The sequence below is a fragment of the Verrucomicrobiia bacterium genome, from assembly GCA_019634625.1.
GTDB lineage: Bacteria > Verrucomicrobiota > Verrucomicrobiia > Limisphaerales > CAIMTB01 > CAIMTB01.
In genome coordinates this window covers 57672-150524 of sequence record JAHCBA010000014.1, presented here as the reverse complement: position 1 = coordinate 150524, position 92853 = coordinate 57672, and the positions used below count along the sequence as shown (strand labels likewise).

Below are 92853 nucleotides of genomic sequence, written 5' to 3'. Positions count from 1 at the left end.
AACGTTGATTAGAATCCGCTTCCGGGAGAGGCCAGGGTTGGCGGCAGAGGACTAGGGGGGGGAGGGCGGTTGAGAAACAGCCCTGAACTGAGTGCATATGCACGCGAATTGCGTTGATTGGAGCGGGGTGTGTGGGTGTGCGGGGAAGTGGGGGGGGGAGTTCGGAAGGAGCGGAGGAGGTTGGAAATGAGCCTAATTTTCGTGCATGTGCACGGGAGTTGGGACGAATAGGAGGGCGGATCAGGGTTGGCGGCGGGACCAGAAGGGGGCGGTGGGCCAGCGGGGTTCGGAGCGGTAGGCGTCGTGCCGGTGGCGGAGGTAGGCGTCGCGGATGCGGTGGATCCGGTCGGCGTAGGCAGTGAGGGCGGAGGGGTCGCCGCGGGCATGGGCGGCAAGGGCCTGACCGCCACGCAGTCCGGTGTAGAGGGCGGTGAGCATGCCCTGGGAGGAGAGGGGGTCGAAGGAGAGGGCGGCGTCGCCAACGGCGATCCAGTCGTTGCCGTGAAACGCCGAAAGCCGGGCGGTGGCCGCAGAGGTGAGGCGGGGGACGGCAAGGGAGGGTTCCCGGAGGGGCGGTACGAGGCGCCGGAGGTGTTGTGTGGCTTCCAGCTTTTCGAAAAAGGCCTGCGTGACCGGCGGGGAGTCCGGCGGGGAGTCCGGCGGGGCGATGAGATCGGCGTCGGTGAGGAAGGCGACGACGCGATGTCCGTCGGGAGGGAGGGCGGTGTACCACCAGCCGTCGGGGACGGATTCGACCCAGGTGCGTGCATCGAGGGAGGCGGCTTCGGGACGCGGGGCATCGGGGGGCGGAGGGACCCGCAGATAGGCGCAGACGAGGCGGTCGTCGGTGTGGCGCCGGGCGCCGAGGGCGCGGGCAGGGGTGGCGCGGCGACCGGTGGCATCCACGAGCAGCCGGGCTGGGAGCCGTGGCAGAGGGAGGGTGGAGGGGGTCCGGTCTGTGTGGAGTTCCCAGGTCAGGTCGGGCCGGCGGGAGACATGGCGGACGAGGGTGGCGGGGAGCAGGGTGACGCCGGCGGCGAGAGCGGTTTCGAGGAGATCGGCTTCGAAGCGCCGGCGATCGAGCTGCCAGCCGGGTCCGTTGCGGTCATGGAGGGCGTCGATGGCGACGGGATCGGCGCTGGCCCAGACCGACACGGTGCCTGGGGCGGGGCGATGAGGGGCGCGGGCGAAGGCGGTCCAGGCGCCGAGGTCGCGGAGGAGGGGGCGGGCGGCGGCGGGGAGGGTTTCACCGATCGGGGGATGGGGGGGAGGGGGTGCGGCGACGAGGGTGGTGGGGATCTGCTGATGGGCGAGGGAGATGGCGGCGGCGCAGCCGGCGATGCCGGCGCCGACCACGATGGCGTGGGGTGGGGGCCCTGCGACGGACGTCACGGCCTGGAAGCGGGAGGAGATTCGGACGGGGGATGGCGGAGGCGGCGGACCTTGTCGATGACCTCGCCGAAGGCGCCGGTATGGGGTTCGGGACGGGAAGGGGCGGTCCGGCGTGTTCGGGCGGTCCCGGCGCGGGTTGCCGGGGAGGTTGTGGAAGATCGGGTGGAGGAGCCGGTGGAATCGGACGATGGGGCCTTGGACTCGACGTAGAGGAGGTCGGGGAAGCCGGCGTCGCCGGGGCCGGGGCGGCGTTCGACGACGCCGAGGTCGCCGAAGACGGCGACCATGCGATTGACCTGGTCGAGGTAGGAGGCGTTGAGATTGAGGTCGCGAAGCCAGGCGTGGCGGGTGGCGAAGGCGTCGTCGCGGTCGGCGCGGGAGCGGGCCTTGTCCATGACAATGCGGTAATCCTCCTCGGTGAGGACCTGGTTGGGGACGCGGGCGGCCCAGAAGGTGGGGACGTAGGGGTCGTATTTGGCGTCGTAGCCGGAGCGGCAACTGGCGGTGTCGGTCTGCCAGGGGACGGCCATCCAGCGGGTTAGGTCGCCGGGGCCCTGGGCCTGGAGGGGGCCATCGGCGGCGAGGGCGATGTCGGCGGTGAGGATCGGGCCGTAATCGGGTTCGGGGAGGTCGTCGGGACGATGGCGGATGCGGAAGGGAGCCATGAAGAGGGAGAAATGGCGGATGGGCCAGGTGATTTCGCAGCCGGGGTGAAAGGCGTCGGCGAGGCAGAAGTCGAGGCTGGCCCGGTCGAGGGCGGCGGGCTGGTCCTGGAGCGGGACGTCATCGAGGCGTCCCGGGAGCTGGCGACGGCCTTGGAGATCGTCGTGGAATCGTCCTTCGGCCCACGCCTGGAGGACCTTCATCTGGGTGTCGGTGAGGGAGGTGTTTTGCCGGGGGGAGCTGGTGTAGGGGACATTCATGGCATCGCCATAGACCCAGGGCCACGGCTGGGGCGACCCATTGAGGGAATCGGCTCGGCGGAAGGAGGGGGTGTCGGGGCGACGGAAGGCATTGAAGAGCTGGCGGCGCCACTCGCGATGTTCGTCGTGCAGGCGGTTGCCGACGCGGCGGGGCGGGGTGGCGAGGCGGCGGAGGAGATCGGGTTGAAGGAAATGGAAGGGGGCGCCCCAGCCGAACTGGGCGGCGAAGCCGCGGTTGACCCATTGGAGGTCGCAGAGGCGTTGGAGGATGGGAAGGACCTCGTTGGCGAAGGAGACTTCGCGATCGGGGGGTGGGGCCTTGATGGCGAGGTTGTCGATGGCGACCTGGAGGAGGAGGTCATGGAGGGTGCGGACGCTCTTGAGTTCGGGCGCGTAATTGGGCGGGGCGGTGACGACCCAGGCCGGATCGCAGGGGATGGGGCGGCCGTGGAGGAGCACGGTGGCGGTGACGGGGCCGTCGGACGTGTCGTCGTGCCAGCCGTCGCTGTTGGCGAAGCCGGTGGCGATGGCGCCATCGAAGGAGTCGGAGACACCGTGACCGCCGAGGAAGAGGAGGCGTCCCGCGTCGTCGGTACGGAGTTCGCCGAGGTACACGGGTTTGCCGACGAAGCGGCCGGAATCGAAGCGGTAGTAGCTGCCGGCGGCGCGGGTGCCGTGAATAAAGCGGGGCCCGGGATCGATGACGAACTGCTGCCGGTCGGGGCCTTCGAAGGCGGCGTTCCGGCGCTGGGCGGGATCGGCCTGGGCGGCTTCGGGGATGTCGAGGGCGAGCTGGAACTGGTACCAGGCGGACTTTTTATTGGCGACGTGGACGCACCAGTCGATCGCGGCGTTGGCGGCGGTGAGTTCGGCGACGACCTCGCCGGCGGCGTTGTAACCGTAGATCCGGAAGCGGGCGGCCTGGCGTTTGAGGGCGCCGGAGCTGTCCCGCCAGGTGCCGGGGGGTTCCGGGGCGGGTTCGGGGACTTCGGGGCCGATGAACCAGCCATCGGGGCTGTTGCCGAGGCGGGCGATGCCGATGGAGGGATGAATGGCGGCGCGCACGATGGTTTCGTGGGCCGGGGGCGGGGGAGGCGAGAAGGGGCGGGGCTGGCGGGGTTCGCGGTCGGGGACATCATTGCGGGAACGGCGCCAGGTGGCGGAGGCGGCGTAGATCGATCTGCGAACGGCGGCGATGGAGCCGGCGGGGCGGTGTTCCGGGAGGGCGTGCCAGATGTTGTAGGCGAGGTTTTCGCCGTAGTCGGCCTGCCCTGGGGCATCGAGGTCCTGGCGGGCAAGGATGAGGGTGGCGACCGGGATGGGCCGGCTTTCGTGTTCGCTCCAGCGGACGGTGGCGGCGTCGAGCGGCATGCGGTCCGGATCGGTTTGGAACTGGAGCAGGAAGCGGAAGGCGACTTCGCCGCGGAGCAGCCGGTCCTTGAGGTCGAGGTAGAGGTTGTTTTGGGGCGGCGGCGGGGAGGAGGACGGCGGGGAGGCGAATCCGGGAACCGGATCGAGGATCGGCTCGAGTTTGTACTTCACGTGGCGATCGGGTCCGAAGGCGAAGGGAAGGACGCTCCAGTAGTCGATGGTGGCCACGGACGGCACCTCACGGGCCATGTCCTCGAGGATGCGGTCGGTGCGGGGGTGATCCTTGAGATACGGGGTGTAGTCGCCGCCGACCACGCCGGCATGGGTGAACTCACACATGTCGCGCGCCGTATCGACGAAGAAGACGTCGTGGTTTTGGAGGAGGAAGTCGTGGGTGTTGGCGCCGGGTTCCAGGAGTTTTCGGCCGGGGACGCCGAAGAGTTTGAGGGCGATGCCGCAGGTTGTCCTGAGGTCGGGATTGGTGGGGACGGTATCGCTGGAGAAGCGGGCCCAGACGGGATAGGTGCGGCCGGCGAAGACGCCGATGCGGAGGTCGGCGGGAAGCTTGGGTTCCACGATGAAGCGCCCGTGGGCAACGCCGTGGGGTTTGAGGAAGACGGGCCGCTGGACGGGGCATTGTCCGGCGGCGAGACGCCGGCCCATGACCGTGTTGACGAAGAGGGTCTGGAGGGCGCGTTCCGGATCGAGGGCACAGTCCTCGAGGGTCGGGGGAGGGGGTGGAGGTGGGACAGGGTTGGCCGGGTGGCTGGGGCGTGGGGTGGACATGGGAGGCAGGGTGGGGTGGGTGGAGGTGGGGTGCCGGGGAAGGTTGGAGGGGAATCAGGACGGGAGCGTGGGCTGGTACTCGAAGGAGGGGCCGACGGCGGTGCCGCCGAGGTTGGTGCCGGACATCAGGTCAAGGGCCTGCTGGCGCATGGAGAACATGAGGCCGATGGCGGCGCGGAGGGATTGCGGCTGGCCGTTGAAGGTGGCGTGGAGTGATTTGAGGAGGTTGGTGTAGGTGTAGTTGAAGGTGTCGCAGGCGTGGCGGGCGGCGCTGCCGGGGGGGTAGGAGGCGGCTTTCGGGTTGGCGGGGACCGGGCGGACGCCGTCGGGATCGAAGGGGACGGGGTCTCCGTCGTAGAGGAACCGTTGATCCGGAGGGGTGCCCGGTCCGGCCTGGGGATTGGGACGGAGCCGGCGTCCGTGGAAGATTTCGGCGAAGCGGTAGTAGTGGGCGTAGTCGCCTTCCGGGTCGAGGGGTGAGGTGGCGGTACCCTCGCCCTGCTCGACGATCAGTTCGATGGCGGCGATGGCGGAGGCGGCGTTGGTGACGGCCATGAGACCTGGCAGTCCTTCGGTCACCTGGTTTCGCGGGGGCGGTGCGAAGAGGGCGTCGCCTCCGGCACGGATCCGTTGCTGGATGGCGCGATAGAAGGCGCCGATCGTGCGGGGCGCGGCGGCGGCGAGGGCGGTGGTGGGGAATTCGAGCGGTTCCTCGGGTTCCTCGATCTGCATGAAGACGTTTTTCACGAGGGCGAGGGAGAAGGGTTCGAGGGGGACGACCAGTCCGTCTCCGATGGAGCCGGGGAGGGGGCCCGGGTAGGTGGGGATGAAGTCGGGGTCATCGAGGGAGGGTGTACCACCGAGGGCGTTGAGGATGTTGCAGGCGAGGGAGAGGTGGAGCATTTCCTCGACCGCCACGGAAGCGATGATGCCGGCGATGGCCGGGTTGCGGTCGGCATCGAGGGAGTAGAGGGCATAGAGGTACGGGGGGAGGGTGGCGTGTTCGAGCCGGATGGCGGCCTGGAGGGCGGTGTGGAGGCCGTCGGGGCGGGTGACGACCTGGAAGACGGCGGGGTCGATGTGGATCATGGGGGAGGGGAGTGGGTGCCGGGATGGAGGCCGCGTCGGCGGCGGAGGGCGGCGAGTTTTCCACCGGTGCCGGCGTGGGTGGCGTGAGCGGTGTGGATGGCGTGAGGGACTTCCGAGAGGGCGATGGGCGGGGCGGGGGGTGGAGAGGCTGCGGCAGGGGGGGTGCCGAGGAGGGGATGGCCGTCGGGACCGAGCTGGGAGAGCCAGCGGAGGATGGCGTCGCGTTTGGCGGGGGAGAGGTCGCGGGTGACCGGCATGGCGTTGGGATCGTCGGCGGGGAGACCGAAGGCGAGGAGGAGGTGGGGCCGGTAGCGACAGACCTGGCGGTAGTTTCCGAGGTCGAGGAAGCGATCCATCACCGGGTAGAGATTGGCGTATTGGCGGAAGACGGCGTCGAGGCCACCGAACCAGGTGGGTTGGGGTTCGGGTGGGAAGTCGTCCCAGACCAGAACGCTGATGAAGTCGGCGGGGTTGAAGGGGTACGCCACGGCTGGGGGGAGGGTGGATTCGAGGGCGTAGCGGACGCCGAAGACCTGGCCATCGATGTAGCCGCGGGGATTGCCGGGGTTGGCGGCGCGGAGTTCGAGGAAGGCACGTCCCCGGGCATCGGTCTCGATGCGGGCCGGGAATTCGAGGGCGGCGGACGGGGTGGCGACGTCCGGTTCGCCTGGGCCGGCCTGGAGCCAGGTGGCATCGAAGTAGGCGACGATGCGGGCGTGGGGGAGGGGATGTCCGTAGCGGGAGGCGACGAGCAGGACGGGGTGGCGATCGCCGGGGCTGAGGCGGGCGACGAAGGCATCGGCGCGCACGTATTCGCCAAGGGGCGGTTCCGAGACGGCGGCCAGGGGGGCGGCGTTTGCGGGTTGGAGCAGAAGCGAGATCGGCGTGGAGGCGAGGGTTTGGAGTTCGGAGGCCGTCAGGCGGCGACCGGCGGGGAGGTCCACGACGCCCGCGGTGGTTTCGTACCAGTTCGCATCGCGATAGGGGATGGAGTCGAGGACATGCCATGCCGGGGACGGATCGGAACCTGGGATGGGCCAGGCGAGGGAGAGTTCGCCGAGATCGAACAGGGTGTTGCCGGCGGCGGTGGAGGGCAGGGCATTGCCGAGGTCGAGGCGGATCCTGCCCGCCGCCGCATCGACTACGGCGACCGCCTGATAGATCCCGTGGGCGGGGACGGGAAAGCCGGACGTGGGCGGGATGACCGGCATGAGCGGTCGTCCGGGAACGAAGTGGGCGGGTTCCGAGCGGGACGCCGGGCCGAGGGTGCCGACGATGCGACCGCGACAGAATTCGTCGCCGTTCCAGTCCATGGAATAGCGGTCCACGTTGAACTTGATGGAGAGGAGACCGTCGGGCGAAGCGGCGCGGAGCGCATCGAGGAAGGGTGAAGGCGAGGCGTCCGCCCATTCGAGGTCTTCGATGACCGACTGCCACATGGCGCCTGCGTTGGCGTCGCTTTGGGCATCGCCCTGGAGGCGGCCCCAGATATCGGTGAAGGGAGCGGGCCGGAAGCGGCCGCGAAGGAGGGTTTGGCCCGCCGCGTTGGCGAGGCGGATCTCGAGGCCGAAGATCATCGAGACCAGTTGCTGTTGGGGATCGAGATCGGCCAGTTTGGCGGTCACCTTGCGGTCGGAATCCGTGACCAGGGCGGTGCGTACGGGATCGTCGGAGGGCACGGGTGAGCCGTCCGCGAGAAAGGCAGAAGTGACGGGGCAGGCGAGGAGGCGCCAGGCGCCGTCACCGCGGGGATTCCACCAACCGTTGGGGTGTCCGGACGTCTGCCGTTGCTGGAACTCGGGCAGGAATTTCGCGTTGTCGAAATGAGTGATGTCGTTGTTGACGGTGGACACGCTGGCTTGGAAACGGCCGGCGAAGTGCAGACGGACGGCGGCAAGGTAGCTCATGGGTGGGGCAACCGGAGGGGGGGATGGCCGGGATGAGGTGGAGGCGGGCAAACGGGCAAATGGGCAAATGGGCGCTGGGTCGCAGACGCGTGCGGAACTCTCCTTGAGGATGGCGAGTTGGTAGCCGGTAGCCGGCTCCCAACGCAATCCCGAAAGAGGCGAAATGCGATTCCCGTGGGAATCAGCGCGTCTCGATCGGTACGGAGGAGATTGAGCCGAAGCGACCGGGGGAAGGAAGCGGACACGGGCACATGGCGGCAAGAGGGAAAGAAATAGAGAGTCAGGCAGTACTTCTTTGACTCGATCAGACAAACGGTCAGGCAGAACTTTGTTGACCGATCTAATGAGGTAAATCGTCAGGCACAACTTCGTTGACTGATCCGCCAATAAGTCAGGATAAATATTGTTGACTGGACTCTCCTATAAAACAAATAACAAGGCAGGCATTGTACTGTTGACGCGAGAATTGGCGAGGGCGTCGCGTTCCTCGCTACGGCTTGGGTGGAGAGAAGGACTTGGGTTCAGGCGGGGGGTCTGGGCGGAGGGCGCAGGCGCCAGAGGCCGGCGAGAAGGCTGCCGAGGACGGAATGGACGGTGGCGGAGATGGCGCAAGGCACTGCAGCGAGGGCGATGCCGGTGACCGGGTTGCGGAAATTATCGGCGAGCACGACGCCGAGTCCGGAGTTCTGCATGCCCACCTCGATGGAGAGGGTGCGCCGGACGAGGGTGTCGTACCGGGCGAGGCGTCCGACCACGTAACCGAGGGCGAAGCCGCCGGCGTGGAGGAGGGAGACGGCGAGCAGGAGGCGGCCGCCGCTGTTTCGGAGGGATCCGGCGTTCAATCCGATGATGGCAGCGCAGATCATGGCAATGGTGAGGACGGAGACGATGGGGGCGGCGGGAAGGACGGCGCGGGTGAGACGGGGGAACCGGTGATGGAGGGCGATGCCGGCGAGGACGGGGAGGAGGACGACCTGGACGGTGTCGAGGAAGAGCTTGAGGGCCGGGACGGGGACGAGGGTGCCGGCGAGGGACCGGGTGAGGAGGGGGGTCATGAGGATGGCGCCGAAGGTCGAGGCCATGGTCATGAGGACGGAGAGGGCGACATTGGCCCGGGCGAGGTAGGTGACGACGTTGGAGGCGGTGCCGCCGGGGCAGCAGGCAACGAGAATGAGGCCGACGGCAAAGTCGCGCTCGAGTTGCAGGGTGTGGGCGAGGGTCCAGCCGAGGAGGGGCATGACGGTGAACTGAGCGGCAAGCCCCACCGCCACAGTGCGGGGCATGCGCAGGGCGCGACGGAAGTCGGACACACGGAGGGTGAGGCCCATGCCGAGCATGATGACGGCCAGTCCGGGGACGATGAAGGGCCGGAACCAGACGAACCAGGGCGGGTGCCAGAGTGCGAGGAGTCCTCCCAGCAGAACCCAGAGGGGGAAGGCGTTGGCTGCGATGGCGAGGCAACGGGGCATGGGTGTCCGTCGGGTTCAGTCCGTCCTCAGTCCGTCCTGTCCGGTCGCGGGGGGGGGCGGTCCGGCGTGGGCCCGGTGCTTGAGGGACACAGGTCGGCGAGTTCGCAGCGGGGGCAGTCGGGGCGGCGGGCGGCGCAGCGGCGGCGTCCGTGCCAGATGAGCCAGTGGCTGAAGAGGATCCAGTGCTGGCGGGGCACGAGGGCGGAGAGGTCGTGCTCGATGGCTTCGGGTTGGGAGGCGTTGGAGAGGGAGAGGCGGCGGGCGAGACGGGCGACGTGGGTATCGACGACGATTCCGGAGGCTTGGTGGAAGGCGTTGCCAAGGACGACGTTGGCGGTTTTGCGTCCGACGCCGTCGAGACGGACGAGGGCGTCCATGGAATCGGGGACGCGGCCGTCGTGATGGTTCACGAGGGCCTGGCAGGCGGCCTGGATATGGCGGGCCTTGTTGCGGAAGAGGCCGAGGCGGCGGAGGGCGTTTTCGAGATCGGGGAGGGGCGCGGCGGCGTAGTCGGCGGCGGAGCGGTAGCGACGGAAGAGCTCGGCGGTGACGAGGTTGACCTGTTTATCGGAGCACTGGGCGGAGAGGATGGTGGCGACGAGGAGTTCGAGGGGATTGGAGTAGTCGAGTTCGCAATGGGCGTCGGGGTAGGTGGAGCGGAGGCGTTCGATGAGGGCGAGGGTGCGCGAGCGCCTTGCGGCGAGGGATTCGCGGGGCATGGGGACAGGCGGGGGTCAGAAGCCGGGAGGGGACGGCAGGAGGGCGGGTGGGGGATGAAGGGGAGCGGGGGCGGATGCGACGCGGGCGAAGACCCCGGCGGGGAGGGTCAGCGGGCGAGGTCCGCCACCGGATCCGCGTGGATGGGGGACGGGACGGTGGCGGGATGGGACTGGGGTGGGATGGGGGAGCCGTCGGGGGACTCGGGGTATTCGAAGACGCGGCCTTCGAAGTTGCGGATGACGATGCGGTCGCGGTTGTGGCTGAGGATGTAGTCGGGATTGATGGGGACTTTGCCGCCACCGCCGGGGGCATCGATGACGAACTGGGGGATTGCGTAGCCGGAGGTGTGACCGCGGAGGCCCTGCATGATCTCGATGCCGCGACGGACGCTGGCACGGAGGTGGGAGGAACCTTCGATGAGGTCGCACTGGTAGAGGTAGTAGGGGCGGACGCGGCACATGAGGAGTTTGTGCAGGTGCGCCTTCATGACGGGGAGGGAGTCGTTGACGTGGCGGAGGAGGACGGACTGGTTGCCGAGGGGGATGCCGGCATCGGCGAGGCGGGCGAGGGCTTCGCGGACTTCGAGGGTGAGTTCGGCGGGGTGATTGGAATGGATGCTGATGAAGAGGGGATGGAAGCGGCGGAGCATGGCGGTGAGCTCCGGGGTGATGCGCTGGGGGAGGAAGACGGGGATACGGGTGCCGAGGCGGAGGAATTCGAGGTGGGGGATGGCGCGGAGGCGGGCGAGGAGGGATTCGAGTTTGTCGTCGGAGAGGAGGAGGGGATCGCCGCCGCTGAGGAGGACATCGCGGATTTCGGGGTGTTGGGCGATGTAGTCGATCTGGCGGTCGAAATCGGGATGGAAATCGTAGCCGGCGGCGTTGCTCACCAGGCGGGAGCGGGTGCAGTAGCGGCAGTAGGCGGCGCAGCGGTCGGTGACGAGGAAGAGGACGCGGTCGGGGTAGCGATGGACGAGACCGGGAACGGGGGAGTGGGCGTCTTCCCCGCAGGGGTCGGCGAGTTCCCAGGAGGCGCGGGTGGTTTCTTCGAGGCGGGGGACGACCTGGCGGCGGATGGGGCAGTCGGGATGGTCGGGGTCGATGAGGTTGAAGAAGTAGGGCGTGATGGCCATGGCCAGCCTGGTGCGGGCGAGGATGGCGCCGGCCCGTTCGGAAGGGGTGAGTCCGGGGAGGAGGGACTCGAGGCGGTCGAGGTCGGTGATGCGGTTCTTGAGCTGCCATCGCCAGTCGTTCCAGTCGCGGTCCGGGATGTGGGTCCAGGGTCCGCGACCGTGGGATTGGAAGGCGGTGAGGCGGTTGGCCGCGAGGGGGATCCTGGAGGCGGAACCGGGCGTGGAGCAGGAGGCTGGAGGGGGCTCTTCCGCGGAAACCCGAGGCGAAGCGACAGACATGAGGGGCCACTATTCGTGCGGGGCGGCCGGGGTGTCAAGGAGGCGGGGCGTGCTGAGGCGACGGGGATTCGGGGAGTTGGGCGAGGCGGGCGCGTTCGCCATCGAGTTCGCGCAGGCGGCTGACGGCATCGCGGACAAGGATGCGGGTGCTGAGGATCGGCTGGCCGCGGGAGGCGGGAGCGAAGCCGGCCTGGCGACGGGCGGCGAGGTATTCCTCGACGGCGTCGGAGTAGCGAAAGATGAGGGGGGCGATATCGGGCGGGGCGTGAAGACGGACGGCGTGGATCTGCTGAAGGAAGCGGCGGAGGACCTGGGATTGCCGGGGGAAGTCCCAGTCGCGCACGATGGTTTCGAGGGGGACACGGCTGACCTGGTTGCCGGCGCCGGGGAGGAGGCCGACGGGATGGAGGGCTTCGTCGAGTTTACGGAGGGTGAATTCGCGGGACCAGGCCTGGGCGGCATTGCGGCCGGTGAAGAGGGCGAGGGAGAGGGACCACCATTTTTCGACGTCGAGGAGGCTGTGGAACTCGGGGCGATAGACCTCGAGGAAGCCGGACTGCCAGTTCCAGTGGTCTGGAAGGCGGGCGATCCAGTCGGTGAGGCGGTGGGGACCCTGGGGCAGGTGGGAGAGTTCGCGGACGAGGAGATGAGCGCAGGCGGCGTAGAGATCCCACTGGCGTTCGTCCATGCGGTCGAGGTCTGGCTGTGAGAGTTGGTGAAACGAGAGGGGGGGGTGGCGGGCGAGTTGATCGCGGACGTGGTCGAGCCGACCGCTCATGAGGAAGCTGGCATCGGTGCGGGAGTGGGGTTGGAGGACGAGGTTTTTCGGGGCACTGCGGAGGACGGACTGGGTGAGGCCTTCGACGAGCCAGAGCGGGGCTTCGGCGACCCGGGACGGGCTGGAGCGGTTGGCCAGTTCCAGGACGAGGGCCTGGACGAGGATTCGGACGAGGCGGTCTTCGGTGGTGCGGGACGGGAGCGCGATGAGGAACTGCCAGCCGGGTTTGAAGGGGGTGACCTGGACGGTGAGGGGGGCGTTGGTGGAGCGGAGCGGGTCGATTCCGACGAGGATCTTTCCGGCCTGGCCGCCGCTGGCGCGCCACAGATCGGGCAGTTGAAGGAGGCGGAGGAACTCGGACTTCACGCGCTCACAGGAGACGGCGAGGGTCGGGGCCTGGAGTTCGCGGAATGAGTCTGAAGGGGTGGACGGGGAGAGGGCTGTGGGTTGGGGGGTGCGGGGGCCGGACACGACGAACTGACCGGAACGGCTGATGGCGGTGTGGGTGTCGGGGAAGTCCGCGGCGGCAGCGATCCAGGGGACAAGGAAAGCGCCGAGGTGAGCCAGGAGGCGCCGGAAAGGCGGCCGGGTCCGGGGAACCCGGCCGGGCTCGGGGCAGGTGGGGTCCGTGGGCACGTCAGGCGGAGGCGGCGGGGGTCTTGGGGGCGGGTTTGGGGGCGGGGGTGGAAGCCGGGGAAGCGTCGGCCTTTTTGGTTTCGGCGGCGGGCTTGGCGGATTCGGACTCCTTTTTGGCAGCGGACTTGTAGCCTTCGCTGCGGTAGTCGGTGATGTAGAAGCCGGATCCCTTGAAGATGAGGCCGGCTCCGGCGCCCACCTGGCGGCGGATCCTGCCGCGTCCCCAACGGGCCTGGGCGCATTTGTCCTTGGGGCAGACTTCGAGGGCGTTGTCCTTCATGGACTGGAAGATCTCGAGCACTTCGCCGCACTTGGCGCATTCGTACTGGTACGTCGGCATGGCGGGGAAAGTAAGGGGGGAGCGTTGGAGGGACGTCAAGGGGAGGGGCGGGATCAGCCTCCGATGCAGCTCATGGGGCGCTGGGGCTGTTCGAAGCCGGGTTCGCCGATGTGATGTCGATCCTCCTTGGCCAGGGCGACGCGACGGATCCAGGCGGCGACGGCATCGTCGTCGTCGCCCCCCCGGAGGAGGCGTTTGAGGTCATGTTCCACGATGCTGAAGAGGCAGGTACGGATCTGGCCGTCGGCGGTGAGGCGGATGCGGTTGCAGTGGCCGCAGAAGGGTTCGGTGACGGGGGCGATGATGCCAATTTCGGCGGGGGCATCGGCGAAGCGCCAGCGGCGGGCGGTTTCGGCGCGGTGGCCGGGCTGGACGGGAAGGAGCGGGAAGCGGTGCTGGAGGCGGGCGAGGATTTCGCGACCGGGGACGACGAGTTCGCGGAGCCAGGCGCGGCCGGAGTCGAGGGGCATGAACTCGATGAAGCGGAGGGCGAGGGATTCGCGGCGGGCGAACTCGGCGAGGTCTTCGATCTCGTGGTCATTGAGACCGCGGATGACGACGGCATTGACCTTGATGGGGGCGAAGCCGAGGTCGCGGGCGAGGCGGATGGCGTCGAGGACCTGGTCGCGGCCGTCGCGTCCGGTGAGTTTGATGAAGTTGGCGCGGTCGAGGGAATCAAGGCTGAAGCTGACACGGCGGAGGCCGGCCTTGCGGAGGGGGGCGGCATGGCGGGCGAAGTGGAAACCGTTGGTGGTGAGGGCGAGGTCGTCGATGCCGGGGATGCGGGCGAGGCGATCGACGAGGACGGGCAGGTCGGCCCGGAGGAGGGGTTCGCCGCCGGTGAGGCGGAGCTTTCGGATTCCGTGACGGACGAAGATGCGAACGGCGCGCTCGATTTCAGCGAAGTCGAGGAGCTGATCGCGGGGTTTCCATTCGCGCAGGATGGGTTGCAGGGGGCGGGCTGCGGCGGGGAAGCGGGTGCGGTAGAAATTGGCGGCCTCCTCGGTTTCGGGGAGGCAGTAGAGGCAGCGGAAATTGCAGCGGTCGGTGACGCTGACCCGGAGGTCCTGGAGGGAACGTCCGTGGGAATCGATCCAGGAGAAGGGGGCATTCACTGGGGCTCGGCCGGGGAATGGGTGGGGGCGATGACGGTGACGTCCCCGGAGCGGGCGGACTCGACGTCGGGGGTGGGGGAGTGGGCGTGGGGCTCCGGCGGGGGTGCGGGGTTGGTGGCGAGGGACCCGACGCCTGTGCCTGGGGTGTCGAGGCTGCGGCGGATCCATTCGAGGCGGCGGGCGATGGTCAGTTCCTGCCTCAGGTCGCGGACCTGATCGCGGAGGAGGGCGACGTCATGGAGTTCCTTTTCGAGGCCGGCCTTTTCGGACCGGAGGGATTCGAGATCATCGAGGAGGGAGTGGCGGCTGGCGGCGGCGGCGGCGAGTTGACGTTCGGCGTCGGCGATTCGCTCCTCGAGTTCCAGGATGGCGGCCTGGAGTTCGGTGGAGGTTTGGGTGAGTTCGGCGATACGTGATTCCAGGGTTTGGATGAGGGAGTCACGCCGGGCGATTTCGGTCTGGGCGGTACGGGATTCGGCGCGGGAGCGGGCGATGTCGGAGTGAAGATCGGCGAGTTCCCGGCGGAGGGCGTCCAGTTGCTGGAGGCGTTGGGCGAGGTTGGTTCGAAGGCTGTGATTGAGGAGGCGCTGTTCGTCGAGGGAGCGGCGGGTGGTATGCCAGCGATTGGAGAAGTCGAAGATGACGACTTCGTTGCTCTGCTGCTGGGCGCCCCGCTGGTGACGGGCCGAGTGGAGAGCGTACAGGGCCCAGACCAGGGTCCCGACGACGAGCAGAAGGATCGTCGTGAACGCCTTCATGAAGGGGTACTCTGGGTGTGGGCAGGGGGTTTGGCAATCTCACGGGGGAAGGCAGTGCATCCCGGAGTTGTCGGTAGAGGTGCGGACTTCGCCCAACGGCGCTTCGGAGGGCCGAGTTCCACGAGGCCGCAACGGTGTGGCGCGTTGGGTTGAGGACTCGCGGAGCACGTCCCTCCGGTTCGCTGGCTCGTTACCGACAACTTGGGGATGCACCGGGGGAAGGGTGGGCCTGTGCGTCGGCTTGCAAAGCGCGGGTGGGATTCTAACGTGGGGCACACATGGATCTTCCGAAGTCCGTCGGGGTGATGATTCTGCCGAGCGTCAATTTGTTCCCGCAGGCGGTGCTTCCCTTGTTCATCTTCGAGCCGCGTTACCGCCGGATGCTGCGGGACGCCTTGGAATCGCATCGGATGTTCTGCGTGGCCATGCAACGCCCGGATGCGAAGGGCGAGTCTCCGGCGCGGGTGGCGGGGATCGGGCTGATCCGGGCATCGGTCGAGAATTCGGACGGGACCTCGAACCTGATCCTGCAGGGGGTGGCCCGGGTGACGCTTGGGCGGGTGGTCCGGTACCGTCCGTACCGGGTGCAGGCGATCCAGGCGATGGTGGTGGCGCAGGCGGATTCGGCGCGGGTGGATGCGTTGAGCGTGAAGGTGCGGGAGTTGGTGGGGGAACGCTTCCGGCAGGGGCTGCCGGCGCCGCTGAAGTTTCTGGGGGAGGCGGCTGGGGCGCCGGGGGATGCGCCGTCGGTGGATCAGGTGCTGGAGTCGCTGACGGAGATATCGGACGCGAGTGTGCTGGCGGATCTGGTATCCTGCACCCTGCTGACCGATCCGCGTCAGCGGCAGGTGATGTTGGAGACGGTGGATGTGGAGACGCGGCTGAGGTATCTCATCTGCTTTCTTTTGCGTGAGATCGAGGGATCGCGCCCGACGGGGGACGGGAGCGATCCGGCGGCCTAGCCGGGGCCGGGGCCGGGGTGACGGGCAGGAGGTTGCGGATACGCTGGAGATTGGCTTCGACGCCCAGGAGGTAGGGATTGGGTCCGGAGGGCCAGGGATCGTTGAGGAAGCGATAGACCCCCTCGTACTCGGTTTCGAGCCTGGGCAGGGCATAGGAGGTCCAGAAGGCCGGGGTATTGCGGATGAGATCTGCGGCGGTGGGAAAGGACACGGCCGGATGGGGTGCGGGATCGTCGGGGGAGACCTCGGCGAACTCGGCATGAAGGGCGGGGAGTTTGTCCACGTAATCGGGTGCGGCCATCTGGCCGAGGAGATCGGCGGAGGCGAGGGCGCAACCGATTCTTCGGTCGAGGGCATTCTTGAACGGGAGGCCGGCCACGCGGGCATCGAACGCGGTGCAAAGGATCATGAGTTGCGCGGCGGCGATGTCGGGTTCGGGGAGGCATTCGGCGCGCAGGACCCGGGCGGCCAGGTCGGCGCTGCGCCGGACATGGACGGGGGTGAATTTGGCGCCGGTTCCGACGCGATCGCCGCGGGGCTTCAGGTATCCGGTGTCGTGGAGGAGGACGGCGACGAAGCCGAGGAGGAGGGCCCGGTCGGGGAGGGGCGGTTGACCCGGGGCGTGGTGCCAACCGAGGAGGAGTTGGGCGAGGCAGACGGTGCCCTGGAGGGTGTGTTCGAAGTCGTGGTAGCGGGTGTCGAGGGGTTCGAAGTCCGGGTGGTGACCGGCGAAGGCACGTTGCACCCAGGCGAAGACGCGGCCCAGAACTGGCGGCGGGTGGTTTCCGCCGATGATCCTCCAGGCGCTTTCGCAGACGTCCAGCACGGCGCCGGGGTTCCGGGTGTCCACGTGTGAAAACACTGATGAAGGGTAGCAGGGGCGCGGGGCGGGGCGGCAATGTTTTTGGTTACAGCGGCGGCATTGCTCTACGCGGGGTTCCCGTTTATGGAAGGGGGCATGGCAGATGCATGGCCGATGGACGGGGCAGGGAAGGCGAACCGTGGGGTGGGGCGGAGGGAAGGCTGACCGGCCATGTCGCGTTCCGCACACGGGGCCCATACCGATCCGTCGTTCCGATCGCAACCGCGCGGGGCCTGGGAGGTGATCGTCCGGGTGGCCCGCTATCTTCGGCCGTACCGGAGACTGGCGGTGGCGACGATCTCGTTTGCCATCCTGTCGCTGGCGTGCGGGATGCTTTATCCCAAGCTGACCCGGGTGCTGATCGACGACGTGATCAGCCGGCGCGAGTCAGGGCTGCTGGCGCCGGCGGCATCGGCGCTGCTGGCGGCATTTTTCCTGCGGGAGGTGTTCAACGTGCTGCGGATCCGGGTGAACAACCGGCTTGAGCAGAACGTGATCTTCGACATGCGGCGGGATGTGTATGCGCGGATGCAGCGGTTGCCGGTGGCGTGGTTTGATCCGCGGGCGTCGGGGGATTTGATGACGCGGGTGATCGAGGACGTGAACAACGTCGAGCGGCTGCTGATTGACGGGACGGAGCAGGGGACGGTGGCGTTGCTGAGCATTGCGGGGGCGCTGGTGTTCATGTTTGCGGCGAGCCCGATGCTGGGCGCGGTGGCGCTGATACCGCTGCCATTTCTGGTGGGGGGCGCCCTGTGGTACACGATCACGGCGCACCGGCGTTACCGGCGACAGCGCGAGGCGGCGTCGGCCATGAATGCGCTGTTGATGGACAACCTGCAGGGCATCCGGCAGATCAAGGCCTTCGGGCGGCAGGTCCACGAGGACCGGCGGTTTGCGGAGCGGGCGGACGACTTGAGGGAGGGGACGCTGGTGGTGATGCGGGCATGGGCATGGTATTCGCCGGCGATGCAGTTTGTGGGGGCGCTGGGGATCGGGCTGATTTTGTGGGTGGGCGGGGCGCAGGTGATGGCGGGGCGGATGGAGGTGGGGGAATTGGTGGCCTTCATGCTGTATGCGGGGATGTTCTTCTACGAACCGATCGGGCGGTTGCACGCGCTGAACCAGATGTTGCAGGCGGCGCGGGCGGCGGCGGCGCGGGTTTTCGACATCCTGGATGCCGAGGTCGAACGGGCGGACCGGACCGGGCAACTGCGGGAGCCGGTGCGGGGTGACGTCCGGTATGAGGGGGTGTCGTTTCACTATGCGGGGGGACGCTCGATTCTGCGGGGCATCGAATTGCGGGCACGGTCGGGGGAGATGGTGGCGCTGGTGGGGCCGACGGGGGCGGGGAAGTCCACGCTGGTGAATCTGCTGCCGGGATTTTACGAGGCGACGGGCGGGCGGATCGAGATTGACGGGCAGGACATTCGGGAGGTGGCGCTGGAGTCGCTTCGTGGGAACATCAGCGTGGTGGCGCAGGAGCCGTTTCTGTTCAACGGGACCTTGAGGGAGAACATCCTGTACGGGCGGTTGGAGGCGGAGGAATCGGAGATGATCGCGGCGGCGCGGGCCGCCAACTGCCACGACTTCATTGTGCGTCTGCCGGAGGGGTACGACAGCCGGGTGGGGGAGCGGGGGGTGAAGTTGAGCGTTGGGGAGAAGCAGCGCATCAGCATTGCGCGGGCGCTGTTGAAGAACGCCCCGATTCTGATCCTGGACGAGGCGACGGCCAGCGTGGACACGCAGACGGAGAGGCTGATCCAGGAGGCGCTGCAGCGGTTGATGGCGGGGCGGACGAGCTTCGTGATCGCGCATCGATTGAGCACCATCCGGCGGGCCGATCAGATCCTCGTGCTGCGCGGGGGCGAGATTGTGGAGCGGGGCACGCACGAGTCGTTGCTGGCGGAGGGTGGCTTGTACGCGCGATTGGCCCAGATCCAGGACACGGCCACGATCGAGGAGGGATTCGAGCGGATGGGGGTGTGAGAGAGTGGCAGGCTGAGACCTGAGACCTGAGACCTGAGACCTGAGACCTGAGACCTGAGACCTGAGAGCTGAGAGCTGAGAGCTGAGAGCCAGTTCGCACGCGGAACTGGAGGTCCGGGCAAGATCGAATCGATCGCACCCGCCACGAGGCAACGCTCGAAAGGGTGCACCTGCGGGATCAAGGACGAGTACGAGAAGCGCCCTTCGGGCTGAGTACGAGTCGTGGGAGGGGAGGGTTTTGGCTGGCGGGGGAGGGGGAGGGGGGCAGAGTGGAGGGGGCATGGATGAGTGGATTGCGAGCGTGGCGGGAGCGATCGAGGGCGGGGGATGGATTCCAACGGGGGCCGGGGTGGTGGTGGGGGTTTCGGGGGGGTGCGATTCGATGGTGCTGTTGCGGACGCTGGCGGTGCTGGCTCCGGGGCGCGGGTGGCGGTTGGTGGTGGCGCATGTCCATCACGGTTTGAGGGGGGCGGAGGCGGATGACGATGCGGAACGGGTCCGGGCGGGGGCGGCGGATCTGGGGTTGCCGTTCCGGTTGGGGCGGGTGTCGGTGGAGGAGCAGGCGTCGCGCGGGGAGTCGATGGAGATGGCGGCCCGGCGGTTGCGTCATGGGTATCTGGCGGAGGTGGCGCGGGGGGAGGGGTGCGAACGGATCGCGTTGGGACATCACGCGGACGATCAGGTCGAGCTGTTCCTGCTGCGGTTGTTGCGAGGCGCAGGGGGCCGGGGGTTGGGGGGGATGCGGGCGGTGGACCGGTCTCCGTCGGATCGGGGCCTCTGGGTGGTGCGACCGTTTCTCGGGTTCACGCGGGAGGCGATCCGGGCGGCGGCGGGGGAGCTTGGGGTGGGTTGGGGGGAGGACGGATCGAACAGGGGGACGGACATCTGGCGGAACCGGATCCGGCACGAGTTGATTCCTTTATTGCGGGAGCGGTTCCAGCCGGCGCTGGGACGGGTGCTGGGACGCGGGCAGGAGGTATTGCGGGCCCAGGCGGAGTGGGTGGAGCGGGGGGCGCGGGAATGGCTGGGGGATCCGGCAACGTGCCGTTTCGAGGATCTGGCGGTGGCGGTGCAGCGGGATGCGGTGCGGCTGCAGTTGGAGGGGTTGGGGGTGGCGCCGGGGTTCGAGTTGATCGAGGCGTTGCGGACTGTGTCGGACACGCCGATCCAGGTGGATGCGGGGCGGCGGGTGAGACGGGAGGCGGGAGGGCGGGTGGTGGCGGGGGATGCGGGCGTTCTGGAGGAGGGGTTTCGGATGGAGTCGTGCGGGATCGAGTTGGGGTCGGAAGCGGGGGCGATCCGGTTCGGGGGGGTGGAGGTGGCGTGGCAGGTGGATCGGGTGGCGGGGACGGAGGGGGTGCCGGGTCGGGTGGGGGGGGGGGAGTATTTGGATGCGGATGCGGTGGGGGACGGGGCGCGCTTGCGGTACTGGCGTCCGGGGGACCGGTTTCAACCGATCGGGCTGGGGGCGGCGGCGAAGTTGCAGGATCTGTTCACCAACGCGCGGGTGGCACCGGGAGAACGGCGAGACCGGGTGCTGTTGGAGGCGGCGGGCGGGGGGATTGTCTGGGTGGAGGGGTTGCGGCTGGGCGAAGCCGGCAAGGTGACGTTGCGGACGCGGCGACGACTCCGATGGGCGTGGCGGCGGGTGGGGGGGAGGGGGGTAAGTGGTAAGTGGTAAGTGGTAAGGGGTCAGGGGTCAGGGGTCAGGGGTCAGGGGTCAGGGCGTGGGGGGGGGCGGGTTCGAGGGCGAGGTCCTTGAGGCGGAGTTCGGCGGCGGCGGGAGGAAGTTCGAAGGCGACCAGGCCCTGGCGTGGTCCGGCCGGGGATTCGAGGTCGGCGTGGGGCTGGCCGTTGAGAGCGATGTGGAGGCGGTTGCCGTGGGAGCGGATTTCGAGGGTATTCCAGGGCCGGAGGGCTGGCCGGGCGTGGGCGGGGTGGAGTTGGGCTGGAGCGGGGCTGCCGGTGAGGGTGAGCCGGCCGAAGTTCCGGGAACCGAGCTGGAGGCGGTAGCCGGTGGCGCCGCCGTCGGGTGTGGATTCGGCGCGGAAGAGGATGGCGGCGTCGGCGGCGTCGGGTTGGAGTTGGAACTGGAGGCGGAGGACGAAGTCGGAGGCGATCATTTCGCTGCGAAGGAAATCGGGGGCCGGGTGGGAGGCGTGAGCACGGCCGACGAGCTGGCCTTCTTCGACGCGCCAGTGGGAGTCGTCGCCGTCCCAGAGTTCGAGGTCGCGTCCGTTGAAGAAGAGCGGGGCGGTTTCGGGGGTGGCGAGGAGGGGGACCTGACCGGGCCGGCCGAGGTAGTAGATGAGGTCGCGGAACTCCTGGTCGGCGAGGGAATCGATGAGGCCTTCGGGCATCATGGAGAGCTGGCTGAGGAAGGTGTCCACGATGTCGGCGCGGGGAAGGGTGAGGGTTTCGGTGGCGGTGGCGACGGTGAGGGTGCGGTCGTCCTGGCGCTGGACGAGTCCGGTGACCACGCGGCCGTCGCGGAGTTCGAAGGTGGAGGCGAGGTATTCGTTGGGGATGACGGCGTTGGGATCGATGATGTTCTGGAGGACGTATTCGAGGTCGTTGCGGGCGGAGCCGGTGAGGTCGGGTCCGACCTTGCCGCCGGAATCGAAGAGGACATGGCATTGCTGGCAGAGGCGGGCATAGACGACGCGGCCGCGGAGGGCGTCGCCGGGGGTGGAGCCGCCGGCGCGGTAGATGCGCCGGTAGCGTTCGATTTCGGCCTGCTTGTCGGCGGCGACGTCGCGGACGGGTCCGTACACGCGGGTGAGGGCGGTGTCGATGGAATCGTCCTTGAGGCTGCGGAGCTGGCGGAGGATTTCGGCGGTGATGTCGCGCGGGGAGACGGTGCCTTCGGCGACGGCGTCGAGGAGGATCCGGGCGGAGGTGGCGCGGGCGGCGAGGGTGTTGAGGGCGTCGCGACGTTCGCCGGGGGAGAGGGACGGATAGACGGCGAGGAGGGCGGGGGCGGCCTGGGGATCCTCGAAGGTGGCGAGGGCACGGACGGCGGCGGCACGGACGGCGGGATCGGTGAGGAGGGCGCGAAGGACGGGGGGAAGTTCGGGGTCACGGACGCCGAGGAGGGCACGGAGGGCTTCCTGGCGTTGGGCGGGATCGACGGAGCGATCCTGGAGGGTGACGCGCAGGGCCAGACGGGCGGAGGCGGAGCCGAAGGTGAGGCCGAGGGAACGGGAGAGGGAACGGATTTCGGGGACGTCACTGCGGGCGAGGCGGGCTTCGATGGCTTCCCAGCCATCGGGCATGGGAAGTTCGGGTCGGCCCTGGGTGGCGTCGCGGAGGCCGCGGAGGATATCGAGCTGGAGCTGGGGTTGGGGGGTGCCGCCGAGGATGCGGACGAGGGCGGCGAGGGTATCGGCCGCGCGGGCGGGGACGACGGCGAGCAGGCAGAGGGCAAGGGCAAGGACCAGCGGCTTCATGCGAGGGGCGCATCGTTGGGACGGGACGGGGGCGGGCTCAAGGCGATTGTTGAGGACTCGCGGAGGTCGTCCCTGCGATCGACTGGGGATGCCCTGAATTGGGAGGCGGGAATGGCAGGGCGCTTGCATCGGGGCGTGAAAACCCGGACAACGACTGGGCATTCGAGGGTTGTTGTTGCCGATGAATCTGCCGAATCGTCTGACCTTGTCGCGGCTGGTGTTGACGGTGCTGTTCTTGGGGGCGCTTCTGGCGCGATTTCCGCTGCATGAGACGGTGGCGCTGGGGTTGTTTGTGGCGGCGAGCGTGACGGACTATCTGGATGGAGAGATTGCGCGGAGGCAGGGGCTGATCACGAATTTCGGGATTCTGATGGATCCCCTGGCGGACAAGATTCTCGTGTGTTCGGCATTCATTGCGTTTGTGGAACTGGACTGGATGCCGGCGTGGATGGTGATTGTGATTGTGGCGCGGGAACTGGCGATCACGGGGCTGCGGCTGCTGGCGGCCTCGCAGAACCTGGTGCTGGCGGCGGAGGGGTTCGGGAAGCACAAGACCGTGTCGCAGATCGTGTGCATCAGCGCGATTCTGACCTCGATGGCGTATCCGACATGGGGGGCGTGGGCGCGGGCCTTTTTCGAGTTTGCGATCGTGACGCCTTGGGTGGGGTGGTTCACGGAGGCTGCGAAGTGGATGGCGGTGGGGCTGACGGTGTTGTCGGGGAGCGTGTATCTGTGGCGAAACCGGTCGGTGTATTTGAGCGACGTGTGAACGGGCGCCCGGACAGGTGGTGGGTTTGGGTGGCCGAGGGATTCGGGGTGGGGCGATTGCGGGTGGCGCCGGGGACGTGGGGTTCGCTGCTGGGGGTGGGGTGGTTTCTGCTGCTGCTGGTGCCGGGGCGGGCGTGGGTGTTTGCGGCGGGGTGTGCGGGGGCGATCGGGGCGGCGGTGTGGGTGTGCGGGCGTGCGGAACGGGTGCTGGGCCGGCACGATCCGGGGTCGGTGGTGCTGGATGAGATTGTGGCTGTGCCGCTGTGTTTTGTGCCCTTGCTGGCGGGTTGGGGGGCGTTTCCCGGAGTGGCGGCGTGGTGGGGTTGGGCGCCGTGGTGGTGGCTGGCGCTGGGGTTCGGGCTGTTCCGGGTGTTCGACATTGCCAAGCCGTGGCCGGTGGGGTGGTTGCAACGGTGGCCCGGAGGGTGGGGCATTGTGGCGGACGATGTGGCGGCGGCGTGCTGGGTGGCGGTGTTGATGGGGTTGGGGATCGGGTTCGGTTGGATCGAGGCGGGGAGGGCGCCATGAGCACGGAGGCACCGGAGGGTGGGAGTCGTCGGGTCCCGGTGGTGCTGATCACCGGGGCGGGGGCGGGGCTTGGGCTGGCGCTGACACGGCGGTTGATGGCGGGGGGGCGGCATCACCTGGTGGCGACGGCGCGGGAGGAATCGCTGGGGCGGTTTGAGGAGGCCGGCGTGCGGGAGGGGGCGCGGCTGTGGATCCGGGCGATGGATGTCACGGACGGGGGGCAGAGACGCCGGGTGGTCGAGGAGGTGGACCGGGAGTTGGGGGGTGTGGACGTGCTGGTGAACAACGCGGGCATCGCCTTCCGGTCGGTGCTCGAGCATGTGAACGAGGGGGAGTGGCTGGAGCAGATGCGGGTGAATTTCCGGGGGCCGGCCGAGCTGGCGAGGCTGGTGTTGCCGGCGATGCGGGCGAGGCGGGCGGGGCGGATTGTTTCGGTGTCGTCGGTGGGGGGGATGATGGCGATGCCGACGATGGCCTTGTACAGCGCGTCGAAGTTTGCGCTGGAGGGGGCGTTCGAGGCGTTGTGGTACGAGGTGCGGCCGTGGGGGATCCGGGTGACGCTGGTGCAGCCGGGGTTTGTGCGGTCCGATTCGTTTACGCGGACGCGGTTCACGCGGCAGGCGAGGCATGGGCGGGATGAGGAGGGGGATCCGTACCATGCGCATTACCGGGAGATGCACGGGTTCATCGAGCGCTGGATGCGTCGGGCGTGGTCGTCGCCGGAGGAGGTGGCGCGGGTGATCGAGCGGGTGATGGAACGGCGGGACCCGCCGTTGCGGGTGAGTGCGACGCCGGATGCGTGGGTGTTTGCCAAGCTGCGGCGGTGGCTTCCGCGTCGCTGGTATCACCGGCTGTTGTATGCGGCGTTGCCGGGGATTGGGCGGTGGGGTCCGGCGGGGAGGGCCGGGGAGGTCAGCGGCTGAACAGGCGAGGGAGCCAGGTGGTGAGGGCGGGGAGGTAGGTGATGACGAGGACGCCGGCGCCGAGGATGAGGAGCATGGGGAAGGTGGCGCGGATGACTTCGGGGAGGGGTTTGCCGAAGCGGTAGGAGGCGAGGAAGAGGTTCATGCCGACGGGCGGGGTGAGGTAACCGAGCTGGAGATTGGCCATGAAGAGGATTCCGAGGTGGAGGGGGTCGAGGCCGAAGGCCAGTCCGATGGGAACGATCAGGGGCACGACGACGACGATGGCGGCGTAGATGTCCATGAGGCAGCCCACGAGGATGAGGAAGAGATTGAGGGCGAGGAGGAAGACCCAGGGGGAACGGATGGCGGCCTGGACCCAGTCGGCGGCGTGATCGGGGACCTGGGCGGTGATGAGGAAGTTGGTGAAGCCCATGGCGACGCCGAGGATGAGGAGGACGCCGCCGACGAGGAGGCCGCATTCGGTCATGACGCGCGGCACATCGCGGCGCCAGTGGAGGTCGCGATGGAGGAGGGTCTGGGTGAGGAGGGCGTAGAGGGCGGTGAGGGCGGCGGCTTCGGCGGGGAGGCAGAAGAAGAGGCCGGCGAAGGCCACGAACGGCAGGAGGAGTTCCCATTTGGCAGCCCAGGAGGCGGCGAGGGCTTCGTGGAGGTTGAAGCGGCGTTCGGCGGTGGTGAGGCGGGGTCCGGCATAGACGCCCCAGGCGGAGGCGAGTCCGACCATGAAGAGACCTGGCAGCAAGCCGGCGAGGAAGAGCTGGGTGATGGGGACGTTGGCGACGATGGCGTAGAGGATGAGGGGGAGGCAGGGGGGCAGGAGGATGCCGAGGGAACCGGCGCCGGTGAGGAGACCGAGGGCATCCCGTTCGCGGTAGCGGGCGGCGACGAGGATGGGGTAGAGGAGGCCGCCGAGGGCGAGGATGGTGACGCCGGAGCCGCCGGTGAAGGTGGTGAAGAAGGCGCAGACCAGGGCGGTGACGATGGCCGGGCCGCCGCGGATGGAGCCGAACCAGGCGAGGAAGACGCGGACCAGGCGTCGTGAGGCGCCGCTTTCCGCGAGGAAGTACCCCGTGAGGGTGAAGAGGGGCACCATGGGGAGGAGGGGGTTCACCACCTGTTCGTAGTGATCGAGGGGAATGGAGGCGAGCGGGTCGCCGCGTCCCCAGAACAGGATGACCGCCGCGCCGCCGAGGACGGCAAAGATGGGGGCGCCGAGGATGGCGGCGAGCAGGAGGAGGAGGAGGGCTGGGACGACGAGGGCGGCGGGGTCGGCGGGAGGTTTCCAGGCGGCGACGAGGAGGAGGGTGGCGAGCGTGAAGGCTGCGGTGCGCCAGGGCCAGGAGGGGCCGGCGCGCCAGGCCAGGCGCAGGGCGATGGCGGCGAAGCCAAGGGGGAGGGCGCCGAGCAGGATCCAGACGGGGATCCCGTAGGCGAGGGTGCGACCGGAGAGCTTTTCGGCGGCGGTGAGCTGCCAGCTTGCGAGGCAGAGGGCGGCGGCGATGGCGGCGGCGACGAGACCGGCGACGAGGGACGCGGTGTGGCGCATCCAGTTTTGCGGGAGGAACTGGGGGAGGGTGGAGAGGGCGAGGAGACGACCTTCCCGGGCGGCAATGGCGCCGCCGACCACACCGACGAGGAGGTTGAAATGGCCGAGCCAGGCTTCGGGGCTTTGGATGCCGAAGGGGATCAGGCCGCGGCGCCGGAGCAATTCGAGGACCGGGAGCAGGAGCATGCCGCCGAGGAGGACCACGAGGACGCCGTTCTCGAGGCGGGCTGTCGGGCGGATTTTGGCGGCGGCGACCGGGGGAGGCGGGTCGCCGGTAGCCGGGGCCGGGGGAGGTTGGAATCCGGGGGCGCTCATGCGCCGGAGGCGGTGCGGAAGGTCCCGAGGAGGCGTTGAACCTCATCGAAGAGGGGGGCGGGCACGAGGCGGCCGCGCAGGCGCGGGTAGGCTTCGGCGATGACCTGGCGCCATTCGGCTGCCACATCGGGGGTGACGGGATGGACGGTGAGGCCCTGCCGGTCGCGCATGGCGGTGATGGCGGCGTCATCTTCGGCGCGGCTCTGGGCACGCACTTCGGCTCCCGTTTCCTCGGCGATGGATTCGAGGCGGGTGCGGAGGTCGGCGGGGATGCGTTCCCAGGCGCGGCGGGAGACGAGGAGGGCGCCGGTGACGGGAGTGAAGCGGAGGTCGAGCATGTGACGGGCGACGGAGGCGACCTGGGTGAAATTGGCGAGGAAGGGGGGGAGCGGGACGCCGTCGATGAGGCCGGTGGTGAGTGCGGTGAAGATCTTGTCGGGTTCGAGCGGGACGGGGTCGTAGTAGGCCCGCATGATGTCGATGGCGTCGTTGTCGCCGGCGGCGGCGAAGATCTTCATCGGTTTGAGATCGGCGGGGCGGAGGATGGGGCGACGGGTGAACCAGCGGACCCAGCCGGCGTCGGCCCAGAACAGGACCTGGTAGCCCTTGTCGGTGAAGGCCTGTTCGAGGCGGGGACGCATGGCATCGCGGACGTGATCGACCTCCTCCCAGGATTGGAAGGCCATGGGGATGAGCTGGAGGGCGGTGGGGGCCTTGTCGATGAGGCCCATGCCGGCGGCGGTGAGCATGGCGCCCTGGAGCTGCTGGATGCCCATGCGGCGGACGATGGCCGGTTCGCCGCCCTGGGTGCCGGGGTAGAGGGTGACGTCCACCCGGCCGCCGGAGGCATCGCGCCATTGGCGGGCCATGGTCTGGAAGGACTGGTGGAAGGACGAACCGCGGGGGGCCACGGTGGCCATGGCGAGGCGGAACTCGGGACGGGCGGCGGCGCGGGCGACGAATGGGACGGCCCAGGGGGTGGCGGCGAGGCCGACGGCCGAATGGCGGAGGAACTGGCGACGATTCATCGGGACGAGATACACCGGTTTTGGGGCGCGAACCAACAGCCTTACTCCAGCGGGGGCAAGAACAACTCGTCGATCCGTTGGAGGAGCCAGGCGGCACGGCGCTGGACGACGAGGTTCTCGACGCGGCTGGATGGATCGGCATCGACGTCGAGGGCAAGCGCCTGGCGGAGGAGGGATTCGAACCGTGCGCGGTCTTCGGTGGGGATGCAGACGGCCTCGGCATAGGAGACCAGCGGGCCGGCCAGGCGGCCTTCGCCAAGCTCGAGGGCCCGATCGAAGTGGCGGGTGGCACGGAGGACCGGGTCGCCTTCGCCGGTGGCCCGGCTCATTTCGAAGGGAACGAGGAGGGCATGAATCGCGCCGCGATTCCATGACGGGTCGAGGGCGAGGGCACGATCGATCAGGGCTTCGACCCGGGACAGGTCGCCGACGAGGGCCGGGTCGTCCTTGGACTGGGCGATGGCGGCGGCCCAGGAGGCGGCGGCCCAGTAGAGGAGGGGGACATCCTCCTTGCGGGCAACCGTCACGGCATGGGCGGGACTGGCATCGAGGCGGCGGGTGAAGCCGGGATGCCGGGCCTCGATCCCGCGGAGGGCGTAGTCGCGGCCCCGGAGGTAGAGGTTGCGGGCGCGGAGGCGGAGTTCACGGGCGCGGTCGAGGTCGTGATCCTCGATGCGATCGGCGGACTGTTCGATGAAGGCGTAGCCGTACTGGGTGAAGCCGCTGGCGAGGGCGGTGAGCAGGCCAACGTGCCGGGGGCTCTCGGCGAGGAGGCTTTCCATCAGTTTGAGGCTGAAGGGGAGGGCGTCGCGGACGAGTTCGGGGTCGTTGTCGGAGGCGAACGTGCCGGTCCCGCCGGCCAGGGCGTCGGCGACGCGGTTGACGGCCAGTTGACGGATGGAACAGCCCGTCCCGAAGAACAGGGCGACGAGGAGTGCGACGAGGGACGTTCGGGGCGTCATGGTGCGGTCGGACGGGCCGATTCGGGGCATGAATCGGGGCGGGCGCAATCCCGAAGTCCTGGGCTGGGGGGCGAGTGGCGACTGGCGAGTCGGGGAATGTGGGGAACGGAGGGCGCCGCTTTAGAAGGTTGGCCCGGGGGAGGGGGTTGGGCAGACTGGAGGGCATCATGAACCACCGCTATGGACCGCGAATGGGCGATGAGTTGGGAGAGGGAGGGGATGGACGCCTCTGGCGAGGACGGGGTGAGGGGTTGGGATTGGAAACGTCGGAGTTGCGGAGTTCGTCCGTGCGGGAACGGGGGTCCGGGGATGGGCCGGGGGAGGGACAACCGGGGTTGAGGCGGGGTGCGGAGGGATTCACGCTGATCGAGTTGCTGGTGGTGATCGCGATCATCGCGATTCTGGCGAGCATGCTGTTGCCGGCGTTGTCGAAGGCGAAGACCAAGGCGCAGGGGATCGCCTGCCTGAACAACGGGAAGCAGATGGGTTTGGCGTGGATCCTGTACGCGGGGGACAACGAGGAGCGGTTGGTGGACAACCACGGGATCACGCAGACCATGGCCCAGCGGCGGAGCTGGGTGAACAACGTGATGACCTGGGGATTGGAACCGGACAACACCAACCTCGCCTTCATCACCGAGGCCAAGCTGGCGCCTTATACGGCGCGGTCCGTGGGGGTGTACAAGTGCCCGGCGGACACGGCGTTGAGCGCGGCGCAGCGGGCGCGCGGCTGGTCGAAGAGGGTGCGGAGCATGGCGATGAATGCCGCGTGCGGACACGGGGGCGATCTCACGCCGAACGGACAGAGCCCGTTTCCTGGATTCAAGCAGTTCCTGAAGCTCACCGACATCACGGCGCCAGCGAACATCTTCGTTTTTCTCGACGAGCATCCGGACAGCATCAATGACGGGTGGTTCGTCAACAATCCGACGGGGACGCAATGGAGCGACCTTCCGGCCTCGTATCACAATGGGGCAGGCGGGCTCACCTTCGCAGACGGCCATTCGGAGATCCACCGGTGGTTGGAGGTCGCGACGCGCAAGGCGCCGAGGCAGGGTGGGGCGATGCTTCCATTTGCAGTGCCGGCCGCCCAGCGTCGCGACTACCAGTGGCTGGCGGACCACGCCTTCGAGCGGCTGTGAGGACGGTCGTGGGTTGGAGACGGGCGGGTGCGGGCCGGTGCCGCAGCCAAGCCTGACGAGCACGCCATGGTGACGTCTCTCCTCGCGTTCTCCGCATCGCCCACTCAGAGCCTGCACCGAGGGGATTCTGCGACCCCTGGCGGGGTCGTGGGCGGGGTGGGACTTCTGACCGGGGGTCGAACCCGCGGAGCCGGGTTCGACCCCCGGCTAATCTCTGGAAACCCTGCGGGTTTCTGGGGCCCGATGGAAGGTGAAGCTCGCAGGATCCGTGGGATCACGGGGAGTTCTGCGGTGATCCGCCTCGGTGCGCCTCACCCAACCCCCTTCGAGAGGGTGCACATCAGGGTCTTGCGGCAGGCCTCGTACCCGTACTCTTAATCTTAATCTTAATCTTAATCGTACTCGTACTCGCCCAGCCCAGTTCGCACGTGGAATGGCAGGTCTGAGCACGAGTGAACCCATTGGGGCAGCCATGAGGCGAGGTTCGAAGGGGGTGTGTCTGCGGGATCGAGGACGAGGACGAGTACCGCCCTTCGGGCTGAGTACGAGTACGGGGGAGGGAGAAAGGGGGTGGGGCGTTGGATTGAGGACTCGCGGAGCTCGTCCCTCCGATTCGCTGGGATCTGCGACCCCTGGCGGGGTCGTGGGCGGGGTGGGACTTCAGACCGGGGGACGAACCCGCGGAGCCGGGTTCGACCCCCGGCTAATCTCTGGAAACCCTGCGGGTTTCTGGAGCCCGATACGAGTACGGAGGGGGGAGAATGGGTGTGGCGCGTTGGGTTGAGGACTCGCGGAGCTCGTCCCTCCGAATCGCTGACTCGTCAGCGACAGATTGGGCGCGGTTCCGCGGGGTCAGATGGTGCGGGTGAACAGGCTGCCGATGGGTTTGCCGACGCCGTCGCGGGTGACGTAGAACGGGCGTTTCTCGACCTCGTAGGCGAGGTCGGCGGGGATGCCGACGGCGCGGAAGAGGGTGGCGTGGAGATCCTCGATCACCACGCGGTCGCGGACGGTGGAACAGGGGCGTTCGTCGGAGGTTTCGCCGTGGAGATGGCCGCGTTTGAGACCGCCGCCGAACAGCAGGACGCAGCCGGCATCGGTGAAATGGCGGTGCATGCCGTAGTGGGTCATGGACTCGATGCGGTCGGGCACGGGGACCTGGTCCTGGACAGGCTGTCCGGGGCGACCCTCCATCATCATGTCGCGGCTGAATTCGCTGGCGAGGATGATGAGGGTGCGGTCGAGGAGGCCGCGTTCTTCGAGGTCGAGGACCAGTTGGGCCACGGCGCCGTCGATGGCCTTCTTCATGTTCACCAGTTTCTCGTGGCCGTGCTCGTGGGTGTCCCAGTTGAGGAAGGGGATGTACTCGGTGCTGACCTCGATGAAGCGGGCACCGACCTCGACGAGGCGCCGGGCGAGGAGGCAGCCGAGTCCGAAGCGCTGGATGTTTTGTTCCTCGTAGCTGCCGTCGCGGACGAAATCGCCGCCCAGGCGGCGTGAGAAATCCCAGCCACCGGGGACGTAGCGGGCGACGGTTTCGGGGCTTTCCTCGGTGAGGTCGAAGGCCCTGGCGGCGGGGGAACTGAGGAGGCGATGGGCGTTGTCGAAGGAGCGGAGGAGCGATTCGCGCTGGTACCCGGAGCCGAGCTGGCCGACCGGCGAAGCCTCGAGCAGGCGGCGGTAGAAGCGGTCCCGATTGGCGAAGCGGTCCGGGCTCATGCCTCCGGGCGGGGTGACGACGTCCTTGGCGGCATCGGGGAAGGGGACATTGAAGGGGCCGTATTCGGAGCCGAGGAATCCGGCGGTGGTGAAGGCCTTGAGTTCCTCGCCTTCCCCGACTTCGAAGCGTTGGCCGATGTTGATGAAGGCGGGGACGGCGGGGTTTTTCGGGCCCAGGGTGCGGGCGATGACGGCGCCGAGGTGGGGGCAGGCGACCGTCTGGGGCGGTGTGTAGCCGGTGTGCCAGTGGAACTGGTGGCGGGAATGGAGGATGAAGCCGAGATCGCCCGCGGTGTAGGTGCGGATCAGGGTGCCGCGATCCATCACTCCGGCGATCCGTTCGAGACCGGCGGTGAAGCGGATGCCATCCACGTGGGTGGGGATGGAGGGGAAGGTGGACAGGACGCGGGCGGGATCGAGGCCCTTCTCGAACGGGGTGTAGCGCTTGGGATCGAAGGTGTCCGTGTGGGCCATGCCGCCGCCCATCCAGAGGACCACCACCGAATCGGCGGTGGCGGGAAGGAGGGCGGGGCTGGCGGCGTCCGAAGCCCAGGCCCGGGGGGCGCCGGCGGACAAGGCACCGAGGGTGGCGGTCGAGAGGGTCCGGACGAAGTCCCGTCGGGTGAAATCGCGGTGGCTCATGGCGGTGGGAAGATCGTGTTGCGGTCCAGTATAGGGGCGGGGCGACCGGCGACCACTCTGGAATGCGGGATTGAGGTGGCGGGGAGGGTGGACTTACCCTTTGGGCACTGCTCCCCATGAAGACATTTTCGGCATTCGGGCGAGGGCTTGCTTTGGGATGGTTCCCGGTGGCCGCGCTGAGCTGGCTGGCCTGCCTGCCGGTGGCCCCTGCGGAAGCGATCCGGTTCGACCGCGACATCCGCCCGATCCTGGTGGAGAACTGCCTGGCCTGTCACGGGCCGGACCCGGCGACGCGCAAGGCGGGGTTGCGGTTGGACACGCGGGAGGGGGTGTTTGAGGGGGGGCGGCGACGGGACGCCTCGGTGGTGCCGGGCGATCCGGAGGCGAGTCCGTTATGGCAGCGGATCGAGACGGAGGATGCGGCGGACATCATGCCGCCGCCCGATTCGCTCAAGGCGCTCAAGCCGGAGGAGAAGGCGCGGATCCGGGCGTGGATTTTGCAGGGGGCGCCCTGGGAGGAGCACTGGGCGTTCACCGCGCCGGTACGCCCTTCGGTGCCGGAGGTGCCGGAGGGGACCGATGTCCGGAACCCGATCGACGCGTTTGTGGCGGCCCGGTTGGCCGGGGAAGGACTGGCGATGCATCCCGGGGCCGATCTTCGGACACTGGGGCGGCGGGTGGCGCTGGATCTGACGGGATTGCCGCCGGCTCCGGGGGAGCTGGAGGCGCTGGAGGCGGATTCGGCCCCGGATGCGTATGAGCGGTACGTCGAGCGGTTGCTGGAGTCGCCGCATTGGGGCGAGCACCGGGGACGGTACTGGCTGGATGCGGCGCGGTACGCGGACACCCACGGGCTGCACTTCGACAATTACCGGGAGATGTGGCCCTACCGGGACTGGGTGATCGGGGCGTTCAACCGGAACCTGCCGTTCGACCGGTTCACGGTGGAGCAGTTGGCGGGCGATTTGCTGGAGGATCCGACCGAGGAGCAGCGGGTGGCGACGGGTTTTCAGCGGTGCAACCTCACGACGAACGAGGGCGGCACCATCGAGGAGGAGAACCTGGCGTTGTACGCGAGCGACCGGGTGGGAACGACGGGGTGGGTGTTCCTGGGGCTGACCGCGAATTGCGCCGCGTGTCATGACCACAAGTTCGACCCGATGACGACGCGCGATTTCTACGCGCTGGCGGCGTTCTACCGGAACACGCGTCAGTCCGGGTTTGACCGGAACTGGCGGGAGGGTGACGGGGCGATCGTGGTGCCGCAGGGGGAGGACGATCGGCGGCGGTGGCGGGAATTGCCGGAGGAGATCCGGCGGGCGGAAGCGGCTTACGAGGCGTTGTTTGGCGATGCGGACGAGGCCCTGGCCGCCTGGGCGGCCGACGCTCGTGACGGTGGCGGGGAGGAGGGGTCGAAGGGGGACGGGGTCCGGTTGGAGGACGAAGCGGTGGCGTTGCGTTTCGATCGGGCCCATGCGGGGGACGCGGAACTGCGGGTTGGCGAGGAGGTGCGGCGGGTGGCGCTGGCGGAGGGGATGGGGTGGCGCGAGGATGGGCCGGCCGGGCCGGGGGCGATTCTGGGTGCGGAGCGGGCGGTGGATCTGGGCGATCTGGGGGACTGGGAGGCGGGCGATCCGTGGACCGTCTCGGCGTGGGTGTGGATTCCCGAGGAGGGGCGGGTTGAAGGTTCGGTGGTGGCGCGGATGAAGGATGCGGCGGGGCATCACCGGGGATGGGATGTATTCGTCAACCGGCGGACCTTCGGGATGCACGTGGTGCATCGCTGGCCGCAGGTGGCGATGAAGGTGCGGAGCGCGGAGGAGGTGATGCGGCCCGGGGCGTGGCAGTTCGTGACGGTGTCCCATGACGGGTCCGGCCGGGCGTCCGGGGTGAGGTTGTATCTGGACGGCGAGCGTGTGAACGGGCGGGCGGAGCAGGACCGGCTCGAGGGTTCGGTGCGGGTGGATCTGCCGTTGCGGGTCGGGAGCCGGGAGAAGGAGCACGTCCTCGACGGGGCCGCGGTGCAGGATTTGCGGCTGCACCGGCGGGCGCTGGAACCGTACGAAGTGCGGGCCCTTGCGGCGGCGCCGACCCTGGAGATGCGGCGTCGCGCCTGGGGGGCGACGATGGCCGGGATCGAGGCGTTGCGCGCGGAACTGGCGGGGGGCGCGGGTTCGGACGGCGGCGTGGAAGGGGCGGCGGGCGATGAGGTGGTGAAGCGGGAGGCGGAGGTGCGTCGCGAACGCGAGGCTCAGCTTCGACGCTGGGAGGCTGAAGCCGGGGCGGTACGGGATTCCTTCCGGGTGGCGGTGCATGGTCCGACGGCGGAGGCGGGGCGGCGGGTGGCCCTGCTCAAGGGCGAGCGCGACCGCATCCGGGGGCGCAGTCCGGTGACCCACATCCAGCAGGAGCGGGAGGATTCGGTCCCGACGGCGCGGATTCTGCGAAGGGGCGAGTACGACAAGCCGGGGGACGAGGTTACGGCGGACACGCCGGGGTTCCTGCCGCCGATGCCGGAAGGGGCGCCGCGCAACCGGCTGGGTCTGGCGCAGTGGCTGGTGTCGCCCGGGAACCCGTTGCTGGCGCGGGTCACGGTGAACCGGTTCTGGCAGGAGGTGTTCGGCACCGGGATTGTACGCACGACGGAGGATTTCGGGACGGTGGGTGAGGCGCCAGTGAACCAGGAGCTGCTGGACTGGCTGGCGGTCGAATTCCGGGAGAGCGGCTGGGACGTGAAGCGCCTGTTCACGCTGATGGTCACCTCGGCCGCGTATCGCCAGTCGGCGGTGGTCACGGCGGAGAAGCTCGAACGCGACCGCGACAACCGGTTGCTCAGCCGGGGTCCGAGGTTTCGTCTCGATGCCGAGGCGATCCGCGACTATGCGCTGGCGACCAGCGGACTGCTGGTGCCGCGGTTGGGGGGGCCAAGTGTGCGACCGTACCAGCCCGTGGGCGTCTGGGAGGCGGTGGCGATGCCGGAGAGCAACACACGCCATTACGAGCAGGATTCGGGCGAGGCGCTGTATCGCCGATCCCTGTACACCTTCTGGAAGCGGGCGGCGCCTCCGGCGACGATGGAGGTCTTCAATGCGCCGAGCCGTGAAGTGTGCTCGGTGCGGCGGGAACGGACCAACACCCCTTTGCAGGCACTGGCGACGCTGAACGATCCGACGTTTGTCGAGGCGGCGCGCGTGCTGGCCGAGGCGGCCTGGTGGGATGCGCGGGGGATTGAGGAGGCGGCCATTGACGCGCTGGCGTCGAGGGTGCTGTTGCGGGGGCTGACGGACGCGGAGCGGTCGATCGTGCGGGAGACGCTTGACCGGATGCGGGAGCATTATGAAGCGGTTCCGGAGGATGCGCTGCGGCTGCTCGGGGTGGGGGAGTCGCCGAGGAATCCGGTGCTTGCGCCGGCTCCGGTGGCGGCGCTGGCCATGGTGGCCAACCAGTTGCTCAATCTCGACGAGGTCCTGAACAAGTGATGGCGAATCGTGAATGGGGAATGGGGGATCGCGAATCGCGAAGCGCGAAGCGGGGGTGGGGCCGGTGCATCCCGGAGTTGTGGGTGAGGTGCGAACTCCGCCAGGCGGTGCTTCGGAGGGCCGGGTTCCACGAGGCCGCAACGGTGTGGAGCGTTGGGTTGAGGACTCGCCGAGCTCGTCCCTCCGGTTCGCTGCCTCCTCATCCACAACTCCGGGATGCACGGGGGTGGAGCGGGTTTTCGTTGCCGGGATGCGGGTCGTTCACCGGGGCGGGGGCCGGAACCCGCGGGCGTGGATCAGGGAACTTTTCGGGTCAGTGGAATTCAAAGCCCAACCTATAGGAACCGATGAGCTTGATTGACGAGACGATCCGTCTGGAGACGCGGCGCCAGTTCTTTGGGCGCGGGCGAAACGCGCTGGGCTTTGCGGCGCTGGCCTCGTTGCTTGGACCGCGGATGCGGTTGTGGGGCGAGGATGTTTCCGGCGCGGCCGGGGGCGGCGCGATCCGGCCGCACCATGCGCCGAAGGTGAAGCGGGTGCTGTACCTGCACATGGTGGGCGGCCCGTCGCAGATGGACCTGTTCGACCACAAGCCGGTGATGGCGAACTGGTACGACAAGGAGCTGCCGGATTCGGTGCGGATGGGGCAGCGGTTGACGACGATGACCTCGGGGCAGTCGCGGTTCCCGATCGCGCCGTCGAAGTGGGGCTTTCAGCCGGCGGGGCAGTGCGGGTTGTGGATGAACACCGAGCTGCTGCCGTGGACGGCGCGGTGCGTGGACGACATGGCCTTCATCCGATCGATGCACACCGAGGCCATCAACCATGAGCCGGCGATCCTGCATATGCAGACCGGGAGCATGGTTCCGGGGCGGGCCTGCATGGGTTCGTGGATCAGCTACGGGCTCGGATCCATGAACGAGAATCTGCCGACGTTTGTCGTGCTGGTGGCCGAGCCGACGAACAAGGAGCAGATCCAGGCCATCAGCGGACGGCTGTGGTCGAGCGGATTTCTGTCGGGCGAACACGCGGGTGTGTCCTTCCGGAGCCAGGGCGACCCGATCCTGTTCATCAACGATCCGCCGGGCGTGCCGGCGGCGCTGCGGCGTCACCAGCTCGACGGCCTGCGCCGGTTGAACGAGTTGAAGCACGCGGCGATCGGCGATCCCGAGACCCACACGCGCATCCAGCAGTTCGAGATGGCGTTCCGGATGCAGACCAGCGTGCCCGAACTCACGAGGATCTCGGACGAACCGGACAGCACCTGGAGCCTGTACGGCGACGAGGCGCGGAAGCCGGGGACCTATGCGTCCACGTGTCTCATGGCACGGCGTCTTCTCGAACGAGGGGTGCGGTTCGTGCAGGTCTATCTCAACAACTGGGATCACCACGGCAATGTCGCCGGGCGACTGCCGATGCAATGCCGGGACATCGATCAGGCGACCTACGGACTGATCCACGACCTGAAGGCGCGGGGTCTGTTCGAGGACACGCTGATTCTGTGGGGCGGCGAGTTCGGGCGGACGATTTACAGCCAGGGCGGATTATCGCGGGAGAATTACGGGCGGGATCATCACCCGCGCTGTTTCACCATGTGGCTGGCCGGCGGGGGGATCCGGGGCGGGACGATCCACGGCGAGACCGACGATTTCAGTTACAACATCGTGCGGGATCCGGTTCACGTGCGGGATTTGCATGCCACGGTGCTGCACCTGCTGGGGATCGACCATCGCCGGTTCACCTACCGGTTCCAGGGCCTCGATCAGAAGCTGACGGGAGTGGACGCCGAGGCCCACGTTGTGCAGCCCATTCTGGCGTGAGGCGGCGGGAGGCCGGGAGACCCGCGTGCTCCATCGCCGGGGTTGGTGTGGGTCGGACTTGGTTTGGTGTGCACGCGCTGGAGTGTCGGGGTGACTTGGGAGGCTCACGCTGAAGCGTGTACACCCAACCGGTTTGGCGGGGCGGGGACGCGGGGGTGGAGGGTGGGTCGGAGTTGGTTTGGTGTGCACGCGCGCTGGAGTGTCGGGGTGGTTTGGAAGGCTCACGCTGAAGCGTGTACACCCAACCGGTTTGGCGGGGCGGGGACGCGGGGGTGGGGTTCGCGATTGACGGTGCGGGAGGGGGCTACCTACTTTGGCCGGACTTGATGTCGCGCCATCTCACGAGTTTAAGCGTGGTTTTGCTGTTGATGGGGGGGGTGTGGAGCGGGTGCAAGCCAGGGGCCGAGGCGGGCGGTGGGGGGGCGCCGACGATCCAGGTGGTGGCGGTGACGGCGGTGCGGCAGTCGGTGGAGGAGACGCTGGCGGTGGTGGGGTCGCTGGTGGCGAACGAGCAGGTGGAGGTGCGGTCGGAGTCGGACGGGTTTGTGGAGTCGATCCTGTTCCGGGAGGGGGAGGATGTGAAGGAGGGGGCGTTGCTGGTGACGCTGGATGAGACGCGGTTGCAGGCGGCGCTGGAGGAGTCGGAGGCGGCGCTGCAATTGAGTCAGCAGACGTACGACCGGTCGAGGGAACTGCTGGGGGCCCGGTTGATCTCGAACCAGGAATTTGACCAGGCGGCGTCGCGTCTGGCGGCGGATGAGGCGGCAGTGGCGGGGCGGCGGCGGGCGGTGGAGGAGGCGCGGATCCGGGCGCCGTTTGCGGGGGTGGTGGGGGCGCGGCAGGTGAGTCCGGGTCAACTGGTGACGCGGGCGACCACGCTGACGTGGCTGGTGGATCTGGACACGGTGAAGGTGGAGTTCAACGTGCCGGAACGGTATGTGGGGCGGGTGCGGGTGGGGCAGTCCGTCGAGATCCGGGTGGCGGCGTGGAGGGACCGGCAGTTCCGGGGGGAGGTGTTTTTCGTGGCGCCGTTTGTGGAGCCGGTCACCCGGACGATGCTGGTCAAGGCGGAGGTGCCGAATGAGGAGCGGCTGCTGAAGCCGGGGATGTTTGCGAATTTGAACCTGACGCTGGAGGTACGGGAGCAGGCGGTGGTGATTCCGGAGGCGGCGTTGAGCCAGATTCTGGATGGGGACCGGGCGACGGTGATGGTGGTGGGGGCGGAGGACACGGTATCGGTGCGTCCGGTGCGGGTGGGACTCCGGCTGCCGGCGCGGGTGGAGATTCTGGAGGGACTGGAGGCGGGGGAGCGGGTGGTGGTGGAGGGATTGCAGAAGGTGGCGCCGGGGATGCGGGTGATGCTGGCGCCGGAGGCCTCGGCGGCGCCGTATCTGCCGGCGAAGACGTGAGAGCGAGGAGGAGCCATGCAACTGCCCGAGATCTGCATCCGCCGGCCGGTGTTCACGTCGATGATGAGCCTGGCCCTGGTGTTGTTTGGGGCGATCGGGCTGACGCGGCTGCCGGTGCGGGAGCTGCCGGACATCGATCCCCCGGTGGTGAGTGTGACGACGATTTATCCGGGGGCGTCGGCGGGGGTGATGGAGACGGAGGTGACGGAGCGGATCGAGGATGCGATCAACACCATTGAGGGGATCAAGACGCTGACGAGCCAGAGCCGGGAGCAGGTGAGCAACATCACCATCGAGTTTCATCTGACCCGGCCGATCGAGGTGGCGACGCAGGATGTGCGGGATCGGGTGGCGAGCGTGCGGGGGCGGCTGCCGCAGGACATCCAGGAACCGATCGTGGCGAAGCAGGATGCGGATGCGCGGCCGATGTTGTGGATTGGGATGCGAAGCGACCGGTTCACGCCGCTGGAGCTGACGACCCTGGCGGAGCAGCAGATCAAGAACCGGCTGCAGACAGTGTCCGGGGTGTCGTCGGTGATGATCGGGGGCGAGCAGCGGTTTGCCATGCGTCTGGGACTGGATGCGGAGAAGATGGCGGCGCACCGGGTGACGGTGCTGGACGTGCAGCAGGCGTTGCGGGAGCAGAACGTCGAGCTGCCGAGCGGGCGGGTGGAGAATCTCGACCGGGAGATGACCATCCAGACGCTGGGGGAATTGAAGACGGTGGAAGAGTTCAACCGGCTGGTGGTGGCGCGGGAGGGGGACCGGATTGTGCGGTTGCAGGACATTGGACTGGCGCGGGAGGGGGTGGAGAACGAGCGGACGCGGGCGCGGCAGATGGGGATGCCGTGCATTTTCCTGGGGGTCATCAAGAACTCGAAGGCGAACACGGTGGAGGTGGCGAGCGGGATCCGGGCGGAGATGGCGGCGATCGAGCCGACCCTGCCGGCGGGGATCGAGATGAACATCGGGTACGACGAGTCGGTGTATGTGGAGCGGGCGATCCGGCAGGTTTGGGAGACGCTGGGGATCGCCTTCGCGCTGGTGGTGGTGGTGATCTACGTGTTCCTGCACAATTTCCGGGCGACGCTGATCCCGGTGATTGCGATCCCGGTGTCGCTGATTGCGAACTTCGTGGTGCTGTACTGGCTGGGGTTCTCGGTGAACATCCTGACCATGCTGGCGCTGGTGCTGGCGATCGGGGTGGTGGTGGACGATGCGATCGTGGTGCTGGAGAACATCCACCGGCACATCGAGGAGGGGCAGACGCCGATGCAGGCGGCGTTTGCGGGGATGCGGGAGATCACGTTCGCGGTGGTGGCGACGACGGTGACGCTGGTGGCGGTGTTCACGCCGCTGGCGTTTCAGACCAGCGCGACGGGGCGGTTGTTTGTCGAGTTCGCCATTGCCATCGCCGGGTCGGTGATCATTTCGTCGTTCGTGGCGTTGACCCTGACGCCGATGATGTCGTCGCGGATTTTGCGGCGGGTGGAGAAGCGGCCGGGGAGCCTGGTGCGGGGGTTCGAGGCGGGGATGCACGGGTTGACGAGCCTGTACACGCGGCTGCTGGGGCGGATGCTGGGGTGGTCGCCGGGGGGCCGGCTGGCGGTCACGGGGGCGGTGGGGGCCGGGGTGGTGCTGACCACGGTGTGGCTGTACCAGCATCTCGAGGGGGATTTTCTGCCGGAGGAGGACAAGGGCCGGCTGTTTTGTTTTGTGGTGGCGCCGGAAGGATCGACGCCGGAGTACACGGACCGGATGCTGCGGGAGATGGAGGAGATTCTGTTGGAGACGCCGGAGGTGGATGTCTTTGGGTCCCTGGTGGCGCCGGGATTCGGGGGACCGGGGCAGGGGAACAACGGGATTCTGTTCGTGAAGCTGGCGGACGAGCGGGACAAGTCGGTGCAGGAGCTGGTGAACGGGCCCGGGGGGCTCAGGAGCCGGTTTTTCCGGGAGATCGAGGGGGCGATTGCGATTCCGAACATTCCGAAGGCGATCGACCGGAGCTTCAGTGCGCCGTTTCAACTGGTGATCCAGGGGAACGACCTGGCGGCGCTGAACGTGGAGGCGGGGCGGATTGCGAATCTGCTGCGGGCCTCGGGGTTCCTGCAGAATGTCCAGTCCTCGTACCAGATGAACAAGCCGGAGCTGAGCGTCTCGATCGACCGGGACCGGACATCGGCGCTGGGGTTGTCGGTGCAGGACGTGTCGAGGACGATGCAGATCCTGTTCGGGGGCCTGGATTTGTCACGGCTCAAGCGGGACGGGAAGGAGTACGATGTGATTGCGCAACTGGCGCGGTCGTCGCGGCTGACACCGCAGGATCTGGACCGGCTGTACATCCGGAACCGGGACGGGGCGCTGGTGCAGTTGAGTTCGGTGGTGGAGCGGGTGGTGGGGGTGGCGCCGAACCGGATCGAGCGGTTCAACCGGCTGCGGAGCGCGACGATTTCGGCGACGCCGGTGGGGGTGACGATGGGGACGGCGGTGGACCGGGTGGAGGCCCTGCTGGAGCAGGAGCTGGGTGATGGGTTCCTGTATTCGTGGTACGGGGAATCCCGGGATTTGCGGGACGCGGGGCGGGAGATTTTGTGGGTGATCGTGCTGGCGCTGATCATTGTGTTCATGGTGCTGGCGTCGCAGTTCGAGAGTTTGATTCATCCGTTCACGGTGATGCTGACGGTGCCGCTGGCGGCGATCGGGGCGCTGGGGGCGTTGTGGGCATTGTCGTCGCTGGTAAGGCTGGGGGTTCTGCCGGCGATTCCGGCGATGAACATCAACCTGTTCAGCCAGATTGGGATGGTCCTGCTGATCGGGCTGGTGACGAAGAACGGGATTCTGCTGGTGGAGTTTGCGAATCAGATGCGGGCCAAGGGCATGGAGCCGGCGGCGGCGATGGTGCGGGCGGGGGCGATCCGGCTGCGGCCGATCCTGATGACGGCGATTTCGACGGTGGCGGGAATCCTGCCGATCGCGGTGGGATTTGGGGCCGGTTCGGAGAGCCGGAGGCCGATGGGGATTGCGGTGGTGGGGGGGATGATGACGAGCACGGTGCTGACGCTGGTGGTGATCCCGATGGTGTACACGCTGTTCAGCGACCTGGTGGCCTGGGTGGGGCGGGGGAGGGCGGTGGAGACGCCGGTGGCGGAACCAATGGCGGTGAAGTGAGGCGCAATGAGTACTGGCGCAGAACGGATGCGGGGACGGATGATTGCCTTCGAGGGGATCGACGGGTCGGGCAAGTCCACGCAGATCCGGCTGTTGCAGCGCTGGCTCGAGATGCAGGGGGTGAAGGTGTTTCTGTGCGAGTGGGAGGAGTCGGAGCTGGTGCGGAACACGACTTCGAAGGTGAAGAACCGGGAACTGCTGACGCCGACGACGTTTTCCCTGCTGCACGCGACGGATTTCGCGGACCGGTACGACCGGCAGGTGCTGCCGCTGTTGCGGGCGGGGTACCTGGTGTTGTGGGACCGGTATTTCTACGCGGCCTTCGCGCGGGACGTGGTGCGGGGATGTCCGCCGGGGTGGGTGCGGGGGATTTATGAATTCGCCATGCCGGCGCATCTGACATTCTTCTTCAAGGCGCCGCTGGAGCTGTGTTTGAGCCGGATCCGGACGGAGCGGCTGGAGCCGAAGTATTTCGAGGCGGGGATGGATCTGCGGCTTTCGACCGATCCGCGGGAGAGTTTCCGGCTGTTCCAGGAGCGGCTGCTGGAGCAGTACCTGTGGATGAGCACGGAGCTGGAATTCCGGCTGGTGGATGCCGGCCAGCCGATCGAGGCGCAGCAGCAGCGGGTGCGACGGCTGGTGGAGAAACTGATCGAGCCGTCGCGGTTCACCTACCGCCGGTCCTGAACCATGAACCGGCCACCCCGACCCTCGCGTTCCCGCAACCGCTCGCGTCCGCCGGCGCCGCGGGATCTGCCGCCGGAGGTGCTGGTGCTGAAGCCGTCGGCGAAGCGGTTTTACGGGCATGGGATTCCCGGGGTGCGGGCGGAGGATCTGGGCGGGCGGCTGATCGTCATCGAGGGGGCGGATGGGTCGGGGCGTTCGACGCAGATTGCGCGGCTGGTGGACTGGCTGGAGGGGACGGGGCATGCGACGAGCCAGGTGGGTTTGAAGCGATCGACGCTGGTGAGCGAGGAACTGGACGAGGCGAAGCACCGGAACACGCTGAGCCGGACGACCCTCAGCCTGTTTTATGCGACCGACTTTGCGGACCAGCTCGACAATGTGATTCTGCCGGGATTGCGGGCGGGATGCATCGTGCTGGCGGACCGGTACATCTACACGCTGATGGCGCGCGACCTGGTGCGGGGCATCGACCGGGAGTGGCTGCGGAAGTTGTACGGGATGGCGCTGGTGCCGGATGCGGTGTTCTACCTGCAGGTGTCGCCGGAGAACCTGATCGAGCGGAATTTCGCGAAGGACTTCACGCTGGACTACTGGGAGAGCGGGATGGATCTGGGTTTTTCGAGCGACATGTTCGACAGCTTCATCGAGTACCAGAAGCGGCTGGTGGTGGCGTTTCGGGATCTGCAGGTGGAGTACGGGTTCACGATGGTGGACGGGGATCGGCCGGTGGATGCGGTGCAGGCGGAATTGCGGGCGGGCATCGAGGCGGTGCTGTCCGGGGATCGGGAGGGGTGACGACTGGGGGGGGCGTTGGATTGAGGACGCGCGGAGCTCGTCCCTCCGGAGGACGGGAACGGGGCAAGGGTTTTGCAACCGGGCGGGGTGCGGGCGGGTGGGATGAGGGTTCGGCGGAGAACGGAAGCGAGGAACGACATGAACTTTCTGCTGGTGATGATCGGATGGTGCGTGTTGCTGGTGTTGTGCTGGCCGCTGGCGCTGCTGCTGGTGCTGCTGGTGCCCGTGGTGTGGCTGGTGGCGCTGCCGTTCCGGGTGGCGGCGATGGCGGTGGAGGGGTTGCTGGCGCTGATCCGGGCGGTGTTCTTCCTGCCGGCCCGGCTGCTGGGGCACCGGGGTTGAGGGGGGGCATGTTGGCCGGGCGGAGAAGGTGGCGTAGGGTGGGCGCCATTCGATGCGAGCGAGGCGTGACAGGAAGGAAACGGGCGAGGGGGACCGCCGGGGGCGGGGTTTCACCCTGATCGAACTGCTGGTGGTGGTGGCGGTGATTGCCATTCTGGCAAGTCTGCTGCTGCCGGCGCTGGGGCGGGCCAAGGAGAAGGGGCGGGCGACGGTGTGTTTGAACCAGCTTCGGCAACTGGGGATGGCGACGCTGATGTACGCGGAGGACCACCGGGGCGAGGTGATTCTGGATGCGCCGTTGCAGCGGGGGGTGACCTGGGGGAGCCTGCTGGCGACCAACACGGGGCTGCGGCCGTTCGAGCTGTTCGTGTGCCCGAGTTATCCGCCGCACCGGTTCACGAACTGGCTGACGACGTACGGGGTGCGGCTGGATCCGCCGGAGGGTACGACGCGGGGGCCCTTCCGGGAGGTATTCCGGCTGGAGGCGATTGGGCGTCCGACGGAGTATCTGCATCTGGCGGACACGACGAGCCGCGGACGGGAGGGGTTGGGGGCGCAGCAGTTCTACTTCTTCCGGGCGGCGAGCGAGTACGAGGTGCACGGGCGCCATGGAAGGCTGGCGAACGGGTTCCTGCTGGACGGGCATGTGGAGGGATTCAACGCGGCGCGACTGGAGCGGTTGGGGATCATCGGGTTGTTCGAGCGCGACGTCATTCCGGGGTATTTCCCATGAGGCGGCGGAAGGGATGGGGCTTGGGTGGGGCGGGGTGTCTGGCGGGATGGCCGGAGTCGGGGTGGGCGCCGCCGGGTTCGGAGCCGATGCTTTCCGGGATGCACGATGATGGATCCCGCCGGGATCAGGGGGCTGGTGCAGCGGTGGGTCCGTTGCGGAGGATGCGGTGCAGGAGTTCGCGTTCCTCGGGGAGGAGCGGGTCGGGATCGAGGTTGCGGAGGCGTTGCCTGGCTTCCTCGGTGCGACCGATGGCCTGGAGGACGGCGGCGTAAACGAGTCGGGACTGAGGGGAGAGGATCAGGTCGTCGGGGATGGGAAAGCGTTCGAAGAGGAGGGCGGCGGCGCGCGGATCGTCGCGGCGCAGTTCGAGGAGGGCGAGGGTGGCACGGTACGGCAGGCGATCGGGGAAACGGTCCACGAGGGATCGGGCCTTTTCGCGGCTGACCTCGATGTCGCGGCGGAGGAGGGCATTGAGGTAGCAGAAGGCGTTTTCGGGCCAGGGATCGTCGGGGAAGTGGGCGGCCCATTCGCGCATGAGGACGCGGAGGCGGCGGGTGTCGCCGGTGCGTTCGTGGACGGCGGCGAGGCGGCGGTACCCGAGGAGGCGGGTGAGGCGGTCACGGGTGAGGAGGTCGAAGGCTTCGATGGCGGGTTCGGGGGCGCCGAAGCGGAGGGCCCAGTCGCCGAGGGCGACGAGGCTGGAGGGGTGGTCGCGGGCTTCGGCGAGGGCGCGGCGCCAGGATTCGCGGGACAGGTCCGGCTGTTGGAGTCCGGTGGCGGCGAGGGCGCGCAGGGCGTTGCGTTGCCACGGGTCGATGGGGACCGGCCGGTCGAGGGCCTCCTGCAGGGCGGACCACTGACGGGTGCGCGCGAGGGCTTCGAGGTGGATGGGGGCGAGGGTGGGATGGGCGGCGAGATGGGAGGGGGAGAGGGCGTCGAGGAGGTCGCGGGAGGCGCCCGCACGGTTCAGCCAGGCACCGAGGATGACCTGATCGGGCGGAGCGGCGCCCTGGAGTTGGTCAAGGAGCGCGGCGACGAGTTCGGGGCGGGAACCGGGTTCGAGGCGGAGGCGGACATCGGCGTTGAGCACGGCTTCCGCAGGCGGGGCCTGGGAGGGGGCGGGCAGGTGTTCGATCAGGCTGTGGGCGGCGGGGGAGGGACGGACGGTTTCGTCGGCGAGGATGCGGAGGGCCTGGAGGCGGACGGGAGAGTCGGGGGCGAGGAGCGGACGGAGGAGATCGGCGCCGGCATGCTGTTGCGGGCCGGACGCGGATTGCAGGCGGAGCCGGGCGAGGCGGAGGGCGTGGTCGGGATCGTCGGGGGCATCGGCGTGGGCGCGTTCGGCGAAGGCGATGGCGCGATCGATCTGACCCTGGCGGAGGTAAAGGTCGGCGGCCTGGGCGTGGGTGGCCGGGGAAGGGTGGGGAAGGGCGAGGAGGCGGGCGAGTTCGGGTTCGGCGACGTCGAAGCGATTCAACCTCAGGGCCAGATCGATGCAGGCGTGGCGGTCGGCATCCGTGTGTCCCGGGGAGAGGAACAGGGCGCGCCAGATGGGGAAGGCATCGGGGAGATCGAAGCGGGAGTAGATGGTGGCCAGGGTGCGGAGGGTGGCGGGCGAAGCGGGGTCGAGGCGGAGGGCGACGCCGAGGCGTTCGATGGCCTCGGAGAGTCTTTGCTGGCGGATGAGTTCCTCGGCCTGGGCGAGGATATTGGAGGCCTGCCAGCGGTGGAGGAGGCGGAGGGTGGGGCGGATGGAAACGAGGACGGCGGCCAGGAGGGTGAGGAGGACGAGTCCCGCGGCGAGACGGCGCCAGGGATGGCGGGATCGCGGGGAAGGTGAGGATTGCCGTGGAAGGGGGCTGCCCTGAGACGACACCGGGCCTGGGTCCGACATGACACGGCGAGCCTAGGGGCTGGGCGGCGTCGCGGCTAGCGGGCGGTTTTGACCTCGACGACGTCGTGAGGGGCGGATTCCCGCTGGCCGGCGGGGGTGACGCGGATGTAGCGGGCGGTATGGCGGAGCTGGGCGAGGTCGGCGGCGCCGAGGTAGCCCATGCCGGACTGGATGCCGCCGATGAGCTGGGTGAGGACGGCGTCGAGGGGGCCGGTGAGTTCCTTGAGGGCTTCGACGCCTTCGGCGGCGACCTTGAGGGCGGCGTCGCGGGAATGGCCGTAGCGGGCGGCGGCGCCGGCCTTCATGGCGGCGTGACTGCCCATGCCCCGGTACTGTTTGAAGAGTTTGCCGCCGATTTCGAGGGTTTCGCCGGGGGCCTCGGGGCAGCCGGCGAGGACGCTGCCGCAGATGGCGGCGTGGGCGAGGGTGAGGGCCTTGACCAGGTCGCCGGACTTGGCGATGCCGCCGTCGGCGATGAGGGCGACGCGGCGCTGGGTGGCGGCGCGGGAACAGACGTAAAGGGCGGTGAGCTGGGGGATGCCGACGCCGGCGACGAGGCGGGTGGTGCAGATGGAGCCGGGGCCTTGTCCGACCTTGATGGCATTGGCGCCGGCGCTGGCGAGGAACTCGACGCCGGCGGCGCTGGTGACGTTGCCGGCGAGGATGGGAAGGGCGGGGAAGGCGTCGCGGATCATGCGGACGGCTTCGCCGACGCCCTTGCTGAAGCCGTGGGCGGTGGAAACGGCGACGACGTCGAGGCCGCGTTCGAGGAGTTGACCGACATGGGTGATGAGGCGGTCGCGGTCGAGTTCGCCGAAGACATTGCGGGTGGCGGAGACGGCGGCGCCGCAGAGGAGACGGAAGTCGGCGTCGCGGGCGGGTTTGAACTGGGCACGGCGTTCCTGGATGATCCGTTCGATATCGCTGAGGGTGACGAGGCCGCGGAGGTGGTCGTCCTCGTCCACGATGAGGATCTTGTGGATGCCGGGGTTGTCGGTGAAGAAGCGGTCGGCGCGGGCGATGGGGTCGTTGCCGAGCTGGCGGACGGTGAGGGTATGGACGTGGGAACGGGGGGTGAGGGCTTCGGAGACGCGTTTGGAGGCGTAGCGGTGTTTGACGACGTGGCCTGGGAGGAGGCCGACGAGTCGTTGTTGATCGTCCACGACGGGGAAGGTGCTGAAGGAGAAGTGGCGTTCCTCGATCATGTGGACGACGTCGCCGATGTGCTGGTCCGGTCGGACCTGAATGGGGTCCTGGATGAGGCCATGGACATGGTTTTTGACCCGGCTGACCTCACGGAGCTGGTCCTTGTCGGACATGTTGTAGTGGATGAGGCCGAGACCGCCATTGAGGGCCATGGCGATGGCCATGCGGGATTCGGTGACGGTGTCCATATCCGCGGAGATGATGGGGATATGGAGGGTGAGGCCGTCGGCGAGGGAGGTGGCGAGCTGGGTGTCGCGGGGAAGGATTTCGGAGAACTGGGTGGCGAGGGTGACGTCGTCGTAGGTGAGCCCGACGTGCCGGTGGGCGGAGAAGAAGGGTTCGGCCGGGAGGTAGAATTCCGAGTCCGTCGGATGGGCCGTTGCTGCCATGCGAGAGCGTGCGGGAGAGGGGGCCGGGGTGGCAAGCGAAGTCGGTGTCAGAGCGGGGTGGCGATTTCGATGACGCCTTCGCGGATGGCGACTTCGGCGTCGTCGCCTCCGGGGGTGAAGAGGCGGAGGGGGCGGAGGGGAACGCCGTGGACCTGAACGCGCAGGCGGCGGGGTTCGGCGGTGACATCGAGGGTGACGTTGTGGAGGCGGATGCCACGGACGGTGAGGGACGGCCAGGCGGCGGGGAGGCGTGGGGCGATGAGGCAGCCGTCGAGGCGGGGCCGGAAGCCGAGGAAGCCGTAGAGCATGACCTGGGGCACGAGGGCGCTTTCGAAGAACTCGTGGTCGAGGCCGAGTCCGCCGGCGGTGCCGCCGCCCTGGAGGGTGCCGCGCTGGCGGTCGGCGTAATAGGCGCGGTAGCCGCCGGCGCGCTGGACTTCGGTGAACCAGTCGAGGATGTGGCGGAGACGGTTCCAGGCGTCGTCGGGACCATTGAGCTGGAGCCGGGCCATGAGGTCATGGAAGGAGAAGCCGAGGACGGAGCCGCCATCCTGGACCTGGCCTCCCCAGGGGATGCTGGCGGGGTCGGACCAGGCCCAGAGGTAGGTTTCGATATTGCGCCGGGTGGTGGCGCGGGGACCGAAGCGCCAGTGATAGATGTCGGGTCCGGTGGAGGTGTCGCCGGGGACGAGGCGGCGACCATCGATCCAGTCGCGGATGGAGCGGGCGTGGGCGGGTTCGGCGAAGCCGTAGTAGATGGCCTCGTTATTGACGAAGGTGAAGCCGTAGTCGTGGCCATTGCCGAGCGTATCGCGCCAGCCGAAGAAGCGGCCGGTGGCGGGATTCCAGAACCGTTGATTTCCCGCGGTACGGATTTCGTTGGCGAGTTCCAGGAGTTCGGCGGCGGTGAAGCTCAGGGGACCGGCGGGGAGGTTCCATTCGGGGTGGCGTTCGATCTGGCGTTCGAGGGCGGCCATGCGGCGGATGGCATCGAAGTAATAGATCGTGGCGAGGGCATCTTCGCCGCCGAAGGGGAGGAGGTCCCAGTAGTTGTTACCGACGCCGACGCCCGGGAGGAGGGTGCGTTTGCCGCCGGGTTCGAGGCGGTGACCGCTGCGGCCGTCGTGTCCGATCCAGGGGGTGACCACGAGATGACGGTCGGCCAGTTGAAATTCGTGGATGGCCCAGGCGAGGGCAAGGCGCATGCGCTGGAGGTTGCGGCGCAGGAAGTCGAGGTCGCCGGTCCAGCGGAGGTAATCGTCGCAGGCCTGGAGGTAGGCGGCGTTGTTGATGTTGTGCCGGCTGTCGATGGCGGTGAAGAGGCGGAGCAGGGTGAGTTCGGCGCCGGGTTGGAGGTGGGTGAACCGGAGCTGGAAGCGGACCAGGTGACCGCCCCAGCCGGGGGAACGGTGGAGCGGGAGATTGACGTCGGTGACGGCGTCGTCCGCCTCGGGCAGAGGGAGGGCGAGGGAGCGGTCAGGGGAGAAATCCGGGTCCCCTTCGCGGAGCCAATGGAGGGTGGCGAAGAGGTCCGGGCCGAATCCGCGCATCGACCATTTGAGGCGGACGAAGGGGGCGACGAGGGCCTCGATGCGAAAGGGGGGCGAGGTGAGGGTGGCGACGGGATGGGCGTCGTCGGGGGCGGCGCGGAGAGTCCAGCCGGAGGCGGGATCGAGGCGTTCGTGGACCAGTCCGTGGAGGGTCCAGTCGTCCACGGAGCCGGCGGTATGAACGGCATGTTCCGGGCCGTAGGGAACGCCGCGTGTGGTGAAGTGCCAGCCCTGGCCGCCGGCCTGGGTCCAGAGGGGGAACGGCCAGCCTTCGCTGTGGGCGAGCCCTTCATGCTGCTGGGTGGAGACGTAGCCTTCGGGATCGATGCGGCGGCGGAGGAGGCGTTCGCGATAGGCGGCGCGGAGGGAGGCGGTACCTGGGTCGCGGTCGGTCTGCCAGCCGAGAACGGACATGGGGAGCCACGGGTCCCAGAGGGTGGTGTCGGGTCCGAGGACGCGGTGGAGGTGGAGGAGGGATTCGAGGGGCTCCAGGGTTTCCTGGTGACCGGGGACTTCGAAGGTTTGGGCAGGGGCGGGCCAGGGGAGGAGGACGGCGAGGATCAGGGCGAGGCGATGCACTGGCGGGGTGTTAACGGGGGCGGGGGTGCGGTGCAAGTCCCGGGGGGGCGAAGTCGCATTGGGCGGTGCATCCCGGAGTTGTGGGTGAGGAGGTGGCGAATCGGAGGGACGAGCTCTGCGAGTCCTCAACCCATTGCACCACTCCACTGCGGCCTCGTGGAACCCGGCCCTCCGAGACGACGCTTCGCGATGTTCGCAGCTCTCCCCACAACTTCGGGATGCACGGCATGCCCCGGGCGGCAGCAGGGGAATCTGGACAAGGCGGGTCGGGGGACGGAGCATGCCGCGGTGATGAATGCCGGCGTCATTGAGGCGCTTTTCAACACGCGGGAGCTGGCGGATCTCGGGCCGCGGGGGCGGGACGGGGTGTGGTCGCGGGAGGAGGCGGAGCGGCGGGCTGCAGAGGCGGCGGGAGCCCTGGGGTTGGCGGGAGGGGCATCGGACTGCCTGCGGGCGCTGGTTTTGGTGTGGCATGATCATCCGGACGGGGCGCATGGGTTGGTGCAGGATCTGGCCGGGGGCGATGCGGCGTGGGTTCACGGGATCATCCACCGGCGGGAGCCGGACTATTCGAACGCGCGCTACTGGTTTCACCGGGTGGGATCGCATGGTTTGCTCGAACGGTTGGCGGAGGGGGCGGCGCCGATGCTGGCGGGGCACGCCTCGCTGCCGTACCGGCTGATCCGCGACGGGGAATGGGATCCGATGGCGTTTATTGATGCGGTGGCGTTGGTGGCGCGGCCGGGCGGGGGTGAGAAGGAGGCGATCGGGCTGCTGCGAGCGTTGCAGGGACTGGAGATACGGATGCTGGCGGCGCACGTGACGGGCGCGGATTGCAACAGGCCGTGAGCGACACCCTGGTTCTGCTGAACGCGATCCTCCCGGTGCTGGGGTTGATCGGGGTGGGGGGCGGCATCCGGCGGATGAAGTGGCTGACGCCCGAGGCCGACGCGAGTCTGGTGCGGATGGTGGTGAACCTGCTGACTCCCTGCCTGATTGCGGACACCATCCTGGGGAACCCGGTGTTTGGGCGGGTGGGCAACGTGGTGCTGCCGCCGTTGCTGGGATTCGGGACCACGGTGCTCGGAATCGGGCTGGGGTGGTGGGCGGGGCGGAGGCTGGAAGAGAAGGAGCGGCGGACCTTCGCGTTGACGGCGGGGATCTGCAATTACGGGTACATCCCGCTGCCGCTGGCGCAGGTGCTCTTCTCGGCGGGGACGGTGGGGGTGCTTTTCGTCCAGAACATCGGGGTGGAACTGGCCATGTGGCTGGTGGGGTTGTCGGTGTTGAGCGGCCGTTCCTGGCGGGGCGGGTGGCGGCATCTGCTCAATCCGCCGGTCTTCGCCATTATCGGGACGCTGGCGCTGAACGCGGTGTTGTCCCGGGAGGCGGTGCCGGCGCCCATTCTGCAGGCGGTGCACCTGCTTGGGCGCTGCGCCATTCCCCTCGGGCTGATGCTGATCGGGGCGACGCTGGCGGATCTGCTGCCCGGCATGGGGGAATCGGTGCGGTGGCGGGTGGTGTTGCTGGCGTGCGGGGTGCGGTTGATCGGGGTGCCGGTGATGATGCTGGGACTGGCCTGGTGGATTCCGGCGTCGCGGGAGGTGCGGGAGGTGTTGCTGCTTCATGCCGCGATGCCGGCGGCGGTGTTTCCCATCATCATGGCGCGGCATTACGGGGGCGATGCGGGGACGGCCTTGCGGGTGGTGGTGGGCACCTCGCTGGCGAGTGCGGTGACGATTCCGTTCTGGTTGAAGGCGGGCATGGTGCTGTTGGGGTTGTAGGGCGGGAACATTTCACTTGGTCGGAATCCGGGCCCCGTTAGAGTGCGGGTGCGGGGCTGGAAGCGGCCCCGTCCGACCTATTCCCAATTCGTTCCATGCAATCTCCGACGACCGTTGAGCTATCGCGCGACTGCGAGGCGATCCAGATTCCCGTGGGCAACACCGTGACGTTGATGGCGGGCACGGTGGTGGACATTGCCCAGACCTTGGGCGGCACGTACACGGTGCATGCGATGGGCGGGTTGTTCCGTATTGCGGCGAAGGATCTGGATGCGCTGGGGATGAAGCCGGAGGAGGGATCGGCGCCGCGGACCGGGAGTGGGGCGCCATCGGGACCGGTGAATGAACAGGCGGTGTGGGATGTGCTGAAGACCTGTTACGATCCGGAGATTCCGGTGAACATCGTCGATCTCGGCCTGGTGTACGACATGGTCATCGAGACGCTGCCGTCGGGGAACAGCAAGGTGGGTGTGAAGATGACGCTGACGGCGCCCGGGTGCGGGATGGGCGGGGTGATTGCGAGGGATGCGCAGGAGAAGCTGCTTCTGCTGGACGGGATCGAGTCGGCGGATGTGGACATCGTCTGGGATCCGCCGTGGCATCAGTCGATGATATCCGGGGAGGGCCGGCGGATCCTGGGTCTGGAATAGGGCGCGCGGGGTGCATGTTCTGGCGTGACGTTGGGGAGGGAAGTGCGCTAGTGAGCGTCCCTTCCATCGGCGCCGGCCGGGGCCGGACCGGGGGACACGGGCCATGAAGCACCTGTTGAGTCTGGAGCAACTGACGCGGGAGGAGATCGAGTCGATCCTCGGGCGGGCGGGCCGGCTGAAGGCGGGCCGGGGCCGGTCGGGGGAACCCGGATCGCGGCAACCGCCGGGGAGTCAACCGCCGGGGAGTCAACCGCTGGCGGGGCAGACGTGGGCGCTGATCTTCTCGAAGAGTTCGACACGCACGCGGGTGAGCTTCGAGGTGGGGTTGCACGAGATGGGGGCGCGTCCGTTGTTCCTGAATGCGGGCGACATTCAGTTGGGGCGTGGCGAGCCGATCAAGGACATGGCACGGGTGCTGGGGAGGATGGTGCACGGGGCGATCATCCGGACCTATGCGCAGGGGGACGTGAATGAATTTGCGGCGTACTCGGGGATCCCGACGATCAACGCGCTGACGGACGAGGAGCATCCCTGCCAGATCCTGGCGGATCTGCACACCATTGGGGAGCGGTTGGGGCCGTTGGAGGACAAGGTGGTGACCTTCGTGGGGGACGGGGCGTGCAACATTCCGGCGAGCTGGATCTGGGCGGCGGCGCGGCTCGGGTTCGAGTTGCGGATTGCGGCACCGCGGGCGTACCAGCCGGACGCGGGGTTGCTGGCACGGGCCGGGGGCCGGATCACGGTGACCGAGGATGTGGATGCGGCGGCGCGGGGGGCGGATGTGTTGTACACCGACGTCTGGGTTTCGATGGGGCGGGAAGCGGAGGCGGCGCAGCGGTTGTCGGATCTGGCGGGGTACCAGATCAACGCGGCGCGGGTTGCGCTGGCCCGGCCCGGGGCGTTGGTGATGCATTGTCTGCCGGCGTACCGGGGGAAGGAGATCGACGAGGCCACGTTCGAGGCGCATGCGGACACGATTTTCACGCAGGCGGAGAACCGGCTGCATGTTCAGAAGGCCATTCTGGAATGGCTGGTGAGCTGACGGGCTGACGGGTGGGGTCGCGGCTTTCGCTTGGCGCGGGGCGGTGGTGTTTGACAGAACTCGGCACCATGCACGCGCGAACGGGACGATGGTTTGGCGGGGTGGGAGGGGTCTTGCTGGCGGTTTGTGCGGTTTGTGCGGTTTGTGGAATGGGGGTCGAGGAGGCGGGGGCGACGGGACTGTTTGCGGATCCCGCGCTCGAGGCGGCGGTGCGCCAGCAGGTGTTTGCCAAGCGCTTCACGGACGAGCCGCTGGTGGAGTCCGACGTGATCGGGGTTTCGACGGTGGAGGCGCGGGGACGGGGGATCACGAATCTGGCGGGGCTCGAGCGGTGCCGGAATCTGGCCATGCTGGATCTGGCGGGGAACCGGGTGACGGACCTGGGGCCGTTGAGCGGGTTGACGCGGCTTCAGTTTCTCGATGTGCAGAGCAACCGGGTTGAGACGCTGGCGCCCCTGCGGGGGGTGACGGCGCTTCAGTACCTGCACGCGGCGCGCAACGGCCTGACGGACATCGTACCCTTGTCAGGGTTGACCAACCTGGCGGCGTTGTATCTGAGCGGGAACCGGATCGAGGACATCAGACCGCTGGGGGCCTTGGGGCGGCTGGCGTCGTTGTATCTGGATGGGAACCGGATCGAGTCCCTGGCGGGGATCGAGGGGCTGCGAGGACTGACGGTGCTGTCGTTGAGCGACAACCGACTGGCGGATCTGGCGCCGCTGACGGGACTGGAACGGGTGCAGCTGCTGTTGCTCGAACGGAACCGGGTTCAGGATCTCGATGGGGTGGTGCGGTGGGTGAAGGGAGATGAGGCGCAGCGGTTCGCGCCGTTTCTCCGACTGCACCTGGCGGGCAATCCGCTGGGGACGGTGGCGCGACAGCGGCAGGTGCCGGAGATCGAGGCTGCTGGGGTGAAGGTGTTTCGCTGAGGGTTGGGAAGGGCGGACCATGGATCCCTATCGCCAAGGAATGCGGGCGGCCCTGGCGGGGGTGCTGGTGAACGTGGGGCTGGCGGTGGTGAAGATCGTCACCGGGGTGGTGGGTCATTCGTACGCGCTGATTGCGGACGGGATCGAGTCGGCGGCGGACACGTTCAGTTCGCTGGTGGTGATGGGGGGGATGCATGTGTCGGCGCGGCCACCGGACGAGGAGCACCCGTTTGGACATGGGAAGGCGGAGCCTTTGGCGGGGGTATGGGTGGCCACGATGCTGCTGGTGGCGGCGGGCTGGATTGCGTGGCACAGCGTGGGGGAGATCCGGCATCCGCAGCACGGTCCGGCGTGGTTCACGCTGCCCGTGCTGGCGGGCGTGGTGGGCATCAAGGTGTTTCTGGCACGTCGCGTGGCCCGGGTGGGGAGCCGGATCGGGAGCGTGGCAGTGCGGGGGGACGCATGGCATCACGGGTCGGATGCACTGACCTCGGCGGCGGCGTTTGTGGGGATCGGGATCGCGCTGGCGGGGGGGGAGGGGTACGAGACGGCGGACGACTGGGCGGCGCTGGCGGTCTGCGGGGTGATCGCGTGGAATGGGGTGAAGCTGCTTCGGGAATCGGCCAATGAGCTGATGGACGCGTCGGTGGCCCCGGAACGTGTGGCGGAGATCCGGGCGCTGGCGGGTTCGGTGCCCGGAGTGCTGGGGATCGAGAAGTGCCGGATACGCAGGGCGGGAATCGAGCTGACCATGGACATCCACGTGTTGGTGGATGGGGACGCCTCGGTGCGGTGCGGGCACCAGATTGCGCATGCGGTGAAGGACCGGTTGCTGGCGGCGCCCTGGAGGATTGTGGATGTGACGGTTCACGTTGAGCCGCACGATGCGGTCCATGGTCCGCAGGTGAGGCGGGGGGCGGAGGGGCTGTGAGCGAGCAGCCCGTTCCCGCAGACTTCTTCCCGGCGGACCAGGGCTGGGACGGTGGCGGATGGTTTCAATTTGGCGAAGTGGAGGATTATCTGGTGCGATGAAGGGCGTGACATCCCAGACGAAGGCGGGTTCCTGCCGGCGCGTGGCCGGGGGAGCGATTCTGATGGCGGCGGCGTGGGCGCTGATGGCCACGGCGGGGAGCGGATCGAGCCGGGCCGAGGGGGCTGCCGACGGGGCGGGGTCGTGGGAGGTGCTGTTCGACGGCGTTTCCACGGCGCATTGGCGAGGGTTCCGGCGGGACGATTTTCCGGACGACGGCTGGGAGGTGGCGGATGGCGCGCTGGTGCCGCGTCCTGACGGGACGGTGGTGGATCTCATCACCCGGAAGCGGTACGGGGACTTCGAACTCGAGGTGGAGTGGCGGGTGTCGGTGCGCGGCAACGGGGGGATTCTCGTCCGGGTCGGGGAGGACGAGGCGGAGACGTGGCAGACGGGTCCCGAAGTGCAGATTCTCGACGATGCGAACCATCCGGACGCGGAGGATCCGAAGACTTCGGCGGGGTCGATTTATGGACTGGTGGCGCCGGGACCGAAATCGCTGGTGCCGGTGGGAGAGTTCAACCGGACACGGATCGTGGTGCGGGGCAGCCGGATGTGGCAGGACCTGAACGGAGAACGGATCATGGAGGTGGATTGGGAGGGAGCGGAGTTTCGGGCGGGCGTGCAGGCGGGGAAGTTCGATGAGTTCCCGAATTTCGCCCGGCACCGCGAGGGGCACATCGCGCTCCAGCATGCGAGTGTGAGCCGGTTTCGGGCGCCCATCGCGTACCGTGGCGTCCGGGTGCGCGCACTGGCCGACGCCTCGGCGGCGGGAGGGATGCCGGTGGGGGCGGAAGGGAGGGTGGGGGTGGCCCGCGCGGACATCACACCCGGGTATCCGATCCGCCTCACGGGATATGCGGCGCGGTCGGGGATGGCGACGGAGACGTTGCAGACGCTGTGGGCCAAGGCGCTGGCTTTGGGTGGGGACGGGGGAGGGGGGCGGGTGCTGATCACCGTGGACAACTGCGGGGTGCCGGCCGCGGTGGCCGACGAGGTGGCGGCGCGATTGGAGCGGAAGGCCGGATTGGGACGCGAGGACGTGGTGGTGGCGTCGTCGCACACCCATTACGCCCCGATGGTGCGGGGATTTGCGGAGAACATTTTTGTCCGGGACCTGACTGCGGACGAGGCGGCGGCCAGTGACCGGTACACGGCCGAATTGACGGACGCCCTGGAGCGGGTTGCCCTGGAGGCGTTGGCGGACCGGCGAAGCGGGCGTTTGTACCATGGGCAGGGCGCCGTCGGGTTTGCGGGGAACCGGCGTCCGGGGGGAGGGCCTGTGGATCATGCGTTGCCGGTGCTGGTGGCGCGGGATCCGGACGGGGGCATCCGGGCGCTGGTGGCGAACTACGCCTGTCATTGCACCACCATGGGGCACCAGATCAATGCGCATCACGGCGACTGGGCGGGACATGCGCAAGCCTACCTCGAGGCGGAACACCCCGGGGCGACGGCCCTGATTACCATCGGGTGCGGGGCGGACGCCAATCCGAACCCGCGGGGCGGTGACGATTTCGGGCTGGAACTGTCACGGCGCCATGGGCGGGCGCTGGCGGACGGCGTGAAGGAGGTGTTGGCGGGGTCCTTGACGCCGCTGCCGGCGATGCCGGAGGCGGCATTCCGGCGATTGACATTGCCGTTTCAGGCGTTGCCTGAAAGGGCCGAATGGGAGCGGCGGGCGGGGGAGGGCGGCATCGTTGGATACCATGCCGGGAAGCAGTTGGCGCGGTTGGACCGGGGCGAACGGTTGCCTGAGGCGCTGCCGTATTCGGTGCAGGGATGGCGGTTTGGGGAGGGGCTGACGATGGTGTTTCTGCCCGGGGAAGTGGTGGTGGACTACGCGTTGCGATTGAAGCGGGAGTTCGGAAACGAGCGGTTGTGGGTCACCGCGTATGCGAACGACGTGCCGTGTTACATTCCGTCGCGGCGGATCCTGGCGGAGGGCGGGTACGAGGCGGAGAGTTCGCTTTGGTATTATGACCGTCCGACGCGGCTGGCGCCCGGGGTGGAGGACATCATTCACCGGGCGGTGGCGGAGACCGTGCCGGGGTGGGGCCGGTTGGGGCGTTGATCTCGGGGTGGGGCGGGCCTACGCTCGGCGCGCATGTTGTACGACCGGGATTACATGCGGGAATCCGGTGGGGGCGGCTGGCGCTCGCCGTTGAACCTGCTGTTGATCGTGCTGGTGGGGATCTTCCTGATCGAGTGCGTGCTGCGGGTGTACGGGGGTGCGAGTCTGACGCTGATTTTTGGGTTGAGCGGGCAGGCGCTGGGGCGCTTTGAGGTGTGGCGGCTGGTCACCTACCAGTTTCTGCACGACGCGCCGTGGCCGTGGCACATCCTGTTCAACGGGATCGCGCTTTGGTTTTTTGGGCGGGCGATGCTGGAGACGGTGGGAGTGCGGCGTTTCTGGAAGATTTATCTGTCAGCGGGCGTGTTCGGTGGACTGCTCGAGGTGGGCTGTCAGGCGTGGTACCCGAACTACGGGCAGGGGTACACGGTGGGCGCTTCGGGGAGCGTGCTGGGTTTGATCGGGGCGTACTGCTTCCTTTTTCCGGGGCGGGAGGTGATGTTCTTTCTGTACGTCTTCCCGGTGCGGCTGAAGTCGATGACGCTGTTCTGGATTCTGTTTGGATTCAGCGTGTTCGGGGTGGCCTTTCTGCACAGCGGCATTGCGCACGGGGCGCATCTGGGGGGTCTTCTGACGGGGGTGGCCTATGTGCGGCTGTTCCTGCATGAGGATGGGCGGGCGTGGTTGCGGCGGCTGAATCCATTCGGGGGGTTGGGGCGGCGGCCCGGGCGGATGTCGGTTCCGGCGGGCCAGGGCCTAGGGGGGCTGAATCCGGGGGCCGGCGGGGGGCGGGGTCCGGTGGAGACACCGGAGGACTTCATGCGCCGGGAGGTGGATCCGATCCTCGACAAGATTTCGGCGCACGGGATCCAGAGTCTGACCGAGCGGGAGCGGCGCATACTGGAGAAGGCGCGGCAACGCATGCGCGAGCCATAGGGGAGGCATTGGCCGGTCGGATCCGGCGACGGGCGACGGGCGGTGTGGCAGATCGGAGGCGGGGAACCGATGGACTATTCCCTTGGGATTCCCGACAGCCCACCCTCAACCGGCGGATGCGGGGCGTGCGAGGGTGCCGGTGGTCTGGCCGTGGTAGCCGCCTTCGGGATGACTGCGACCACGGATGATACCCGCACCGATGGCGCCGGACAGGGTGCCCAAGCCGTCAGGGAGAGTTTGCCAGGCCAGTTCGAACCCGACGCGGGCCCCCCCGGATGGATCGTCGTCCCGGACGATCTCACAGCGCAGGGTGCCGACGAAGCCGATGACGAGGACATCGCCGCCGGCCGTGGTGGAGCGGGAACGTCCGGTGGCCCGGAAAGCCCGATGAAGGCGGGGACGTCCGTCTTCGAAGGGGACGAGGGAAAGGTCGATCTGGATCTCGACCGGGCCCAAGGGATCACCATATCCGGAACCTTGGGCATGAAGGCGTTGTTGCTCACCGAGGGTGCTGACCGAGCCCACGAGGTGAACGCGCCAGCGTTCGTGATAGAACGGATCGGATCGTGAGGAACGGCCTGGTCCTGGCCTGGCGAGGGCGGACGGGAGGATGCTGGCGTCGGCGAGACGCGAATGGTGGAGCAGTGCGGCGAACGTTTTCATCGGGGTGGGACGATGCGCCCGCGTGCCTGCGTACGGCCTGAGCTCGCGCGCGCCGTTGCACGACGCGTTGAGATGAGGGGGGTGGGAGGTGGGAGGTGGGCGTTTTGCGTGGGGTTCGCTGGTGGCCGGAGTTGGTGCGGCCGGTCCTGAACCACGATGTGCGAGTGCCATTACTCCAATGGGCATCGTGCCGTCAACCTTGGATGGACGCGTTTCGCTTCGCGCCGTGCATTCCGGAGCACTGGGGGGCGGTGCGAGCTTCGCGAAGGGCGGTCTCGGGGGGGGCGAGTTCCAGGAGCCGGCAACGGTGGGGAGCATTCGGTGGCGGACTCGCGGAGCTTGTCCCTCGGAATGGCTGCCTTCTCACCCCAACTCGGGGATGCACCGCGGTGCTTGCGGCGCGGGCGGAGGGGGGGATAGGATGGAGGGGTTCCGGAAGGGCGGAGGGCCGCTCTTGGTTCATTCCAAGGGAGGAAAGTCCGAACTCCACAGGGCGCGATGCCATGCAACCCCGGGAAGACCGGGGATACGCATGGGAGACGGGGCCGCGAGGCCCCTCGACGGACAGTGCCACAGAGAACATACCGCCGAACTCCGGTCTTCGGGCCGGGGTGGCAAGGGTGAAAAGGTGGGGTAAGAGCCCACCGCGCCGAGCGCAAGCGGAGCGGCACGGAAAACCCCGTCGGGAGCAAGGCCAAATAGGGGGCCCTGGAGCGGCCCGCTCCGGTTCCGCGCGAGCGGACGGGTCCCGGGTATGGCCGCTAAGAGAAATGGTCCTCTCCCCGCGGTGACGCGGGCAGACAGAATTCGGCTTACAGCCCTTCCGGAACCTCTTGATCGGCGACTTCGAGGCTGGCGGCGACCTCGTCGAGTTGCTGTTGGGCTTCGGATAGCAGTTCGAGGAGTTCCCCTGGCGAGGCGAATCCGGCCCAGCCGAGGAGGTCGATGGGAAACTCCGCGGGGCGCGGGGCAAGGCCGGCTTCGGTGTCGTGGGTCAGAACCAGGCGGACGAGGCGAAGCATGCCGATCGGGGTGTGGGCGGGGACGACGCTGGGGGTGCCGAGCTGGTTTTCGATGGGTTTGACGATGGCTGGGGGGAAGCCCCATTCGCCGAGGAGGAGGGCCCCGGCTTCGGCGTGGGTGAAGCCCACGCGGGACACCTCCCAGATTTCCAGGGATTCCGAGCGGTCCCAGGGGGGGCCATGGGCGACTTCGTCGAGGACCTCATTGATAAGGACGCGGCCGAGGGCATGGAGGATGCCGATGGTGTAGGCCTCCGGAGCATCGACGCCATGGATGAAGGCGAGTTGCTCCATGAGGAGGGCGGCGAGGAGGGAGCTTCGCCAGTATTGGGCGGCAGTGAGGCCGTAGTTGGCGAGGCCCTTGCCGAAGATGTGTTTGCTGAGGCTGAGTTCGATGACGCGGATGACCTCTTCGAGGCCGAGTCGCTGGAGGGCAAGCTGGAGGTCCACGCAGCTTTCGCCTCGGCTGAACAGGGCGCTGTTGCTCAGGCGGATGACATCGGCGACGAGGGCAGCGTCCTTGCCGACCAGATGGCCGACGTTCTCAAGGTTGACGTCGGGTTCCTTCACCAACCGGAGGGCGCGGCTGAGGACTTCGGGGGTCGCGTACAGGCGTTGGATCTTGCGGATTGCGCCGCGGAATTCGGCGGGGGTACGCGGAGTCATCAGAGCTCGAAGAGCGTGGCGTGCGGCGGGGCGATTGACCAGCCTTGGGATGGGGCACCCGGCGAAAGCGGTGCATCCCGGAGTTATGGATGAGGAGGCAGCGAATCGGAGGGACGAGATCTGTGAGTCCTCAACCCAATGCTCCACACCGTTGCGGCCTCATAGAACTCGGCCCTCCGAAGCGACGCTTGGCGGAGTTCGCACCTCTCCCCACAACTTCGGGATGCACGGCGGCGAAAGAGACGGTGCGTTACCGAACATCTCGGCGTGAGGGCTGCCGTTCCGAGGGATTCTACGGTGACCCGACGCCGCGATGTCAGTTAAAATGTCAGGCACTTTAAACTTAACTCTTTATATAACAAGGCAGGCCCTTTACTCTTGACGCAATTCAGACCCAGTGCTCACCCTTTCGCCCGTCATTCTGTTCACCAGCCCTGTCTCTCCACCCACGCCCACCTCATGAGAACCCCACGCATCACAGCCGACCCCACCCTCCCGGCGGTCTATCACTGCATGTCCCGCGTCGCCGGTCGCCTCCCTCTCCTCGACGACTCCGCCAAGCACAAACTCCTCAACATCCTCCATCACCTCGCCCGGTTCTGCGAAATCGACATCATCACCTTCTGCATGATGTCCAACCACTTCCATCTCCTCATCCGCGTTCCTCCAAAGCCCCTCCCGGACTCCATCCCGGACGATGTCATCCTCGCCAAACTCGAGGACTTCTACGGGCCCAAGTCCACTCTCCCCACCCTCGCACGTGCTGCCGTCAACAAGGGCCAGCCCCTCCCGGACGACATCCGCCAGGCGGTCCTCTCCCGCATCGCCGATCTCTCCGTCTTCCTTCAGGAGTTCAAGCAACGCTTCTCCCGCTGGTACAACCGCCGTCACGACCGCACCGGCTACCTCTGGGGCGAACGCTTCCGCAGCGTCCTGGTGGAGGACTGTCCCAGCACCCTCCGCGCCATCGCCGCCTACATCGACCTCAATCCCGTCCGCGCCGGGCTGGTCAACGATCCCAAGGACTACCGCTTCTGCGGCTACGCCGCCGCCCTCACCGGCGACAAGGTCATCCGCCGCGGAATCATGGGCTTTCTGGAGACCCAGGACTGGAGCGCTGCGTCAGCAGAATATCGCCTGGCGCTATACGTGATCGGCGGGACGTCAGGGCGGAGCGACAAGCGGGTGTTGGATCCGGAGGCAATCAAGGCGGAGCTGGCGCGGGGCGGACAACTGCCGCTGGGTCAGATCCTGCGGTTACGGATCCGGCACATGACGGACGGGGTGTTCCTGGGATCGAAGGAGTTCGTGGACCAGATGTGGGAGCGGCACCGGGACAGGTTCGGCAAGCGTCGGAAGAGCGGCGCAAGGATCATACGGCGCGCTCCCATCCCTGGGCTTACCGTGCTGCGCGATCTCCGGGTGGATGCGGTGGAGTAAGTCTCGGCATCTGGTTCTGGTGGCACGTGTGGACGGACCGTCAGGCGAGGAGGGGCTGGATGATCTTTCCGTGGACGTCGGTGAGGCGGAAGCGGCGGCCCTGGAAGAAGTGGGTGAGGCGTTCGTGATCGACGCCGAGGAGGTGGAGGAGGGTGGCGTGGAAGTCGTGCACATGGACGCCGTTTTCAGCGATGTTGTAGCCGAAGTCGTCGGTGGTGCCGTAGGTGGTTCCGGGGCGGGCGCCGCCGCCGGCCATCCAGAGGGAGAAGCAGCGGGGGTGATGGTCGCGTCCGTAGTCGGTGGCGGTGAGTTTGCCCTGGGAATAGTTGGTGCGACCGAATTCGCCGCCCCAGACGACGAGGGTGTCGTCGAGGAGCCCGCGTTGTTTGAGGTCGGTGAGGAGGGCGTAGGAGGGCTGGTCGGTTTCCTTGCACTGCTGGCGGATGCCGTTGGGGAGTCCGCCGTGCTGGTCCCAGCCCTGGTGGTAGAGCTGGATGAATTTGACGCCGCGTTCGGCAAGGCGGCGGGCGAGGAGGCAGTTGGCGGCGAAGGTGCCTGGCTTGCGGGAATCGGGTCCGTAGAGGTCGAAGGCGCTGTCGGGTTCGCCGGAGAGGTCGGTGGCCTCGGGGACGCTGGTCTGCATGCGGTACGCCATTTCGTACTGGGCGATGCGGGAGTCGATGTCGCGGTCACCGGAGCGGTCGGCGGCGTGCTGGTGGAGATCGCGGAGGCGATCAAGCATGAGGCGCCGGCTTTCGGGGGCGATCCCGTCGGGATTGTTGAGGTAGAGGACGGGTTCCTTGCCGGCGCGGAACTGGACGCCCTGATGTTGGGCGGGGAGGAAGCCGCTGCCCCAGAGGCGGGCGTAAAGGGGTTGATCGACCTTGCCGCGGGTGATGAGGACGACGAAGGAGGGGAGGTTTTCGTTGTCGCTGCCGAGGCCGTAGTGGACCCAGGCGCCCATGCTGGGGCGGCCGGAGATCTGGGAACCGGTCTGGAGGAAGGTGATGGCGGGGTCGTGATTGATGGCCTCGGTGTACATCGAGCGGACGATGCAGAGGTCGTCGGCGACGCGGGCGGTGCAGGGGAGGAGTTCGCTGAGCCAGGCACCGGACTGGCCATGCCGGGCGAACTTGAAGATCGAGCCGGCGAGGGGGAGGGAGGCCTGGTTGCCGGACATGCCGGTGAGGCGCTGGCCCATGCGGACCGAATCGGGGAGCTGCTGACCGTTGCGCTCGTTGAGGAGGGGTTTGTAGTCGAAGGTTTCGAGCTGGGACGGCCCGCCGGCCATGAAGAGGAAGATCACGCGTTTGGCGTGGGCCGCGTGGTGGAGCTGGCCGCCGAGGACTCCGCGGTCGGGGCCGGGACCGGGGGTGGGAGTTGCGGCGAGGGTGCGGGACGGCTGGAGGAGATGGGCGAGGGCGATGCCACCGAGGCCGAAGCCGAAACGGTTGAGGAAGCCCCGGCGGCTGAGGTGGGCAGCGGGAACGGGGCCGACACAGAGGGAGGGAGGATTCATGGGGGTGTGGAGGGGATGAAGGAGGATGTCCAAGTCTAGCGCTTCATGACGAATTCGTCGTGGTTCATCACGGCGCTGGTGAGGACGGTGGTGGCGGCCAGTTCGGGGGCTGGGAGGGATGGGTCGCGTGGCCGTTCGCCGATGGCGACGAAGGCTTCGGCGTCGTCGGGATGGGCACGGAAATGGGCGCGTTGTTCGGTGTAAAGGAGGGCGAGGAGGTCGGTTTCGAGGTCATCCGGGGCGCGGCCGACGAGGCGAAGGAAGGCGTCTTGGGCACGGGCGGCGGGATCGTGGGGGTGATCGGTGAGAAGGCGTTCGGCAAGGACGCGGGCGGCTTCGACGAACTGGGTGTCGTTGAGGAGGACGAGGGACTGGAGGGGGGTGGTGGTGGCGTCGCGTTTGGATGTGCAGACCTCGCGGGAGGTGGCGTCGAAGGTGAGCATGCTGGGCGGCGGGGCGGTGCGGCGCCAGAAGGTGTAGAGGCTGCGGCGGTAGAGTTTGTCACCCTTGTCCTGGGTGTAGGACTTGCCGGTGCCGGCATCCTCCCAGACGCCGGGAGGTTGGTAGGGTTTGACGGCGGGGCCTCCGAGCGTGGGGACGAGGAGGCCGCTGGCGGCGAGGGCGCCGTCGCGGATCTGTTCGGCGTCGAGGCGATGGCGGGGGCCGCGGGCGAGCAGGCGGTTCTCGGGGTCGCGGGCAAGGAGGTTGGGGGGGGCGGAGGAGGCCTGGCGATAGGTGGCGGAGGTGACGATGAGGCGATGGAGGGCTTTGCGATCCCAGCCGGAACTCACGAAGCGGTGGGCGAGCCAGTCGAGGAGTTCGGGGTGGGAGGGCAGTTCACCCTGGGCGCCGAAGTCCCATGTGGTGCCGACGAGGCCCTGGCCGAAGTGGTGTTTCCAGATGCGATTGACGGCGACGCGGGCGGTGAGGGGATGGGCGGGGTCGGTGATCCAGCGGGCGAGGCCGAGGCGGTTGCGGGGCAGGCCTGGATCCATGGGCATGAGGCGATCGGGGGTGCCGGGCTGGACGGCATCGCCGGGGCTGTCGTAGGCGCCGCGCTGGAGGACGAAGGTGGGGCGCGGTTCCGGGAGGTCCTGCATCACCATGATTTCGCGGACGGGGGTGACGAGGTTGTTTTCGGCGACGAGGACTTCGTGCCAGCGGGCTCGGAGGGCGAGGGAGGCGTCGTCGTGACGGGCGAGGAAGTGGGCGAGCCAGGCCGTTTCGGGGAGGCTGGGGAGGGGATGGGGGAGACCGGCATGGAGGGCGACCTCGACGGGGGTGAGTTCGGCATTGAAGACGCGGAACTCGTCGATGAGGCCGTCCTTGAAGCCATTGTCGCGGAAGCGGCCGGCGAGGGTGAGGGGGACGCCGCCGACATCGGAATCGCCCCATTCGGCGCGATGCTGGATGTCCTTGGCGAGGTGGTCCCGGACGATATCGAGGGGGAGGGGGAGGCCGTCGCGGTAGATGCGGATGCCGGCGGCGCGGCCGGAGCCGTCGTAGGTGACGGTGAGATGGGACCAGACACCGGGAGGGAGAGGGTCGCGGGTGCGGACGGCGGCGGCGTTGCCGGGCCAGAAGTGAATGAGGCCGAAGAAGGGATGACCGTGTTCGAGGACGAGTTCATAGCCGCGGCTGCCGGAATCGGTCCAGGAGCGGGAGGCATGGAAGACCACGGCGCGGGGAGCGGTGTCGGCGGGCTGGAGCCAGAGGGAGAAGGTGAAGGGATCGGTGCGGCCGAATCGGCCGGCACGGGGGAGGACGGCGGAGTTGTCGCCGCTGAACTTCATCGCCTGTCCGACGCGGCCGGGGACGAGTTCGGGGTTGTCGTGGAGGCGGACGAGGTTGGTGGAGAGGGAGTCCGGGGTGCGATGATTCTCGATCGTCTCGAACGGGAGATGGGCGACGGGATCGGGGACGGGAGGCGGTTCGGAGGAGCGGGTGTGGGCGAGCCAGCGTTCGAAGCGGGGGCGGGCGGTGGCGCGGCGGGCGGTCAAGGCGTCCTCGAGGGCGAGGCGGGCTTCGAGGAGTTCGCGGTGCCGCCGTTCGGTGTCGCCTTCCCAGAGGCGCATGACGGGAGTGGGGGTGGCGCGGGTGAAGTGGGAGTACAGGCCGGACTCGTCGATGGAATTGAAGAAGGCGAAGAGGCGGTAGTAATCGCGCTGGGAGATGGGGTCGTACTTGTGGTCATGGCAGCGGGCGCATTCGAGGGTGAGGCCGAGGAAGGCGGTGCCCATGGTGTGGACACGGTCGGCGACGTACTCGGCGCGGAACTCCTCCTCGATGCTGCCGCCCTCGTTGGTCTGGCGATGAAGGCGGTTGAAGGCGGTGGCGAGGATCTGGTCGGGGGAGGGTTGGTCGAGGAGGTCGCCGGCGAGCTGCCAGGTGATGAAGTCGTCCCAGGGAAGGTTCTCGTTGAAGGCACGAAGGACCCAGTCGCGCCACGGGGAGAGGTCATGGTCCACATCGGACTGGTAGCCGTAGGTATCGGCGTAGCGGGCGAGGTCGAGCCATTCCTGGGTCATGCGTTCCCCGTAGTGAGGGGAAGCGAGGAGGCGATCGACGGCGGCCTCGTAGGCGGCGGGCGAGGGGTCGGCGAGGAAGGCTGCGATGTCGTCCGGCGTGGGGGGAAGACCGATGAGATCGAGGGTGACGCGGCGGAGGAGGGTTTCCGGGGCGGCTTCGGGTTGGGAGGGGAGTCCCTCCTGGTGGTGGCGTGTGCGGACGAAGCGGTCGATGTCGTTGACCGCGGGCGGGGTGGAATCGTCGAGGGCGGGGATGGCGGGGGGAACGATGGGCAGGAAGGCCCAGTGTTCCTTGAACTCCGCTCCCTGTTCGATCCACCGCCGGAGCCGGTCGGTTTCTTCGGGGGTGAACGGCGGAAGTTTGGCCTCCGGGGGAGGCATGACGTCGTTGGGATCGGAGGCAAGGATGCGGGCGAGGAGTTCGGAGGCATCCGGATTGCCGGGGACAATGGCGGGTTCGCGGGAGCGTCCGCCGCGGAGGGCGCCTTCGCGGGTGTGGAGGTCGAGGCGTCCCTTGCGGGCCTGATCGTCGGGACCGTGGCAGGCGAAGCAGCGATCGGAGAGGAGGGGGAGGATGTGGAAATTGAAGTCCACGACCTCGGCATCGACGCGGGCCTGGGCAAGGTGAAGGAAGACGAGGGCGAGGGCGGGGAGACGACGGACGGTATTCACGCGGCGACGGGAGGGGGGGTGGGGGGGGTGGAGTCGGGCCGGGGTGTTGGGACGCTGTGGAGCGGGTCGGGGCGGAGGCCGGGACGGAGCCGAGCGGGATCAGAGGCCGGCGCCGCCGACGTCGGGTTTGAGCCAGGGGGTATCCGACCAGTACCATTCGGAGGCGCGGCGGACGGAGACGTGGGAATCGGCGAAGAGGACGTTGCTGCGTTGATTATGTCGGAGGTGGGGGCCGCCCCAGTTGGGATCGCCGGGGGAGGTGACGCAACCGGTGCAGGGAGCATCGTGACGGGGGTCATGGACGATCCAGCAGCCGGGTTTTTCGGGAGAGGCCGGGGTGACGCAGCGGAAGGGGTCGGGGGTGTTGACGGGGCGGGAGCCGCCATCGGTGAGGTGGACTGTGGACGAGGGGCTGCGGACGGCGGAATCGCGGAGGGGGGGCCAATCCCGGACATCCCAGCTTCCGGGCCAGTCGCAGCCGCCCAGGCGGAAGTTCATGGCGTAGTTGGAGACCGCATGATCCTGCTGATCGCTGGGATACATGGCGATGGCCTCGCGGAACTTCTTCGTCTTGTTCGGGCAGAGGAGGAGGTTGGTGGTCTGCTGGTAGGGCTGCAGGAAGTTGAACCAGGCTTTGCGGAAGACGTTGGCACCGCGGACCTGGAAGGTGTGGACATAGCGTTCGTCGTAGTCGCTGGAGTACACCTTCTGGGCGATGCCCATCTGGCGGAGGCTATTGATGCAGGACGCGGACTTCCCCTTTTCCTTGGCCTTGGCGAGGGCCGGCAGGAGCAGGCTGGCGAGGATCGCGATGATGGCGATCACCACGAGCAGTTCGATGAGGGTGAAACCGCGTCTGGGGGCGGGCGACGGGCAGCGGGAATGCATTGCCGTTTGATAATGGGCAAGATGAGCGCGGGCAAGATTTGAGAGTGGCGGGGATGCGCCGGCCTTGCACGTCGAGTGGCTTGGGGCGCTGATGCGGCGCTGGCGGCTGTTCACGCGGGCGGAGGTGTGAAGCCGGAGCCAAGGCAGGCCAACCCTTCGGTTGGCGGTTCGAGGCGATGCCGAACGCCAGGGGTGGCGCGATATCCTCGCACGACGGACCGCTCCGCCATCCTGGAAATACGCGAACGGCGCTGTGCCCGACCACTGCCCGGCTGGTTGCCGGACGACGTCCAACATTCCAGATGGAGGACGTCGCTGCGCGCTGCGACCCCCGTGTCGAACCTCCGTCCGCTCTGACAACTGGCTCCGACTGCGCCAAGGACTTGCGAAGATGCAAGGGCCTCCCGAAAAATCTGCTGGGCCATGCCCTGGCCAGTTCTTTCGGGCATCGGGTTGTTGGAAGAGGTGGCGAGCGGGGGAGTCGGGGTTACGGCGGCAGGTGACGGAAGCCGATGCGGTCGTGCAGGTGGGTGGTGACGGTGGAGGGCGATGTGTTGGGTTGGGCGAGGAGGCCGGCGGCGAGGCCGCTGGCGTAGGCGGTCGAGACGGAGGTGCCCTGGACGACGAAGGCTTCGCCGGCGTGGGGAACGATGGAGGTGCCGGGGGCGATGAGATCCACGAATGTTCCCCGATTGGCGTAGGGGGCGATTTGACCGCGGTGATCGCTGGCGGTGACGGCGAGGACATCCGGGTAGGCGGCGGGGTAGGTGGGGGTGCCGGTGGGCTGATTTCCGGGTGCGGCGAACGCCAGCACCCCGGCGGCGGAGGCCTGGCGGAGGACATCCTGTACGACGGGACTGGGGTTCGGGCCGCTGAGACTGAGGTTGAGGATGTCCGCGCCTCGTTCGAGGGCGGCGACGATGCCCTGGGCCAGCTCGAAAGTGGAGGTTTGCGAACGGCCCCCATAGATGTCGATGGGGAGAATGCGTACCGGAGTGCCGTCGGGGCCGGACTGGGTGACGCTGAGTCCCTGGAGGATGGTTTCGAACATCCCGGAGGCATGGGTGAGTCCTTCGGTGGGTACGCCGGAGGGAGGCGTGAGGGAGACGGTCGGGAGCAGGAAATCCGGATGGGCCAAGCCGCCATGGGGCAGGGAGGTGTCGAGGAGGGCGACGATGACCGAGGAACCGTCGGTGATCGGGCGGGCCCGAAGTCCGAGCGGGGGCGGAATGGCGCCTGGAAGGGGATCGATGCGGGAGGGGAGGCTGAGGGGATGATTGGCTTCGACCGAGGCGACATCGTCGTCCGCAGCCAGCAGGGCACGGGCGGAGTCGGCGGCTTCGGCATCGTCGAAGACCAGTCGGTGGGCATCGAGGGAATCGATGGAGCCCGCCATGCGGGCTCCGAGGCGGCGGGCGAGTTCCTCGATGGTGATGGAGGCGTCGGGTTTGAGCCGGACGATCAGCTCGTTGGGGATGGGCTGGGAGGATTCAGGGGCACCGGGCGACGTCGCGCGGGGTTCGATCGGGACGGTGGCGAGCGAGGACTGGGAACGGAAGACCAGGAGACGGGAAGGGGTGTCGCGGCCGGGGAGCAGGGCGAAATTCAGGTCGCCGAGGAGCAGGGCAAGCGCTTCGCGTTCGGAGCGCTGTTCGAAGCGGGCGGCCACGGTGGCATTCAGGCCGGGTTCGACGAGCACGCGCCAATTGGTGGCGGAGGCAATCCGTTCGAGGACCTGGTCGAGGGGCCAGTCGTGAAAGTTGGCGTCCACGCGCCGATGCTCGCGATCCCAGCGCAGGTTGCCCGGTGGTTCGGCCGCGAGGGCCGGGCCCAGGAGCAGGAGGAGCCAGGCGGCGAGGAAGCGGGCGAGCCAGTGCAGCGGCATGGCGTGCAGTAGTAGCATCGACGGGTCCGGCGAGGAAGCGGCGAAGGTGGGGAGGGGGAGAGCTCAGTCGCCAGGCATCGGTCAACAAATAGCAAGTCAGACATTTTAAATTGACTGCGCAGGAGGCGCGGGGCATCCCAAAATATACAAAGACAGGCTTACTAAGATTGACCTCGAGACCAAATATACTAAGGCAGGCGCATTGAGATTGACTCGGTGACCTTGTCGAATGGTTGCAAACTGCGTGCATATGCACGCAGTTTGCGTTGTTGCGAGGGTGTCCGCGGTTGGCCGTTGAGGGGGTAAAGGTTGGGGGGTGGGTTCGGTGGGTTCGCGAGGCGGGGTTGATGGGTCAGGCGGGCGTATCGGGAACGGGTGGAGGGGCGGGGTCCGGCGTTGGGGACTTGGCGGCGATGAGGCGGAGGACGTCGCCGCCGTCGGGGGTGCGGAGGGAGGCGCTGAGGAAACGGAGGAGTTGGCGGGTGGCGGCAAGCGGTTGGCCGTGGAGGAATTCACGGCACCCGTGCTGGAACGGGTGATGCCGGCTGGTGGTCACGGGGGGGCGGATGGGAACGAGGCGGTGTCGGGCGAGGAGCCGGGTGAGGGAGCGGGCATCAAAGTACCAGAGGTGAAGGGGATGGGAGAGGTGGGCCCAGTGGAGGCCGTCGAGGGTGAGGCGCACGGCGTGGCCGTTGGGCACGGCGAGGTGGAGCTGGCCTTCGGGCCGGAGGAGGCGGGCGGCTTCGCCGAGTTCGCGGTTGGGGTCGGGCACGTGTTCGAGGCTGTGACAGAGGATGACGGCGTCGAAGGAGGCGTCGGGGAGTTGGAGATCGGCGACGCACCCAACCCGAATGTCAATGCCGTGGCGCCGTCCGGCCTCCGCGGCCTGGGGACTGGGATCGACTCCGAGCACGTCGCAGCCGCGCTGTTGGAGGTAGATGAGGATGTCGCCGTAACCTGAGCCGATCTCGAGGACGCGGGGAGGGCGGGGGCCGTCGAGGCGAAGATTGATGTCGAAGGCCCACCGGGCGATGGGGGCGGCCAGCGGGGCGACGATCCGGCGCCAGCCGCGAAGGGATGGGGGCCGGCTGTGGGCGTCGCGAAGGAAATCCCAGACCCGCTGCACATGGGGGGAGCGGGTGCGTCCCAGGAAGGCGTTGTAGCCCTGGGCGAGTGCGTAGTAGTGGCCGAGGGCGCCCGGGGAGGGGCGTGGGTTCAGGCGACGGAGTCCGCAGGAGCGACACTGCCAGAGATGGGCGACGCCGGCTGGGGCGTCGGGTTGGGGAATGGCGAGGACGGATGTGCCGTCGAGTTCGCCGCAGAGGGCGCAGGCGCTCTCTTCCCAGTCCACGCTCACCCCGCTACGGTGGCGGGGCCTGCGGGCGCGATGAAGTCGAATCGACCGACCATGGGCGGGGTGACGATGCTGGTGCACGGGGGTGCGGGCAGTGTGGAGGCGCAGCGGGCGCGGGAGCTGGCCCGGGGACTGGGACCACCGGACGGGGGGGTGACGATCCTGCTGCGGGAAGGGGGCCGGTGGGCGACGGCGATCCGGTGGTGGCGGGCGTTGCGCGAAGGGCGACCGGGGTTGGTGTACGTGATCAACACGGCGATGCCCGGGGGCTGGCTGGTTCCGTGGTGGGCGAGGCGGACGGGAGGGCGGTACGTGCTGGACACGGGGGATGCGGTGTACGAGATGGCGCGGGCTTCGGGGATTGGGGCGGGCTGGCGCCTGCCGTTGCTTCGGTGGATTGAAGGACGGGTCCAGGGGGGGGCGACGGCGATTGTGGTGCGGGGAACCCGGCACCGGGAATGGCTGCTGGTGCAGGGTTACCGGCGGGTGGAACTGATCCGGGACGGGTACGTTGATCCGGGCCCGATCGGAAGCGACGTGCTGGAGCGGGTGCGACGTCGGCTGGGGTTGCCGGACGGGTTGGTGGTGGGCGTGCTGGGGTCCACGGTGTACAGCCCGCGGCTGGGGATCTGTTACGGCTGGGACCTGATCGGGGCCCTGGCGCGGTTGGGGGATGAGGCTGGGGTGAGCGGGTTGATCGTGGGCGATGGCGACGGGTTGCCGTGGTTGCGCGGGGAGGCGCGGCGGCTCGGCGTGGAGGATCGGGTGCGGTTTGCGGGGAGGATACCGTACGAGGAGGTCCAGCCCACGGTGCGGTTGTTCGATATCGCGGTGTCCACGCAGACCAACAACCTGGCGGGGCAGGTGCGGACGACGGGCAAGCTGCCGGAGTACATGGCGGCGGGGCGGTTCATTGTGGCGAGCCGGGTGGGGGAGGCGCCGCTGCTTCTGCCCGAGCCGATGCTGCTGAATTTCGAGGGGGCGGTGGACCGGGGGTATCCGGAGCGGCTGGCGGCGAGGATCCGCGAGGTGCGGGAACGGCAGGACTGGCGGGAGCTGGCCCGGAGGTTGCCGGAACGGGCGCGTGCGGAATGCGGGTACGAGGTGTTGCGGGGGCGGTTTGCGGCGTTGGTGAGGTCGCTGACGGGAGGGGATGGCGGGACGGGGAAGGGGGAGGCGGCATGAGGCTGGCGCTGGTGGTGCATGACTTCGATCCCGGGTTGGGACAGGGACGGTATGGGATCGAACTGGCGCGCCGGCTGGCGGTCCGGCACCGGGTCGAGATCGTGTCCAGCCGGTTTGCGGTGGAGCGGGAACCGGGATGGGAGTACCGGCCGGTTCGGGCGTGGCGGAGGACGTCGCTGCTGACGGTGTTCAGTTTTCTGGCGGGGGCGACCTGGGCGATGCGGGGACGGGCCTATGACGTGATTCATGCGCAGGGATTGACCTGTTGGAATGCTGATGTGATTACGGCGCACGTGTGCAATGCGGCGCGACGTCTGGCGCAGCGGCCGGCGACGGTGCGTGAGCGGGTGTTTGCGGGGCTGGTGCATCCGGTCGAGGCGGCGTTTTACCGGCAGCGTCGGGCGACGCATGCGATCGCGGTTTCGGCGCGGGTGGCTGAGGAACTGGCGCGCCATTACGGGTGGCGCCGTCCGATGAGCGTCATCCACCACGGCATTGACACGGCGATGTTTCGTCCGCCGGTGGACGATGGGGAACGGGGGCGGTGCCGGGCGCGATACGGGGTGGGGGCGGGGGAGCGGATGTGGTTGTTCGTGGGCGAGGCGACCAAGGGACTGGCAACGGCGATCGAGGTGTTGCGGGACTTCCCCGGGGTTCGGCTGGTGGCGGTGACGCGGTCGGCGGCGGGCTGGTACGCGGCGCGGGCGGAGGAGCTTGGGGTGGCCGGGCGGTTGGCGTTGCGGGGGCCGGAGGTGGAGGTGGCCCGGGCATATCGGGCGGCGGATGTCTTTGTGTATCCATCGCGGTACGACGCCTTCGGGATGGTGGTGGCGGAGGCGATGGCGTCGGGGCTGCCGGTGGTGGTGGGGCGTGACATTGGGGCGGCGGAATGGGTGGAGGACGGGGTGAACGGATTGAAGGTCGATGCCGGCGATGGGGTGGCATGGCGGGAGGCGCTGAAGCGGCTGGAGTCGGACGCCGGGTTCGGGCGGCGTCTGGGGGAGGCGGCCCGACGGACGGCGATGAGTTACTCGTGGGACAGCCGGGCGGCGGCGACCGAGGCGGTGTATGAGGCGGTGGCAAGACTTCGGGTGGGAGACGCTGGGGGGAGGGGGCCATGAACGAAGCGATCGGGGAGGGCGCATTTGCCCGGAAGCAGATGGGCTCGCGGAGCCGGTTGATTGCGTGGAGTCATGCGGCGCGGTTTCGCACGGCGCTGGAACTGAGCCGGGAGTTTGCGGGGAAGCGGGTGCTCGACTACGGCTGCGGGGACGGGACGTACCTGGCGTTGCTGATGGAATCCGGGCAGGCACCGCGGGAGGCGGTGGGTGCGGAGGTGGCGGGCGACCTGATCGAGAGCAACCGGCGGCGGTTCGGGGGGCGGGAGGGGCTGTCGTTCGTGAGGGTGGACGAACTGGATTCCGGAGCGTGGGAGGGGGCCTTCGATGCGGTGGTGTGCATGGAAGTGCTGGAACATCTGCCCGACTTCGAGGTGTGCCTGGCGTCGTTTGAACGGTGGCTGGCGTCCGGGGGAACGTTGCTGGTGTCGGTGCCCGTGGAGATCGGGGCATCGGCGGTGATCAAGCAGGCGGTGCGGACGCTGAACGGGTGGCGGGGGGTGGGGGATTATCCGGGGACGACGCCGCACACGGCGGGGGAGTTGTGGCGGGCGGTGTGGGCGGGCGAGGCGCAGCATGTGGAACGTCCGCTGCACCGGAGCGCATTGGGGCCCCTGCTGCACGACCACAAGGGGTTCAACTGGAAGCGGCTTCGGGCGGCGATGCGCCGGAGGTTCCGGGTGGGGCCCGTCCGGACGTCGCCGGTGCGGTGGTTGCCGGCGTTCGTGGCGAGCCAGGTGTGGTTGACCGGGACCCGGGGATGAGGGTGGAGGGTGGAGAGGGGAGGGGGAGGTTCAGGTCTCGTGGGGGCGGACGGGGAACGGTGCGAGACGGTCGCGCAATTCGCGGATCTTCGGCAGGCGATCTTCCGGGCGGTCGGTATGGAAGCTGAGGAAGTAGGGGCGCTGGCTCATGTCGAAGGGGGAAGAGGCCTGGCCGTGCAGGTAGCAGAGCAGGGCGGCGAAGTGGACTGCGATGCCGGGGGCGCGGGTTTCCAGGCCGCGCCAGAGGGCCTCGATCACCGGCGGGGGGTGGAAGGTGCGGACCTCCATGAGCGCCTGAGTGAGGCCGGCGTAGAAGTCGGCGTGCTCCAACGCGGCGACCAGGGAGGCGATGCGGCGTTGCTCGGTGAGGAGTCCGGGGGCGTGCCGATGGACGGCGAGGCGGACTTCGGCATCCCGGTCGGCGAAGGCGTCCAGCAGGGCGGCGCGGACCCGGGGACGATCGTGGCCGAGGGCGGAGAGGGCCTCGACGTCGCGCCAGTTGCGGGGCGAGCGGTGGACCAGAAGTTCCTCGATGAGGGCGCGTTCGGCGTCGGTGGCCTGACGAATCAGGGCGAGGTCATAGCCGGTGCCGTCGTGCCATTTCTCATAGTCCATGACCATGCTGGCCTTGAAGCGGTCCACGAGACTGGCGGGGGGGCGGGGAGGGACCGGGTGGGCGCGACTGGATCGGGGCGGGGGTGGCGTGGGGGGTGCGGTGGGGGTGAGGGCGCGGGCGTTGGCGGCGGCGTAGGAGGCCTCGCGGGCGGCCCTGAGGGCGTCCATGTCCACCTCCGGTTCGGGCGGACGAGGGGGTTCGAGGACGAAATGGAACCGCCTGGCGTCGGTGAATTCGCCGGCGTAGCAGGAGGAATTGTGGTCGTGGAAGCGGAGGGATTCGTCCGAGGCACGGGGCCGGGTGGTGACGGGGGCGGCGAGTTTGGCGTAGGCGCCGGCGGGCGGGGCGGGGAAGCAACTGGCGACCTCGATGATCCGGTTGCCGGCGGCCAGTTCGGCATCGAGCAGGGCTCGAAGCGCGGGTGGGAAGGCGGCGAGGCGCGGGTCGTCGGCGGGGGACGCGGACATGGGCGGGCGGGGCGGTGGTTCAGCGGGGTTTGGGATCGGTGGGGAGGGGTGCGACGCCGGCCCATTCGTGGAGGTAATGACTTGCGACGCGCACGACATCGGCGCGGAGGGCCTGGCTGTCGGGCCGCTGGCGGGCCAGGGTGAGGATCGTGGCGAGTTCGGAGGTGAAATCGGTGCCGAGGCGTTCGCGCAGATGGGAGACGGCCGGGAACCAGGCACTGAAGAGGCGGGAGATGTCCGCGGCCTTCTCGTAGGAGGGATCGACCTCGACCGGGGTCACGTTGAATTCGCGGAGACGTTCCCCGAGGGTCCGGGCGACAGCGCGGAGAGGATCCACCAGATCCGGCGAGGGATGGGGGATGCGGCGGACGAAGCGAAGGGCGTCGGTGGCGGGTTCGATGTCGCTGAGCTGCATGCGCCGGGCGAGTTCAGAGGCGAGATCGGGCCGGGCGAGGAGGCGTTCGGTGGCGATGGTGGCGCGGAGGTCGGTGGCGTTGTGGCGGGAATAGGCGAGCCAGACATCGAAGGGGGCGTCGGCGGGAATGGCATCGAAGCGGGCCTGGGCTTCGGCCTCTTCACGGGCTCGAGACTCCTCCGCGGACGGAGGGGGAGGCGGCGGTTCGATCGTCCGCAGTCGGAAGCGGTAGGAGAGTCGCGAGTCCGGCCAGGGAGGATTGGGGGCGGGTGGGCGCGGGTACCAGTCGCTCCAGGCGAGGAAGTCGGGTCCGGGCCGGGCTGGGATGGGCGCGAGGAATCCGGTGATTTCCCCGCCATCGAGGCGGAAGGACAGGGAACGGTGTCCGCGCATGGTGAAGAGGAAGACGTCTCCGGGGACGATCCAACGTCCGTTTTCGAGGCGGGCCTCGTTGGGGCGGAGGGTTCCCCTCTGCGAGGCGCGTGAGGTGCGGCCGGCCACGGAGTGGAGTTCGATGCGGGATTCGCCCTGGGCGTCGCGGGGCGAAGGGGCATCGGCCGGGAGGCGGACTTCGACCTCGATCGTCAGTTCACGGCCGTGGAGGCGCGGGGGGATGTCGGCGAGCAGCCAGCAGGACAGGAGGGCGAGACAGGCCATGGCGAGGACGATGCCGGTGGAGGTGCCGAAGGCCTTGAGGTAGCCGGGACCCTGTTGCGGGGCCAGGGCGCCGGCGGTCACCAGGGCGGTGACGAGACCGACGACGCCGCCGAGAAGGGCGAGGCCGACCACGAAGTACCCGGAGCCTCCCTCGAAGCTGGAGATGCGGTACCAGCGGACGCAATGGTCTCCGATGTAACCGCCGCAGAGGAGTCCGAGGGCGGCGACGGGGAGGGCGAGGAGGATGTAGAGGAACCAGTGCATGGGATGGGAATCAGGGTGAGGGTGGCACGGGCTGGCGGCGTCGGTCGATGGCGGCCCGGACGCGGTCCCATTCGGGAGAGGGTTCGCCATGGACGCCGTTGCGCCATTCACGGAGGTAGTAGTCCACGGACGTGCCCGCCGAGGAAACGTGGTCGAGGGCGGCGCCCCGTTCGATCAGGAGCAGGGCGGCGTCCCAGGCCTGGGTTCCGATGAAGCGAACCACCAGGCTGTCCCCGTTGCCATCGAGGCGGTCCGGGTCCGCGCCGTGGTCGAGGAGGATGCGGACCAGATCCAGGTGCCTTGCGGCGAGGGCGAGGGGGAGATCGCCGGAACGCGGCAGCGGGGTATTGGGGTCGAGACCGTGCGCGAGCAGGAGGGTCAGGCCATCGGCGGCGTGGGGCGCGCGGTCGGCGTTGAGGACAAGGAAGCCGACCAGGGGAAGGTCCTCGGGCAGGCGGGAGGCGGCGGGGTCGGCCCCGGCATCGAGGAGGATGCGCAGGGGTTCGGCGCTGGCCTTCGACTGGACCATGGCGACACAGGCCAGGGCGACGAGGTCGAGCCCGGCCCGGTCGCGGACGGCGGGGGGCGGGGAATGGGATCGAAGCAGGAGCGCCAGGGCAGGGGCGTCATCGGCAAGGATGGCACGGGCCATCGGGGCGGCCACCGGGTCGGAATGGGCGCCGATGCGGGCGAATTCGCGTCGGGCGAGCCAGGTGACGAGGCTGAACTTTGCCTGGCGCGCGAGGATGAGGACGAGGGGTGACGCGAAGAAGAGGGAGACGATGACCAGCCCGGCGAAGGACTGTTTGCGGGCGAGGAGGTGGAGGATGAGCCCGGCCGCAGCGAGGAGGGCGACGAGGATGACGACGAGGCCGACGGAGGCTTCGCGGCCGAGTTCGGGGCTGTGGCGGCGTTCGGTCAGGAGCATCGCCGACACGACGGCCACGCCGAGGGCGAGAACGCCCCAGAGGGACCAACTGAGGACCGTGAGCGCCTTGAGCGACATGGAGGTGGATTCCGGGAATGGGAGGGGGTCATTCGGTCAGCCAGCGGAAGCCGGCGGGGGCGTTCCACAGGACCGGCTGCCAGGTCCAGCCGGCTGCGGTGACGACGTCGGCGACGGGACCCTTGAGTTCCTGGAGGTTGAAGGTGTAGGCGGCGCTGAGTTCGCCGGTGGGCCTTCCGTCGGCATCGAGTTGCGCGCCGAAGACACGGCGGTGTTCGAACTGAAAGAACTGCATGCCGGTTGCGGCCTCCCAGTGGAGGCGGAGTCCGTCGAGACCGGCCGAGGCGTCGAAGGCACTCCAGAATTCGCGAACGCGGACCGTGCGGGACGATTCGTCGGGGAGGAGGACAAGCTTGTGGGTGCGGCGGACCCGGTGGACGCGCATGAGGTCGAGCCAGCGGGCGTCGGCGTAGCGCCAGGTGATTTCGATGGCCCGTCCGTCGTCGGCGGTTCGGACGGTGACGGGAGTCTCTCCGTGGTTGATGGCGAGGAGGCGTTCGCGAAGGGATTGGGCATCGAGGGCCGGGGTGTTGGAGGGCGGGGACTGACGTGTGGCCCAGGCGGAGCCCTTGAAGAACCAGCCCACGGCGAAGACGAGATTGATGCCGACGAAACAGGCCATGACGGGGGTGTTGGCGACGAGGCGATGGGAGACGGATTGACGCCCGGGGCTGGTGCCGGCGGGGGAGGCGCCGGAGGCGGCGGTGGCGGCGGTGGCGGCGGTGGCGGTGGCGCCGGAGGCGGCGGTGGCGGCGGGGATGGGGCCGAGCGCCTGAATGCGGCGCGCCTCGACGCCTTCGCGGGTGGCGCCGCTCCAGGCATAGAGTTCGTTGCCGGCGGCGACCAGGTGGTTCCATTCGCCCTGGCCGCCGTGGCGACGGGCGGTCCAGCCCCAGTCGTCGCTGCCGGACGCCTGGGCGAACTGGAAGAAGGTTCCGTAGCGGTCGAGAGCCTGCAGGGCTTCGAGCGGCGTGTTGAAGCGGGCGGCGAGGGCGGATTCCCCGGAGCGATTGAAGGAGAGTTTTGCTTCGGTAGCGGCACCCACGATGGCGTCGAGGCCCCGCTTGGCGTCGGTGATCAGGGAAGGATCCGCGCCGGGGCCGAAGATGAGGTCCCAGGAGACCGGCTTCAGGCCGGGGGCAGGTTGGGCAGGCGATGCCGGCTGTGACGGCGATCCGGTGTCCGATGGAGGGGGCTGTTCGGCGTGCAGGCGAACCGCGCGGCGATGGGCGAGGACATCGAGGAGATGCACCGTGCCTTGGGGAACGGCCACGATGGCAAGGAATCCGAAGAAGAAGACCAGGGGTTTCAGGGAAGCCCCGGATCGGTGCATGAGTGTCCCCAGCAACACGGCGAGGGTCACGGAGATCAGGACGAAGGTGGTGATGCCGGCGAGAGCCGGGTAGGCACGAAGGGAGTGCAGGAAACGTTCCATGGGAATCAGGCTGGGTGGGTTGGAGAGGGATGGGAGGGAGCGACCGGGTCATCGGCGGAATGCGGACCAGGCGCCGAGGAGGACGCCGCCGACGACGCAGAGGACGAAGAGCAGGGCGATGCCGATCGGGACGGAGGCCGCGAGCGTTATCAGCGAGGCCAGGACAGGACGGGCTTTGAACCAGGCGGCAAAGGCGGCGTCCCGTTGTGACAGGACCATGGCCCCGGCGATGGCCGAGCCCGCCCCGGCGACCATGCTGGTAAGACATAGGGAGACGATCATGGCGGCGTCCTGACCTTTGGCGCCCGAGCCAAAACCCTCGACGACGCGCAGGGTGAGGAAGCCCGCCACGACGAACGACACCACCAGGGCCCGGGTGAGCCAGGTCCAGGTGGCCGTCGCCCCGGGTGCGAGGATGGTCAGGAAGACCGGCACCACGACCAGGAGGGGAAGCAGGACGACGAGACGCTCCATCAGTTCCACATCCCGTCCGGTTCCCGAGGCGTGACGGGCACAGTACCAGAGGACCGCGGCGCCAACGGCGGCGGCGACCGATTCGGGTCCGAGCAGCCAGGTCATTGTGCGGGTCATGAGGAAGGCAGTGTGGGTGAGCGGCCGGGAACGGCGCCATCCGACGAAGGTCGGTATTATGCTTGTTCCGGTCTCGCAGGGGGCGGCAGCGTTGCGGGGGTGGAGGCGACCAAGATCGTTCCGGGGATGCTGCCGCGGTGGAAGGCCGAGGGACGGCGGATTGCGGCGTTGACGGCCTATGACTATCCGATGACCCGGATGCTGGATGAGGCGGGGGTGCCGGTGCTGCTGGTGGGGGATTCGTTGGGGATGGTGGTGCTGGGGTATCCGGACACGACCCACGTGACGCTGGACGAGATGGAGCATCACGTGCGGGCGGCGGCGCGGGCGCGACCGAGGGCACTGCTGGTTGGGGATCTGCCATACGGCAGTTACGACGAGCCGGACCGGGCGGTGGTGAGCGCGCGACGATTAATGGCTGCCGGCGCGGAGGCGGTGAAGGCGGAGGGTGGGTGCATGATTCTGCCGTCGGTGCGGGCGATCGTGGAGGACGGCATTCCGTTCATGGGGCATCTGGGGATGCTTCCGCAGCATGTGCTGGAAGAGGGCGGGTACCGGATCAAGGGGCGGGACGAGGTCCAGCGCCGGGCGTTGATGGAGGACGCCCGGGCCCTGGAGGAAACCGGGGCGTTCGCCGTGGTTCTCGAGTTGGTGGTGCCTGCGGTGGCCGGAGAACTCACGGGGGGGTTGAAGATCCCGACGATCGGGATCGGTTCGGGCCCGGATTGCGACGGGCAGATCCTGGTGACCCACGACCTGGTGGGGACCTTCCCGTGGTTCACTCCCAGGTTTGTGCGGCGACGGTTGGAGGCGGCGGCGCTGATGCGGGACGCCGTGCGGGAATGGCGGGCCGGGGTGGAATCCGGGCAGGCACCGGAAGTCGTGTGAGGGTGGATCGCTTGACAGGGGGACCCCGGCCAATGGCGTCGGCGCGCATTCGAGACACGGGGTCCATCCTTTCCGGCCGGGGGCGGGATCGTGCGGCGCCGGTCCGCGGCGGGGCCGAGGCTGGGGTTGGGCTCGGGTGGCGTGTGCAGGAAGGAGGGGGCTGGGAACCGGTCGGATCAAGGGTTCGCGCGGATCGACATGATGGCGCCGGTCGTCGGGTTGATCGTGCTCGGCATTGTCACGTTACCGGCGCTGGCGAACGCCCGGGCGAAGTCGATCCGGGTGCGATGCCAGGACGGGTTGGGGCGGGTGGGTGTGGCAATTCGGGTTCATGCGGATGGGCACGGCGACCGTTACCCGAACTGGGTGGTTGTGGTGCGGGCGGACGGGTTGTCGGCATGATGCTGGCGGAGCAACTGCGCGACGCCCTGCTGAACTCGGCGGAACCCCGCAACAACGACATCCAACCCGGAATGAGCGCTTCGCAGCAGGGTAGGGGTTAGGGGGGTGAAGTGAGGCGTGGCGGGCGGGTTGCGACCGCCGGGAAGGGATTCGGCGTCCGTGTTCGCATTCTGGGGGAAGACCAGGTGGGCGACGCGTTCCGGGAGTGGGCCCATCCAGACGATCGACGGTTCCGCCTACAGGGCGGGCAAGGTTGGCGGCGTACGGGCGGGTTAGGAGCGGCGAGGCGATATCATCGAGAGGAGAGGGGGAATCGATCCGAGATTGGTCCGGTAGGGCGCCAGGTCGCTCGGTCAACAATCCAAATATAAAGCCGGGCACAATACCTTTGATCTTGGTCTAAAATAACAAGACAGGCCATGTACTGTTGACTTCGAACGACGAAGTCATCCTCAGCTACCTGATAGGGTTTGTGGGTGGGGGAGGCGTGTTCGGGCGCGGTGCGGAGCAAAAGAGGCCTGACCTATTATTCGATATCCTGAGGGACAGTGGGTTGGCCATTCTGCCCTGGCTGGGCATGATCCGGGCGATGAGACCATGGTGTGTGAGGGGATTCCTCGTGGTGTTGGCGTTGGGCGGCTGGAGTGGAATGGCGTGGGGCGAGGAGTCTGCGGAGAGGGTCCCGGACCGGATGCGGGGAGAGGCGGACATGGAGCGGTGGTATGCGTTCACGCCTGAGGCTGACGGGGAGGGGGCGTGCGAGTTGGATATGGGCGACTGGCTGGAGGCGCCGGCGGGGCGGCATGGGCGGATCGAGGCGCGCGGTGGGGACCTGTATTACGACGGTCAACCGATCCGGCTCTGGGGATTGAACCTCTGCTACCGGTCAGGAGCTGCGCCGTCCCGGGAGGTGGCCGACCGGCGCGCGGCGTTGTATCGGCGGTTCGGGATCAATTCGGTGCGGCTGCACAAGTGGGCCGACGGGCCGGGTTGGGCAGGGATCCAGGTGGAAGACAGCGCCGTGGGGTTCGATCCCGAAGCGCTCGATCGGTTCGACTATCAGAACGCACAGTTCCGGAAGGCGGGCATCTACCTGAAGCTGTCGCAGGCCTTCGGGACGATCCGGGTGGGTCGGGGCGATCTGGCGCGGGTGCCGTACGCGGAGGAGTTCGGGGCGCTGGAGGGGCCGGACGCGCGGGTGGGGGGCGGGAACAGCACGCTGTACTACTCTCGGGAACTTCAGGAGGCGACCATCGAGCAACTGCGGGCCATCCTCCGCCATCGGAACCCGTACTCGGGACTGACCTACGCCGAGGACCCGGCGGTGGCGTTTGTGGAGATCGTGAACGAGGCGAGCATTCTGTTTTACACGTCGATGGAACCGCTGCGCCGGAGTGCGACGTTGCGGCGGAGGGTGGCCGGGCAGTTCAGCGACTGGTTGCGCGGAAGGTACGGGGGGCAGGACGGGTTGGTGGAGGCCTGGGGGCGCCGGGCGCTGGGCAGTTTCTCGAATGAGGTGGCTCCCCCGGATGGGGAGGCGGAACACCTTGACCGACGCAATGTCCTGCCGCTGGGCAATCCGTGGTTCTGGGATCCGCAGCAGTTGTCCGGTTCCCAGCAGTTCCGGCGGCAGCGGCTGCTGGATACCCTGGAGTTTCTCCACACGCTCCAGGGGGAGGCCTACGAGCGGATCGTGGCGGGCATTCGGGGGACGGGCTACGCGGGCGAGATCATTGCCTCCAACTGGCACGCCGGGCGGATGTTCAGCCATTACGCCAATCTGCACACCGACCAGGTCGTGGGCCCCGTGGACCGCCATAACTATTTCGGGGGTGGCGAACCGCCCCGAATCGACAACGCCTCGATGGTCCGCGTTCCCGGCTCGGGCGTGCTCAGCACCGGCATGGAACAGGTGGCGGGCCGGCCGTTCATGTTGTCGGAGTGGATCCACGTGTTTCCCAACGAATGGGGCGTGGAGGGGCCGGCCATTGTGGGCGCCTACGGCATGGGACTTCAGGGCTGGGACGTGAGCTACCTGTTCCAGAACCAGGACGACGGGAGGTTCAGCGGGCGGATCGGCCGGGACCGGTGGGACGCCACGGCTCCGCAGGTGCTGGGAATCTTTCCGGCAGTGGCCCGACAGGTGCTGCGCGGGGACGTCGCGCGGTCGCAGGTCCGGGCCGTCCGACACGTGCACCTCCCCGGCCTGCTGGCCGGGCGGCTCGGGTTCGAGGACACGGTGGGGAGTCCGGACTATGACGTGCGCACGTTCGACAGCGACCGGGTTCCCTCGCGGGCGCTTGCCGTGGCCCGGTGCGAGGTGGAGTTCGTCGAGACCCAACGTGACACGCCGACGTTCGATCTCGGTCCGTACCTGGAAGGCGACGTGCATGTTGCGTCCACGGGCCAACTACGCTGGAGGGAGGGGGCCACGCGGCACGACGGGCACTTCACGATCGACACGTCCGCCACCCAGGCGGTGGTTGGGTTTGCGATGGATCGTCCCGCGCCACTTGGGGAGGTGGCGATCATCCTTCGGAGCCGGTTCGGAGCGGTGTATGTCACGGCGCGGGACCGGGATGCGGATCTGGCTTCGGGACGGCACTGGCTGCTGGTGGCGATGGCCAGGGCACGCAACACCGGGATGCGGGTGGACGACGATTCGGTCCTCGTGGAGCGCGGTGGCCCGCCGGTGATGCTGGAAGCCGTGGTGGCCGACCTGCAAGTGCGGCGGCCGGGCGTGTTCGTGGTCGAGTTGCTGGACCACGGAGGTCGGAGGACGGGCAGGACGCTGCCGGTGACCGACGGCGCGTTCCGGATCGACGGATCGCGTGATCGGACGCCGTACTACCTGATCCGGCGGGAAGGGGATTGAGGATGCGAAGGAGGCGTTCCTGGGATCGGGGGGGGCGATCAGGCGTCGGGTGAGCGAAGGGGTTACGGCACCGTCACCTTGAGGTGGAAGTAGAGGGCGCCCGTTTCCGACAGGGGCCGGCTGGCGCGCAAGGTCACCTGATCCAACCCGTGATCGAGTGCCACCACCTCCTCGACGGTCCCGACCGGAGCGTCCAGCGGGATTGAGGTGGAGGCGGTGACCACCACGTTGACCCCCAGCGCGGCGCGGAGGCGGGTGAATTGCAGGGCCGGGTAGTGCTGACCGTCGATCATGGGCAGGAGGGGAACGGGGCGATCCGTTGTGAGTGCCAGGGCGGGGTTGCCACCCAGAGCATATTCGACGCGGTTCGGAAGGCCGTCGCCGTCCGGGTCGTGGTCGGGACCCCGCTGGCCGGCGGGAATGGGGAAGGAGGCGATCCAGGTGGCGAATCCGGGTTGCGGGTCGGCGTCGGGATCGGCGTTTTCGTAGGAGAGTTCGGCATGGACGATGCCGTAGGCGCCCACGGCCACGATCGCCTGACCGCCGGCCACGATGCTGCCGAGGTCCAGGGCTGGGAAGGGCAGGGCGGCAATGTCGGGGTGGAGGAGTTCCCGTTCCCAGGTCAGGCCGTCGGCGGAGGAGAATAGGTTGTGATGGGTGAAGTTGTCCGAGCCGCCCACGGCAAAGAACCGTCCGGCGGCCTCGATGACGGAGGAGAGGTAGCCGGTGGTGCCGGCCATGACGATGAAGGGATCGGCGTAGGTGGCGGGATCGTCCACCAAGGGGAAGGCGACGGGAATGCGGGGACTGTCCAGCGGGCGTTGGATGCCCACCACCAGGTAGCGTCCAGCCGAAGTGCGGACCAGGGCATCGGCTTCGAAGGGACGTTCCGCCAGAAGGGTGAAATGGCGGCCGTTGCCGGAGCGGAGCACCGTGCTGGAACCTTCGCCGCGCTGGATCGAGTAGTAGTGGGTTCCGTCATGGGCGATGGTCCTGCCGGCTGCTCCACGAACCACGGTCAGGGTGCCGTCCTGAGCCACCGAAATCTTGGTGGCCGCCCCGGAGGCGCCGGCGAAGTAGGCGGCGGATTCTTCGGTCCAGGTCTGACCGCGGTCGAGGGAACGATAGACGAAGTAGTTGTTGAACCCGGACCGCATGGTGGCGAGGAAGCCCATCTGCCCGCCGCCGGTGTCGCCGTATTGAATGTCGGTGACATCGCGTCCCTGGACAAACAACCGGGAGGCGAAGTTGGCCCCGCCGTTGGTGGAGGTCACAATGTCCCCGAACCCGTTCCCGGCGGCGAACACGCCATCCCCGTAGGCGACCACGTTGAACGAGCGTCGGGGCACATCCATGGTGCTGGCGTTCCAGAGTCGGTCCGCCGGGGCCTTCGCGGGAATCAGCAAGGCTGAGAGGATCGGCACGAGGGACAGGGTCAGGTGGGGTCGAGGCATGAGGAATGGGGGGAGTGGAAGACGGTCCCCGGGGGTTCCCGGCGGGGACCTCTGGGTTGGGGTTGGGATCGCGCTCCGACGATTCTTGAATGGAGGGACTATCGGCCCTTGTCGGTTCAGGCTTGAGGACTTACGCCGGCAAGGGGGTGGAGCGATGGGATGAGGACTCGCGGAGATCGTCCCTCCGTGGGAAGGCTGGGCAGGAGCGTGGACAGGGAAGGGGGAAACGTGTTCAGAATGGGGCATGATGCGAAGGTCCATGAAGCCGCGGTGGGTGCCGGGGGCCCTGGCGCTGGCGTTCCTGGTGGCGGGGGGATGGGCGGAGGGCGCGGAGCCGCTGCGCTACAACCGAGACATCCGCCCGATTCTGTCGGATCACTGCTTCCAGTGTCATGGGCCGGATGCGGCCCAGCGGAAGGCGCGGTTGCGTGTGGACGAGCGGGAGGCGGCGGTGTCGAGCGGGGTGCTGGTGCCGGGCGATCCGGACGGGAGCGAGATGGTGCGGCGTCTGACCGCGGAGGATCCGGAGGAATTGATGCCGCCGGCGTCGGTGCACAAGCCGCTGACGGCGGAGCAGATCGGGTTGTTGCGGCGTTGGGTGGCGGAGGGCGGGGAGTATGAGCCGCACTGGTCGTTCATGACGGTGGAACGGCCGCCGGTTCCGGACGCGCTTCCGGCGGGGTGGGCGACGGGGCACCCGGTGGATGCGTTGGTGCGGGAGCGTCTGGTGCAGGAGGGGTTGGAGCCGGCCCGGGAGGCGGACCGGCGGACGCTGCTGAGGCGGTTGAGTCTGGACCTGGTGGGGCTGCCCCCGACGCCGGAGGAGGCGGCGGCGTTCGAGCGGGACACGGACCCGCACGCCTACGAGCGGCAGGTGGAGCGGTTGCTGGCCTCGCCGCATTACGGGGAGCGGCAGGCGATTCCGTGGCTGGATGCGGTACGGTTTGCGGACACGGTCGGGTACCATGGGGACCAGAACCAGCGGATCTTTCCCTACCGGGACTGGGTGATTGAGGCGTTCAATAGGAATCTGCCGTTCGACCAGTTCACGAGGGACCAGTTGGCGGGGGATCTCCTGCCCGAGCCGACGGTGGCGCAGCAGGTGGCCACGGGGTTCAACCGGCTCAACATGATGACGCGCGAGGGGGGGGCGCAGCCGAAGGAGTACCTGGCGAAGTACCAGGCGGACCGGGTGCGCACGGTCTCGACGGCCTGGCTGGGGGCGACGCTGGCCTGCGCGGAATGCCACGATCACAAGTACGATCCGTTCACGCTGCGGGACTTCTATGCCTTCTCGGCCTTCTTCGCGGACGTCCAGCAGTGGGGGGTGTACCAGGACTACGTGTACACGCCGAACCCGGATCTGGGCGGGTGGAGCAACGACCACCCGTTCCCGCCGGAGATCGAGGTGGAAAGTCCGGCCTTGTTGCGGCGGATCGACCGGTTGCAGGCGCGGGCGTCGGACCTGGAGCGTGCCGCGGGAGAACGGGCGATGGGGTCGGAGGAAACACGGACGCTTCTTCGGGAGTGGCGCATGGGGGTGCGCGATTTCCTGTCGGTGCATCCGGATGGGTGGCGGGTGCTGGGGCCGCGGGAGGTGACGTCGATGGCGGGCACCAACCGGGTGGCCGCGGAGGAGTTGGAATGGCGGGACGACGGGTCGGTGTCCTTTCGCGGATCGCGGGTCACGCAGGACCGGTTCGAGTTCGAATTGCCGGCGGGGTGGGTGGCGGCATTGCGGTTGGAGTTGCTGCCGCAGGTGGAGGGCGAGGGATTGCTGCGGGGGGGACGGCGCACGGCGACGGTGCAATGGGCGGCACGCTGGCGGCGGGCGGGGGAGGCGACGGAGGAGGCGTTGCGGTTTGTGTTTGCGGATGCGGTGGAGAAAGAGCCGCGATACGCCAACGGGCATGACATTCTGGGGGTGCACCGGGGCTGGCGGTTGCCGGCGGGCGCGGTGGCGGAGGGGCGCGGCGTGTCGGCGATCGCGCTGGTGGAACGTCCGTGGCGCGCAGCCCGGGGGGATGTGTTGTCGGTGACGATTCCGGGGAACGTGGCGCGCCGGGTGCGGATCTCGGTGTCGCCGCTGGCGCTGGAACCGGGGCATTGGGTGAGCCGGGTGGAGGACGTTGCGGCCCCGTTCTTTGGAGAAGGAGCCGACCGTGGCGTGCCGGCTGCCTTTCATCGGAGCACGGCATGGGACGGGGAGGTGCTGGCCGGACTGCGCGGGCTGGACATGGAGATCCGCGAGTGCCGGGAGGGCAGGGCCTGGACACAGGTCACGGTGTCCACGAACGCCCTGGTGACGCGGGAGTTGCCCCGGGGGAACTGGATGGACGAAAGCGGGGAGGTGGTGGGTCCGGCGCCGCCAAAGGTGTTGGCGCCGGGGATGGGGGGAACGGGGAACGGGGAGGAGCCGGCGGGCCGGTTGAGCCGGCTGGATCTGGCGTCGTGGCTGACCTCGCGGGAGAACCCGCTTACGGCGCGGAACTTCGTGAACCGGCTTTGGGCGCAGTTCTTTGGGGCGGGGATTTCGGCGCGGATCGAAGACCTGGGATTGCAGGGGGAATGGCCGAGTCATCCGGAACTGCTGGACTGGCTGGCGGCGGAGTTCATGGAACCGACCATGGTGGCCAGTCCGGTGGCGGAAGGACCGGCTCCGGCGGCGTGGGACATGCGGCACATGGTGCGGCTGCTGGTGACCTCGGCGACGTACCGCCAGGCCTCCGAGCCGTCCGAGGCTGCACGGGAACGGGACCCGGACAACCGGTGGTTGTCGCACCAGTCGCCACGGAGGCTGGAGGCGGAGCTGGTGCGGGACAACGCGCTGGCCATTGCCGGGCTGTTGGAGCGGGAGGTGGGGGGGCCAAGTGTGTTTCCGTACCAGCCCCCCGCGTATTACGTGAACCTTCAGTTTCCCGATCGCGATTACCGGGCGGACCTCGACGAGCGGCAGTACCGGCGTGGCTTGTACATGCACTGGCAGCGGACGTTCCTGCATCCGATGCTGGCCAACTTCGATGCGCAGTCGCGGGAGGAATGTGTGGCCTCGCGGCTGCCCTCGAACACGCCGCAGCAGGCGCTGACGCTGTTGAACGATCCGACCTTTGTGGAGGCGGGCCGGGTGCTGGCGGAGGGGTTGATGCGGGATGCCCGCGGGGATGGGGCGCGGGTGGAGAGGTTGTTCCGGCTGGCGCTGTTGCGTGACCCGAGGCCGGCGGAGCGGGAGTCGCTGCTGCGGTTCGTGGAACGGCAGCGGGTGCTGTATCAGGACCGGCCGGACCAGGCGGCGGCGTTGATCCGGGTGGGGAACGCCCCGGTGGCCTACGACCTCCCGGCGGTGGAACTGGCGGTGTGGTCGAACGCGGCGCGCGTCGTCCTGAACCTGCACGAGGTCATCACGCGGTATTGAACCGGGGGGCGAAGTGCCGGAGGGAGAGGCGAGGGAGGACAGGCGGTGGATGCGCCGGGCGCTGGCGCTGGCCCGGAAGGGACTCGGCTGGACATCGCCCAACCCGATGGTCGGGGCTGTGCTGGTGCGGGACGGGCAATGCCTGGGGGAGGGCTGGCATCGGCACGTGGGCGGACCGCACGCCGAGGTGGAGGCGTTGTCCGACGCGCGGCGGCGCGGTCAGGATCCCGCGGGGGCGACGCTGTACGTGACATTGGAACCCTGCTCGACCCAGGGCCGGACGCCGCCCTGCACGGAGGCTGTGAAGGCGGCGGGCATCCGGCGGGTGGTGGTGGGGGCGACCGATCCCAATCCGCGACACGGGGGACGGGGCCTGGCGATTCTCGAGGCGGCCGGCGTGGAGGTTGCCGCCGGGGTGCTGGCCGAGGCGTCGGAGCGTTGGAATGAGGGGTTCCATCATTGGATTGTGCGGGGGACGCCGTTCGTGACGGTGAAGGCGGCGATGACGCTCGACGGCAGGATTGCGACGGCGTCGGGCGAATCGAAGTGGATCACGGGTCCGGCGGCGCGGGCGATGGCGATGGAATTGCGGCGACGGGCCGACGGCATCGTGGTCGGGGTGCGGACCGTGCTGGCGGACGATCCGAGCCTGACGGTGCGGCTGGGGAGGGGCACCGGGGACCAGGCGCAGGGCGGGCCTCCGATGCCGCGACGATGGATTCTGGATTCGCGGGCGCGAACGCCGCTGGGGGCGGCCTTGGTGAGTGACGAGTGGGCGGACAGGACCACCGTGGTCGTGACCGATGCCGCTCCGGAACGGCGGGTGCGGGAGCTGACGCGAAGGGTGCGGGTATGGGTGGGGCCGACCGGGCCCAAGGGCGGTGTGGATCTGCCGTGGTTGCTGCGGACGATGGGGAATACGGACGACTGCACCAGCCTGCTGGTCGAAGGGGGCGGCGAAGTCAATGCGTCGTTCCTGGGAGCGGGCCTGGTGCAACGGGTGGCGTTCTTCTATGCGCCGATGGTCCTGGGCGGAAGGGATGCATTGCCCGGTGTGGGCGGGCAAGGGGCGGGTTCGCTGGCGGAGGCGTTGCGGTTGGGCCGGGTGGAATGGCGACGCTTTGGGCCGGACTTGTTCCTGACGGCGCGCATCGACGGGAATTGATTTCCGGGCTGGGTGGGCTGGAAGCTTTCCGGATGTTCAGCGGCATTGTGGAGGAGGCGGGCCGGGTGGTGGCGGTGCGCCGGACGGAAGGCGGAATCCGGCTGGTGGTGGAGGCGCGGACGGCGGGGCGCGGGGTGCGTATCGGGGAAAGCGTCGCGGTGAACGGCTGCTGTCTGACCGTGGTGGGTGTGGGACGCGTGAAGGGCGGGGTGCGGTTGCAGTTTGATCTTCTGGAGGAGACCTGGCGGGTGACGAGTTTCCACCAGGCGACCGAGGGGAGCCGGGTGAATCTCGAGCGGTCCATGAGGATGAACGACCGGCTGGGGGGGCATTTCGTGACCGGTCACGTGGATGGCACGGGGGAGATCGTGCGGTGGGAAGCGTCCGGGGCCGACTGGGTGCTGGAGGTTCGCCCGCCGGCGGAGCTGATGCGGTACTTTCTTTACAAGGGTTCGGTGGCCGTGGACGGGATCAGCCTGACGGTGGCCGAGGTGCGTGGGGACGTGATCCGGATGTGGATCATTCCGCACACGCGGGAGGTGACCCAGTTGGCGGAGCGGCGGGTGGGCGACCGGGTGAACCTGGAGGCGGATCTACTGGGGAAGTATGTGGAGCGGCTTATCGAAGCTCGGGCACCAGCAACTGAGAGCCGGCGGCCGCGCGCGAGTAAGGCTCGATCTGGCGGACGCGCATCGTGCTGATTTCGACGGGCTGCCGGTTGGCGTCTTTGTACACGTACATGCTGCCCACCAATCGGGGTTTACTGGCGGTGACCAGCTTGGCGCCGTGGGTGGTGGTGATGACGTAGCGATTGGCGCAACCGCCGACGAGGAGGGTGCCCAAGAGGAGGGCGCCAAGAGTTGAAAAGCGTCGCCGCATGGCCAATGGAACCGCCTGCCGGCCCGGGTTGTCGATCAATGGTGCGCACGGCAGGACTTGAACCTGCACGGATTACTCCACTACCACCTCAAAGTAGCGCGTCTGCCAATTCCGCCACGTGCGCAACGGCGACGGCTTTTATGGGGCGGCAGGGCGGGAGCATGCAAGCGGGTTTTCGCCCGGATTTTTCCGGCGATCGCCGCGTCGCCAATATGGGGGGCCGCTTCCACGCATACCTGGGAATGGGGACCGCCCGTCTGGCAATCCCCTTGGGCGCTGGGCCGAGAGAGATGACGAGGGCAGCTCCGGCAGCGAGCGGGGGATTGGGGACGTGGGCCACTCGAACCGGTACCGCTTCATCCCTGCAGGGCGACGATGCAGGCCCCTCCGCCGTCCAGGGTGATCGTGGAATCGACGAGCCCGTATCGGAAGAAGTTGCTGATCAAGGCATAGAACTCGCCGCCCGCCATTACTTGGGGGCGCCAACATCGAATTCACGTCAACAACAATACGCCTGACTTATTATCATCACCGCGCGTCAACAATACTATGCCTGACCTACTATATGTTTGTTGTCTTTTGATCCCCTGGCGTCGGCGTCGGTCGGGGTGCGGTCATCGATTTCATTGTCCACCGGGCCCGGGATTTCCGACCAAGTGCTGGAGATGCGATGAAGGAACCGGCGATGTCATGGGTGAGGGCGGCCCGGGACGGCGATGAAGACGCCGCGACGCATTTGGTCCGGACCTTCACGGCCCGGATCTATGCCTTTCTGAGGCGGTTGGGCGGATCGGAGTCGGATGCGGTGGAATTGACGCAGCAGACCTTTTGCCGGGCCTGGACGTCGTTGGGAGGATTCGAGGGGCGTTCCACGGTATCGTCGTGGCTGCATCGGATCGCCTACCGGACGTATGTGGACTGGTTGCGATCGGACCGTCGATTCGAGGCACGGGGGGACGCGTGGTGGCATGGGTTGAGCGATGGGGAGGCGGCACCGGACGACGCGGCGGTCCGAAACGACACGGCGGCGGCGGTGTATGCGGCGGTGGACCGGTTGGAACAGGGGCTGCGGGAGACGGTTCACCTGCATTACTATCAGGAGCTGACGCTGGAGGAGACGGCGGAGGCGATGGGGATCGCGGTAAGCACGGTGAAGTTCCGGGTGCGGGACGCGGTGGGGAAGGTGCGTCGGGCACTGGCCGTCGCGGAGGCCCGGGGTGGAGTGGGCGGCGTATCCGGGACCCCGGTCAACCTGGTGGGCACCGGGCAAACCGGTTCCGGCACAGCGGTTGATAAGAAATCGATCCGTACTTCGAAGCCATGAATGTATCCGACAAGGACGTGGAGAGACTGTTGCGTCAGGCCCCGGCGCCGCCGCCGCCGGTGGGCCTTACCGGCAAGCTGGAGGAGGTCGGTCGCAGGGCCGTGCGGGGAGCGGGCGGGGCCGACGAGGGGAAGGCCCGGGGATTGGACGGACCGAATGGTCGGCGGTGGGCCGGGTGGGGTCTGCTCGTTCCGGCCGTGGTGGCGGTGGGGTTGGCCGGGGGTGTGGTCATGCAGCAGGGCGAAATGAGGACGCTGCGCGGAGAACTGGCGACCCTGCGCGAAACCCTGGACGGCCTGGAAGCCATCGGGGTCGGGAGGTCCGCACCGCCGGTCCTGGGGCGTGTCTTCGTTCCGGATGAACGGGAGGAATTGCTGCGGCTGCGGGAACGGGTCGAGGCGCTGTCGGATGAAGTGGCGGCCCTCGACCGGCTGGAGGAGGAGAATGCCGCCCTGCGGGCCGAACTCGCGTCGCAACGGGAACGCCTGGCGCCGGAGGACATCGAGGCGATACAGCAGGAGGAGCGGGCGTGGGCGATCCGGTGTGTGAACAACCTGAAGAGGATCGGTCTGGCGGCGCGGGTGTATGCCACGGACAACGACGACCAGTTCCCTCCGAACTTTCAGTCCATCAGCCATGAGCTGGTCCAGACCACGGCGCTGATCTGTCCGGCTGACAAGGACCGGGTTCCGGCGCCGGACTGGGCGACGTTGGGACCGGCGAACATCTCCTACGAAATGCTGTCGCCGGGCCCCGGGCGGCATGAGGTCGAGCCGTCGCGGGTGTTCTCCCGCTGCCCGCTGCACGGGAACGTGGGTCTGTGCGACGGGTCGGTGCACATGGAGGTGGCCACCCGGAACCCGGGCGCGCTGCAGTGGCACAACGGTGTGCTGTACATGGTGGCCGACGGTTGGCCGTCGCCCCCGGGTTTCGGCGGCGCGGGGCAGCCCGGGGCGACGGGGAGTCCGGACCCGGCGGGACAGCCGGGGCGGCCGGGAGGGGCGGGGGGGCAGGCGCAGGGGGCGGCGGGGGCGGCGTTTCAGATGAGTCCTGAACTCATGCGTCGGTACGGTCTGGTGCCGGCGACCGGGACCGCGGAGCCGGAACCGGCTGCGGATGAGGCCAATCCACCCCAACCATGAATGCTCAGGCGTTGGTGCGATGGGGGGTGTGGGGACTGGCCGTGGGGGCGGCCGGCCTGTGGTTCGGGCAGCACCATCGGTTGGGGGCCTTGCAGGAGGAGGCCGTCCGGGTTCGGGCCGAGGTGGCGGCC

Annotated in this window: 67 protein-coding genes, 1 tRNA gene, 1 other RNA gene and 1 pseudogene (1 of these 70 cut by a window edge); 37 read left to right on the top strand and 33 right to left on the bottom strand. The window is 68.3% G+C overall.

Going from position 1 to position 92853, the window contains the following annotated elements; translation table 11 throughout:
* Positions 1 to 240: 240 nt before the first annotated feature.
* The 10 genes from KF833_10820 to moaA form a co-directional block, all read right to left on the bottom strand.
* Positions 241 to 1392, bottom strand: coding sequence for a hypothetical protein (locus KF833_10820; GenBank protein ID MBX3745788.1), 1152 nt, complete (start codon positions 1390 to 1392; stop codon positions 241 to 243).
* Positions 1389 to 3686, bottom strand: a complete 2298-nt coding sequence (locus tag KF833_10815; GenBank protein MBX3745787.1) for a LodA/GoxA family CTQ-dependent oxidase — start codon at positions 3684 to 3686, stop codon at positions 1389 to 1391. The genes KF833_10820 and KF833_10815 overlap by 4 nt, the downstream gene beginning before the upstream one ends.
* An 840-nt stretch (positions 3687 to 4526) precedes the next feature.
* Positions 4527 to 5561: a ferritin-like protein gene (locus KF833_10810; GenBank protein MBX3745786.1), complete on the bottom strand. Its 1035-nt coding sequence runs from the start codon at positions 5559 to 5561 to the stop codon at positions 4527 to 4529.
* The gene (locus tag KF833_10805) at positions 5558 to 7468 is read right to left on the bottom strand and encodes a hypothetical protein (GenBank protein MBX3745785.1); all 1911 of its coding nucleotides are present in this window, start codon (positions 7466 to 7468) and stop codon (positions 5558 to 5560) included. Before KF833_10805 ends, KF833_10810 begins: the two co-directional genes overlap by 4 nt.
* A 521-nt stretch (positions 7469 to 7989) precedes the next feature.
* Positions 7990 to 8937 (bottom strand): bile acid:sodium symporter family protein, encoded by a 948-nt coding sequence (locus tag KF833_10800; GenBank protein ID MBX3745784.1) that lies wholly within the window; start codon positions 8935 to 8937, stop codon positions 7990 to 7992.
* A gap of 26 nt (positions 8938 to 8963) precedes the next feature.
* Positions 8964 to 9656 carry an endonuclease III gene (gene nth / locus KF833_10795; protein MBX3745783.1) on the bottom strand — a complete coding sequence of 231 codons (693 nt, stop codon included), beginning with the start codon at positions 9654 to 9656 and terminating at the stop codon, positions 8964 to 8966.
* A gap of 107 nt (positions 9657 to 9763) precedes the next feature.
* Positions 9764 to 11068: a KamA family radical SAM protein gene (locus KF833_10790; GenBank protein ID MBX3745782.1), complete on the bottom strand. Its 1305-nt coding sequence runs from the start codon at positions 11066 to 11068 to the stop codon at positions 9764 to 9766.
* A 34-nt stretch (positions 11069 to 11102) separates the two neighbouring features.
* The gene (locus tag KF833_10785) at positions 11103 to 12482 is read right to left on the bottom strand and encodes a hypothetical protein (GenBank protein MBX3745781.1); all 1380 of its coding nucleotides are present in this window, start codon (positions 12480 to 12482) and stop codon (positions 11103 to 11105) included.
* A 1-nt stretch (position 12483) separates the two neighbouring features.
* Positions 12484 to 12822, bottom strand: coding sequence for a zinc ribbon domain-containing protein (locus KF833_10780; GenBank protein MBX3745780.1), 339 nt, complete (start codon positions 12820 to 12822; stop codon positions 12484 to 12486).
* Between the two features lie 53 nt (positions 12823 to 12875).
* On the bottom strand, positions 12876 to 14105 hold the full coding sequence (gene moaA, locus KF833_10775) for a GTP 3',8-cyclase MoaA (protein ID MBX3745779.1): 1230 nt from the start codon (positions 14103 to 14105) through the stop codon (positions 12876 to 12878).
* A gap of 868 nt (positions 14106 to 14973) precedes the next feature.
* Between moaA and KF833_10770 the strand changes: the two genes are divergently transcribed.
* The gene (locus tag KF833_10770) at positions 14974 to 15657 is read left to right on the top strand and encodes an LON peptidase substrate-binding domain-containing protein (protein ID MBX3745778.1); all 684 of its coding nucleotides are present in this window, start codon (positions 14974 to 14976) and stop codon (positions 15655 to 15657) included.
* Here KF833_10770 and KF833_10765 read toward each other — a convergent pair.
* On the bottom strand, positions 15587 to 16519 hold the full coding sequence (locus KF833_10765; GenBank protein ID MBX3745777.1) for a hypothetical protein: 933 nt from the start codon (positions 16517 to 16519) through the stop codon (positions 15587 to 15589). The two genes, KF833_10770 and KF833_10765, sit on opposite strands and share 71 nt — an antisense overlap.
* A 171-nt stretch (positions 16520 to 16690) precedes the next feature.
* On the opposite strand from KF833_10765, the gene KF833_10760 reads away from it, so the two are divergent.
* Positions 16691 to 18508 carry an ABC transporter ATP-binding protein gene (locus tag KF833_10760; protein ID MBX3745776.1) on the top strand — a complete coding sequence of 606 codons (1818 nt, stop codon included), beginning with the start codon at positions 16691 to 16693 and terminating at the stop codon, positions 18506 to 18508.
* A 280-nt stretch (positions 18509 to 18788) separates the two neighbouring features.
* The gene (gene tilS / locus KF833_10755; protein ID MBX3745775.1) at positions 18789 to 20189 is read left to right on the top strand and encodes a tRNA lysidine(34) synthetase TilS; all 1401 of its coding nucleotides are present in this window, start codon (positions 18789 to 18791) and stop codon (positions 20187 to 20189) included.
* A gap of 25 nt (positions 20190 to 20214) precedes the next feature.
* Here the strand turns inward: tilS and KF833_10750 are convergent, their stop codons facing one another.
* On the bottom strand, positions 20215 to 21957 hold the full coding sequence (locus KF833_10750; protein MBX3745774.1) for a DUF1080 domain-containing protein: 1743 nt from the start codon (positions 21955 to 21957) through the stop codon (positions 20215 to 20217).
* 181 nt (positions 21958 to 22138) lie between these two features.
* Between KF833_10750 and pgsA the strand changes: the two genes are divergently transcribed.
* From pgsA to KF833_10735, 3 genes are read left to right on the top strand one after another with little or no spacing between them, the layout of a single operon-like run.
* Positions 22139 to 22726 carry a CDP-diacylglycerol--glycerol-3-phosphate 3-phosphatidyltransferase gene (gene pgsA, locus KF833_10745; GenBank protein MBX3745773.1) on the top strand — a complete coding sequence of 196 codons (588 nt, stop codon included), beginning with the start codon at positions 22139 to 22141 and terminating at the stop codon, positions 22724 to 22726.
* Positions 22723 to 23253, top strand: coding sequence for a phosphatidylglycerophosphatase A (locus tag KF833_10740; protein MBX3745772.1), 531 nt, complete (start codon positions 22723 to 22725; stop codon positions 23251 to 23253). Before pgsA ends, KF833_10740 begins: the two co-directional genes overlap by 4 nt.
* Positions 23254 to 23291: 38 nt before the next feature.
* The gene (locus KF833_10735; protein ID MBX3745771.1) at positions 23292 to 24176 is read left to right on the top strand and encodes an SDR family NAD(P)-dependent oxidoreductase; all 885 of its coding nucleotides are present in this window, start codon (positions 23292 to 23294) and stop codon (positions 24174 to 24176) included.
* On the opposite strand, the gene KF833_10730 is transcribed toward KF833_10735, so the two are convergent.
* The 3 genes from KF833_10730 to KF833_10720 are packed head-to-tail and all read right to left on the bottom strand — an operon-like array spanning position 24166 to position 28027.
* A complete protein-coding gene (locus KF833_10730; GenBank protein MBX3745770.1) occupies positions 24166 to 26037 on the bottom strand; it encodes a TRAP transporter large permease subunit in 1872 nt (623 codons plus the stop codon). The genes KF833_10735 and KF833_10730 overlap by 11 nt on opposite strands.
* Entirely contained in the window at positions 26034 to 27065 is a 1032-nt protein-coding gene (gene dctP, locus KF833_10725) for a TRAP transporter substrate-binding protein DctP (protein ID MBX3745769.1), read from the bottom strand. The genes KF833_10730 and dctP overlap by 4 nt, the downstream gene beginning before the upstream one ends.
* 41 nt (positions 27066 to 27106) lie before the next feature.
* Entirely contained in the window at positions 27107 to 28027 is a 921-nt protein-coding gene (locus KF833_10720) for a TRAP transporter TatT component family protein (GenBank protein MBX3745768.1), read from the bottom strand.
* A gap of 167 nt (positions 28028 to 28194) precedes the next feature.
* On the opposite strand from KF833_10720, the gene KF833_10715 reads away from it, so the two are divergent.
* Positions 28195 to 29169, top strand: a complete 975-nt coding sequence (locus KF833_10715) for a type II secretion system protein (protein ID MBX3745767.1) — start codon at positions 28195 to 28197, stop codon at positions 29167 to 29169.
* 852 nt (positions 29170 to 30021) lie between these two features.
* On the opposite strand, the gene KF833_10710 is transcribed toward KF833_10715, so the two are convergent.
* Complete coding sequence (locus KF833_10710) at positions 30022 to 31530, bottom strand: DUF1501 domain-containing protein (GenBank protein MBX3745766.1); 1509 nt, start codon at positions 31528 to 31530, stop codon at positions 30022 to 30024.
* Between the two features lie 116 nt (positions 31531 to 31646).
* On the opposite strand from KF833_10710, the gene KF833_10705 reads away from it, so the two are divergent.
* The 8 genes from KF833_10705 to KF833_10670 all read left to right on the top strand — a co-directional run bounded on the left by KF833_10705 (position 31647) and on the right by KF833_10670 (position 43963).
* Entirely contained in the window at positions 31647 to 35009 is a 3363-nt protein-coding gene (locus tag KF833_10705) for a DUF1553 domain-containing protein (GenBank protein ID MBX3745765.1), read from the top strand.
* A 347-nt stretch (positions 35010 to 35356) separates the two neighbouring features.
* A complete protein-coding gene (locus KF833_10700; GenBank protein MBX3745764.1) occupies positions 35357 to 36829 on the top strand; it encodes a DUF1501 domain-containing protein in 1473 nt (490 codons plus the stop codon).
* Between the two features lie 353 nt (positions 36830 to 37182).
* Entirely contained in the window at positions 37183 to 38238 is a 1056-nt protein-coding gene (locus KF833_10695; GenBank protein MBX3745763.1) for an efflux RND transporter periplasmic adaptor subunit, read from the top strand.
* Between the two features lie 15 nt (positions 38239 to 38253).
* Positions 38254 to 41406, top strand: coding sequence for an efflux RND transporter permease subunit (locus tag KF833_10690; GenBank protein ID MBX3745762.1), 3153 nt, complete (start codon positions 38254 to 38256; stop codon positions 41404 to 41406).
* 6 nt (positions 41407 to 41412) lie between these two features.
* Entirely contained in the window at positions 41413 to 42093 is a 681-nt protein-coding gene (locus tag KF833_10685) for a thymidylate kinase (GenBank protein MBX3745761.1), read from the top strand.
* A 3-nt stretch (positions 42094 to 42096) separates the two neighbouring features.
* Entirely contained in the window at positions 42097 to 42888 is a 792-nt protein-coding gene (locus KF833_10680) for a thymidylate kinase (protein MBX3745760.1), read from the top strand.
* A 138-nt stretch (positions 42889 to 43026) separates the two neighbouring features.
* On the top strand, positions 43027 to 43230 hold the full coding sequence (locus KF833_10675) for a hypothetical protein (protein ID MBX3745759.1): 204 nt from the start codon (positions 43027 to 43029) through the stop codon (positions 43228 to 43230).
* Between the two features lie 52 nt (positions 43231 to 43282).
* Entirely contained in the window at positions 43283 to 43963 is a 681-nt protein-coding gene (locus tag KF833_10670; protein MBX3745758.1) for a type II secretion system protein, read from the top strand.
* A gap of 124 nt (positions 43964 to 44087) precedes the next feature.
* Here the strand turns inward: KF833_10670 and KF833_10665 are convergent, their stop codons facing one another.
* Genes KF833_10665 through KF833_10655 form a run of 3 tightly spaced genes read right to left on the bottom strand, consistent with a single transcriptional unit; the run spans position 44088 to position 49581 of the window.
* Positions 44088 to 45857, bottom strand: coding sequence for a tetratricopeptide repeat protein (locus KF833_10665; protein MBX3745757.1), 1770 nt, complete (start codon positions 45855 to 45857; stop codon positions 44088 to 44090).
* A gap of 35 nt (positions 45858 to 45892) precedes the next feature.
* Positions 45893 to 47452 carry an IMP dehydrogenase gene (locus tag KF833_10660; GenBank protein MBX3745756.1) on the bottom strand — a complete coding sequence of 520 codons (1560 nt, stop codon included), beginning with the start codon at positions 47450 to 47452 and terminating at the stop codon, positions 45893 to 45895.
* Positions 47453 to 47499: 47 nt separating this feature from the next.
* The gene (locus KF833_10655; protein ID MBX3745755.1) at positions 47500 to 49581 is read right to left on the bottom strand and encodes a hypothetical protein; all 2082 of its coding nucleotides are present in this window, start codon (positions 49579 to 49581) and stop codon (positions 47500 to 47502) included.
* A gap of 291 nt (positions 49582 to 49872) precedes the next feature.
* Here KF833_10655 and KF833_10650 point away from each other — a divergent pair, with 291 nt between their 5' ends.
* The 8 genes from KF833_10650 (at position 49873) to KF833_10615 (ending at position 58026) form a co-directional block, all read left to right on the top strand.
* Complete coding sequence (locus tag KF833_10650; protein ID MBX3745754.1) at positions 49873 to 50430, top strand: hypothetical protein; 558 nt, start codon at positions 49873 to 49875, stop codon at positions 50428 to 50430.
* Positions 50427 to 51365, top strand: a complete 939-nt coding sequence (locus tag KF833_10645) for an AEC family transporter (GenBank protein MBX3745753.1) — start codon at positions 50427 to 50429, stop codon at positions 51363 to 51365. The genes KF833_10650 and KF833_10645 overlap by 4 nt, the downstream gene beginning before the upstream one ends.
* A 95-nt stretch (positions 51366 to 51460) precedes the next feature.
* A complete protein-coding gene (gene sufT, locus KF833_10640) occupies positions 51461 to 52015 on the top strand; it encodes a putative Fe-S cluster assembly protein SufT (protein MBX3745752.1) in 555 nt (184 codons plus the stop codon).
* Between the two features lie 103 nt (positions 52016 to 52118).
* The gene (argF, locus tag KF833_10635; GenBank protein MBX3745751.1) at positions 52119 to 53057 is read left to right on the top strand and encodes an ornithine carbamoyltransferase; all 939 of its coding nucleotides are present in this window, start codon (positions 52119 to 52121) and stop codon (positions 53055 to 53057) included.
* Positions 53058 to 53125: 68 nt separating this feature from the next.
* Positions 53126 to 53986, top strand: a complete 861-nt coding sequence (locus tag KF833_10630; GenBank protein ID MBX3745750.1) for a leucine-rich repeat domain-containing protein — start codon at positions 53126 to 53128, stop codon at positions 53984 to 53986.
* 19 nt (positions 53987 to 54005) lie between these two features.
* Positions 54006 to 54917, top strand: a complete 912-nt coding sequence (locus tag KF833_10625; protein ID MBX3745749.1) for a cation transporter — start codon at positions 54006 to 54008, stop codon at positions 54915 to 54917.
* Between the two features lie 97 nt (positions 54918 to 55014).
* Positions 55015 to 57090: a neutral/alkaline non-lysosomal ceramidase N-terminal domain-containing protein gene (locus KF833_10620; GenBank protein ID MBX3745748.1), complete on the top strand. Its 2076-nt coding sequence runs from the start codon at positions 55015 to 55017 to the stop codon at positions 57088 to 57090.
* A gap of 33 nt (positions 57091 to 57123) precedes the next feature.
* The gene (locus KF833_10615) at positions 57124 to 58026 is read left to right on the top strand and encodes a rhomboid family intramembrane serine protease (GenBank protein ID MBX3745747.1); all 903 of its coding nucleotides are present in this window, start codon (positions 57124 to 57126) and stop codon (positions 58024 to 58026) included.
* 105 nt (positions 58027 to 58131) lie between these two features.
* On the opposite strand, the gene KF833_10610 is transcribed toward KF833_10615, so the two are convergent.
* Positions 58132 to 58689 carry a hypothetical protein gene (locus KF833_10610; protein MBX3745746.1) on the bottom strand — a complete coding sequence of 186 codons (558 nt, stop codon included), beginning with the start codon at positions 58687 to 58689 and terminating at the stop codon, positions 58132 to 58134.
* 432 nt (positions 58690 to 59121) lie between these two features.
* Here KF833_10610 and rnpB point away from each other — a divergent pair.
* An RNA gene (gene rnpB, locus KF833_10605) (RNase P RNA component class A) lies at positions 59122 to 59520 on the top strand.
* A 233-nt stretch (positions 59521 to 59753) separates the two neighbouring features.
* On the opposite strand, the pseudogene KF833_10600 reads toward rnpB, so the two are convergent.
* Positions 59754 to 60377: pseudogene (locus KF833_10600) on the bottom strand (HDOD domain-containing protein).
* A 459-nt stretch (positions 60378 to 60836) separates the two neighbouring features.
* Here KF833_10600 and KF833_10595 point away from each other — a divergent pair.
* Positions 60837 to 61817 carry a transposase gene (locus KF833_10595; GenBank protein ID MBX3745745.1) on the top strand — a complete coding sequence of 327 codons (981 nt, stop codon included), beginning with the start codon at positions 60837 to 60839 and terminating at the stop codon, positions 61815 to 61817.
* Between the two features lie 40 nt (positions 61818 to 61857).
* On the opposite strand, the gene KF833_10590 is transcribed toward KF833_10595, so the two are convergent.
* From KF833_10590 to KF833_10570, 5 genes are all read right to left on the bottom strand, one after another.
* Complete coding sequence (locus tag KF833_10590) at positions 61858 to 63336, bottom strand: DUF1501 domain-containing protein (GenBank protein MBX3745744.1); 1479 nt, start codon at positions 63334 to 63336, stop codon at positions 61858 to 61860.
* 35 nt (positions 63337 to 63371) lie between these two features.
* On the bottom strand, positions 63372 to 66440 hold the full coding sequence (locus tag KF833_10585) for a DUF1553 domain-containing protein (GenBank protein ID MBX3745743.1): 3069 nt from the start codon (positions 66438 to 66440) through the stop codon (positions 63372 to 63374).
* A gap of 195 nt (positions 66441 to 66635) precedes the next feature.
* Positions 66636 to 67424 carry a prepilin-type N-terminal cleavage/methylation domain-containing protein gene (locus tag KF833_10580; protein ID MBX3745742.1) on the bottom strand — a complete coding sequence of 263 codons (789 nt, stop codon included), beginning with the start codon at positions 67422 to 67424 and terminating at the stop codon, positions 66636 to 66638.
* Between the two features lie 487 nt (positions 67425 to 67911).
* Positions 67912 to 69309 carry a S8 family serine peptidase gene (locus KF833_10575; GenBank protein ID MBX3745741.1) on the bottom strand — a complete coding sequence of 466 codons (1398 nt, stop codon included), beginning with the start codon at positions 69307 to 69309 and terminating at the stop codon, positions 67912 to 67914.
* A 352-nt stretch (positions 69310 to 69661) separates the two neighbouring features.
* Positions 69662 to 70666 carry a class I SAM-dependent methyltransferase gene (locus KF833_10570; protein ID MBX3745740.1) on the bottom strand — a complete coding sequence of 335 codons (1005 nt, stop codon included), beginning with the start codon at positions 70664 to 70666 and terminating at the stop codon, positions 69662 to 69664.
* A 30-nt stretch (positions 70667 to 70696) separates the two neighbouring features.
* Between KF833_10570 and KF833_10565 the strand changes: the two genes are divergently transcribed.
* Genes KF833_10565 through KF833_10555 form a run of 3 tightly spaced genes read left to right on the top strand, consistent with a single transcriptional unit; the run spans position 70697 to position 73730 of the window.
* A complete protein-coding gene (locus KF833_10565) occupies positions 70697 to 71848 on the top strand; it encodes a glycosyltransferase (GenBank protein ID MBX3745739.1) in 1152 nt (383 codons plus the stop codon).
* Complete coding sequence (locus tag KF833_10560; GenBank protein MBX3745738.1) at positions 71845 to 72969, top strand: glycosyltransferase family 4 protein; 1125 nt, start codon at positions 71845 to 71847, stop codon at positions 72967 to 72969. Before KF833_10565 ends, KF833_10560 begins: the two co-directional genes overlap by 4 nt.
* Positions 72966 to 73730, top strand: a complete 765-nt coding sequence (locus KF833_10555; protein MBX3745737.1) for a class I SAM-dependent methyltransferase — start codon at positions 72966 to 72968, stop codon at positions 73728 to 73730. Before KF833_10560 ends, KF833_10555 begins: the two co-directional genes overlap by 4 nt.
* 30 nt (positions 73731 to 73760) lie before the next feature.
* On the opposite strand, the gene KF833_10550 is transcribed toward KF833_10555, so the two are convergent.
* From KF833_10550 to KF833_10530, 5 genes are read right to left on the bottom strand one after another with little or no spacing between them, the layout of a single operon-like run.
* Positions 73761 to 74813, bottom strand: coding sequence for a hypothetical protein (locus KF833_10550; GenBank protein MBX3745736.1), 1053 nt, complete (start codon positions 74811 to 74813; stop codon positions 73761 to 73763).
* 19 nt (positions 74814 to 74832) lie between these two features.
* A complete protein-coding gene (locus KF833_10545; GenBank protein ID MBX3745735.1) occupies positions 74833 to 76149 on the bottom strand; it encodes a hypothetical protein in 1317 nt (438 codons plus the stop codon).
* Positions 76150 to 76159: 10 nt separating this feature from the next.
* The gene (locus KF833_10540; protein MBX3745734.1) at positions 76160 to 77155 is read right to left on the bottom strand and encodes an ankyrin repeat domain-containing protein; all 996 of its coding nucleotides are present in this window, start codon (positions 77153 to 77155) and stop codon (positions 76160 to 76162) included.
* A 28-nt stretch (positions 77156 to 77183) separates the two neighbouring features.
* Positions 77184 to 78590, bottom strand: a complete 1407-nt coding sequence (locus KF833_10535) for a hypothetical protein (protein ID MBX3745733.1) — start codon at positions 78588 to 78590, stop codon at positions 77184 to 77186.
* Between the two features lie 48 nt (positions 78591 to 78638).
* On the bottom strand, positions 78639 to 79181 hold the full coding sequence (locus tag KF833_10530; protein ID MBX3745732.1) for a hypothetical protein: 543 nt from the start codon (positions 79179 to 79181) through the stop codon (positions 78639 to 78641).
* A gap of 126 nt (positions 79182 to 79307) precedes the next feature.
* On the opposite strand from KF833_10530, the gene panB reads away from it, so the two are divergent.
* The 3 genes from panB (at position 79308) to KF833_10515 (ending at position 83346) form a co-directional block, all read left to right on the top strand.
* Positions 79308 to 80069, top strand: a complete 762-nt coding sequence (panB, locus tag KF833_10525; GenBank protein ID MBX3745731.1) for a 3-methyl-2-oxobutanoate hydroxymethyltransferase — start codon at positions 79308 to 79310, stop codon at positions 80067 to 80069.
* Between the two features lie 198 nt (positions 80070 to 80267).
* Positions 80268 to 80471: a hypothetical protein gene (locus KF833_10520; GenBank protein MBX3745730.1), complete on the top strand. Its 204-nt coding sequence runs from the start codon at positions 80268 to 80270 to the stop codon at positions 80469 to 80471.
* 589 nt (positions 80472 to 81060) lie between these two features.
* Positions 81061 to 83346 carry a hypothetical protein gene (locus KF833_10515; GenBank protein ID MBX3745729.1) on the top strand — a complete coding sequence of 762 codons (2286 nt, stop codon included), beginning with the start codon at positions 81061 to 81063 and terminating at the stop codon, positions 83344 to 83346.
* A gap of 62 nt (positions 83347 to 83408) precedes the next feature.
* Here KF833_10515 and KF833_10510 read toward each other — a convergent pair whose 3' ends face one another.
* Positions 83409 to 84800, bottom strand: coding sequence for a hypothetical protein (locus tag KF833_10510; GenBank protein ID MBX3745728.1), 1392 nt, complete (start codon positions 84798 to 84800; stop codon positions 83409 to 83411).
* A 244-nt stretch (positions 84801 to 85044) separates the two neighbouring features.
* On the opposite strand from KF833_10510, the gene KF833_10505 reads away from it, so the two are divergent.
* The 3 genes from KF833_10505 to KF833_10495 are packed head-to-tail and all read left to right on the top strand — an operon-like array spanning position 85045 to position 90078.
* The gene (locus KF833_10505; GenBank protein ID MBX3745727.1) at positions 85045 to 88212 is read left to right on the top strand and encodes a PSD1 domain-containing protein; all 3168 of its coding nucleotides are present in this window, start codon (positions 85045 to 85047) and stop codon (positions 88210 to 88212) included.
* Between the two features lie 49 nt (positions 88213 to 88261).
* Positions 88262 to 89377 carry a bifunctional diaminohydroxyphosphoribosylaminopyrimidine deaminase/5-amino-6-(5-phosphoribosylamino)uracil reductase RibD gene (gene ribD, locus KF833_10500; GenBank protein MBX3745726.1) on the top strand — a complete coding sequence of 372 codons (1116 nt, stop codon included), beginning with the start codon at positions 88262 to 88264 and terminating at the stop codon, positions 89375 to 89377.
* 32 nt (positions 89378 to 89409) lie between these two features.
* On the top strand, positions 89410 to 90078 hold the full coding sequence (locus KF833_10495) for a riboflavin synthase (GenBank protein ID MBX3745725.1): 669 nt from the start codon (positions 89410 to 89412) through the stop codon (positions 90076 to 90078).
* 217 nt (positions 90079 to 90295) lie between these two features.
* Here the strand turns inward: KF833_10495 and KF833_10490 are convergent.
* A tRNA-Leu gene (locus tag KF833_10490) sits at positions 90296 to 90380 on the bottom strand.
* Positions 90381 to 90926: 546 nt separating this feature from the next.
* Here KF833_10490 and KF833_10485 point away from each other — a divergent pair.
* The 3 genes in view from KF833_10485 to KF833_10475 are tightly spaced (each overlapping or abutting the next) and all read left to right on the top strand, a layout consistent with a single transcriptional unit that may run on beyond the window.
* Positions 90927 to 91580 (top strand): RNA polymerase sigma factor, encoded by a 654-nt coding sequence (locus KF833_10485; GenBank protein ID MBX3745724.1) that lies wholly within the window; start codon positions 90927 to 90929, stop codon positions 91578 to 91580.
* Positions 91577 to 92722, top strand: coding sequence for a hypothetical protein (locus KF833_10480; GenBank protein MBX3745723.1), 1146 nt, complete (start codon positions 91577 to 91579; stop codon positions 92720 to 92722). Before KF833_10485 ends, KF833_10480 begins: the two co-directional genes overlap by 4 nt.
* A protein-coding gene (locus KF833_10475) for a hypothetical protein (protein ID MBX3745722.1) crosses the window boundary here: on the top strand, positions 92719 to 92853 show its 5' end (the start). 573 nt of this gene lie beyond the right edge of the window; 135 of the gene's 708 nt are visible here — the first part of the coding sequence; it begins with the start codon at positions 92719 to 92721; the stop codon falls past the right edge of the window. Before KF833_10480 ends, KF833_10475 begins: the two co-directional genes overlap by 4 nt.

What these genes read in the sequence shown, in the direction of transcription:
- ribD (MBX3745726.1), top strand. Translation starts at nt 88,262, where the DNA reads ATGCGCCGGGCGCTGGCGCTGGCCCGGAAGGGACTCGGCTGGACATCG.
- KF833_10555 (MBX3745737.1), top strand. Translation starts at nt 72,966, where the DNA reads ATGAACGAAGCGATCGGGGAGGGCGCATTTGCCCGGAAGCAGATGGGC.
- KF833_10630 (MBX3745750.1), top strand. Translation starts at nt 53,126, where the DNA reads ATGCACGCGCGAACGGGACGATGGTTTGGCGGGGTGGGAGGGGTCTTG.
- KF833_10715 (MBX3745767.1), top strand. Translation starts at nt 28,195, where the DNA reads ATGAACCACCGCTATGGACCGCGAATGGGCGATGAGTTGGGAGAGGGA.
- panB (MBX3745731.1), top strand. Translation starts at nt 79,308, where the DNA reads ATGCTGCCGCGGTGGAAGGCCGAGGGACGGCGGATTGCGGCGTTGACG.
- KF833_10685 (MBX3745761.1), top strand. Translation starts at nt 41,413, where the DNA reads ATGAGTACTGGCGCAGAACGGATGCGGGGACGGATGATTGCCTTCGAG.
- sufT (MBX3745752.1), top strand. Translation starts at nt 51,461, where the DNA reads ATGCAATCTCCGACGACCGTTGAGCTATCGCGCGACTGCGAGGCGATC.
- KF833_10710 (MBX3745766.1), bottom strand. Translation starts at nt 31,530, where the DNA reads ATGAGCCACCGCGATTTCACCCGACGGGACTTCGTCCGGACCCTCTCG.
- KF833_10650 (MBX3745754.1), top strand. Translation starts at nt 49,873, where the DNA reads ATGAATGCCGGCGTCATTGAGGCGCTTTTCAACACGCGGGAGCTGGCG.
- nth (MBX3745783.1), bottom strand. Translation starts at nt 9,656, where the DNA reads ATGCCCCGCGAATCCCTCGCCGCAAGGCGCTCGCGCACCCTCGCCCTC.
- KF833_10660 (MBX3745756.1), bottom strand. Translation starts at nt 47,452, where the DNA reads ATGGCAGCAACGGCCCATCCGACGGACTCGGAATTCTACCTCCCGGCC.
- KF833_10520 (MBX3745730.1), top strand. Translation starts at nt 80,268, where the DNA reads ATGATGGCGCCGGTCGTCGGGTTGATCGTGCTCGGCATTGTCACGTTA.
- KF833_10770 (MBX3745778.1), top strand. Translation starts at nt 14,974, where the DNA reads ATGGATCTTCCGAAGTCCGTCGGGGTGATGATTCTGCCGAGCGTCAAT.
- KF833_10810 (MBX3745786.1), bottom strand. Translation starts at nt 5,561, where the DNA reads ATGATCCACATCGACCCCGCCGTCTTCCAGGTCGTCACCCGCCCCGAC.
- KF833_10575 (MBX3745741.1), bottom strand. Translation starts at nt 69,309, where the DNA reads ATGCCGCTGCACTGGCTCGCCCGCTTCCTCGCCGCCTGGCTCCTCCTG.
- KF833_10515 (MBX3745729.1), top strand. Translation starts at nt 81,061, where the DNA reads ATGAGACCATGGTGTGTGAGGGGATTCCTCGTGGTGTTGGCGTTGGGC.
- KF833_10560 (MBX3745738.1), top strand. Translation starts at nt 71,845, where the DNA reads ATGAGGCTGGCGCTGGTGGTGCATGACTTCGATCCCGGGTTGGGACAG.
- KF833_10590 (MBX3745744.1), bottom strand. Translation starts at nt 63,336, where the DNA reads ATGAATCCTCCCTCCCTCTGTGTCGGCCCCGTTCCCGCTGCCCACCTC.
- KF833_10750 (MBX3745774.1), bottom strand. Translation starts at nt 21,957, where the DNA reads ATGAAGCCGCTGGTCCTTGCCCTTGCCCTCTGCCTGCTCGCCGTCGTC.
- argF (MBX3745751.1), top strand. Translation starts at nt 52,119, where the DNA reads ATGAAGCACCTGTTGAGTCTGGAGCAACTGACGCGGGAGGAGATCGAG.
- KF833_10730 (MBX3745770.1), bottom strand. Translation starts at nt 26,037, where the DNA reads ATGAGCGCCCCCGGATTCCAACCTCCCCCGGCCCCGGCTACCGGCGAC.
- pgsA (MBX3745773.1), top strand. Translation starts at nt 22,139, where the DNA reads ATGAATCTGCCGAATCGTCTGACCTTGTCGCGGCTGGTGTTGACGGTG.
- KF833_10535 (MBX3745733.1), bottom strand. Translation starts at nt 78,590, where the DNA reads ATGGAACGTTTCCTGCACTCCCTTCGTGCCTACCCGGCTCTCGCCGGC.
- KF833_10510 (MBX3745728.1), bottom strand. Translation starts at nt 84,800, where the DNA reads ATGCCTCGACCCCACCTGACCCTGTCCCTCGTGCCGATCCTCTCAGCC.
- KF833_10690 (MBX3745762.1), top strand. Translation starts at nt 38,254, where the DNA reads ATGCAACTGCCCGAGATCTGCATCCGCCGGCCGGTGTTCACGTCGATG.
- KF833_10680 (MBX3745760.1), top strand. Translation starts at nt 42,097, where the DNA reads ATGAACCGGCCACCCCGACCCTCGCGTTCCCGCAACCGCTCGCGTCCG.
- tilS (MBX3745775.1), top strand. Translation starts at nt 18,789, where the DNA reads ATGGATGAGTGGATTGCGAGCGTGGCGGGAGCGATCGAGGGCGGGGGA.
- KF833_10805 (MBX3745785.1), bottom strand. Translation starts at nt 7,468, where the DNA reads ATGAGCTACCTTGCCGCCGTCCGTCTGCACTTCGCCGGCCGTTTCCAA.
- KF833_10675 (MBX3745759.1), top strand. Translation starts at nt 43,027, where the DNA reads ATGAACTTTCTGCTGGTGATGATCGGATGGTGCGTGTTGCTGGTGTTG.
- KF833_10665 (MBX3745757.1), bottom strand. Translation starts at nt 45,857, where the DNA reads ATGTCGGACCCAGGCCCGGTGTCGTCTCAGGGCAGCCCCCTTCCACGG.
- KF833_10580 (MBX3745742.1), bottom strand. Translation starts at nt 67,424, where the DNA reads ATGCATTCCCGCTGCCCGTCGCCCGCCCCCAGACGCGGTTTCACCCTC.
- dctP (MBX3745769.1), bottom strand. Translation starts at nt 27,065, where the DNA reads ATGAATCGTCGCCAGTTCCTCCGCCATTCGGCCGTCGGCCTCGCCGCC.
- KF833_10610 (MBX3745746.1), bottom strand. Translation starts at nt 58,689, where the DNA reads ATGAAAACGTTCGCCGCACTGCTCCACCATTCGCGTCTCGCCGACGCC.
- KF833_10595 (MBX3745745.1), top strand. Translation starts at nt 60,837, where the DNA reads ATGAGAACCCCACGCATCACAGCCGACCCCACCCTCCCGGCGGTCTAT.
- KF833_10505 (MBX3745727.1), top strand. Translation starts at nt 85,045, where the DNA reads ATGATGCGAAGGTCCATGAAGCCGCGGTGGGTGCCGGGGGCCCTGGCG.
- KF833_10800 (MBX3745784.1), bottom strand. Translation starts at nt 8,937, where the DNA reads ATGCCCCGTTGCCTCGCCATCGCAGCCAACGCCTTCCCCCTCTGGGTT.
- KF833_10720 (MBX3745768.1), bottom strand. Translation starts at nt 28,027, where the DNA reads ATGACGCCCCGAACGTCCCTCGTCGCACTCCTCGTCGCCCTGTTCTTC.
- KF833_10625 (MBX3745749.1), top strand. Translation starts at nt 54,006, where the DNA reads ATGGATCCCTATCGCCAAGGAATGCGGGCGGCCCTGGCGGGGGTGCTG.
- KF833_10790 (MBX3745782.1), bottom strand. Translation starts at nt 11,068, where the DNA reads ATGTCTGTCGCTTCGCCTCGGGTTTCCGCGGAAGAGCCCCCTCCAGCC.
- KF833_10760 (MBX3745776.1), top strand. Translation starts at nt 16,691, where the DNA reads ATGTCGCGTTCCGCACACGGGGCCCATACCGATCCGTCGTTCCGATCG.
- KF833_10700 (MBX3745764.1), top strand. Translation starts at nt 35,357, where the DNA reads ATGAGCTTGATTGACGAGACGATCCGTCTGGAGACGCGGCGCCAGTTC.
- KF833_10485 (MBX3745724.1), top strand. Translation starts at nt 90,927, where the DNA reads ATGAAGGAACCGGCGATGTCATGGGTGAGGGCGGCCCGGGACGGCGAT.
- KF833_10705 (MBX3745765.1), top strand. Translation starts at nt 31,647, where the DNA reads ATGAAGACATTTTCGGCATTCGGGCGAGGGCTTGCTTTGGGATGGTTC.
- KF833_10530 (MBX3745732.1), bottom strand. Translation starts at nt 79,181, where the DNA reads ATGACCCGCACAATGACCTGGCTGCTCGGACCCGAATCGGTCGCCGCC.
- KF833_10565 (MBX3745739.1), top strand. Translation starts at nt 70,697, where the DNA reads ATGAAGTCGAATCGACCGACCATGGGCGGGGTGACGATGCTGGTGCAC.
- KF833_10780 (MBX3745780.1), bottom strand. Translation starts at nt 12,822, where the DNA reads ATGCCGACGTACCAGTACGAATGCGCCAAGTGCGGCGAAGTGCTCGAG.
- KF833_10495 (MBX3745725.1), top strand. Translation starts at nt 89,410, where the DNA reads ATGTTCAGCGGCATTGTGGAGGAGGCGGGCCGGGTGGTGGCGGTGCGC.
- KF833_10545 (MBX3745735.1), bottom strand. Translation starts at nt 76,149, where the DNA reads ATGCACTGGTTCCTCTACATCCTCCTCGCCCTCCCCGTCGCCGCCCTC.
- KF833_10615 (MBX3745747.1), top strand. Translation starts at nt 57,124, where the DNA reads ATGTTGTACGACCGGGATTACATGCGGGAATCCGGTGGGGGCGGCTGG.
- moaA (MBX3745779.1), bottom strand. Translation starts at nt 14,105, where the DNA reads ATGGATCCGCCGCAGCCTCGACACCCCAGGCACAGGCGTCGGGTCCCT.
- KF833_10550 (MBX3745736.1), bottom strand. Translation starts at nt 74,813, where the DNA reads ATGTCCGCGTCCCCCGCCGACGACCCGCGCCTCGCCGCCTTCCCACCC.
- KF833_10480 (MBX3745723.1), top strand. Translation starts at nt 91,577, where the DNA reads ATGAATGTATCCGACAAGGACGTGGAGAGACTGTTGCGTCAGGCCCCG.
- KF833_10670 (MBX3745758.1), top strand. Translation starts at nt 43,283, where the DNA reads ATGCGAGCGAGGCGTGACAGGAAGGAAACGGGCGAGGGGGACCGCCGG.
- KF833_10540 (MBX3745734.1), bottom strand. Translation starts at nt 77,155, where the DNA reads ATGTCGCTCAAGGCGCTCACGGTCCTCAGTTGGTCCCTCTGGGGCGTT.
- KF833_10620 (MBX3745748.1), top strand. Translation starts at nt 55,015, where the DNA reads ATGAAGGGCGTGACATCCCAGACGAAGGCGGGTTCCTGCCGGCGCGTG.
- KF833_10815 (MBX3745787.1), bottom strand. Translation starts at nt 3,686, where the DNA reads ATGCCGCTCGACGCCGCCACCGTCCGCTGGAGCGAACACGAAAGCCGG.